This window comes from Pseudomonas sp. S30_BP2TU TE3576 (assembly GCF_050436025.1).
GTDB lineage: Bacteria > Pseudomonadota > Gammaproteobacteria > Pseudomonadales > Pseudomonadaceae > Aquipseudomonas.
Map to the genome: position 1 here is coordinate 4,624,051 of NZ_JBNDLK010000001.1, position 115,343 is coordinate 4,739,393.

The 115,343-nt window shown below is 57.2% G+C and carries 97 protein-coding genes, 4 tRNA genes, 1 pseudogene and 1 riboswitch (2 of these 103 only partly in view); of the genes and pseudogenes, 56 read left to right on the plus strand and 46 right to left on the minus strand.

Going from position 1 to position 115,343, the window contains the following annotated elements; translation table 11 throughout:
* A protein-coding gene (locus ABIA48_RS21090; RefSeq protein ID WP_429491068.1) for an aminotransferase class V-fold PLP-dependent enzyme crosses the window boundary here: on the minus strand, window positions 1–429 show its beginning. 753 nt of this gene lie to the left of the window's left edge; only the first 429 of its 1,182 coding nucleotides appear in the window; the start codon lies at window positions 427–429; its stop codon lies off the left edge, out of view.
* A 19-nt stretch (window positions 430–448) separates the two neighbouring features.
* A complete protein-coding gene (locus ABIA48_RS21095; RefSeq protein ID WP_429491070.1) occupies window positions 449–685 on the minus strand; it encodes a DUF3820 family protein in 237 nt (78 codons plus the stop codon).
* A gap of 203 nt (window positions 686–888) precedes the next feature.
* Between ABIA48_RS21095 and ABIA48_RS21100 the strand changes: the two genes are divergently transcribed.
* Window positions 889–1,356 carry a ferritin-like domain-containing protein gene (locus ABIA48_RS21100; RefSeq protein WP_429491071.1) on the plus strand — a complete coding sequence of 156 codons (468 nt, stop codon included), beginning with the start codon at window positions 889–891 and terminating at the stop codon, window positions 1,354–1,356.
* Between the two features lie 131 nt (window positions 1,357–1,487).
* Here the strand turns inward: ABIA48_RS21100 and ABIA48_RS21105 are convergent, their stop codons facing one another.
* Window positions 1,488–1,958, minus strand: coding sequence for a MaoC family dehydratase (locus ABIA48_RS21105; protein WP_007974451.1), 471 nt, complete (start codon window positions 1,956–1,958; stop codon window positions 1,488–1,490).
* A 41-nt stretch (window positions 1,959–1,999) separates the two neighbouring features.
* A complete protein-coding gene (locus ABIA48_RS21110) occupies window positions 2,000–2,944 on the minus strand; it encodes a lysophospholipase (RefSeq protein ID WP_429491073.1) in 945 nt (314 codons plus the stop codon).
* 239 nt (window positions 2,945–3,183) lie between these two features.
* Between ABIA48_RS21110 and fadD2 the strand changes: the two genes are divergently transcribed.
* Complete coding sequence (gene fadD2 / locus ABIA48_RS21115) at window positions 3,184–4,872, plus strand: long-chain-fatty-acid--CoA ligase FadD2 (RefSeq protein WP_429491074.1); 1,689 nt, start codon at window positions 3,184–3,186, stop codon at window positions 4,870–4,872.
* 383 nt (window positions 4,873–5,255) lie between these two features.
* Window positions 5,256–6,956 carry a long-chain-fatty-acid--CoA ligase FadD1 gene (gene fadD1, locus ABIA48_RS21120; protein ID WP_310054423.1) on the plus strand — a complete coding sequence of 567 codons (1,701 nt, stop codon included), beginning with the start codon at window positions 5,256–5,258 and terminating at the stop codon, window positions 6,954–6,956.
* A 163-nt stretch (window positions 6,957–7,119) separates the two neighbouring features.
* On the opposite strand, the gene ABIA48_RS21125 is transcribed toward fadD1, so the two are convergent.
* The gene (locus ABIA48_RS21125; protein ID WP_007990351.1) at window positions 7,120–7,497 is read right to left on the minus strand and encodes a hypothetical protein; all 378 of its coding nucleotides are present in this window, start codon (window positions 7,495–7,497) and stop codon (window positions 7,120–7,122) included.
* A 354-nt stretch (window positions 7,498–7,851) separates the two neighbouring features.
* On the opposite strand from ABIA48_RS21125, the gene ABIA48_RS21130 reads away from it, so the two are divergent.
* Together ABIA48_RS21130 and def are read left to right on the plus strand one after the other, a co-directional pair.
* Window positions 7,852–8,808, plus strand: coding sequence for a YihY/virulence factor BrkB family protein (locus ABIA48_RS21130; RefSeq protein ID WP_429491077.1), 957 nt, complete (start codon window positions 7,852–7,854; stop codon window positions 8,806–8,808).
* A gap of 2 nt (window positions 8,809–8,810) precedes the next feature.
* Window positions 8,811–9,350 (plus strand): peptide deformylase, encoded by a 540-nt coding sequence (gene def, locus ABIA48_RS21135; protein WP_007996171.1) that lies wholly within the window; start codon window positions 8,811–8,813, stop codon window positions 9,348–9,350.
* Between the two features lie 124 nt (window positions 9,351–9,474).
* Here the strand turns inward: def and ABIA48_RS21140 are convergent, their stop codons facing one another.
* Window positions 9,475–9,900 carry a GNAT family N-acetyltransferase gene (locus ABIA48_RS21140; RefSeq protein WP_429491079.1) on the minus strand — a complete coding sequence of 142 codons (426 nt, stop codon included), beginning with the start codon at window positions 9,898–9,900 and terminating at the stop codon, window positions 9,475–9,477.
* A 329-nt stretch (window positions 9,901–10,229) separates the two neighbouring features.
* Between ABIA48_RS21140 and ABIA48_RS21145 the strand changes: the two genes are divergently transcribed.
* From ABIA48_RS21145 to ABIA48_RS21160, 4 genes are all read left to right on the plus strand, one after another.
* Complete coding sequence (locus ABIA48_RS21145; protein WP_429491081.1) at window positions 10,230–11,171, plus strand: fatty acid desaturase; 942 nt, start codon at window positions 10,230–10,232, stop codon at window positions 11,169–11,171.
* Between the two features lie 71 nt (window positions 11,172–11,242).
* Window positions 11,243–12,106, plus strand: coding sequence for a phosphate/phosphite/phosphonate ABC transporter substrate-binding protein (locus ABIA48_RS21150; RefSeq protein ID WP_429491083.1), 864 nt, complete (start codon window positions 11,243–11,245; stop codon window positions 12,104–12,106).
* Between the two features lie 239 nt (window positions 12,107–12,345).
* Window positions 12,346–12,894, plus strand: coding sequence for a sigma-70 family RNA polymerase sigma factor (locus tag ABIA48_RS21155; protein ID WP_429491085.1), 549 nt, complete (start codon window positions 12,346–12,348; stop codon window positions 12,892–12,894).
* Window positions 12,891–13,931 (plus strand): ABC transporter substrate-binding protein, encoded by a 1,041-nt coding sequence (locus ABIA48_RS21160; protein WP_429491087.1) that lies wholly within the window; start codon window positions 12,891–12,893, stop codon window positions 13,929–13,931. The genes ABIA48_RS21155 and ABIA48_RS21160 overlap by 4 nt, the downstream gene beginning before the upstream one ends.
* A 160-nt stretch (window positions 13,932–14,091) precedes the next feature.
* Here the strand turns inward: ABIA48_RS21160 and ABIA48_RS21165 are convergent, their stop codons facing one another.
* Window positions 14,092–14,730, minus strand: coding sequence for a glutathione S-transferase family protein (locus ABIA48_RS21165; RefSeq protein ID WP_429491089.1), 639 nt, complete (start codon window positions 14,728–14,730; stop codon window positions 14,092–14,094).
* 411 nt (window positions 14,731–15,141) lie between these two features.
* Here ABIA48_RS21165 and ABIA48_RS21170 point away from each other — a divergent pair, with 411 nt between their 5' ends.
* Window positions 15,142–15,390, plus strand: a complete 249-nt coding sequence (locus ABIA48_RS21170; RefSeq protein ID WP_007974480.1) for a DUF6124 family protein — start codon at window positions 15,142–15,144, stop codon at window positions 15,388–15,390.
* A gap of 192 nt (window positions 15,391–15,582) precedes the next feature.
* On the opposite strand, the gene ABIA48_RS21175 is transcribed toward ABIA48_RS21170, so the two are convergent.
* On the minus strand, window positions 15,583–16,614 hold the full coding sequence (locus ABIA48_RS21175; protein WP_429491091.1) for a LacI family DNA-binding transcriptional regulator: 1,032 nt from the start codon (window positions 16,612–16,614) through the stop codon (window positions 15,583–15,585).
* A gap of 215 nt (window positions 16,615–16,829) precedes the next feature.
* On the opposite strand from ABIA48_RS21175, the gene ABIA48_RS21180 reads away from it, so the two are divergent.
* The gene (locus ABIA48_RS21180) at window positions 16,830–17,363 is read left to right on the plus strand and encodes a gluconokinase (RefSeq protein WP_429491093.1); all 534 of its coding nucleotides are present in this window, start codon (window positions 16,830–16,832) and stop codon (window positions 17,361–17,363) included.
* 81 nt (window positions 17,364–17,444) lie between these two features.
* Window positions 17,445–18,797 (plus strand): GntP family permease, encoded by a 1,353-nt coding sequence (locus ABIA48_RS21185; protein ID WP_108228685.1) that lies wholly within the window; start codon window positions 17,445–17,447, stop codon window positions 18,795–18,797.
* A 399-nt stretch (window positions 18,798–19,196) separates the two neighbouring features.
* Here ABIA48_RS21185 and alaC read toward each other — a convergent pair whose 3' ends face one another.
* On the minus strand, window positions 19,197–20,411 hold the full coding sequence (gene alaC, locus ABIA48_RS21190; RefSeq protein WP_108228686.1) for an alanine transaminase: 1,215 nt from the start codon (window positions 20,409–20,411) through the stop codon (window positions 19,197–19,199).
* A gap of 139 nt (window positions 20,412–20,550) precedes the next feature.
* Between alaC and ABIA48_RS21195 the strand changes: the two genes are divergently transcribed.
* From ABIA48_RS21195 to ABIA48_RS21205, 3 genes are all read left to right on the plus strand, one after another.
* Complete coding sequence (locus tag ABIA48_RS21195; protein ID WP_310054449.1) at window positions 20,551–21,213, plus strand: LysE family translocator; 663 nt, start codon at window positions 20,551–20,553, stop codon at window positions 21,211–21,213.
* 67 nt (window positions 21,214–21,280) lie between these two features.
* Entirely contained in the window at window positions 21,281–21,766 is a 486-nt protein-coding gene (locus ABIA48_RS21200; protein ID WP_429491096.1) for a GyrI-like domain-containing protein, read from the plus strand.
* A gap of 98 nt (window positions 21,767–21,864) precedes the next feature.
* Complete coding sequence (locus ABIA48_RS21205) at window positions 21,865–22,353, plus strand: GNAT family N-acetyltransferase (RefSeq protein ID WP_007997779.1); 489 nt, start codon at window positions 21,865–21,867, stop codon at window positions 22,351–22,353.
* Between the two features lie 236 nt (window positions 22,354–22,589).
* Here the strand turns inward: ABIA48_RS21205 and ABIA48_RS21210 are convergent, their stop codons facing one another.
* Genes ABIA48_RS21210 through ABIA48_RS21230 form a run of 5 tightly spaced genes read right to left on the minus strand, consistent with a single transcriptional unit; the run spans window position 22,590 to window position 27,337 of the window.
* Entirely contained in the window at window positions 22,590–23,276 is a 687-nt protein-coding gene (locus ABIA48_RS21210) for a dTMP kinase (RefSeq protein WP_429491098.1), read from the minus strand.
* Complete coding sequence (locus tag ABIA48_RS21215; protein ID WP_429491100.1) at window positions 23,273–24,409, minus strand: radical SAM protein; 1,137 nt, start codon at window positions 24,407–24,409, stop codon at window positions 23,273–23,275. Before ABIA48_RS21215 ends, ABIA48_RS21210 begins: the two co-directional genes overlap by 4 nt.
* Before the next feature lie 23 nt (window positions 24,410–24,432).
* Window positions 24,433–25,269 (minus strand): inositol monophosphatase family protein, encoded by an 837-nt coding sequence (locus tag ABIA48_RS21220; RefSeq protein ID WP_429491101.1) that lies wholly within the window; start codon window positions 25,267–25,269, stop codon window positions 24,433–24,435.
* Window positions 25,266–26,324: a hypothetical protein gene (locus tag ABIA48_RS21225; protein WP_429491103.1), complete on the minus strand. Its 1,059-nt coding sequence runs from the start codon at window positions 26,322–26,324 to the stop codon at window positions 25,266–25,268. The genes ABIA48_RS21220 and ABIA48_RS21225 overlap by 4 nt, the downstream gene beginning before the upstream one ends.
* A 41-nt stretch (window positions 26,325–26,365) precedes the next feature.
* On the minus strand, window positions 26,366–27,337 hold the full coding sequence (locus tag ABIA48_RS21230) for an MATE family efflux transporter (protein WP_429492903.1): 972 nt from the start codon (window positions 27,335–27,337) through the stop codon (window positions 26,366–26,368).
* Window positions 27,338–27,410: 73 nt separating this feature from the next.
* On the opposite strand from ABIA48_RS21230, the gene ABIA48_RS21235 reads away from it, so the two are divergent.
* Window positions 27,411–27,752, plus strand: a complete 342-nt coding sequence (locus ABIA48_RS21235; RefSeq protein ID WP_429492983.1) for a hypothetical protein — start codon at window positions 27,411–27,413, stop codon at window positions 27,750–27,752.
* Window positions 27,753–27,771: 19 nt separating this feature from the next.
* On the opposite strand, the gene ABIA48_RS21240 is transcribed toward ABIA48_RS21235, so the two are convergent.
* Together ABIA48_RS21240 and ABIA48_RS21245 are read right to left on the minus strand one after the other, a co-directional pair.
* A complete protein-coding gene (locus ABIA48_RS21240) occupies window positions 27,772–28,830 on the minus strand; it encodes a hypothetical protein (protein ID WP_429491105.1) in 1,059 nt (352 codons plus the stop codon).
* A 687-nt stretch (window positions 28,831–29,517) separates the two neighbouring features.
* The gene (locus ABIA48_RS21245; RefSeq protein WP_429491107.1) at window positions 29,518–30,003 is read right to left on the minus strand and encodes a GNAT family N-acetyltransferase; all 486 of its coding nucleotides are present in this window, start codon (window positions 30,001–30,003) and stop codon (window positions 29,518–29,520) included.
* A 141-nt stretch (window positions 30,004–30,144) separates the two neighbouring features.
* On the opposite strand from ABIA48_RS21245, the gene ABIA48_RS21250 reads away from it, so the two are divergent.
* The 3 genes from ABIA48_RS21250 to ABIA48_RS21260 all read left to right on the plus strand — a co-directional run bounded on the left by ABIA48_RS21250 (window position 30,145) and on the right by ABIA48_RS21260 (window position 32,218).
* Window positions 30,145–30,570 carry a YybH family protein gene (locus ABIA48_RS21250; RefSeq protein WP_429491109.1) on the plus strand — a complete coding sequence of 142 codons (426 nt, stop codon included), beginning with the start codon at window positions 30,145–30,147 and terminating at the stop codon, window positions 30,568–30,570.
* A gap of 66 nt (window positions 30,571–30,636) precedes the next feature.
* Entirely contained in the window at window positions 30,637–30,981 is a 345-nt protein-coding gene (locus ABIA48_RS21255; RefSeq protein ID WP_007985194.1) for a YciI family protein, read from the plus strand.
* A 1-nt stretch (window position 30,982) separates the two neighbouring features.
* The gene (locus ABIA48_RS21260) at window positions 30,983–32,218 is read left to right on the plus strand and encodes an RNA polymerase sigma factor (protein WP_429491111.1); all 1,236 of its coding nucleotides are present in this window, start codon (window positions 30,983–30,985) and stop codon (window positions 32,216–32,218) included.
* A 101-nt stretch (window positions 32,219–32,319) separates the two neighbouring features.
* Here ABIA48_RS21260 and ABIA48_RS21265 read toward each other — a convergent pair whose 3' ends face one another.
* A complete protein-coding gene (locus tag ABIA48_RS21265) occupies window positions 32,320–33,174 on the minus strand; it encodes a LysR family transcriptional regulator (RefSeq protein ID WP_429491113.1) in 855 nt (284 codons plus the stop codon).
* 90 nt (window positions 33,175–33,264) lie between these two features.
* Between ABIA48_RS21265 and ABIA48_RS21270 the strand changes: the two genes are divergently transcribed.
* Window positions 33,265–33,699 (plus strand): multidrug/biocide efflux PACE transporter, encoded by a 435-nt coding sequence (locus ABIA48_RS21270; protein WP_429491115.1) that lies wholly within the window; start codon window positions 33,265–33,267, stop codon window positions 33,697–33,699.
* A gap of 165 nt (window positions 33,700–33,864) precedes the next feature.
* Here ABIA48_RS21270 and ABIA48_RS21275 read toward each other — a convergent pair whose 3' ends face one another.
* Window positions 33,865–34,623: an SDR family NAD(P)-dependent oxidoreductase gene (locus ABIA48_RS21275; protein WP_429491117.1), complete on the minus strand. Its 759-nt coding sequence runs from the start codon at window positions 34,621–34,623 to the stop codon at window positions 33,865–33,867.
* A gap of 122 nt (window positions 34,624–34,745) precedes the next feature.
* Here ABIA48_RS21275 and ABIA48_RS21280 point away from each other — a divergent pair, with 122 nt between their 5' ends.
* Window positions 34,746–35,642 carry a LysR family transcriptional regulator gene (locus ABIA48_RS21280; protein WP_007985201.1) on the plus strand — a complete coding sequence of 299 codons (897 nt, stop codon included), beginning with the start codon at window positions 34,746–34,748 and terminating at the stop codon, window positions 35,640–35,642.
* A gap of 119 nt (window positions 35,643–35,761) precedes the next feature.
* On the opposite strand, the gene ABIA48_RS21285 is transcribed toward ABIA48_RS21280, so the two are convergent.
* The 4 genes from ABIA48_RS21285 to ABIA48_RS21300 all read right to left on the minus strand — a co-directional run bounded on the left by ABIA48_RS21285 (window position 35,762) and on the right by ABIA48_RS21300 (window position 40,473).
* On the minus strand, window positions 35,762–36,484 hold the full coding sequence (locus ABIA48_RS21285; RefSeq protein WP_056725897.1) for a TylF/MycF/NovP-related O-methyltransferase: 723 nt from the start codon (window positions 36,482–36,484) through the stop codon (window positions 35,762–35,764).
* Window positions 36,481–37,347, minus strand: a complete 867-nt coding sequence (locus ABIA48_RS21290) for a hypothetical protein (protein WP_429491120.1) — start codon at window positions 37,345–37,347, stop codon at window positions 36,481–36,483. The genes ABIA48_RS21285 and ABIA48_RS21290 overlap by 4 nt, the downstream gene beginning before the upstream one ends.
* Window positions 37,348–37,533: 186 nt before the next feature.
* Window positions 37,534–39,147 carry an inorganic phosphate transporter gene (locus tag ABIA48_RS21295; protein ID WP_429491122.1) on the minus strand — a complete coding sequence of 538 codons (1,614 nt, stop codon included), beginning with the start codon at window positions 39,145–39,147 and terminating at the stop codon, window positions 37,534–37,536.
* 303 nt (window positions 39,148–39,450) lie between these two features.
* Window positions 39,451–40,473 carry a transporter gene (locus ABIA48_RS21300; RefSeq protein ID WP_007985207.1) on the minus strand — a complete coding sequence of 341 codons (1,023 nt, stop codon included), beginning with the start codon at window positions 40,471–40,473 and terminating at the stop codon, window positions 39,451–39,453.
* 489 nt (window positions 40,474–40,962) lie between these two features.
* Here ABIA48_RS21300 and ABIA48_RS21305 point away from each other — a divergent pair.
* Window positions 40,963–41,292: pseudogene (locus ABIA48_RS21305) on the plus strand (methyl-accepting chemotaxis protein); the annotation flags it as partial.
* A gap of 60 nt (window positions 41,293–41,352) precedes the next feature.
* Here ABIA48_RS21305 and ABIA48_RS21310 read toward each other — a convergent pair.
* Both ABIA48_RS21310 and ABIA48_RS21315 read right to left on the minus strand, forming a co-directional pair.
* Complete coding sequence (locus tag ABIA48_RS21310; RefSeq protein WP_429491124.1) at window positions 41,353–41,658, minus strand: PepSY domain-containing protein; 306 nt, start codon at window positions 41,656–41,658, stop codon at window positions 41,353–41,355.
* A gap of 206 nt (window positions 41,659–41,864) precedes the next feature.
* The gene (locus tag ABIA48_RS21315; protein ID WP_429491126.1) at window positions 41,865–42,989 is read right to left on the minus strand and encodes a glycerophosphodiester phosphodiesterase; all 1,125 of its coding nucleotides are present in this window, start codon (window positions 42,987–42,989) and stop codon (window positions 41,865–41,867) included.
* Between the two features lie 215 nt (window positions 42,990–43,204).
* On the opposite strand from ABIA48_RS21315, the gene ABIA48_RS21320 reads away from it, so the two are divergent.
* Window positions 43,205–43,531: a DUF2025 family protein gene (locus ABIA48_RS21320; RefSeq protein WP_429491128.1), complete on the plus strand. Its 327-nt coding sequence runs from the start codon at window positions 43,205–43,207 to the stop codon at window positions 43,529–43,531.
* Between the two features lie 138 nt (window positions 43,532–43,669).
* On the opposite strand, the gene ABIA48_RS21325 is transcribed toward ABIA48_RS21320, so the two are convergent.
* Window positions 43,670–44,398 carry a CTP synthase C-terminal region-related (seleno)protein gene (locus ABIA48_RS21325; RefSeq protein WP_429491130.1) on the minus strand — a complete coding sequence of 243 codons (729 nt, stop codon included), beginning with the start codon at window positions 44,396–44,398 and terminating at the stop codon, window positions 43,670–43,672.
* 93 nt (window positions 44,399–44,491) lie between these two features.
* Here ABIA48_RS21325 and ABIA48_RS21330 point away from each other — a divergent pair, with 93 nt between their 5' ends.
* Window positions 44,492–45,355 (plus strand): LysR family transcriptional regulator, encoded by an 864-nt coding sequence (locus ABIA48_RS21330; protein WP_429491132.1) that lies wholly within the window; start codon window positions 44,492–44,494, stop codon window positions 45,353–45,355.
* A gap of 6 nt (window positions 45,356–45,361) precedes the next feature.
* Here the strand turns inward: ABIA48_RS21330 and ABIA48_RS21335 are convergent, their stop codons facing one another.
* Window positions 45,362–45,895: a DUF1003 domain-containing protein gene (locus tag ABIA48_RS21335; RefSeq protein WP_277531052.1), complete on the minus strand. Its 534-nt coding sequence runs from the start codon at window positions 45,893–45,895 to the stop codon at window positions 45,362–45,364.
* A 125-nt stretch (window positions 45,896–46,020) separates the two neighbouring features.
* On the minus strand, window positions 46,021–46,632 hold the full coding sequence (locus ABIA48_RS21340; RefSeq protein WP_429491134.1) for a TetR/AcrR family transcriptional regulator: 612 nt from the start codon (window positions 46,630–46,632) through the stop codon (window positions 46,021–46,023).
* Window positions 46,633–46,848: 216 nt separating this feature from the next.
* Here ABIA48_RS21340 and ABIA48_RS21345 point away from each other — a divergent pair, with 216 nt between their 5' ends.
* Together ABIA48_RS21345 and ABIA48_RS21350 are read left to right on the plus strand one after the other, a co-directional pair.
* Complete coding sequence (locus ABIA48_RS21345) at window positions 46,849–47,907, plus strand: MBL fold metallo-hydrolase (RefSeq protein ID WP_429491136.1); 1,059 nt, start codon at window positions 46,849–46,851, stop codon at window positions 47,905–47,907.
* A 130-nt stretch (window positions 47,908–48,037) separates the two neighbouring features.
* Entirely contained in the window at window positions 48,038–49,561 is a 1,524-nt protein-coding gene (locus tag ABIA48_RS21350) for an amidase family protein (protein WP_429491138.1), read from the plus strand.
* Window positions 49,562–49,660: 99 nt separating this feature from the next.
* On the opposite strand, the gene ABIA48_RS21355 is transcribed toward ABIA48_RS21350, so the two are convergent.
* Together ABIA48_RS21355 and ABIA48_RS21360 are read right to left on the minus strand one after the other, a co-directional pair.
* Window positions 49,661–49,978: a helix-turn-helix transcriptional regulator gene (locus ABIA48_RS21355; RefSeq protein ID WP_310054494.1), complete on the minus strand. Its 318-nt coding sequence runs from the start codon at window positions 49,976–49,978 to the stop codon at window positions 49,661–49,663.
* 119 nt (window positions 49,979–50,097) lie between these two features.
* A complete protein-coding gene (locus ABIA48_RS21360) occupies window positions 50,098–51,063 on the minus strand; it encodes a hypothetical protein (protein WP_429491140.1) in 966 nt (321 codons plus the stop codon).
* 118 nt (window positions 51,064–51,181) lie between these two features.
* Here ABIA48_RS21360 and ABIA48_RS21365 point away from each other — a divergent pair, with 118 nt between their 5' ends.
* A complete protein-coding gene (locus ABIA48_RS21365; RefSeq protein ID WP_429491142.1) occupies window positions 51,182–52,948 on the plus strand; it encodes a SulP family inorganic anion transporter in 1,767 nt (588 codons plus the stop codon).
* A gap of 173 nt (window positions 52,949–53,121) precedes the next feature.
* On the plus strand, window positions 53,122–56,625 hold the full coding sequence (locus ABIA48_RS21370) for an alkaline phosphatase family protein (protein ID WP_429491144.1): 3,504 nt from the start codon (window positions 53,122–53,124) through the stop codon (window positions 56,623–56,625).
* 256 nt (window positions 56,626–56,881) lie between these two features.
* Here ABIA48_RS21370 and ABIA48_RS21375 read toward each other — a convergent pair whose 3' ends face one another.
* Window positions 56,882–57,448: a BRO-N domain-containing protein gene (locus ABIA48_RS21375; RefSeq protein ID WP_429491146.1), complete on the minus strand. Its 567-nt coding sequence runs from the start codon at window positions 57,446–57,448 to the stop codon at window positions 56,882–56,884.
* Between the two features lie 576 nt (window positions 57,449–58,024).
* Here ABIA48_RS21375 and dcm point away from each other — a divergent pair.
* The 3 genes from dcm to ABIA48_RS21390 all read left to right on the plus strand — a co-directional run bounded on the left by dcm (window position 58,025) and on the right by ABIA48_RS21390 (window position 61,318).
* Entirely contained in the window at window positions 58,025–59,461 is a 1,437-nt protein-coding gene (gene dcm, locus ABIA48_RS21380) for a DNA (cytosine-5-)-methyltransferase (protein ID WP_429491148.1), read from the plus strand.
* A 172-nt stretch (window positions 59,462–59,633) separates the two neighbouring features.
* Window positions 59,634–60,107 carry a very short patch repair endonuclease gene (locus ABIA48_RS21385; RefSeq protein WP_429492905.1) on the plus strand — a complete coding sequence of 158 codons (474 nt, stop codon included), beginning with the start codon at window positions 59,634–59,636 and terminating at the stop codon, window positions 60,105–60,107.
* Window positions 60,068–61,318 (plus strand): type II restriction endonuclease, encoded by a 1,251-nt coding sequence (locus ABIA48_RS21390; RefSeq protein ID WP_429491150.1) that lies wholly within the window; start codon window positions 60,068–60,070, stop codon window positions 61,316–61,318. The genes ABIA48_RS21385 and ABIA48_RS21390 overlap by 40 nt, the downstream gene beginning before the upstream one ends.
* Before the next feature lie 194 nt (window positions 61,319–61,512).
* Here ABIA48_RS21390 and ABIA48_RS21395 read toward each other — a convergent pair whose 3' ends face one another.
* From ABIA48_RS21395 to ABIA48_RS21415, 5 genes are read right to left on the minus strand one after another with little or no spacing between them, the layout of a single operon-like run.
* Window positions 61,513–62,424 carry a PD-(D/E)XK motif protein gene (locus ABIA48_RS21395; protein WP_429491152.1) on the minus strand — a complete coding sequence of 304 codons (912 nt, stop codon included), beginning with the start codon at window positions 62,422–62,424 and terminating at the stop codon, window positions 61,513–61,515.
* On the minus strand, window positions 62,411–63,127 hold the full coding sequence (locus tag ABIA48_RS21400; RefSeq protein WP_429491154.1) for a hypothetical protein: 717 nt from the start codon (window positions 63,125–63,127) through the stop codon (window positions 62,411–62,413). The genes ABIA48_RS21395 and ABIA48_RS21400 overlap by 14 nt, the downstream gene beginning before the upstream one ends.
* Entirely contained in the window at window positions 63,124–64,074 is a 951-nt protein-coding gene (locus ABIA48_RS21405; RefSeq protein WP_429491156.1) for a hypothetical protein, read from the minus strand. The genes ABIA48_RS21400 and ABIA48_RS21405 overlap by 4 nt, the downstream gene beginning before the upstream one ends.
* Window positions 64,075–64,085: 11 nt before the next feature.
* Entirely contained in the window at window positions 64,086–66,134 is a 2,049-nt protein-coding gene (locus tag ABIA48_RS21410; protein ID WP_429491158.1) for a hypothetical protein, read from the minus strand.
* A 21-nt stretch (window positions 66,135–66,155) separates the two neighbouring features.
* Window positions 66,156–68,975, minus strand: a complete 2,820-nt coding sequence (locus ABIA48_RS21415) for a Z1 domain-containing protein (RefSeq protein ID WP_429491160.1) — start codon at window positions 68,973–68,975, stop codon at window positions 66,156–66,158.
* A 797-nt stretch (window positions 68,976–69,772) separates the two neighbouring features.
* Here ABIA48_RS21415 and ABIA48_RS21420 point away from each other — a divergent pair.
* Window positions 69,773–70,840, plus strand: a complete 1,068-nt coding sequence (locus ABIA48_RS21420; RefSeq protein ID WP_429491162.1) for a hypothetical protein — start codon at window positions 69,773–69,775, stop codon at window positions 70,838–70,840.
* Between the two features lie 598 nt (window positions 70,841–71,438).
* Here the strand turns inward: ABIA48_RS21420 and ABIA48_RS21425 are convergent.
* The 3 genes from ABIA48_RS21425 to ABIA48_RS21435 form a co-directional block, all read right to left on the minus strand.
* On the minus strand, window positions 71,439–72,686 hold the full coding sequence (locus tag ABIA48_RS21425; RefSeq protein ID WP_007992761.1) for a ribonucleotide-diphosphate reductase subunit beta: 1,248 nt from the start codon (window positions 72,684–72,686) through the stop codon (window positions 71,439–71,441).
* A gap of 526 nt (window positions 72,687–73,212) precedes the next feature.
* Window positions 73,213–73,488: a hypothetical protein gene (locus tag ABIA48_RS21430; RefSeq protein ID WP_429491164.1), complete on the minus strand. Its 276-nt coding sequence runs from the start codon at window positions 73,486–73,488 to the stop codon at window positions 73,213–73,215.
* Between the two features lie 191 nt (window positions 73,489–73,679).
* On the minus strand, window positions 73,680–73,943 hold the full coding sequence (locus ABIA48_RS21435; protein WP_429491166.1) for a DUF2790 domain-containing protein: 264 nt from the start codon (window positions 73,941–73,943) through the stop codon (window positions 73,680–73,682).
* Between the two features lie 428 nt (window positions 73,944–74,371).
* Between ABIA48_RS21435 and acs the strand changes: the two genes are divergently transcribed.
* The 6 genes from acs (at window position 74,372) to argR (ending at window position 81,323) form a co-directional block, all read left to right on the plus strand.
* Window positions 74,372–76,327, plus strand: a complete 1,956-nt coding sequence (acs, locus tag ABIA48_RS21440) for an acetate--CoA ligase (RefSeq protein ID WP_007992764.1) — start codon at window positions 74,372–74,374, stop codon at window positions 76,325–76,327.
* Between the two features lie 702 nt (window positions 76,328–77,029).
* Window positions 77,030–77,806 (plus strand): ABC transporter substrate-binding protein, encoded by a 777-nt coding sequence (locus ABIA48_RS21445; RefSeq protein ID WP_204933312.1) that lies wholly within the window; start codon window positions 77,030–77,032, stop codon window positions 77,804–77,806.
* A gap of 91 nt (window positions 77,807–77,897) precedes the next feature.
* The gene (locus ABIA48_RS21450) at window positions 77,898–78,587 is read left to right on the plus strand and encodes an ABC transporter permease (protein WP_007992766.1); all 690 of its coding nucleotides are present in this window, start codon (window positions 77,898–77,900) and stop codon (window positions 78,585–78,587) included.
* Window positions 78,584–79,282, plus strand: a complete 699-nt coding sequence (locus tag ABIA48_RS21455) for an ABC transporter permease (protein ID WP_429491167.1) — start codon at window positions 78,584–78,586, stop codon at window positions 79,280–79,282. Before ABIA48_RS21450 ends, ABIA48_RS21455 begins: the two co-directional genes overlap by 4 nt.
* Before the next feature lie 37 nt (window positions 79,283–79,319).
* Entirely contained in the window at window positions 79,320–80,084 is a 765-nt protein-coding gene (locus ABIA48_RS21460; protein ID WP_007992768.1) for an ABC transporter ATP-binding protein, read from the plus strand.
* Between the two features lie 246 nt (window positions 80,085–80,330).
* Complete coding sequence (gene argR / locus ABIA48_RS21465; RefSeq protein WP_310054515.1) at window positions 80,331–81,323, plus strand: transcriptional regulator ArgR; 993 nt, start codon at window positions 80,331–80,333, stop codon at window positions 81,321–81,323.
* A 3-nt stretch (window positions 81,324–81,326) separates the two neighbouring features.
* Here argR and ABIA48_RS21470 read toward each other — a convergent pair whose 3' ends face one another.
* On the minus strand, window positions 81,327–86,345 hold the full coding sequence (locus tag ABIA48_RS21470) for a dermonecrotic toxin domain-containing protein (RefSeq protein WP_429491170.1): 5,019 nt from the start codon (window positions 86,343–86,345) through the stop codon (window positions 81,327–81,329).
* Window positions 86,346–86,639: 294 nt separating this feature from the next.
* On the opposite strand from ABIA48_RS21470, the gene ABIA48_RS21475 reads away from it, so the two are divergent.
* From ABIA48_RS21475 to astE, 7 genes are all read left to right on the plus strand, one after another.
* A complete protein-coding gene (locus tag ABIA48_RS21475; protein WP_429491172.1) occupies window positions 86,640–87,860 on the plus strand; it encodes an aspartate aminotransferase family protein in 1,221 nt (406 codons plus the stop codon).
* 214 nt (window positions 87,861–88,074) lie between these two features.
* A complete protein-coding gene (gene aruF, locus ABIA48_RS21480) occupies window positions 88,075–89,094 on the plus strand; it encodes an arginine/ornithine succinyltransferase subunit alpha (RefSeq protein ID WP_102669988.1) in 1,020 nt (339 codons plus the stop codon).
* 73 nt (window positions 89,095–89,167) lie between these two features.
* Window positions 89,168–90,193, plus strand: coding sequence for an arginine N-succinyltransferase (astA, locus tag ABIA48_RS21485; protein ID WP_429491175.1), 1,026 nt, complete (start codon window positions 89,168–89,170; stop codon window positions 90,191–90,193).
* Window positions 90,190–91,659, plus strand: a complete 1,470-nt coding sequence (astD, locus tag ABIA48_RS21490) for a succinylglutamate-semialdehyde dehydrogenase (protein WP_429492907.1) — start codon at window positions 90,190–90,192, stop codon at window positions 91,657–91,659. The genes astA and astD overlap by 4 nt, the downstream gene beginning before the upstream one ends.
* A 164-nt stretch (window positions 91,660–91,823) precedes the next feature.
* Entirely contained in the window at window positions 91,824–93,170 is a 1,347-nt protein-coding gene (gene astB, locus ABIA48_RS21495; protein WP_429491177.1) for an N-succinylarginine dihydrolase, read from the plus strand.
* A 61-nt stretch (window positions 93,171–93,231) separates the two neighbouring features.
* Window positions 93,232–93,522 (plus strand): hypothetical protein, encoded by a 291-nt coding sequence (locus tag ABIA48_RS21500; protein ID WP_007992779.1) that lies wholly within the window; start codon window positions 93,232–93,234, stop codon window positions 93,520–93,522.
* Window positions 93,523–93,534: 12 nt separating this feature from the next.
* Entirely contained in the window at window positions 93,535–94,545 is a 1,011-nt protein-coding gene (gene astE / locus ABIA48_RS21505) for a succinylglutamate desuccinylase (protein ID WP_429491180.1), read from the plus strand.
* Window positions 94,546–94,688: 143 nt separating this feature from the next.
* Here astE and ABIA48_RS21510 read toward each other — a convergent pair whose 3' ends face one another.
* Complete coding sequence (locus ABIA48_RS21510; protein ID WP_007992781.1) at window positions 94,689–95,198, minus strand: 6,7-dimethyl-8-ribityllumazine synthase; 510 nt, start codon at window positions 95,196–95,198, stop codon at window positions 94,689–94,691.
* 114 nt (window positions 95,199–95,312) lie between these two features.
* Window positions 95,313–95,483, minus strand: a riboswitch (FMN riboswitch).
* A 284-nt stretch (window positions 95,484–95,767) separates the two neighbouring features.
* Here ABIA48_RS21510 and ltaE point away from each other — a divergent pair.
* From ltaE to ABIA48_RS21545, 7 genes are all read left to right on the plus strand, one after another.
* Window positions 95,768–96,772: a low-specificity L-threonine aldolase gene (gene ltaE, locus ABIA48_RS21515; RefSeq protein ID WP_429491182.1), complete on the plus strand. Its 1,005-nt coding sequence runs from the start codon at window positions 95,768–95,770 to the stop codon at window positions 96,770–96,772.
* Between the two features lie 146 nt (window positions 96,773–96,918).
* Window positions 96,919–99,540: an alanine--tRNA ligase gene (gene alaS / locus ABIA48_RS21520; RefSeq protein WP_429491184.1), complete on the plus strand. Its 2,622-nt coding sequence runs from the start codon at window positions 96,919–96,921 to the stop codon at window positions 99,538–99,540.
* A 91-nt stretch (window positions 99,541–99,631) separates the two neighbouring features.
* A complete protein-coding gene (locus tag ABIA48_RS21525) occupies window positions 99,632–100,873 on the plus strand; it encodes an aspartate kinase (protein WP_429491186.1) in 1,242 nt (413 codons plus the stop codon).
* Window positions 100,874–101,061: 188 nt separating this feature from the next.
* Window positions 101,062–101,250, plus strand: a complete 189-nt coding sequence (gene csrA / locus ABIA48_RS21530) for a carbon storage regulator CsrA (RefSeq protein ID WP_002554426.1) — start codon at window positions 101,062–101,064, stop codon at window positions 101,248–101,250.
* A gap of 62 nt (window positions 101,251–101,312) precedes the next feature.
* Window positions 101,313–101,403, plus strand: a tRNA-Ser gene (locus tag ABIA48_RS21535).
* A 107-nt stretch (window positions 101,404–101,510) separates the two neighbouring features.
* A tRNA-Arg gene (locus tag ABIA48_RS21540) sits at window positions 101,511–101,587 on the plus strand.
* 72 nt (window positions 101,588–101,659) lie between these two features.
* Window positions 101,660–101,736: transfer RNA gene (locus ABIA48_RS21545), tRNA-Arg, on the plus strand.
* Between the two features lie 19 nt (window positions 101,737–101,755).
* Here the strand turns inward: ABIA48_RS21545 and ABIA48_RS21550 are convergent.
* The gene (locus ABIA48_RS21550) at window positions 101,756–102,283 is read right to left on the minus strand and encodes a cell envelope protein SmpA (protein WP_429491188.1); all 528 of its coding nucleotides are present in this window, start codon (window positions 102,281–102,283) and stop codon (window positions 101,756–101,758) included.
* Window positions 102,284–102,603: 320 nt separating this feature from the next.
* Between ABIA48_RS21550 and mgtE the strand changes: the two genes are divergently transcribed.
* The gene (gene mgtE / locus ABIA48_RS21555) at window positions 102,604–104,046 is read left to right on the plus strand and encodes a magnesium transporter (RefSeq protein ID WP_429491190.1); all 1,443 of its coding nucleotides are present in this window, start codon (window positions 102,604–102,606) and stop codon (window positions 104,044–104,046) included.
* A gap of 102 nt (window positions 104,047–104,148) precedes the next feature.
* Here mgtE and ABIA48_RS21560 read toward each other — a convergent pair whose 3' ends face one another.
* The 3 genes from ABIA48_RS21560 to ABIA48_RS21570 form a co-directional block, all read right to left on the minus strand.
* The gene (locus ABIA48_RS21560; protein ID WP_007992792.1) at window positions 104,149–104,475 is read right to left on the minus strand and encodes an Arc family DNA-binding protein; all 327 of its coding nucleotides are present in this window, start codon (window positions 104,473–104,475) and stop codon (window positions 104,149–104,151) included.
* 413 nt (window positions 104,476–104,888) lie between these two features.
* Window positions 104,889–105,068 (minus strand): PA3371 family protein, encoded by a 180-nt coding sequence (locus tag ABIA48_RS21565; protein ID WP_095944573.1) that lies wholly within the window; start codon window positions 105,066–105,068, stop codon window positions 104,889–104,891.
* Window positions 105,069–105,091: 23 nt separating this feature from the next.
* On the minus strand, window positions 105,092–105,313 hold the full coding sequence (locus ABIA48_RS21570; protein ID WP_429492909.1) for a hypothetical protein: 222 nt from the start codon (window positions 105,311–105,313) through the stop codon (window positions 105,092–105,094).
* 291 nt (window positions 105,314–105,604) lie between these two features.
* Between ABIA48_RS21570 and ABIA48_RS21575 the strand changes: the two genes are divergently transcribed.
* A tRNA-Arg gene (locus ABIA48_RS21575) sits at window positions 105,605–105,681 on the plus strand.
* Window positions 105,682–105,958: 277 nt separating this feature from the next.
* Complete coding sequence (locus tag ABIA48_RS21580) at window positions 105,959–112,396, plus strand: DUF5801 repeats-in-toxin domain-containing protein (RefSeq protein WP_429491193.1); 6,438 nt, start codon at window positions 105,959–105,961, stop codon at window positions 112,394–112,396.
* Between the two features lie 282 nt (window positions 112,397–112,678).
* Here the strand turns inward: ABIA48_RS21580 and ABIA48_RS21585 are convergent, their stop codons facing one another.
* Together ABIA48_RS21585 and ABIA48_RS21590 are read right to left on the minus strand one after the other, a co-directional pair.
* Window positions 112,679–113,392, minus strand: a complete 714-nt coding sequence (locus ABIA48_RS21585; protein WP_429491195.1) for a response regulator transcription factor — start codon at window positions 113,390–113,392, stop codon at window positions 112,679–112,681.
* Window positions 113,392–113,655: a hypothetical protein gene (locus ABIA48_RS21590; RefSeq protein ID WP_429491197.1), complete on the minus strand. Its 264-nt coding sequence runs from the start codon at window positions 113,653–113,655 to the stop codon at window positions 113,392–113,394. Before ABIA48_RS21590 ends, ABIA48_RS21585 begins: the two co-directional genes overlap by 1 nt.
* 595 nt (window positions 113,656–114,250) lie before the next feature.
* Here ABIA48_RS21590 and ABIA48_RS21595 point away from each other — a divergent pair.
* Window positions 114,251–115,343, plus strand: the 5' portion of a protein-coding gene (locus ABIA48_RS21595; RefSeq protein WP_218482581.1) for a tetratricopeptide repeat-containing response regulator. The gene runs 512 nt beyond the window's last position; the window shows 1,093 of its 1,605 coding nt (coding positions 1–1,093); the start codon lies at window positions 114,251–114,253; its stop codon lies beyond the right edge, outside the window.

A 115,343-nucleotide genomic window follows, 5' to 3' on the forward strand; every position in this document is an offset into this window, starting at 1 on the left:
TTCGACTTCGATCACTTCAACGCCGCGATGACGCGCCAGCCAGCGCATGGCGCCTTTGACCGTGTCGTATTCCAGGTCGCAGAACAGCACTTGGTCGCCGGGCTGGAGCCGGTTGTAGTTGCGGATCAGCGACTGCAAACCTTCCGATGCGTTGCGGGTGAGGGCGATGCTGTCGCCGGGGACGCCTATAAGCCTTGCCAGCTCTGCGCGGATCTTCAGGCTGTCGCCCTGCTCGAAGCGCTGGCGCACGTAGACCGAGTTGCTGCGGTTGATCAGCTCGATGTTGCGCTGGTATTCCTCGACCACCGTGCGTGACATGCGTCCGAAGTAACCGTTCTCCAGGTTGAGCGGGCCGGGTTCTACATCGTAACGGTCGGCAAAGGTTTGCCAGAAGGCTTCATCACGGGCGCGGCGGGTGTTGTCGGGCATGGGTTACTCGGTAGGTGATTCAGTGGCGCGGGGCAGGTTTGCCGTGTTTGGCGCGTAGCGGTTCGAGCAAGTCCGACAAACCGTTGTGATCGATTTCCTGCATCAGGGCCAGCAGGCCGCCCAACTCACCATGGGGGAAACCCTCCCGGGCGAACCAGTTCAGGTAAAGGCCGGGCAGGTCGGCAATGATTCGACCCTTGTATTTGCCAAAGGGCATTTCGCGGGTGATCAGCAGTTCGAGCTTTTCAGGATTCATCGATCGGTCGTCTTGATTCAGTCAGTCTGGAAAATACAGGCATTCTGCATGCAGGCCAAATGACAGATCATGCAAATAAAACGGATACAGATTTATTGAGAATTTATAACTGTTTGAAAAATAACGAATAGATAAACAGTTCCACGCTGGCATGCAGGGTGCAACGGTCATTGCACCTTTCATCCACCGCAAGGAGTTGAAAAATGACCGATATGAACAAAGAAGCGATTTCTGTACTCAACGACCTGATTGAAACCAGCAAGGACGGTCAGGCCGGGTTCAAGACTTGTGCTGAAGACATCAAGCACCCTGAACTCAAAAGCCTGTTTATCAAGCGTTCGGCTGATTGTGGTGCGGCCGCTGAGCAATTGCAGTCTGCCGTGCGTTCGATGGGGGGCGATCCGCAAACCTCCACCAGTGTCAGCGGCGACCTGCACCGTCGTTGGGTCGACGTGAAGTCGATGCTCACCGGCAAGGGCGAGGAGTCCGTACTCAATGAAGCCGAGCGTGGTGAGGACCATGCATTGAAGGCTTACCGCGACGCCATGGAGAAAATCAACAAGCACAACCTGGTGGGCATTCGTGACCTGGTTGAGCGTCAGTACCACGGCGTGCAGCGTAATCACGATCAGGTAAAAGCCCTGCGTAACCAGGCGCGTGCACGCTCGTAATCCAGACTGAAACAATTGTGGGAGCGGGCTTGCTCGCGAAAGCGATCTGCCAGTCACCATTAAGAGTGACTGACACGCCGCCTTCGCGAGCAAGCCCGCTCCCACATGGTTTGTTTTTTGCCCCGCGTTGATCAACCGATGCTGATGGCTGGCAGTTCGGTCAAAGTCACGCTCTGTTGCTTGCGTGGCGCGAGGATTTCAGCCTCGCCGTCCACCACCAGCTCATCGCGCTGGTTGAACACGCGAGTGGCAATGCGCACGCGAAACTTCGGCAGTTTTTCCAGAATTTCCAGGCGCACGGTCAGGGTGTCGCCGATCTTTACCGGCTTCTGAAAGCTCATTTGCTGGCCGATGTAGATGGTGCCCGGTCCAGGCAATTCGCAGGCGACCGCCGCGCTGATCAACGCGCCGCTGAACATGCCGTGGGCGATGCGTTCCTTGAACATGGTGCTGGCGGCGTATTCGGCGTCCAGGTGCACCGGGTTGTGATCGCCGGACATCGCGGCGAACAACTGGATGTCGCGCTCTTCGACGGTCTTGCTGAAACTGGCGGTCTGGCCGACTTCGAGGGCTTCGTAAGGGGTGTTGGTAACCTGGGTCATCTGTCTCAATTCCTGTGACGAATTAAAAAATTCACAAAAAACTATTCGGATCGGTGCGGCCGAGGGGCGCTCAAGGCTTGTGCGATCCAGTTCAGCACATTGGCGATGACTTCATCGCGGTTGCTCTCGTTGAACAGTTCGTGCCGCGCCTGCGGGTAAACGGTCAATTGCAGGTGCTGGTTGCCGGCTGCTCGCAGCGCGTCGGCCAGATCCTTCAGACGTTTGCCTTCGCTCACCGGATCACATTCACCACCAATCACCAGCAGTGGCAGGCCCGGATCGATCTGCGCGAGATTGGACGCTTTGCTGATTTGCTGCAACCCGCCGAGCAGATCGATCCACAGTTGATTGGTGCAGCGAAAGCCGCAGAGTGGGTCGTTGACATACAGATCGACCTGCGCCGGGTCGCGGCTGAGCCAGTCGAACGGCGTGCGGGCCGGTTTGAATTTGTTGTTGAACGAGCCGAACGACAGCCATTCGATCAATGCGCTTCGTCCTTTGCCGCCCTGGCGCAGGCGTTCGAAACGGGCGATCTGCCGTGCCGCGCGATAAAGCGCCACTGGCTGGAAGTTCGAGCCACTGAGGATTGCCCCGTGCAGGCTGGCACTGTGGTGCAGCAGATAGGCCTGGACGATGTAACTGCCCATGCTGTGGCCGAGCAGCAAGATCGGTACGCCAGGGTACTGCTGGCCGATGTGCTGGTTGAGGCACGCCAGGTCGCTGACGACCTTGCACCAGCCGTCGTCATCGGCGAAATGCCCGAGGGTCCCGTTTTCGGCAGTTTTGCCATGTCCACGCAGGTCTGGCGCGCACACCCCATAGCCCTGATCACAGAGTTTTTCCGCAAGGGCGCCATAGCGACCGCTGTGTTCGGCCATGCCGTGGGCCAGCAGAATCATTGCCTTGAGGCTGCCCTCGGGAAGCCACTGGTTGACGAAGAGGCGGCTGTGGTCGCTCGTGGTCAGCCAGAAAGTGTCATGGATCATGGCGGTTCCTTTGCACTGAGTCGTTGCATTGTATAGCGCATCCCGTTGCACGCGTCTGATCAGCCCGCAGCAAGGCAGGTAGATTCACACGATCAATGACGGCTTTTGGCATATTTGCCTGAATCGCCATAGCTGCTAGTGTCCGTGAAGCTCCGCTTTTCGCTTTCTGCCTTTGAGGGATCAGAGAGAAATGACAGAAAAGTGGCCCCGGATAGATTCAGGTAAAGAGGACAAGAACAATGCAACCTGATTTCTGGAATGACAAACGCCCGGCCGGCGTCCCCCTGAATATCGACCTTGGGGCCTACAAGTCGGTGATCGAGGTGTTCGAGCGTTCCTGCAAGAAGTTTGCTGACCGCCCCGCGTTCAGCAACATGGGCATCACCCTGACCTACGCCGAGCTGGAACGCCACAGCGCCGCCTTCGCCGGTTACCTGCAAGCCCACACCGACCTGGTGCCGGGGGACCGCATCGCGGTGCAGATGCCCAACGTCCTGCATTACCCGATTGCCGTGTTCGGCGCCTTGCGCGCCGGGCTGATCGTGGTCAACACCAACCCGCTGTACACCGCGCGGGAAATGCGTCATCAGTTCAAGGACTCCGGCGCCCGGGCGCTGGTGTACCTGAACGTGTTCGGGCAGAAAGTCCAGGAAGTGCTGCCCGACACCGATATCCAGTACCTGATCGAAACGAAGATGGGCGACCTGATGCCCGCCGCCAAGGGTTGGCTGGTCAACACTGTGGTGAGCAAGGTCAAGAAAATGGTCCCGGACTATTCCTTGCCCCAGGCTGTTTCCTTCAAGAGCGCGCTGCGCATGGGCCGGGGCCTGGGAATCAAGCCGCTGAACGTCGGCCTCGACGACATCGCCGTGCTGCAATACACCGGCGGCACCACCGGTCTGGCCAAGGGCGCGATGCTGACTCACGGCAACCTGGTGGCGAACATGCAGCAAGCGCGGGCTTGTCTCAGTCAGCATGGAAGTGACGGCCAGCCGTTGTTGCGCGAAGGGCAGGAGGTGATGATCGCGCCGCTGCCGCTGTACCACATCTATGCCTTCACCGCGAACTGCATGTGCATGATGGTGACGGGCAACCACAACGTGCTGATCACCAATCCGCGGGACATCGGCGGCTTCATCAAGGAACTGAAGAACTGGCGCTTCTCGGCGCTGCTGGGGCTCAACACGCTGTTCGTCGCGCTGATGGATCACCCGGATTTCAAGACCCTGGATTTCTCCAGCCTCAAGCTCACCAACTCCGGCGGCACCGCGTTGGTCAAGGCCACCGCCGAGCGCTGGGAGCAATTGACCGGATGCCGCATCACCGAAGGTTACGGCCTGACCGAAACTTCGCCGGTGGCCTGTACCAACCCCTACGGCAACCGGTCGCGGATCGGCACGGTCGGCCTGCCGGTGCCGGGCACCACGCTGAAAGTCATCAGCGATGACGGTGTCGAACAACCACTGGGTGAGCGCGGCGAGTTGTGCATCAAAGGCCCGCAGATCATGAAGGGCTACTGGCAGAAGCCCGATGCCACGGCCGAGGTGCTGGATGCCGAGGGCTGGTTCAAGTCCGGTGACATTGCCGTGATCGACCCGGACGGTTTCGTGCGCATCGTTGACCGCAAGAAGGACATGATCATTGTCTCGGGCTTCAACGTGTACCCGAACGAGATCGAAGACGTGGTGATGGCTCACCCGAAAGTCGCCAACTGTGCGGTCATCGGTGTGCCCGACGAGCGGTCGGGGGAGGCGGTGAAGCTGTTCGTGGTGGCCCGTGAAGCGGGCATCAGCCTTGAAGAGTTGAAGGCTTACTGCAAGGAGAACTTCACCGCGTACAAAGTGCCGAAGCACATCGTGCTGCGTGAGTCGTTGCCAATGACACCGGTGGGCAAGATCCTGCGGCGGGAGTTGCGTGATATCGCCTGATCGGTGAATGGCCGCGCTTCGCGCGGTTCGCGGGCAAGCCCGCTCCCACAGAGTTCGTGTCGTACACAATGGATGTGAACGATGCGAATCCTGTGGGAGCGGGCTTGCCCGCGAAGCTTTTCGGCGGACGCTAAAGCCCCGGTTTTCGTGGGTTTCAGAGCCTTATAGGTTTTTTGCTCTAAAATGACTGCTTATAAGTCTTGAGTCACAAAAGTGACCGTAGAGGCCGTTTTTGGCTCTAGTCGACCCTTGGCAAAGCTGCTACTCTCGGCGCGCTTTGTGACTTCTCGGCCTTCTATCAGCCAGATTCACCAATGGCCAAACACCAATAATAATCGCATCAAATGCGGTGCTGAATTCGCGTTGCTGAGGAGTGGGCTTCCATGATCGAAGACTTTTGGAAGGATAAGTACCCAGCTGGGATTGCTGCCGACATCAATCCAGACGAGTATCCGAATATTCAGGCAGTGTTGAAGCAATCCTGCCAACGCTTCGCCAACAAGCCGGCATTCAGCAACCTGGGCAAGACACTCACCTACGGTGAGCTGTACGAATTGTCCGGTGCGTTTGCCGCTTACCTGCAACAGCATACCGATTTGCAGCCAGGCGATCGAATCGCCGTGCAACTGCCCAATGTGTTGCAGTACCCGGTTGCCGTCTTCGGCGCCATCCGCGCCGGGTTGATCGTGGTCAACACCAACCCGCTGTACACCGCACGGGAAATGGAACACCAGTTCAACGACTCCGGTGCCAAAGCCCTGGTCTGCCTGGCCAACATGGCGCACCTGGCGGAAACCGTGGTGCCGAAAACCGGCGTCAAGCACGTGATCGTCACCGAAGTCGCCGACCTGCTGCCGCCGCTCAAGCGCCTGCTGATCAACAGCGTCATCAAGTACGTGAAGAAGATGGTGCCGGCCTATCACTTGCCAAAAGCCGTCAAGTTCAACGACGTGCTGAGCAAAGGCCTGGGCCAGCCAGTGGCGGAAGCCAATCCGGCCAGCAGCGATGTCGCGGTGCTGCAATACACCGGCGGCACCACCGGTGTGGCCAAGGGCGCGATGCTGACCCACCGCAACCTGGTGGCGAACATGCTGCAGTGCAAGGCGCTGATGGGGTCCAACCTCAATGAAGGTTGCGAAATCCTGATCACACCGCTGCCGCTGTACCACATCTATGCGTTCACTTTTCACTGCATGGCGATGATGCTGATCGGCAACCACAACATCCTGATCAGTAACCCGCGTGACCTGCCGGCGATGGTCAAGGAACTGTCGAAGTGGAAGTTCAGTGGTTTCGTCGGCCTGAACACGCTGTTCGTGGCCCTGTGCAACAACGAAGGCTTCCGCAAGCTGGACTTCTCCGCGCTGAAAGTCACCTTGTCGGGCGGTATGGCCCTGCAACTGGCGGCGGCCGAACGCTGGAAAGCGGTGACCGGTTGCGCCATCTGCGAAGGCTACGGCATGACCGAAACCAGCCCGGTGGCCACGGTCAACCCGATCCAGAACATCCAGATCGGCACCATCGGCATTCCGGTGCCGTCGACCCTGTGCAAAATCATCAACGATGCCGGTGTCGAACAACCGATGGGCGAAATCGGCGAACTGTGCGTGAAGGGCCCGCAAGTCATGAAGGGTTACTGGCAGCGCCAGGAAGCCACCGATGAAATCCTCGACAGCGAAGGCTGGTTGAAGACCGGTGACATCGCGCTGATCCAGCCTGACGGCTACATGCGCATTGTCGATCGCAAGAAAGACATGATTCTGGTGTCCGGTTTCAACGTCTACCCGAACGAACTCGAAGATGTGCTGGCCACTCTGCCGGGCGTGCTGCAATGCGCGGCCATCGGTGTACCGGACGAGAAGTCGGGCGAGGCGATCAAGATTTTCATCGTTGCCAAGCCGGGCGTGACCCTGACCAAGGAACAGGTGATGGAGCACATGCGCGCCAACGTCACCGGCTACAAGGTCCCGCGTTCGGTGGAATTCCGCGATGCACTGCCGACCACCAACGTCGGCAAGATCCTGCGTCGTGAATTGCGCGATGAGGAGCTGAAGAAGATCAACGCAAAGAAAGCCACCGCGTAATCAACAAAAAGCCCCGCAGATGCGGGGCTTTTTGTTTGTCTGTAAGCTCAGTGGTGCCTGTCAGACCGCTTTCGCGAGCAAGCCCGCTCCCACGTTTAACCGGGTTCCTTCAGAAGGAATGCGATCAAATGTGGGAGCGGGCTTGCTCGCGAAGCTTTTGCTTTTATTGGCGAAACGGCGCGAAGTTGACGTTGGTGCCCGCCGGGCGCATGTCTTGCAGGTACGAGTCCTTGTCGGCGCTCAATTCCAGGCTCAGGGCGGCTTTGCGTTTGCCCTGGTTGCGCACCACCAGGCCTTCGAGCTTCTCGCGCAGGAACACGGTCGGCACTTTCAGGTGCAGCAGTTCGTCGGTGTCCGGCGTGTGCATCAGCAGGTGAATCCACTCGTACTGACCCACGGCCAGGCGCGCTACCGGGATGTCGAACCACCAGATGTTGCGGTTGCGGTTCAATTCGGTGAAGTGGCAGTTGTTGACGCCAAGCACAGCACCGCCGAGTTCCTGGTTTCTGCGGGCAATGGCCTGCTTTTTATCGAGTTTCATAACGTTCCTACGGGATTGGATCTTCAGCGCCGTGGCCTGAATGTGTTGCGCATTCTCAGGGGTTGCCGGGCAAACATAAAGCGCAACCTGCACTGAACGATGAAATGTCGTGGTGAAAATAAATGAAACGCCCTGCAAAAGCCCCCGGTCAACCTTGTGTAACGACTTTCCTCCATTGAAATGTCTTTAATGAAAAGAAGAAGCGGCCATCTTCAAATGGCCGTTTTTGTGTCAGCCTGAACTTGCACACTGAAATTGTTTCAAAGTCGCCAAGTGGGCTACCTTGATGAAGAAAACGGCCCCTGAGTCGCCACGACTTCAACCCAAATGCGTATGCGGCGAATGGAGACGCTAATGATTTTTCCGGACATGAGAGGCTTGCCCCTGCACCGTGTGATGATGCGCACGGTCACCGAGTTCATCGCCGACGAAATGTCGACCTATGCCTCGGCGCTCGCCTATCAAATGCTGTTTTCACTGTTTCCGTTCATTCTGTTTCTGATCGCCCTGATCGGCTTCCTGCATCTGCCCGATTTCTTCTCCTGGCTGCGCCTGCAATCGGAACTTGTATTGCCGCCCCAGGCACTGGAGCAGGTCAACCCGGTGATCGACCAGTTGCAGCAATCCAAAGGCGGCTTGCTGTCAGTGGGTATCGTGATTGCGCTGTATACCGCCTCCGCCGGTGTGCGGCTGATGATGAGCGCGATGAATGCTGCCTACGACGTGGTTGAAGGGCGCCCGCTGTGGAAACGCTTTCCGTTGTCGATCATCTACACCTTCGGCATTGCCGGCATGCTGCTGATCGCTGCCGCGCTGATGGTGCTCGGGCCGCAGGTGATGGAGTGGATCGCCGCGCAAGTCGGCCTTGAGTACTTCATCGTCACGCTCTGGACCATCGCGCGCTGGCCGGTGATCGTGATTCTGCTGATGGTGGCGGTGGCGTTGATCTACTACGTCATGCCTGACGTCAAACAGGAGTTTCGCTTCATCACCCCAGGCTCTGTGCTGGCGGTGGTGGTGTGGATCATCGCGTCCCTGGGCTTCGGCTTGTACGTCAAGGAGTTCGCCAACTACAACGCCATGTATGGCAGTATCGGTGCGATCATTGTGCTATTGCTGTACTTCTACATTTCCGCCGCCGTGCTGCTGCTCGGCGCGGAGATGAATGCGGTGATCGAGCACATGTCGCGAGACGGCAAGGACCCTGGCGAAAAAGTGGCTGGCGAGCATGGTCCCGTCCATGAGGAAAAACACCACGTGTCGGGACTGGGCCGCGATCACTCACACAAACCGACCATTGACGAAACCTGATCATGATTCGTGAAATTCTGAAAATGGGCGATGAGCGCCTGCTGCGCGTTGCCCCGCCAGTGCCGGCCGAGATGTTCGACAGCCCCGAGCTGTGGCAACTGATCGATGACATGTTCCAGACCATGGAAAGTGTGGGGGGCGTTGGCCTGGCGGCTCCGCAGATCGGTGTCGACCTGCAACTGGTGATCTTCGGTTTCGAGCACAGCGAGCGTTATCCGGATGCCGAGGCCGTGCCGCAGACGATCCTGATCAACCCGTTGATCACACCGTTGAGCCCGACCCTGGAAGAGGGTTTCGAAGGCTGTTTGTCTGTGCCCGGCCTGCGCGGCGCGGTGCAGCGTTACCAGCAGATTCGCTACGAAGGCGTCGACCCCAAGGGTGAACCCATCGTGCGTATTGCTTCGGGGTTTCACGCACGGGTGGTGCAGCATGAGTGCGATCACCTGATCGGCCGCTTGTACCCGTCGCGCATTACCGACTTCAGCAAGTTCGGCTTCACCGAAGTGATGTTCCCGGATCTGGACCCCAACGCCGACGATTAAAGCCACCGCAAAACCCTGTGGGAGCGGGCTTGCTCGCGAAAGCGGTGTGTCAGTCTCCATCAGTTTTGACTGTTAAACCGCTTTCGCGAGCAAGCCCGCTCCCACATTGGATCTCCATCAGGTTTTATTGAGTCAGTTGGCTTGGCTCCAACCCCATCGCAATCATCGGCTTGCTGCGGGCATACCGGCTCAACCGTTCAACCATCGCGTAAGGCATCGGCGGATCGAAAGTAAACCCGCGCCGCTCATAAAACCCCCGCAAGTCCGGATGACAGAACAACCACACCGGCAGTTTGCAATCCTTCACCGCGGCCGCTATCAACCCGGCGGCAAGCCCTTGTTCGCGACACCCCGGATCGACAAACAATCCGGTCAGCCAATGCCCGCCGGACACCGGACGCAAACACAGCGCGGCAACTATCTGGTCACGCCGGGCCACCCACAGCTGCGCGTCCCGCACGGCTTTCATCGACGATTGGTGAGCGCGGTAGAATTTGTTCATCAATGGCCATAACGGCTCGTCGAGCAGGGTGAATTGGGTATCGGGCATGGTCTCGGACAGTCGGTGTGCAAAGCGGGCGATTATAAAAGAACGCACGCGCCGGGATAGGTGTATACCTGATCTCACATCCCCATGAGTGGAGTACGCATCATGTCCAAAGGTCTGGATTCAAAGAAAGCAGACAAGAAAAAGCCGGCGAAAACCGCTATCGAAAAGCGCGCCGACAAGAAAGCCAAAAAGGTCAATGTGTTCGGGCATTGAGCCTGCGTTGACCGATCGCTCCCGCGCAATGCGGGAGCGATCACATTGAAAATAATCTGCAAGAAATCCGGGCGTCGTTGCACAGAAGAGGATTGGTCCCCGATCCGAGCAATGCCATGCCTCACTATTTCGATGCAGCCCACCGAGAAGAAATCGAAACCCTGCGCCAACGCGTCACTGCCCGCACCGAGTGGCCGACCTGGTTGCTGTTGATGGGCGTGTACAGCGCGTGGTTCGCCCTTGTTCTGGCCAGTGATTCATTGGGTCTGTGGTTGAGCACGTTGTTGCTGATTCCCGTGGTGGTGTTGTGGCTGTCGGTGCAGCACGAACTGCTGCACGGTCATCCGACCCGCTGGCCGCTGTTGAACAAAATCCTCGGCTACGCACCGTTTGCCGTCTGGTATCCCTACACCTTGTATCGCGACAGCCATTTGCTGCATCACCGCGATGAAGACCTGACCATCCCCGGTCGCGATCCGGAAAGCCGTTACCTGAATGCCGAGCAGTGGCAGGGCAGTTCGTTGTTCGAACAAGGCCTGCACTGGTTGAACAAAACCGTGCTCGGGCGCTTTCTGCTCGGTGCGCCAATCGCCTTGCTGACGCTGGCCCGGGAGGAACTGCAACGCCTGAAAAGCGGCGAGCGCCAGGCCTGGTTGATGTGGCTCAGCCATGGCGCCTTGACCCTGTCGATGCTGCTGTTCATCGCGCGCTACAGCGTGTTGCCGGTGTGGCATTACCTGTTGCTGGTCAGCGTACCGGCGCTGTCGATTGCGATGATTCGCTCCTACTATGAACATCGACCTCATGCGGCGCCGGAGCAGCGTACCGTGCTCAATGAAGCGGCCTGGCCGTGGCGCTGGCTGTTCCTCAACCTCAATCTGCATTTGGTGCACCACGATTTGCCGGGGCTGCCCTGGTACGACTTGCCCCGCGCCTATCGGGCCCGCCGCGAGCAATGGCTGGCGCGCAGTGGTGGATTTTTGGTGCAGGGTTATGGCCAGTTGTGGCGTGAGTATGGGGTGAGGGCGATCGACAGTCCGCGGCATCCGTTTCACTGATTTTTTGCCACACGCCTTCCCCCCCTGTGGGAGCGGGCTTGCTCGCGAAGGCGTCGTCTCTGCCAGCATCAATGTTGAATGACACACCGCATTCGCGAGCAAGCCCGCTCCCACAGGGAACACTGTCGTATTGGAATATCCTGATGCCTCAACACATCGCCGAACTACTGATGTACGTCGCCCCCGAGCCTATCCGCCAGGCCAACGAGCGCTGGCTGGCGCGAATCCTCGGGCACCTGGGCGACTCCCGTCGTAATGCTGCAGGCCTGTCACTGCCGGACCTGTGGCTGTCGCCGCACTTGCTGCTCACACAAACCTGCGGTTATCCGCTGATGACGGCATTGCGCGGCAAGGTCCGTGTGCTGGGCCGCCCTCGATATGAGCTTTCGGACAGTAGCGGAGGCAATCATTGCAGCCTGATTCTGGGGCGTATTGATGATGCACGGCGAACCCTGGCGGATTTTCGCGGCAGCCGAGGCGTGATCAATAGCCATGACTCCAACAGCGGCATGAACCTGCTGCGCCACCGGTTGGCGCCGTTGCAACGTGAGGGGCAGTTTTTTGTTCAGGTTGGCATCAGCGGTAGTCATCGCGAAAGCCTGCGCTGGTTGCGCGAAGGCCTTGCTGATCTGGCGGCCATCGACAGCGTGACATTTGCCTGTCTGGCCCGATACGCCGAGGAGGAAGTGGCCGGTTTGCGCGTGATTGCTCGCAGTGCATTGAGTCCGACGTTGCCCTACATCACGGCAGCCACCGTCAGCGATCAGCAGGCTGAAGCGCTATTGCAGGCGATGAATCAGGCATTGTGCGAATTGCCTGACGTCGCCGAAATCCTCGGGTTGCCAGAGGTACTGCCGGCTAGCGAAAGCGACTATCAGGTTGTGCTCGATTATCAGCGTGAGGCCGAGATGCTGGGGTATGGAGATTTGCGATAGGGCGCAAATGTCGGGTCGACAGGTCCATTTTTCGCGGGCAAGCCACGCTCCCACAGGTACACCGAAACCCTGTGGGAGTGGGCTTGCCCGCGATGACGGGCTGTCAGGCGCAAGTGATCTTTAATTCTTAATAGGAATATAAAAATAAGTTTTAAGTATTATTAATGAATAAGGCTCCTTGCTAGGATTCGCCTCACCGGACCACCGGACATTCAGCGACCCCTAACCCAGGAGCCCCTATGTCCGGCGCCGATATTCTTCATCGCAAACACGTGGACGGACTGTTCCGCGCTCACTACCACTGGCTCTGCACACGCCTGCGTCAATCTCTGAACGATACCGCCGGCGTCGAGGACATTGCCTGCGAAACCTTCGTGCAATTGCTCGAAGCCCCTGGCCTGACGGCCATCCGTGAACCCCGTGCCTTGCTTACCACCATCGCCCGGCGCCTGCTCTATCAGCGTTGGCGTCGAGGTGATCTGGAGCGCCGGCATCTTCAGCAACTGCAACAGGCCGAGACGATCCACGCCGAATCGCCGGAGGTACTGGCTCAGTTGTCCCAGACCCTGAGCCGTGTGGATCGCAGTCTTCAGCGGCTGCCCGGCAAAGTGCGCTCGACCTTCCTGCTGTCGCGGATCGACGGCCTGACCTATCCGCAAATTGCCGCTGCGCTGGGCATCTCGCTGCGTTCGGTCAGCGACTACATGACCCGTTCCCAGGCCCTGTGCAACCGGCACAGCGCCAATCAATCCCTGAACCGTCCACACCAGAACAAGAGGTCCGCATGAGATCGATCAAAACCCTGCTCGGCTGTTCGCTGCTGGCCCTGAGCCTGTTGTCCCACCCGGCATCGGCCACGGAAAAAACGACACCTATCCACTTTGGCGACATCACTTGGGAAAGCGGTAGCCTCATCACCGAAATCCTGCGCCTGATCGTTGAAAAAGGTTATGGCTACCCGACCGACACGCTGCCGGGCAGCACCGTCAGCCTGGAAGCGGCGCTGGCCAAAAACGATATCCAGGTCATTGGTGAAGAGTGGGCCGGGCGCAGTCCGGCGTGGGTCAAGGCCGCCGCCGAGGGCAAGGTGTTCGGCCTTGGCGATACGGTCAAAGGCGCCACTGAAGGTTGGTGGGTGCCGGAGTACGTGATCAAGGGCGATCCTGAGCGTGGCATCAAACCTTTGGCTCCTGAGCTTAAATCCGTCGCCGACCTGGCGAAGTACAAGGATGTGTTCCGCGACCCCGAAGACCCGAGCCGCGGACGTTTCCTCAACAGCCCGACTGGCTGGACCTCGGAGATCGTCAACAGCCAGAAACTCAAGGCCTACGACCTGACCGAAAGCTTCGTCAATTTCCGCACCGGTTCCGGCGCGGCGCTGGATGCAGAGGTGGCGTCGTCGATCCGCCGTGGCAAACCGGTGCTGTTCTACTACTGGTCGCCGACGCCGCTGCTGGGGCGCTTCAAACTGGTGAAACTCGACGAGCCGCCGTTCGACGCCGAAGCCTGGAAAACCCTGGCCGACGCCAACAACACGAACCCCAAAGGCACGCGCTCGATGCCGGCCAGCCTGGCCATCGGCGTGTCGGCACCGTTCAAGGTGCAATATCCGGAGCTGGTGACGTTCTTCGAAAAAGTTGATTTGCCGATTGATTTGCTGAACCAGACCTTGGGCCAGATGAGCGAAAAACGACAAAAACCCAGGGAAGTCGCCGAAGCGTTTTTGCGTGATCAGCCGCAGGTGTGGAAGGGCTGGGTGCCGGGGGAGGTGGCTTCCAGGGTGGAAGCGATCAGCCAGTTCAATTCGACGTTGCAACTGAACTAGTCGTGGCAAATGAAAAAGGGTCCCTAATGCCAGTCAGTTAAGCGCTAATGCGATCTGTAGCAGCTGCCGAGCCCGCGAGGCAGCTGCTACAAAGGGTGTCGCGACTTGACTGGCATTAGGGCCCCCTTTCATTGTGTGGCGGTTAGTGCGAGGCGGCCATTCAAGGCAAGCCGTTGCAGCAATGCTTCAGGAAACCAGGGTGTTGCGCCAGGCGTTTGAAATACTCATCGACGGCGGGGTAGTCCGGACGCTCGATGGGCGTCATCAGCCAGCGGTTGACCGACAGGCCGATGACGATGTCGGCCAGGGTAAACCGTGGTCCGGCGACATAGGCCTTGGTGGTCGCGAGTTGATGTTCGAGGATGCCCATTTTCTGGTTCCAGCCACGTATGCCGACTTCCAGGCTATGCGGGTCCTGGAATTCCGGGTCCTTGCGCACCAGTGCCATGAACGGGTATCTCCAGGACGGATTGAGCTCGGTGGCTTGCCAATCCATCCACTGTTCCACCCGAGCGCGGGCGGCGGGTTCGGTAGGCAGCAGCTCGCTATGATGGTGATGGTGTTTGCCGGCCAGGTAGCGGCAGATGGTATTGGACTCCCATAACACCCCGGATTCATCGATGATCACCGGCACCTGCGCGTTGGGATTGAACCGAAGGAACTCCGGGCTGTGGGTCGAGGCAAAGCCGCTGCCCCAGTCCTCGCGCTCGTAGGTTATGCCCAGTTCCTCGCAGGTCCACAGGACCTTTCTGACGTTGATGGATGAAGCTTTGCCGAGAATCTTCAGTGCATGTTCCATGGTCTGCTCCAGCGAGAATGGCATACAGGCAATTGTAGGTGGTGGCATGTAGGAAGGCGCTGTAGGAGGGCGGCTTCAGATGAGCTCCACAGATTACGGTTTCTTGCACCCTTGCCTACAACTACGCCAGAATCCGCCGACTTGTGCGCCTGGTATCCGGACTCTATCGTTCCGTGTCGCTGCAAATTCAGCGATCGGGTCTAGCAGCCTGGATACTTTAGGCGCATAGCGTCCACCACTCGTGAGCAGGTGTTTTTTATGCCTGTCGGTTCATGTTATGGCGGCTGTGCGCGGGAAGACCTTCGGGTCTACCGGGTTCTAGAGTCCTGGTCTGCTAGCCCGCGCACGGCTGCCACCTTATTTTCGTCTAGCAGCGAATCGTGGCAGCTCCACCACTCTAGGAGCATTGTCATGTTCAAACCCACGCCCAACCCCCCACGCAATCCCAGCCCGATGTTCTCCATCTCACCCGGCATCAATAACGAAACGCTATTGGCGCACGCCTGCGAGTCACTGGCCTCGGCGAGTGTCATGACCAATGACTTTGCTACGTTTCTGGAAGGCAGCCAACGCAACACGGCATTGGCGATTGCACAGATCATCATGCTGGCCGAACTGGCGGTGAATCGAGTGCTGGATAACCTTGATCCGCAGGACTGAACATTGAGCCAAGGTGAGAGGCCTTCCCTGTGGCGAGGGGGCTTGCCCCCGTTGGGTTGCGAAGCGACCCCAAGGCAGACACTGCGGTCATACAGTTAAACCCCGTGAACCGGATTACGACTGCTCCGCAGCCGAACGGGGGCAAGCCCCCTCGCCACAATATCCCTTGCCTGACCAAATTGATGCAGGTGCCTATGTACTCTCCCGCACCTTCAACTCAAACCCCATGTCCAGCACCGGTCTGGTCACGGTATTGCCGGCCATCAGTGTCAGCATCTGCTCTGCCGCGCGACGGCCAATGGCCTCTCGTGGGGTGTTGATGCTGCTCAGGCGCGGGACCATATGTTCTGACATGGGCAAGTCGTTGAAACCGAGGATCGCCACCTGCTGGGGAATCCTGATTCCATTGCGCAAGGCTTCGAGCAGGGCGCCCTGGGCCAGGTCGTCGTTGCCAAAGAAGATCGCATCGACATCGGGGTGACTGGCCAGCAGTTGCAAAAACAGCTCGCCGCCCAGGCCAACCGAGGAAGAGCGTGGCGTCAATACTTCCAGGTCCGGGTCATACAAACCGGCTTTTTGCAGGGCTTTGCGGAAGCCTTCGCCGCGTAGCAAGGTGCGTTGGTCCAGCTGTGCGCCGATGTAGGCCAGGCGCTTGCGGCCGCGAGACAGCAAGTGCTCGGCCGCCGTTTCACCCGCCGCCAGTTGCGAGAAACCGACACAGTTGAGCCCGGCGGCGCTGTCCAGTTCCATCATGTACACACAGGGAATGTTGCTGGCTTCGATCATTCGTCGCGAACTTTCGGTGCGGTCGAAACCGGTCAGCAACAAACCGCGCGGCTGATAGGCCATGTAGTTGCGCAGCAGGTTTTCTTCTTCATCACGTGAGTAGTGGAAGTTGCCGATCAGCACTTCGAAGCCCTTGGGGCGCAAAACCTGATGAATGGCTTCCAGGGTGTCGATGAACAGCAGGTTGGACAGCGACGGCACCAATACCACCACTGACTGGCTCTGGGCCGAGGCCAGGGCACGGGCGGCGGGGTTGACCACATAGTTGAGTTCCAGCGCCGCTTTCTGGACTTTTTCCACCAGTTCGGTGGCTACGGTGCTGACGCCACGCAGGGCGCGGGAGGCGGTGATCGGGCTGACGCCGGCCAGTCGGGCAACTTCGTTCAGGGTAGGGCGGCCAGTGGTGCGGGTATTTTTATCGTTCTTGGTTGTGTTCATCGACGGCTTGCCAAACAAAATTCAAGGCACTAAGGTAGCGCTGTCTCGATGCAGCTGCAAATGCGTGAGCGAGGGTTCGCCTGATCCTCGCTTTTTGGTGTTGAGACTTAACCTGCTGCAACCCTTAAAATGACAAGAAAGGCGTCGGCAATATCTGCTTTTGGTCTAGTGTCATAACTGGCAAAGGTAGCGCTGTCTGCGCGCTGAGGTGTTACATGAATCATCCCATCACCGCCCTGGTCATCATGGGCGTTGCCGGTTGCGGCAAGACGTGCGTCAGCGAGGCCCTGTGCCAACTGAGCGGCGCCACGGCCATTGAAGGCGACTCTTTCCACCCTGCCGCCAATATCGAAAAGATGAGCGCGGGGATTCCCCTGAACGATGAAGACCGTGCCGGCTGGCTCGACAGCCTGTGCGATGAATTGCGCCGTGTCGACGCCAAGGGCCAGCGCCCGGTGCTGACCTGTTCGGCCCTCAAACACATCTACCGCGAACGCCTGCGCAGTGCCTTGCCGGGCCTGGGCTTCGTGTTCCTTGAGCTGACCCCCGAAGTGGCCGCCGACCGTGTGTCCCATCGGCCGGGCCACTTCATGCCGTCGACCCTGATCGCCAGCCAGTTCGCCACTCTCGAATCGCCCAAAGGCGAGCCGTTGACCCTGGCGCTGGATGCTTCGACCCATAGCGTCGAGCAACTGGCTGCGCAGGCTCATGTCTGGTGGCAGGCGCACGGCCTGAAGCAGGCGGTATGACTGTGTTTACAAAGATAGCGCTGTCCTCTCGGCTTCTGACTAACCCGCTTCAATAACAACAACAACCAGGAGACACCCCCAATGTTTGGCATGTCCCACGAGACGTTCCTGCTGCTCGATGCAGTGGTCACGGTGATCGGGCTTATCGTCCTGATCACCAAGTTCAAGTTCCACCCGTTCATTGCCCTGACCATTGCCGCCGCTTTCCTCGGGCTGACCTCCGGCATGCCGATCGGCACCATCATCAAGGCGTTCCAGGACGGCTTCGGTGGCGTACTCGGTTTTGTCGGCATCATCCTCGCGCTGGGCACGATGCTCGGCAAAATGATGGCCGAATCGGGCGGTGCGGATCAGATTGCGCAGACGTTGATCCGCGCCTTCGGCAAGGACAAGGTGCAGTGGGCGATGATGTTCGCCGCGTTCCTGGTCGGCATCCCGCTGTTCTTCGAAATCGGCTTCGTGTTGCTGATTCCGCTGGTGTTCATCGTGGCCCGCCGCACCGGCGTGTCGATCATCAAGATTGGTATTCCACTGCTGGCGGGTCTGTCCGCGGTACACGGCCTGGTGCCGCCGCACCCGGGGCCGTTGCTGGCCATCGGCGTGTTCGGTGCCGACATCGGCAAGACCATTCTGTACGGCCTGATCGTGGCGCTGCCGACGGCCATCATTGCCGGTCCTATCTTCGGTACGTTCATTGCCAAGCACATCCCCGGTCATCCGAATCAGGAGCTGGTGGATCAACTGGCGCGCGAGTCGGATACCGCCGATCTGCCGAGTTTCGGCATCACCCTGGTCACCGTGCTGTCGCCGGTGTTCCTGATGTTGCTCAAGACCTTTGCCGACGTAGTGCTGCCGGACGGCAACTTCTTCCGCACCTTCATGGACCTGATCGGTCACCCGATCTCGGCGCTGCTGCTGGCGTTGCTGCTGTCGCTGTACACCTTCGGCCACAAGCAGGGCATCGGTTCCCAACAGATCCTGAAATGGCTGGATGCGAGCCTGGCGCCGACCGCCGCAATCATCCTGATCATCGGTGCCGGTGGTGGCTTCAAGCAGATGCTGGTGACCAGCGGTGTGGGTAACGTGATCGGCAACATGGCGGTGGCCGCGCAGATCTCGCCGATCCTGCTGGCCTGGCTGGTAGCTGCGGTGATCCGTATTGCAACCGGTTCGGCGACCGTGGCGACCATTACCGGCGCGGGCATCGTGGTGCCGGTGGTGGGGATGATTCCGGGAGTGAACCGTGAGCTGCTGGTGCTGGCCACCGGTGCCGGTTCGTTGATCCTGTCTCACGTTAACGACGCCGGTTTCTGGCTGGTCAAGCAGTACTTCAACATGACCGTGGCCGAAACGTTCAAGACCTGGACCGCGATGGAAACCATCCTGTCGGTGGTGGGCTTGGGCTTTATCCTGTTGTTGTCGTTGTTCGTTTAAAGCGAACGCAAGACACAAAAAAAACCGCAGCGATGCGGTTTTTTTTGTGGGTGATCGATTTCTAGACTGAACATAGAACAAATGTGGGAGCGGGCTTGCTCGCGAAAGCGTCGTGTCAGTCAACCAGGATGTTGTTTGATATACCGCATTCGCGAGCAAGCCCGCTCCCACAATGTTATGTGTTGTCAGTTAGGCCTGGGCTTTATCCTGTTGTTGTCGCTGTTCGTTTAAAGCGATTCGGCAGGCACAAAAAAACCGCAGCGATGCGGTTTTTTTGTGGGTGAACACAATACCAATGTGGGAGCGGGCTTGCTCGCGAAAGCGTCGTGTCAGTCAACCAGGATGTTGTTTGATACACCGCATTCGCGAGCAAGCCCGCTCCCACAATGTTATGTGTTGTCAGTTGGTTTTTGGTGCCAACCCATCCGCCCGGAACATCCCGCGAATCCCGCGCACGGCCTGACGAATCCGGTCCTGGTTTTCGATCAGCGCAAAGCGCACGTGATCATCGCCATACTCGCCAAACCCGACGCCCGGCGAGACACACACCTTGGCTTCGGCCAGCAGTTTCTTGGCGAACTCCAGCGAGCCCAGGTGTGCGTAGGCCTCGGGAATCTTCGCCCAGACGTACATCGAGGCTTTCGGGTTTTCCACCATCCAGCCCAGTTCGTGCAAACCCTTGACCAGCACGTTGCGCCGCTGCCGGTATTGCTCGGCGATGTCGCGCACGCATTGCTGATCGCCTTCCAGCGCCGCAATCGCCGCCACTTGCAGCGGGGTGAAGGTGCCGTAGTCGTGGTAGCTCTTGATCCGCGCCAGGGCGTTGACCAGTTCCGGGTTGCCGACCATGAAGCCGATGCGCCAGCCCGCCATGTTGTAGCTCTTGGACAGGGTGAAAAACTCCACCGCAATGTCCTTGGCCCCCGGCACCTGCATGATCGACGGGGCTTTCCAGCCGTCGTAGACGATGTCGGCGTAGGCCAGGTCGTGCACCACCAGCACGTCGTACTGCTTGGCGAGGGCAATGACGCGCTCGAAGAAGTCCAGCTCCACGCACTGCGCGGTGGGGTTGGACGGGAAGCCGAGGATCATCATCTTCGGTTTCGGGATCGAGCCGCGAATGGCGCGTTCCAGTTCAGCGAAGAAATCCACGCCAGGAATCAGCGGCACCGACCGCACCTGGGCGCCGGCAATCACGGCACCGTAGATGTGGATCGGGTAGCTCGGGTTCGGTACCAGTACGGTATCGCCCTGATCCAGGGTGGCCAGCATCAGGTGCGCCAGGCCTTCCTTGGAACCGATGGTGACAATGGCTTCGTTTTCCGGATCGATGTCGACCTCGTAGCGATCCTTGTACCAGTTGGAAATCGCCCGACGCAGGCGCGGAATGCCCTTGGAGGTGGAGTAGCCGTGGGTGTCTTCGCGCTGGGCCACAGTGACGAGTTTTTCGACAATGTGCGGCGGCGTGGCGCCGTCGGGGTTGCCCATGCTCAAGTCGATGATGTCTTCGCCACGACGACGGGCGGCCATCTTCAGCTCGGCGGTGATATTGAAAACGTAAGGGGGGAGTCGATCGATGCGCGCAAAGCGGCGCGGCGAACCTTGTTCGGCCATTGTTGCCTCGGATAACGTAAGCGCCCGGAACCGTCCGAGCGACGCAGGTCACTGCGGTGACCTGTGGCGGAATGTACGGGCAGCTGTGGCAGACTGTCCAGCCTCAAAGTAAACAAATTTTTCCGAAGGATAGGGTTCGATGGAATTTACCAGCGGCTTCTTGCTGAGCCTTTCGCTGTGCCTGGATATCGGCGTGGCCAACATCGCGATGATCACTCTGGCCATGCAACGCGGCTATTTCCAGGGCTTTGCGCTGGGGCTCGGGACCTGTGTCGGCGATCTGATCTACGCGGTGCTGGCACTGGCTGGCATGACCGTGTTGCTGCAGTACGAAACCGTGCGTTGGGTGTTGTGGATTGGTGGCTCGGCGCTGCTGGTGTACTTCGCGGCGAAGATGATTTATTCGGCGATTCACCACGAAGCGGTGCTGGCGCAATCGGCCGAGGTGGGGCACAACTCCCATCGCAAAGAGTTCTTTCGCGGGATTTTCCTGGCCATGTCGTCGCCCAGTGCGATTCTCTGGTTCGCTGCGGTGGGCGGTACGCTGATCGCTCGTTCCGGTGGCGGTGGCGCCCTCAGTTCCGCGCTGTTTCTCGGCGGTTTTCTCTGCGCGGGGATTCTCTGGTGTATCGGGCTGTGCTTTGCCGCAAGCCATGGCGGCAAGTTGCTGGGCGACAAGCTGCTGCGTTATTCCTACATGGCATCGGCCGCGATCTTCTGCTATTTCGCGGTCTACGTGATTCTATCTGGCTACAACGAGTTCGTCGGTGCCGCTGCCGTCGAGCAATTGCACGCACTGTAATTGGGCGAATCGGGTTTGGCTTCTATACTCCCAGCCGAACCCATTTTTATGTGTCAGGAGTCGAGTCATGGATGAATTAGCACGCGTCGAACTGACGCAACCGCGCTTCGAACACGGGCACTTCCTGCTGATTGCAGGGTTTGGTGGAACATTTACCCAACAAACCATTCAAGGCATTCCCGAGCTCTGGGAGAAACTCAAACCGCGTCTGGGCGAGATTCCGGGCCAAAAAAGCGAAGTCACTTACGGCGTCTGCTGCAATTTCGACGGCAAGGGCGGCTTCGATTACATCGCCGGGGTCGAGATCAGCAAACTCGACGACTTGCCGGAAACCTATCGCTGGGTTGAAGTGCAGCCCCAGTATTACGCGGTGTTCGAGCACAAGGGGGCGCTGGACACCTTGCCACAGACCTTTCGCTACATCTTCGACACCTGGCTGCCACAGTCCGGACACCAGGCGCTGGATGCCCCGGAGTTCGAACGCTACAGCGAAGACTTCAACCCCAAGCTCAACACCGGCAAGCTGGAGATCTGGGTACCGATCAAAGCGTGAGATGTGCATCGAGAGGCGAATCAGCCGATACGTCTCTCGATGTCCCACGGCGGCTGATTTATCATCCCCGGCCTTTCCCACGCTGATCCCGAGCTGCCATGAACACCGTCATCCGCAACGTCACCCCTGCCGATCTGGACCGCTGCTTTGCCATCGAAACCGTTGCCTATGAAGGTGACGAGGCCGCCACCCGCGAGAAGATCGCCACCCGCATCGCCACCTGGCCCGAGGGTTTTATCGTGGCTGAAGTGGACGGGGTCGTCGCCGGTTTCATCAATTCCGGTGCGGCGTTCCAGGTGGAAATGTCGGATGAGGCGTTCAAGGAACTGATCGGCCACGACCCGGCCGGGCCGCACGTGGTGATCATGTCGGTGGTGGTGCATCCGGACTATCAGGGCCAAGGCCTGGCCAAGCGCCTGATGGGCGAATTCATCGAACGCATGCGCGCGATGGGCAAGGTCAGCATCAACCTGATGTGCAAGGAACGGCATATTCCGTTGTACGCCGGGTTCGGCTTTGCCTACGTCAAACCCTCGGCGTCCGACCATGGCGGCATGGCGTGGCATGAGATGGTGCTGGAACTGTAAGCCACACTGAGGTCCCCTGTGGGAGCGGGCTTGCTCGCGAAAGCGGCGTAGCATTCAACAGATATGTCGACTGAATAGTCCGCTATCGCGAGCAGGAGTTAGTGGTGGCTCTTGGTTTCAGGGTTAGTAAATATTTTCCCGGACCGGAGCCAGCGGTTGTAGGTCTATGCATCGAACTGGTGGCCATTCAAACACTTGTGGAACGCCCCGACACAGGGCAGGTGGGGTCGTGAATACTATATTCCGTTGAGTATATTCCGTACGGCGCTTACCGCTTTATCAAGTACAGCCTCCTCACTGAGGTCGGTTGTATCAATCCGCACCCAACTTTCCAAACCGCATCGTTCGTAGCTGGATCGGACTCGATTTTGATACTCAATGAAGCTCTGGATGCGATCTTCATTACCTCCATCATAGGCTCCACTCTCGCTCAGTCGGAATGATTCTTTACGCTGCGCAGCGAGAACTGGGTCCACATCTAAAAAAATGACGAAATCGGGTTTTCTAATTGTCGAGAATACTACTAAGGCCTCTTCAGCCAAGTCTTCGTTTTTAAGTAGGAAGCGAGCAAGGTATTTATAGTACCAACCATCTGCGATGCAACTCATGCCAGAGTCAACTAGTGGTCTTATGGCACCATAGTCTGTGGCCTGAAACCAAGCGGTTATCAAGGCCAGCCAATGTCTGTCACCTAGTTGTTCAAGTGGGGCTTGGTCGGGATAATCCCAAAGAACTTCACGAAGGCGGGACATATGGAACTCTGAATAACCTGACGATACCGGTGGACGGTTCTTGTCTATGTACTGTAGCGCCGCGTGGGACTTAAGAATTTTGTCATATGTGGCCCTTGCAACAGTGGATTTCCCGGCGCCATCCGTGCCTTCAAAAGCAATAAATATTGCCGGCTGAGATGTATCTTTCATGCGAAACCTCCCAAGTAAGCCTCGGTGTCCAGAGAGTTTCTACCACTTCCTTCTATTAACGGCCGAAATCCTTCTCTGCGATATATCTCTGACATTTTTTTACCGAGTGTATTCAGGAAATTCACAGATGGTCGCTCTCTTGTAGAATATTGCGAGCCAGCGTCAGGGTGGAACGCTGCAACTGCAGGAACTACTCCCATATCTCCAAAGTACTCTATGCCTTCAATGATTGATTCTAACGGTTCCATGCCGGCTACAAAACCTGCGTATACATTGCCGCGACCTAGAACGTCTACAGCAGCTTCAAAAGCGGCAAGAAATCGATCCCGAGTAAAATCACGAGATTTGCCTGGGCAAACTTCGGAGAATAGGTCTGAGTTGAATACCTCCAGACTCATTGACATGTTGTTGCCAACTGTTTTGAATCGCTCAAAAAGTCGAAAGTCCTTAGGGGGCATAGAGATCAAATGATAGTCTAAGTCGTTTTGTAGGTTTTTTTGTTTTATTCGTTCAAGTAAGTCTATATGCATTAAATATCCTTTGTCATAATTCGGGACTGTGCCGCCATTCAATAACACCCTCTTGAACCGGTTGTTCTCTTCTTCAATAGCTGTTGCTACTGCTTCCCCCGCTATATCACCTTTAACACGCATCTTATGATCAGATAAACTTTCTCTTGCAGGGCCCAGAGAGCAAAATTTACATTCATGACCATCGTTGAAGTAATAACAATGACCAGGTGAGAAAATTCCGAGGGTCGAATCTCCGTATACAGTCAAGTTTCTTTCGAGCAGTTCACCATTGCTCAAGCGTCTTCCGTAAGAACGTGGTCTCGCCGGAAATGTGATTTTTATCGTTTTGTTACCGTGTCTTAGTGATGGCGTCTCTTCTGCTAAAAATACTCTGAGGTTTGAGTTGGGGTTATAGTTGGCGGCTGCAATAATCTGACCGCCAAGAATAATTTCCTGTGGGGTCCGGGTGTCAGAGCTAAGTATGACGCTATCACCTATTCCATATGCTCGCCTTTTTTCAATGTGATTTGTTTGGGTCTGAAAGTACTCTAGGAACTCTTGGGTAAAACTAACGCCGTTAGATAGTAACTCAAGTTTCAAATTTACTATTTCTAATAGCATGGTTCGTCTCCGTTTGAATTGCGCTATAAAATTATTTGTATCAGTTTTTCTGAGGATAAGGCTATCAATGTTCCGTTGTCTGATAGAGAAGCTGTCGTTGGTGGTGAACAGAATCTGGGGTGACCTTTATCATCGAACAATGCTCCACCTGCCTCTCTGAGAATTAACTCTGCAGCGGCAATATCACAACTCCGCTCATGTCCAGGTGGACCTATGTCTATGAATGCATCAAGAGCTCCAGCGGCAATCAGGCATATTTCCAAAGAAGAGCATGAGTAAACGCGAATTTTAGCCGCCGACCATATAAGGCTTTGAATTTTATTTATGTCCCTACTACCCTTTGGGCGATGAAATGAAATTCGCATGTCTTCTATTGAGTTGGGTTTTCGAGTCTTAAGCCGTTTTACAATTATTGGAGACTGAAGAAAGGCGCCCTCGCCGTATGCAGCGGTGTAAACTAAATCTCTTGATATGTCGTAGACCCAGCCGAAGACATAATTTCCATCATGATAAAGTGCCACGCTAGATGTATAACCGGGAAAGCCTAGAACAGCATTGTGTGTCCCGTCTAAAGGGTCTATCAATAAGTAGAAGTCTCCGTGACTTCCAAATTTTATAGGCGAGGTATTTTCCTCGGAATAGATAGTTAACGGAATGCTGATACTCGAAAGACATTTAAATAGTATATTTTGGCAATCTATATCAAATTTGGTTTGAGTGTTGTCCCAGATCTTGTTCTCATTTTTGAAATCTGGTAGGCATGACAGCGTTGCCGCCCAATAGCGACGTAATTGCTTCCTGGCTTCATAAAGGCATTCTTCCAGTTCGGCTACATATTCACGCTTGAATAACGCTCTCATATTGGTTGCTCAGTTATTAATTGTGTATGCCAATTCTCTCTATCCAATCGTGAGGCGTGCGATCTGACCTCAAAAAGCTTTCCTGCGTAAATGGCATAGTCTGCGCTCATGAAGGCACTGAAGGTTTTTGGAAATAGTGCTAGAGTTTTAACGTCCAGTTCATAGCCTAGTTTTTTTCTGAGCATATTGGCTGCTGCTCTTAGGCTTCCCCCCGTATAAGCTTTATCTATAATCAACCATGGCTCATTCGATGATGATGTGTGAGGAAAAATGTCTAGGAAATCGTTGTCTCTAGTTAGCAAGCTTGGATCGTTTTGCCGATGGATCTCTGAAAAGAAGATGTTTCGATCTCCAGTCGTTGCCAGATAACCAAGTGCGAGTGGTAGACCAGCCGATAGTAAAAATATTTTATTTTTTGCTATCGTTTTAATTTCGTGCCAAATGGCATGATGCTCATAAATGTATCTCGTATTAAGCGCTAGACTACTGTCCCAATGTTCGTGAGAGATGTATTCGCTGTAGAACTCACAGAATCGGTTGTGAAAGTCTATCGTTTCGTCGTTTGTGGCTATCAGCAACCTGTTCTTTGCTATGCCTCGAATCGTTGGTTTCATCGAGGAGAACTGTTTGTTATGAGAGAAATTAGAGAGTGCTTCTCTAATTAGAGAGTTTTTGTATTCGAGCAGTAAAGGTTTGGAGGGGCCAGAAATAGCTATTTCCGGGGACAGGCCGTCTCCTTTTATTTTACGAAGCTCACTCGAGTTTAGTAGACTCGTTCTTAGGTTTAGGTAATTCCATGTGTTCACTATTTCGTCGTCGGACAAATAGTTGAAGTTTGGCTCAATATTGCTCAAGTCGTAGATCATTACTTCTGGATGACGAAGTTCGAAAGAGGCTTTTTGAAGGTGGCAGCCATTGAACAGTGCTTTGCGATAAGCGTAATAGTCATTTGTTTGCACACCGCTCAGTGTTCGCCAAGCGTGATGCTCACTAATAATGGTTATAAGGTTTGAGTTTGAATTTTTAAAATAAGGTGAAGGGAGAGTACGCTTCATGGTTTGATTCTCACGAAAATTGAAACGTTATGGGCTTTAACTTATTTTTCAGTTCGTGTTTTGTTTGTGCAGGTTTTAAGTTTATTTTGCTGGTCTGTGGTTATGGTTTTTTTCTTTGATATTGACTTTAGTCGCCACAATAGAAACAGCATTAGGATGAATGAGCAAAGCACTAAAGCTAAAAATATGGATTGCACTGTGTAATCGTAAAGTGATAGCAGGGAGACTGAAAAAACTATGCCAAAAATATTTAGTATTAATATGGTAAGCAACGTGGGAATCCAGAAGTCTTCCATGCTCCTCAATGTCATACGGGTCACAATGTAAACAAATTCAAATACTAAGAAAGGAATCGAGATGTGAATGTTATTTTCAATTAGTTTTCTGGTTGGCGCGTCTGACGTATAAATTATTGATATATATTCATTTAAGAAGAAACAGCCAATTAACAAGGGTGTCAGTATTATTAGCCCAAGAGTTATTCCTTGGGTGTAGGTTTTTATGATCGATTGTATATCCATTGCAGTGTAATAGCGTGCTGCGACGATCCCCGTCGCGTTTCCCACTCCGATAGAAATCATATATATAATGCTAATAAAGTGGAGAGATGCCTGGTATGCGGATAAACTGCTGTCACTTAGGTTTTTTGAGATTATAGAAAGCATAAGAAAGAGAAAGCTTTCACCGCCAAGGCACAGTGCTATGGGGAGACCTCGAATCGTGTAATTAATATACTCTTTTTTCGGGAGGCATCTGGTGTGCAGAAAATTCTCAATATGTTGTTGTATTTTTAGATTGAGAAAAAATAACGCTAGAGCAGAAAAAATGCACCGTAAGGAAGAATATATCAGGATAAATTTGGATAAGGTTTTGCCTGACTCCATGGTAATCAAGATGGCGCAGGCTACCAAGAGGGAAAAGTTGAATAGCCATGTAAATATGACTTCGTATTGCGGTTTTTTGACTCCGTTAAAGAAGTTGAAAATTGTTATCTGCAGATATATGGCAGGCATTGAGAGAGAAAGTGTTAGTAGTGCTTTGAATTCTTCTGTTTGACCTAAGCCTGCGAACGAGTTGAGTGTTGTTGTGCTTGTAAAAAATATTGCGCCTATAATAAGTACTCCAAATAAGATAGCAAATCTTATCGAGATTATTATTTCTGATTCTATTCCGCTTGTATTTAAATCATATGACCCAGCCACTTTTAGTAGTGTCGTTGAAAAGAAACCGAATCCGACGACTGTTAGGAAAGAAATTGATGCCAGGGCAAATGATGCGGAGCTAAGTGAATCTACAATAAAGTGGCCAACAAAAGAGAAGTATATTAATGAAGCTGTCAAATCGCCTAATCTGGAAAATATGAGCGGAATGGCTATTCGGAAAACTTCCATACATAGGCCGCCGATGAAAATGCCAATAACGGGTTGACTTTCAGCTTGGTTTGGGGTTAATCCCATTCCTTTAGTAGATTCACCAATTGTGGTGTTCCAGTTGCGGCGAAATATTTTTTTCTGAAGTAATACTCGCACATCGAAGCTTTGTGTTTGGTTTGCTTGCGTTCGTTAAATTCGTTGTCAAGTGCAATAAGTGACTTTTCTGTTGTTGGATAGATTTTTGATTTTTTTAGAAGGGTCTCAATTGCCAAAAATACCAAGTCCATATACTTGAGTGTTTCTTCAATGTATGACCTACATTCTATTTCAGTGGTTGCACCTTGTCTGGCCAAAATGAAGAATTTATGCTTTATTTCATCAAATCCTTCGATTCGATACATGTTTGAATAAACCCACTTGTAGTGCTTATTCGTCGTGCCAGTAAGGTAAGTGAAGCTCATTGTGGTTTTTAACATCATGTCACGGACGATCTCACATCCCATCCAGAGGTTTCCTGATTGCCAGCAGCCTTGAACATCCTGAAATGCGTAAAAAACAGGAAGCTTTTCACGGTGAGCTACGTAGATATGTTTTTCCAGAGGTATTCTTGATTTTAAACCGTTAAATCTTTCTTCATTTTTCAAAGCGTGCCCAATAATTGATCTGTGGATAACATTGTTTTCTGTGTTAGTCAAAATAGGGGCATATAGAAAACGCTGGTCGGAAGATATTTCGCTGAATGCAATTTCTATTTTTTCAAATATCTCTTCTATCTCTGAAAATGTTATGTAGTCAGCGTCAATGTGAATGCTGGTGTCACCGTAAAAATCGGTTGTATTATGAACGTCTTCATCCTGAGCGATGTGCCGATAATTCATGTCGGTCACAAAGGCGTGTTCAATTCCTTTTATGCTGTGTGCATTGGGGCGTTGATCGCAAAGAATGATGCAGTCGATGTCGGAATGTATGGTGCCGATTCCTTCAATTAAAGATCCGGAAACAATAAGTACACTCGTATCGTCTAAAAATGCCTTTTGGCGTAGGTAGTCTTTCGGGATTGAAATTTTCCCATCTAATATTGTTATTTCGGTGTCGGATATTTTTGATTGTGAGGTTTTTATTAAGGCGGTCATTGCGTGTCGCTCCTTGCACAATGTCGAATGTTTACAGTGTTATGATTGGCAGCGTCTATAATCCTTAACTTTAAATGATGTTTACGGTTGAAATTTAGTGGTTGGCTTGATTTCGTGGTGATAGCGGTCGTGGTTAAACCATAGTTTTGATAAGAGTTGCTCGTCAATATTCAGGAAGAAAATCAGAAGTGCCCTACAGGCTTTGACAGTCGGGTGACTTTTTAGAGAAAGAAAAGTCTTTTTTTGGGCGGGGAATTCTCCTACAGAATAATTCGCAAGGTCTTATAGGAGTGGCATTGAATCTGTTGTGTCAGTAAAGACTGTTCCTCACCGGCATCGGTGTTTCGTGGTCGTAAGTCTGGGCATCGAACTGCTTGACATTAAAGCGTTTGTGAAACGTGCTCTCTACCGTCCTCAGCATCACCGTGCGCTCGATCCGGTCAGACGAGGAAGCGCTCGTGCATTATCCGTACAAATCCTGGCGTATCGCCGCTTGGCGAACTGTTGAGATTGTCGACGCCCACCGAACTGATCACCACCAGTAGCGAGGCGCGGACCATCGCCCGATATTCGTAGTTGAGAAAGCTGATCCGTTTGCTCAGGGCTCGTTCGGGGGGGGGGGGGGGGGGAGGTCGTAAATGGCTTTCAGCGCTTCGATTGATTAATCATCGTTGATCCTTCGACGATTTAGAAAAATACCCCCATCCGCCGCTCATAGCCGATCCGGCCCTTGTACGCCTCGCCACTGTCAACAAAGCCAAACCTTTCGTACAGGGCGATGGCGGCCTCATTATCGGCATCCACCGACAGCTCCAGCCCCCTGATTTCCGGCCAGGCCAGGCGTGCCGCCTCGGGCAGCGCTTGCAGGCAGGCCTTGCCGTAGCCCTTGCCCTGGGCGTGCTGATCGACCTGCAGTGCATGCAGGGTGGCGCTGTGTTCATCGGCCCAGGCTGGCAACACCGGCGGGCGCTTGAGCAGCAGGAACGCGACGGGAACATCCTCCGCCAGCAGGGCGAAGCCCTTGACGCCGGGTCCGGGCCGGGACAGCAGGGTGTGCAGCGCACCGTGGATATCACCGGAGAACCTGATTTGCTCCGGATGCACTTCGATGGCCTCGACCTGTTGGCGCTGCAGCGCATTCAGGCTTTCATAAGGCGCGAGTCGGGCTGTCACGGGAATGTCCTTTTTCCTACATAAATGAGTCTTGGATTCTAGCGATTCTGGCCGTTTGGATTATTTTTATTTCTTCTGTCGATTTGCCGGATCGCCGGACGACTAAGGGTGTCTTCACTATAAAAACCACGGAGAACCACCATGAACTCGCAAACCCAGATCCACAACCTCATCGAAAACTATCGTCAGGCGGTCATGGCCAAGGACATTGAAAAAGTCATGGCCCTGTACGCCGATGACATCGTCTCCTTCGACGCGGTCAAGGCCCTGCAATTCAAAGGCAAGCCGGCGTATCGCGCGCATTGGCAGGCCTGCATGGAAATGTGCCCCGGCCCGCACATCTTCGAATTCCACGAAATCACCATCGAGCCGTCCCAGGAAATCGCGTTCGCTCACTGGCTGGCACATTGCGGTGGCACCAACGACAAGGGCGAAACCCAGTCTTGCTGGATGCGCGTCACCGCCTGCTATCGGCAAGAAGCCGGGCTGTGGCAGATTGTCCACGAACATTGGTCGGCGCCGTTCGACATGAGCAGCGGCGCGACGTTGTTCGACCTCAAGCCCTGATCGTCGGGAAGCCGAGCCGGAATGCCAATCAGCGACCATAGTTGATCGTTCGATAAGGAGAGCGTGATGAAGTACTTATGCCTGGTCTACAGCGATGAGCGTCTGTTGCACTCGCTACCGGAAAGCCCGAAGGACGAAGAGTGCATGGCCTATGCCGAGTCGATCCAGGGCAGTGGCCGGATGGTCGCCGCCGAGGCACTGGAGTCGGTGCAGACCGCCACCACCGTGCGCATGCGCAACGGCAAGATGTCGATCACCGATGGCCCATTCGCTGAAACCAAGGAGCAGTTGGCCGGCTTTTACCTGATCGATGCCAGGGACCTCAACGAAGCCATCCAGGTCGCCGGGAACATTCCGGCGGCCCGGGTCGGCAGTGTCGAAGTGCGCCCCGTTCGGCAGTTGAATCCTTAAGATGCCGGGGCTGCCGGTTCAGGCGCTGGTCGAGCGAGTCTACCGCGAAGAGTCGCGACGGATTCTCGCGACCCTGATTCGCTTGCTGGGGGATTTCGACCTCGCCGAAGAAGCCTTGCACGAGGCGTTTTTCATCGCGGTCGAACGCTGGCAGCGTGACGGTGTGCCGGACAATCCGCGGGCCTGGCTGGTGTCCACCGGGCGCTTCAAGGCCATTGATGCCTTGCGTCGGCGCGCGCGTTTTGCTGCGTCGCAGCCTTTGCTGATTGCGCAACTGGAAGAACTGGAGCAGGCAGACTGGAGTGTTGAAGACGTGGAAGACGATCGCCTGCGGCTGATCTTCACGTGCTGCCACCCGGCCCTGGCGGCAGACGCGCAAGTGCCGCTGACGCTGCGGGAAGTCTGCGACCTGACCACGGAAGAAATCGCCCGGGCCTTTCTCTCGGCCCCGGCCACCATCGCCCAGCGCATCGTGCGCGCCAAAGCGAAGATCCGCGACGCGAAAATCCCTTATCAAGTGCCGACGCTGGCTGAGTTGCCCGAGCGCCTGGACAGCGTATTACGGGTGATTTATCTGGTGTTCAACGAGGGTTACTCGGCGTCCATCGGGGGGGAACTGATCCGCGAGGATCTGACCCGCGAAGCGATTCGTCTCGGCCGATTGCTGGTGGAACTGTTGCCTGAGCCGGAGGTAATGGGCTTGCTGGCGTTGATGCTGCTGCACGAGTCGCGGCGTCCGGCCAGGACTTCGACGAGCGGCGAGCTGATTGTGCTGGACGAGCAGGACCGTTCGCTGTGGGACGCCGGGTTGATCAGCGAAGGCTGCACGCTGATCGAACGGGCTCTGACCATGGGACGATTCGGACCGTATTGCCTGCAAGCGGCCATCGCGGCGGTGCACGCCGAAGCCCCGACGGCGGAGCAAACCGATTGGCCGCAGATTGTCGGTCTGTATGACGTACTGCTGCGAGTGGTGCCGTCACCGGTGATCGAGTTGAATCGTGCGGCGGCGATTTCGCAACGGGATGGACCGCTGGCGGGGCTGACGTTGGTCGACGCCATTCTGGACCGGGGAGAGTTGCTCGACTACCACCTGGCGCATTCGGCGCGGGCGGAGTTTTGTCGGCAACTGGGTCGCAAGCAAGAGGCGAGGGCGGCGTGGGAACGGGCACTGGAGTTGACCCGGCAAGAGCCGGAGCGGCGGTTTATCGAAGCGCGGTTGCAAGCGTTAGGTTGATGCGACCTTGCGGGCCTCTTCGCGAGCAAGCCGGCTCCCACAGGTATCGAGTACGCCATCAAACCCTGTGGGAGCGGGCTTGCTCGCGAATGGCCGCGCCGCTATTCCAGCATCTTGCCCAGCAACCAGCTCCCCGCCGGCCCCGGCGGATTCAGCCGCGACCACAACGCATCCACCGACACCGTTTTCGGCCACCCGCGCACTTCCAGCTCCTGCAGCGTGCCGGGCCCGAACCGCTCGACCAGCCAGCGGGGCAACGGTGCCCAGCCGAATCCGCCCTGGGCCATTTCCAGCAGCATCAGATAACTCGGCGCTGACCAGACGCGGCCCTTCGCCCGACTGTCATAGGGATTGATGATGGTGGCCAGACGCAGCTCGCGGTGCTGCTGCAGTATGTCCTGATCGACGTAGTCCAGCGTCGCCAATGGGTGTGCCGCAGACACGAACAAGGCAATTTCCGTGCGCTCGTCCACCGTCGAGCTGACCAGGTCCGGCGGGTAACTGTCCTGCATTTCGGCAAAGGCAATGTGCGCCCGGCCGCTTTGCACCAGGGACATCAGGTCATCGCATTCGGCGATCAGGCATTCGAGCTCCAGGTCCGGGTAACGCTGTTCGAAGGCACTGAGTGACGCCTCGAAGCGGTCCGACTGATAGGTGTCGGACAGCGCCACCGTCAGTTTCGCTTCCACCCCCTGGGACAGTTGGCTGGCGGTTATTTCCAGGCGACTGGTGGCGGTCAGTATGTCTTCGGCCCGTTGCAGCATGACGTGCCCGGCCGGGGTTAGTCCGGGCTTGCGGCTGCTGCGGTCGAACAGCGTCAGGTTCAGATCGATTTCCAGGCTGGCCACTGCCGCGCTGATGGTTGACTGACTGCGGCCCAACTTGCGCGCCGCGGCGGAAAACGAGCCCTGGGTCGCCGCTTCGACAAACGCCAGCAACACTTCGTGAGAGGCCATGAACTATCGCCTTGATCGATGGTTATTGGTTATGAAGTATCGATGTGATGACAGATCATGGCAACCACAGTCACTCAAGGGAGTCTGGCCATGAGCGCCAACAAATCCATTACTGAACGTATTTTCCAGGCCATCGGTTTCGAACTGCTGGCCATCCTGATCTGTACCCCGTTGCTGGCCTGGATCATGAAGAAACCGATGCTGGAAATGGGTACGATTACCGTCCTCCTCGCCGCTCTGGCCCTCGCCTGGAACGTGGTCTTCAACGGTATGTTCGACCGGGTGCTCAAGCGCCTCGCCATCGCCCACAACGCCTGGGTTCGCGTCGTGCATGCCTTGTTGTTCGAAGGCGGACTGGTCGCCCTCGGCGTGCCGCTGATTGCCTGGTGGCTGAGTGTCAGCCTGTGGCAGGCGTTCCTGCTGGATATCGGTGTGTTGCTGTTCTTCCTGCCGTACACCTACGTCTACCACTGGGGGTATGACGTGGTTCGGGAGCGGGTGGTGATGACTCGCGAGGTTTGCTAAGTAGAGCGTGAACCAGGCTTTTTGTGGCGAGGGGGCTTGTCGGATCGCCGCACCGCCCCGTTCGGCTGCGAAGCAGTCGTAAAGCTTGGGACCGCTTCGCGCTCCAACGGGGGCAAGCCCCCTCGCCACAGGTGTTGTGTCCCGCCAGTTATTCAGCATTAAGCCTTACAAAAACATCCCCCCCGACGCCTCGATACGCTGACCATTGATCCACTGGCTGCCCGGCGCCAGCAGCAGCGCAATCGCGGCGCCGATGTCATCCGGCAACCCGGCGCGACCCAGGGCGGTGTTGTTCGCCACCAGCGTGTTCAACCCGGGGTTGTCGCGCACGGCGCCACCGCCGAAATCGGTTTCAATCGCGCCGGGTGCGAGGATATTCACCGCGATGTTGCGCGCGCCGAGTTCCTTGGCCTGGTAGCGGGTCAACACTTCCATCGCGCCTTTCATCGCCGCGTAGGCGCTGTGGCCCGGCAGGCTGAAACGGGTCAGGCCACTGGAAATGTTGACGATGCGGCCGCCGTCATTGAGTAATGGCAACAAGGTCTGTGTGAGGAAAAACGGCCCCTTGAGTTGGATGTTCACCAACTGGTCGAACTGCTCGACGGTGGTGTCGACGAAGTTGGCGTGCAGGCCGATCCCGGCATTGTTCACCAGAAAATCGAAGCGCTCGCGCCCGAAGTGGCTGTGCAGGACCTTCGCAACTTCGCTGGCGAAGGCGCCGAAATGCTCGCTCCGGGCAACGTCCAGTTGCAGCATGGCGGCGCGACCGCCCAGGCCTTCAATTTCGGCCACCAGTACCTGCGCCTCATCGGCGCGGCTGTTGTAGGTGCCGATGATGTCGATGCCTTGGGCGACCAGGTGCAGGGCTGCGTTTTTGCCGAGGCCGCGGCTGGCGCCGGTGATCAGTGCGATTTTACGGTTCATGGGACTTCCTCAAGTGCAGTGGGCGGTTGATGTGAGGAAGTTTATTTATCCGCTGAGGGGTGATAAACAGAGTTAAACCGGAATCACTGGTCGGATAATCCGAACAATAAAAGAGCAGGCTGATGAACAAACTGGAACTGTTGCGCACCTTTGTCCGTGTCAGCGAGATGTCGAGTTTCACCCTGGCCGGAGAAAGCCTGGGCCTGCCTCGATCAACGGTGTCCGAGCATGTGCAGGCACTGGAGGCATTGCTCGGAACACGGCTGTTGCAACGCACCACGCGCAAGGTGCAGGCGACCCAGGATGGCCTGGTGTTGTACGAGCGCAGCAAGGATCTGCTGTCGCACATGGACGAAATCGAGGGGTTGTTTCGTCAGGACGAGGCGTCGCTGGTCGGACGGGTTCGCATCGACCTGCCGAACATTCTGGCCCGCCGGGTGGTGATGCCGCGCTTGCCGGAATTCATGGCGCGGCACCCGCTGCTTGAACTGGAAATCAGCAGCACCGACCGCCGGGTCGATCTGCTCGCCGAGGGGTTCGATTGCGTGCTGCGCATCGGTGCTCAACCGGATCAATCGGTGGTGGCGCGACACCTGTGTGACTTCACCATGGTCAACTGCGCCAGCCCTGCGTATTTGCAGCGCTATGGCGTGCCCGGGCGGCTGGAAGATCTGGCGCAGCATCGGCTGGTGCACTACGTCGGCGTACTGGGCGGGCGTTCGGAAGGGTTTGTGTACGTCGACAAGGGGCAGGTGCAGCGACTGCCGATGGCCGGCAGTGTCACGGTCAACAGCACTGATGCTTATGAGGCCGCGTGCCTGGGTGGTTTCGGCCTGATTCAGGCGCCGAGGATGGGCATGCACCAATACCTGCGAAGCGGCGAATTGGTGGAGGTGTTGCCGCAGTTCAACGCGCCGTCCATGGAGGCGTCGCTGCTGTATGCCCGGCAGCGGCATTTACCGTTGCGGGTCAGGGCGTTCATGGACTGGCTGGGAGAGGTGATCCGCTCAGAAGTCTGAAACCGATGCATTTGTGGGAGCGGGCTTGCTCGCGAAGGCGGTGTGTCAGTCAACATCATTGCTGCATGACACACCGCCTTCGCGAGCAAGCCCGCTCCCACAGGTTTTTGCAGTTTGGATCAGACGTGGAAGTAACCCACGCACGAATCGAACGGCAGGCGCTTGAGTTCGATCTTGTTCAGGTCGAGTACTTCACGCAGGGCCTTGGTTTCGCCCGGGAAGTTGCGGTAGGCGACTTCGTCGAGCACCACGATCGCGCCTTTGGGCATGTACGGCAGGAAGGTTTCCAGCGCAACTTTGGTCGACTCGTACAGGTCGGTGTCGAGGATCAGCATGGCCACGACCAGGTCCGGACGGGTCTTGACCCACTCCGGTACGGTCTTGACGATGTCGCCCTTGACCAGCTCGCAGCGCGGAATGCGGTTGACCGGGCGCAACAGGTCGTTGGCGTCGATCATGTCCTGGATCAGCGACTGGTCGGTGTCGGCGAACATGGTTTCGTTGACGTCGGCCGGGTCTTCTTTCTTGTCGATGCTCTGGAAGCCTTCGAAGGTGTCGAAACCCACGATCGAGCGGTTGATCGCATACGGCTCGAGAATCATCGACAGGTGCATGTAGAGCATCAACGAGTTGCCCTTGTACACGCCGCACTCAATGATGGCGCCCGGTACTTCTGCGACCTTCTTGAACAGCTCCATGCGCGACAGCGCGGCGGTCACGCCAATGCGGTTGGCGAAGACGAACGGAGCGTCGGCCACGTATTCGGCATCGACCCGTTTCAGGACGTTGGTACGGGTTTCGTTGTACTGGGCCTCGGCGGGCGTGATGCGACGCTTGGTCATTGCTGGATTCCTTGGAAATTCGAAAAGTCGTGGACGTGGAAGTAGTCTTTGAAACCAGCGCCGACATCCGGGCAGGCGCTGTCGACGTTAATCGCGCCGCGCTGCTGCTTGAGGTCGTCGAGGTGCATCAGGCGAAAGTCCACGCTGAAGCGGGTTTGTTGCGTGTAATTGGGAACGGTGCCGTGCAGGTGCGAACCGGAGAACACCAGCATCTCGGCAGTGTTGCCGGCGATGCGCAGTTCGCAGGCGCTGTTGATCGCTTCGGTGGGCACCGGATGTTGGCGCGCCTCTTCCCTGACGTTGTCCTTGGCGCGCTGGCGTTGCACGTCGATCCAGTCAGACAGGCTCCACTGCGCCGAGGTGTTTTTCACCGGGGCGTCGAAGTAGGCCGGGTTGATCATCATGGTCTGGTCAGGCTGGATCGTGTAGACCGGCATCCAGGTATTGATCTGACAGTCGACACCGCCGTACCAGGTATCGCGATGGGGCTTGTAGGCATAGCTGACGCCGGCGTGCAGGTAGTCGTAGTTGGGCACAACGCGGATACGCGGTACGTCGAAAATGAACGCCTCGGGAGCCGCACCGATTTCGTCGGTGAAGCTGCGGATCAGCTCCTTGGCGCGCAGGCTATTGGTGAACTGGCCCTTGAGGCGAGTCACCAGCACCACGAACTCTTCCACCGGCATCAGTGTATGCAGCGCCTGGTGGTTGGTTTCGCCATCGAAGGCTGCCGTGATGCTTTCCTGGGCAAAGGTACAGAGTTCCTTTGCCGCTTTCAGTTCGGTGTTCAGGAAGATGTCGCCAGCGTAGATCGCACTTCTGAAATCAGCGTGCTTGTGCAACTGATTGATGAATAAGTTCACGGTTCTCACCCAGGAATACTTTGGCTCTCATAAGAGTCGGCAACACATTGGCAAACTGAAGCGCAATCCTTGAACGAAAGGAGCAATACCTTGATTGGGCGATGAAAGGCTCACTTTTCCGCCGGGTGGAAAGCAAACGTCCCGCAGCGATTGCTCGCTGCGGGACGTGAGTCCAGGCGCGAAGGCTCAGAACAATTGAGTGAACAACCAGTACAGGCTGCCTGACAGCAGGATCGCCGCCGGCAAGGTCAGCACCCAGGCCATCAGCAGGTTGCGGATGGTCTTCATCTGCAAGCCGCCGCCGTTGGCGACCATGGTCCCGGCCACGCCCGAGGACAGCACGTGAGTGGTCGATACCGGCAGGCCGAACATGTCGGCGGCGCCGATGGTCAGCATCGCCACGGTTTCTGCCGAGGCGCCCTGGGCGTAGGTCAGGTGGGTCTTGCCGATTTTCTCGCCGACGGTCACCACGATGCGCTTCCAGCCGACCATGGTGCCCAGGCCCAGGGCGATGGCCACCGCGATCTTCACCCACAACGGAATGAATCGCGTGGAGTTGTCGATCTGTTGCTTGAACAATTGCAGTTTGCCGTTGGTGTCGGCGTCAAAATTGCCGACCTTGTTCTTGTCCATCAGGCGAATGGTTTCGCTGCTCAAATACATGTCGTTACGCACGTTGCCCATGGCCTCGGCCGGGACTTTCGACAGCGAGCCATAACCCTTGACCTGGGCACCGATGCTGCCGGTCAGCGCAGCAAGTGCCGGCACCAGTTGCGGGGTCGCTTCCTTGCTGCGCACGTATTCGGACAGCACCGCGCGCGGGTCGGCCGGGGCCGGCAGGGGAGCCGCCTTGACCAGGGCTTGCTGGGTCACTTCGGCGACCGCCGCGAACTGCAACGCTTGGTCAGCCGGCATGGTGCGGTTCAATGCATAAGCCATTGGCAGCGTGCCCACCAGAATCAGCATGATCAGGCCCATGCCTTTCTGGCCGTCGTTGGAACCGTGGGCGAAGGACACGCCGGTGCAGGTCACGATCAACAGGCCGCGAATCCACCATGGCGGCGGTGTCTCGCCTTTAGGCTCCTTGTACAGCGCACGATTCTTCACGAAAGCGCGCAGGGCCAGCAACAGCAGCGCGGCGCAGCCGAAACCGACCAGTGGCGAAAGCAGCAGCGCATAACCGATCTTGGTGGCCTGGGCCCAGTCCACACCGCTGGTACCGTCGCGGCCATGCATCAGGGCGTTGGCCACGCCGACACCGATGATCGAACCGATCAGGGTGTGCGAGGACGACGCCGGCAGACCCAGCCACCAGGTGCCGAGGTTCCACAGGATTGCAGCGATCAACAAGGCGAAGATCATTGCGAAACCGGCGGATGAGCCGACTTGCAGGATCAGCTCCACCGGCAGCAGGGCGATGATGCCGAACGCCACCGCGCCACTGGAAAGCAGCACCCCGAGGAAGTTGAAAAAGCCGGACCAGACCACCGCGACGTTCGGCGGCAGCGAGTGGGTGTAAATCACTGTGGCCACCGCGTTGGCGGTGTCGTGGAAGCCGTTGACGAACTCAAAGCCCAAGGCGATCAGCAGCGCCACGCCGAGCAATAGAAACGGCGTCCAGGTAGTCACCACGGTGCCGAGTTCGTTCATGTCGCGCATCAGGCTGTAAGCGGTAAACAACAAGCCGATGGCCAGCACGGCAAAAAACACCACGATGGTGAGCAAGCCGGGTTTTTTGTCGAATTGCGGTTTGGCACTACTGGCGGGCGCCGGGGCGGCGGTGAAGGAGGGCGTAGCCATCACGGACATTCCTGAAGAGGGAAGGAGTGTCAGTGATAATCGTTGCTAATTATTACAGGGAGACTGCTTTGGATCAGTGTTTGGGTTTTTTGCAGCCGCTGATCTGAATTCCACACATTTCCTGAGGGCTATGCAGAACCCTGTGGCGAGGGGGCTTGCCCCCGTTGGGTTGCGAAGCGACCCTGAATCAATCAAACGGGTTTGTTCTGACACACCGCATTCAATGATTTTGCGTCTGCTTCGCAGACGAACGGGGGCAAGCCCCCTCGCCACAGTTGATCAGTGTCAGGCGAGGTCGAGGACTCAATAATCCTGCTGCTTGCGAAACGCCCAGCGTCCGGCAATCACGGTAAAGGTCGCGACCAGCGCCACCAGGATCCAGAAACCTTCCGGATCACCGGCCAGCGGAATGCCGCCGACGTTCATGCCGAAGAAACCGGCGATGATGTTGATCGGCAGCGCCAGCACCGTCACCACTGTCAGGGTGAACAGCGTGCGGTTGGTCTGTTCGTTGATGTTGGCGGCGATCTCTTCCTGCAACAGCTTGATCCGCTCACCCAGCGCTGTGAGGTCGTTGATGATCAGTGCGAACTCTTCAGTGGATTTGCGCAGTTCCTTCACGTCTTCCTTTTGCAGCCATTGCGGCGGCCGGTTGAGCAGGCGCAGCAACGAGCCCGGTTCCAGCGCCAGCAGCCGTTGCAAACGCACCAGCACCCGGCGATTGGCACCCAGTTCTGCGCGGTTGGTCGACAGGCGCGAGGAGAGTAATTCGTCTTCGATCTGATCCACGCTCTGGCTGGTCTTGCGCACGATCTGGGTCAGCACTTCACCCTGGTCGCGCAACAAATGCACCAGCAACTCCAGCGGGGAGCGAAAGCACTCCCGGGCCTTCACCGAGGAGCGCAGTTTGTCCACCGAGTGCAGCGGTTGCAGGCGGGCGCTGATGATCAGCCGGCTGCGGGCGCACACCCACAGCGTCGAGACATCCGACGACACCAGGTTGCTGAGGTTGAACACCACGTCGTTGACCACCGCCAACAGCGCCGAATCGACATGCTCGATGCGCGTCGAGCGCGAGCCCTCGTGCAGCGCTTCGAAAAATTCCTCGGGCAACTCCAGATGACTCTTCATCCAGCGCTCGCACGCGGCATGGGCGAGGTTCAGGTGCAGCCAGAGAAATTGCTCGTCGCTTTGCGGTTGTTGCAGGTACTGCAAGGCCTCGGCGGAATTGATTTCCCGACCGGCCTCACCTGGGCGAAAACTGAAACCGTAAAGCAGGCCGAACAGATCCGTGTCGCGATGGCTTTGATCGATGCTGTGGTTCATGAGGACTCGCAAGGGGAGGGCTCTATCGCTCTTGGGTAGCAGCCGGCGAAGACTGCGTTCGGCTGCGCAGCAGTCGTCAACTTGAACACGCGGTCTTCCAATGGAACTGCATTGCCTGATTTCACGGCTGCTGCGCAGCCGAACGCAGGCTTCGCCAGCTGCTACAGGACACGTTATGGCTGGTTTACGGGTTCACTTGAGCGGCATCATCGCAAGCCGGGATGATGTTTTTGTGACAGGAAAATAACGCAAAAAAATTGCTCTACGGTATGACTCACCCACATAGGTAACAAAACAGTTCAAGCACATAGGTAACAGTCTTTAACTGGCACTGGTCGATTCCGAGGATCTGACCATGCCCTGGCGTGCTTTCACTTCCTGTCCAGCGGCGTGCAAAGCTACGCCAAACTGATCGAAGGTCCGTTGCATACCTCGCAATTGATCGATGAAGCCAACCTGCAATTCAAGGTGCAGGTGCAGGAGTGGAAAAACGTCCTGTTGCGTTGCAAGCAACCGGCGGACCTGGACAGCGCCAGCGGTGAGTTGAACTCGATCGCCACCGTAATGGCCGGTGGTACCAACGAGCAGTTCAACGGCATCACCCTGGCCGTGGAAGCCATTCGCGACATGAACCGCCAGATCGCCACCGCTGCCGAAGAGCAAACCTCGGTGGCCGAAGACATCTCGCGCAACCTCACCGAGATCACCAGCATCGCCAGCACCAACCTGGACAACGTGCAGCGCACTGAAGCGGCAAGCCACAACCTGCACGGTTTGTCGGGGCAGTTGAACGAAGTGACGGCGCGCCTGAGCGCTTGAATCCAGGATGCACAAAAGCCGCACGACTTCTCAATCGTGCGGCTTTTGTGTGTTTCAGGATTAAGTGTCCTGTTTGTTTTTCAGGACCTTGCCGTTGGAGGCATCGATGTCCACATCCCACTCGACGTTCTTGGCGTCACGCAGTTCGATTTCGTACTCGTAACCATTGAAGTGGTTGTCCAGTTCGGTTTTGGCGATCGTTGCTCCCGGATGCAGATCCAGCGCGATTTTGTTCAGCTCTTCCAGCGGCTTGATCTTGCCGCCCTTGACCAGTTGCGGGATCTCATCGACCCGGACATCGGCCTGGGCCAGGCCCGCAGTGAGGGTCAGGGTTGCAGCGGCAAGCAAAGCAGTCAGGGTCTTCATGGGCGTCTTTCCTGGGGTGATCTGTTCAAGTGGGATCAGGCTAGCGTGTGTAACTTAATCCACCCTTAAAACCCCGACATGTCCTGCATCAATCCCTGTGGGAGCGTGGCTTGCCCGCGAAAGCGGAGTGTCAGTCAACGTTGATGTTGAAGCTGATGGCCCAATCGCGAGCAAGCCCGCTCCCACAGGTTTTGCGCAACTCTGGATCAGTAGCCGTTGTTCTGTAGCACCTGTGCCACGCTCGCCGCCGGGCGTTTATAGAACTTCAACAACTCGCTGGCGCGATTGGTGAAAATACCGTCGACACCGGCGTCCATGACTTTCTGGTAATCCACCGCATCGTCGATGGTGTAGACGTGCACCAGTAGGCCCTGATCGTGGGTGTATTGGTTCATCCACGGTTGCACCAGGTCCGAATAACTCTGGTCGCCACCCCGGGTCAGTGCGGCGGACGGGCCGGTGCCGATGGCGCCCTGGGCCTTGGCGTAGTCGACCCAGCGCTGGAATTCGGCGTTGTCTTTCGGCTGCTGTCTGGCGTAGTAAGCGGCTTTATCCTTTTCGCCGGACTCGGCAAAGGTCACTTTTGACTTGGGCTCGATACTGCCTTCACCGACCCACAACAGCAGAATTTTCGGTACCTGCGGCATCTCCTTCTGCAGCAGTTCGAGGCTGCTTTTCTCGAAGGTTTGCAGGATTACCTTGCCTGGGCCCTGGCCGACCGCCTGCTCGTTTTTCGCCGATTGCGCACCCATCGGGCTCAGCCAGCCACGGTCCTGAAGTTTTTCCTTGAGGTCATGCTCGATGCCGGGAAACTGCTTCGGCTCCTTGGTCTCGATGTACAGGCCAGGCTTGTGCGGCGGGTTGCCCTGGGCAATGTCGATGATTTCATCGAGGGTCAGAATCTTCAGACCAGCGAAGCCAGGACGCGCACGATCCGGGTACGCGGTATTGAACCAGCTGCCGGCGTCCAGGGTTTTCAACTCGGCCATGGTGAACGCGTTGGCCGGGCTGTCCTTGCGCTCGGGGAATTTGCTGGCGACATCGGTGGTGCGTTGCAGGTTGTTGTCGTGCAGGGCAAACAGCACGCCATCCTTGCTGCGCTGCAGATCCAGTTCCAGATAATCGGCGCCCAGGTCGCGGGCCAGTTTGTAGGCGGCGGCGGTGGATTCCGGCGCATCGAACGATGCGCCACGGTGAGCGATCACCGCCGGATGCGGAATCCCCAAACGGGTTGCCAGTGCCGTGGGAGCAAGTTCGCTGGCGGCCTGTGCCTGGCCGAAGCTGAGCAACAGGCTTAGTAACAAGGCGTTTTTAGTAAACGTTGCAGGCATGGTCGAGATCCTTTCGCAATGAATGTGCACTCCCTTTTAACAACGGATCATTGCAGGCGCTATCGCGAGACCGACACAAACCTGTTTAAAGCTGATGTTCGTCAGCGTTTTCGTGCGCTTGTTTGCAGTACGCTGAGTTCCGCAAATTTCCCCGGCAGAGGGAAAACCATTCGCTGGCCCTGTGTGTAAATCATCGATCTATCGTGAGGTTTACCATGCGCATCACTTCCCGGCTCATCTGCCAGGCTGCCGACCAACTCAAAGGCTTCGTCGGCCTCAACCGCAAGACCGGTCACTACATCGTTCGCTTCAGTGAAGACTCGTTCGGCATGGATGTGGCGGATGACGGCATCATCCCTGCCAGCGAATTCGTCTGGGTCGCGGGGCCCGGGCAAACCATGACCCTCAAGCGCGAATTGATCCAGTTGCTGCTGGACCAGAACATCGATGGCCGGATCAACATCAGCGAGCCGTTACGGGTGTACATGAACCGGCGTGACGTGCCGGAGATTTCGGCGGTTCGCAGCCTGGTTCAGGGGTGAGTTTTTGCGGTGATTTGACTGGCCTCTTCGCGAGCAAGCCCGCTCCCACAGGTCTTTGTGTCGGGAACATATCTTGCGTACACCCACACCCCCTGTGGGAGCGGGCTTGCCCGCGAAGGCGGCCTAAATATCACCGCATCATTTACAGGCTGAGCCCGTAGGCCCGTTCAACCCCGCACAGGCTTCGACAAAGGCGCTCACCAACGGCGGCAAGACGCTCTTGAGCGCTGCTCGTTCGGGCTGGAACAAGGTCGCGACAAAGAACGGATGGCCACTGAGTTCGATCGCGCGCAGTCCTTGTTCCGAATCGTGGCCGACGGCGTGAAGTTCCCGCTTGAGCAGCTCCCTCTCGAATTGCGGATTCACACCGTAACGACAGCGATAGCCTTCACGTATCTCAGACGTTTCATACGCCTCGGCGATCAACGAACCCTCAAGCAAATGAATCGTATCGACTGCTTCCACCAGCGCGCACGACAGTGGCGTCAGCAGCGCCCGCGTTGCATCGGGCGCCGTCTCGCCGTGTTCGGCATCCGACCAGCCCAGCACATTGCGTGCATATTCCAGCACTGCGTGTTGAAAACCACCGCAGGTGCCGAGGAAAGGTCGCCGTTGTTCGCGGGCAAAACGAATCGCCAGCAAGGCGCCGTCCATGTTGCGATACGGGCTGGCCGGTACACACCAGAAACCATCGAATGTGTGCAGGGGTGTCTCGGCGTGGATTTCATCGGTGGCCAGCCACTGCCATTGCAGGTTCAGGCCAGCGTGTCCGGCAATCATTTCGAGGGCGATGGGAATGGCCTGGTGGGCGGTGACTTGTGGGTCGTAGTCGCCGATCAGGGCGATGCGAATCTGACGGGTTTCCATGAGGGGCCTCGGCACTGGTTAATTCCTGGTGGCCACTATAGATTGGCGTTCACGCACTCAATATTGGCGTTTTACCAAGTGATCAATGCAGCCATGCAATATCGACTGGATTACGCGGACCTGGCGCTGATCCTCGCCCTGGTGCGCGGCGGCTCCCTGGCCCGGGCCGCGCAACTGCTGAAGGTGGATGTCTCGACGGTGTTTCGAGCGGTGCGCCGGCTGGAGGCTGCGCTGGGTCAGCAATTGTTCGAAAAAAGCCGCGCCGGTTACCTGCCTGGCACCCTCGCGCAGTCGCTGGCTGAACAGGCCGAGCGCGCTGAGCAGGCGCTGGAGGCGGCGCGCATCGGTGTGGAGCAGGGCGGTGAAGTGATCAGCGGCATCGTGCGCCTGACCTGTACCGATTCGGTCCTGCAAGAATTGCTGTTGCCGGCGTTGGCGCAGTTCATGCCGAACTATCCGGCGCTGACGCTCGAACTCAGCACATCCAATGATTTTGCCAACCTCAGCCGTCGGGATGCCGACATCGCCCTGCGCCTGACCCGCACGCCACCGGAGCATTTGGTGGGACGACGCCTGGCGGATATTTCCTACCGCGTGTGTGCCAGCGAGCGATATCTGCAATCGGTCAATACCACTGACCTGGCCTCATTGACCTGGATCGCCCCGGATGACTTCCTGCCTGATCACCCGACCGTTACCTGGCGTCGCCAGGCCTTGCCAGGCGTAACCCCGGGCTATCGCTGCAACAGCATGCTTTCGGTTACCGGGCTGGTGAGGGCAGGGCTGGGTGTAGCGGCGTTGCCGGACTTTTTGATCGGCGGCGGATTACAGCCGCTGGGCGAGCCGTTGCACGGTTACGACACCGCGCTGTGGCTGCTGACCCGTCCCGACTGCCGCGCCTTGCGCTCGGTGGTCACCTTGTTCGATGAGTTGGGGTGGGCGCTGAAACTGCCGTGAAAGCGCTCAAGCCTGTGGCTCATCCTTGCGCACGAAATGTTGATGCATTTCCGTGGTCAGGTTTTCGATGTGCTCGGTGAGGGCCTTGGTCATCTCCGTGAGGCGGGTGTTCTGTTCAAGCAGCTCCAGCAGTTGTGCGCTGTTTTTCGCGGCTTCCGCTTGACGCTCACTGTTGGCGGTCGCCAGCGCTTCGCGGTGCTGCGCATCGGCATCGGATTGGGCTTTGTCCCGCGCGGCCTGACGAGTCTGAGCCAATAGAATCAATGGCGCGGCATAGGCCGATTGCAGGCTGAAAGCCAGGTTGAGCAGGATGAACGGGTACGCATCGAAGTGGGTGACACCGGACAGGTTGAGGCACACCCAGGCGACGACTATCAGCGTTTGTGCGCCGAGAAACGTCGGTGTGCCAAAGAACCGCGCAAAGGCTTCGGCGCGCAGGGCAAACTTGTCATTGCCAAACGTCGGCGCCAAGTGGGCGTGAGGGCGATGGAAACGCAGGTGATCGACGGGGGCGGTGGTTTTGGTGGGCGTGGTGGTCATGGTGTTCTCTGCATGGCGCTGGGACTGGGGCTCACTATAGCCCCGGCGCCAGTTTCATTCTGAAACACATTGCGGTGTTTGATTCAGAGAGACCAAACTTTCGATAACACGGCTGACATTGTCATTTATTGCAACTGGTAGCAGGCCAGAAACATGTCCAGCGCGGATTCAACTACCCGGTGTTGTTCTTCGGCTGACAAGCCCGGCTTGCCCATGGAAATCTGCGGCCAGAATGCAAAAGATTTGAGCAGGCCATGGATCTGTTGAGCAGCGAATTCGGGAGCCACGGCCTTCAATCGGCCATCCGCTTGAGCGGCCCGAATCCACACCGTCAGCCCCTCTTCGCGCTCGCCCATGCGGGCCACCATATCCTGCGCCCGCTCTGGGGAATGAATCGTCGCCGCTATCGCCACCCGTGCCAGGTCGAGAAAATTGTCATCGCCCAAAATTTGCAACTTGGCCATCAGCAACTCGCGCAATTGGTCGCGCAAAGGCAAGTCGGGACGGTAGGACGTTTCCTGTTCTGCCGTCACCCGGACCCATAACTGATTGAGGATTTCGGCGAACAACTCTTCCTTGCTGGGGAAGTGGTTGTACACCGTGCGCTTCGACACGCCGGCAGTGGCAGCAATCTTGTCCATGCTGGTGATTTCGAAACCGTTGTCACGGAATTCGTTGATCGCGGCTTGAATGATCGCTTGGCGTTTTCGGTCGGTGAGGCGCTGTGGAGCTGTCATAAGTACGCTTCGGCAGGAAGAAGGGAAGAATTACACTCGGCAGTTTACTTGTCATCGACTTTGATGCAACCTAGAAACTACACTGTGCAGTGTAATGTTTTGTTAATTCTGCCCAGTAAAAAATAGAAAGTCCGGCTGATGCGTGCGTGCCTTGGCCATTTATCGTCCCACCGTGAGAAGCCGAAATGTTTACGGTTTCTCTGGAGCTATCCAGTTATGGCCAATTCAAGTTCCCCAACGGATAACGCCTCTACGCCTGAAGCTTCTCGTCAGGTCGAGGGAGCCTACCGAAATCATGCGCCTGTGAAGCGCGAAGGCTTTCGCAAGACGCTACGGATCCTGTGGAATATGATCTTCCACAAACCGCGTGACACGCGCCCGAGCGCGCCCGTCCCGGTGCAACCCTTGACGCAAGCCGCACTGATCGCCGCGCCGAACCACAGTGTTTATCGTCTCGGTCACTCCACGGTTCTGCTCAAACTGCGGGACAAGTTCTGGATCACCGATCCGGTCTTCGCCGAGCGTGCCTCCCCGGTGCAATGGGCCGGCCCCAAGCGTTTCCACCAGCCACCAATCAGCCTGGAACAATTGCCACCGATTGAAGCGGTAATCCTGTCCCACGACCACTACGACCACCTGGATCATCAGGCCGTGCTGAAGCTCGCGGACAAGACCAAATACTTCCTTACACCACTTGGCGTAGGCGATACCCTGATCAAGTGGGGCATCGACGCCAGCAAAGTCCGCCAACTGGATTGGTGGCAAGGCACGGAAGTCGAGGGCATCCGCTTCATCGCCACCCCGTCGCAGCACTTCTCCGGCCGTGGCCTGTTCGACAGCAACAGCACCCTCTGGGCCTCGTGGGTGATGATCGACGGCGATACACGCATCTTCTTCAGCGGCGACAGCGGCTACTTCGACGGCTTCAAATGCATCGGCGAACAGTACGGCCCATTCGACCTGACTCTGATGGAAACCGGCGCCTACAACGTCGACTGGCCGCACGTGCACATGCAACCCGAACAAACCCTGCAAGCCCACATCGACCTCAAGGGCCGCTGGCTGTTGCCGATCCACAACGGCACGTTCGACCTGTCGATGCACGCCTGGTACGAGCCTTTCGATCGCATCCTGGCCCTGGCCTGGGAGCGCAGTGTTTCAATTACCACGCCGCAGATGGGCGAGGCGTTCAACCTGATGCATCCGCAGCGTGGTGGTGCGTGGTGGTTGGAGGTTGAACAACAGGTGTATCAGGATCAACAGAGCGTTGGGTGAGGCGGCTACAGATTGCGACGAACTTTCGTGCAAGAGCTGGTGACCTGAGATGACGGAAAATTCCGACTGATTCTTTAGGCTGAAAAACGGGTGAAATCATTCACTCGACATCAGTCAGAAGGATTTTTACATGGAAGTAACGTTAAACAGCTGCATGACGCGGCTGGCCAGGATTGTCCTGTTATCGATGGCCACCAGCGCAGCCTATGCGCAGACCCCGGCGGCTGAAACCAGGCTGGAATACCTGAGTGTCGATGAACTCAACCAGCGGATGGATCGCGGTCAGTTGAATTCCGTAACGCTGGTTCGGCACTTGTTGCAACGGATCGAAAGGCTGGACAAACAAGGCCCGGCGATCAACGCAATCATCGAGCTGAACCCTGATGCACTGGAGATTGCCAAGTCCCTGGATCGGGAGCGCCAAAACGGGCATGTCCGCGGACCGCTGCATGGCATTCCGGTGCTACTCAAAGACAACATCGATACCTCCGATTCGATGCAGACCAGCGCCGGTTCATTGGCCCTGGTCGGGCAACCTGCTGCACAGGATGCCTTTATCGTGCAGCGCCTAAGGGGCGCCGGAGCGGTCATTCTCGGAAAAACCAACCTCAGCGAGTGGGCCAACGTTCGCGATCCGGCCATTCCCGATGGCTGGAGCGGCCGAGGCGGACAAACCAGAAATCCCCATCTGCTTAGCGCAACACCCTGCGGCTCAAGTTCGGGCTCGGGCGCAGCGGTCGCGGCGGGGTTCGCTCCGCTGACGGTTGGGACTGAGACGATCGGTTCGATTATCTGTCCTGCGTCACTCAATGGTGTGGTCGGCCTCAAACCGACGGTGGGTTTACTCAGCCGCAGTGGCATTGTTCCCGTGACGCACAAACTCGATACGCCAGGGCCGATGGTTCGCAGCGTTCGCGACGCTGCATTATTGCTGAACGCCATGACCGGCAATGATCCGGCTGACCCAATCAACAAACCGTCAGGCGTCAATACAACGGACTACACGGCTCTGTTGCGTCCTGATGCATTGTCGGGGCGCCGTATCGGTTTCCCGTTGAAGTTCGACAATAGCGCTGAGGGGGTTGAAAGTGATCCGCAGTTTTCCAGGGCTCTGGAGGTCATGCAGGCTGCCGGCGCAATTCTGATCCCCGTGGAACTCACTGATCCGTTATCGGAGCAGGTAGATGAGGCGCTATGGATGGGTATCAAGCGTGATTTGCCGAGGTATCTGGCGACCCGAACCGCAATGGCTGCCCCCACACTGGAAGCTATTGTGCGTTTTAACAAGGACACGCCTGGCAACCCGGATTACGGACAAAGCATCCTGAGCGCGGCCAACACCATCGATTTCGAAGAGCGCACGTACAACGAGCTGTGGCGGAAAATCAAGCACGAAAACGCCGCTGTCATCGACGGCTTACTGAACACCCACCAACTCGACGCCTTGGTGCTCGACGTCGGCTCCCCCGGTTTGAACGTCATTGCGCTGGCAGGCTACCCCGGCATCATGATGCCGTCAGGAGTGGACGCTGACGGCGTTCCGACCTCAGTGTTTTTCTACGGTGCCCCTTGGAGTGAGGCCAAACTTCTGGCGATGGCTTACAGCTATGAACAAGCCTCACATGCGCGTCAGACACCTGCATTCAAACCATAGAAATGCGCTAAGCAAAAACCACCTCAAGCCGGCCCGCCTTTCGCGATCAGGGGGCCGGTTTGACGACGATTTGCACGTGGCCTACGAAATTTTCGGTGCTCACTCCACCATCGCAAAATCCGCCCGCCCCACCGGATTCGGCGTCGACCCTTTCACATTCATCCCGCGCCCCGGTGCAAACCCCGGGAAGAACACCAGCCCTTCCGATTCGAACCGATAGGCCAACGCCAAACGAGTGACATCCAGCACCTCACGCTTCGCCTCGAAACGCTGAATGGCATCAACCGAAACCCCGGCTTCCCGGGACAGCTCATCCACACTCCAGCCCAGCATCGCTCGGGCCTGGGCGCAGTGGGCCGGGGTGAATTGGAAGAGGGCGATACGTTCCAGGGTGATTTTCATCGCTTGAGAGGCCATGGTGTTCTCCGGGCTCGAGAGTGTTGGTCAAAATATACTGTGTTTTTGTACAGTTGTTTTGAGCCCGGATCAAACGCATTTTTTGATTTGTCTTTTCAGACAGACGAACGGCGCAGCGTTTATTTGTCCGCCAACCCCGGCGCCTCCCGCACGATAAAGTGATCCAGATTCTCAATGTTGGCGCTGAACACCCCGAACGTCTGCTCGGGGTTTTTCTTGCTCGGCACCTGCTTCAACTCGGGCGTCACGCCATAAAAGAAGCAATACAGTTCCCGACCACTCTCGATGGCATGCTTGATCTCTTCGAGGAACGCCTTGCGCTTGCGGTAGCTGTCTATGAGCTTTTTGCTCAGGTAGACATTGACCGAGTAAGGCCTCTTTTCGAACCAGACCTTCTTCTCGAAATCGATACGAAAGCTCTGGGTGTAGTCCTTGATCTCCTTGACCTTGCCCCAGTAAATCAGCCCCCTGTTGTCTTGCAGGTATTCGATCTTCTTGAAGAACGAAGCGTAAGGCGCGGTGTGCTCGCCAATCTTCAGCGGCACGCGCTTGAGCAAATCCTTGTCGTCGAAGTTTGAAACAAAGCATTCCACCGGGTGGGCAAAGATGCTGGTCTTGTCCGGTGCCGATTCCCTGCCCGGTTGCTCGACATTGCCTGCCACCGACGGCGTTAGCGACTCATCACGCACCCCATCCGCTGCGACCTTCGGACTGGACGGCTTACGCACATACTCACGCCGAGTCAGTAACAATTCCGACGGGAAATTTTCTTCGCGACTGTCATCCGTTTCCGCCTCATCCACACCCGACGCCGGCGTCTTCAAGCTGACATAAGGGCAGCCCTCGACATGCCGCGTACTCGGCAGGTTCTTGAAGTGCGGCGTACGCACGTAATTCACATTCTTGGCGTTGAACGTGCCCAGCTCATTGGCCGCATCGAACGCCAGGCGACAGGCATCGTTGGGGCACTGGAAGTGTTCCCTGGCGGAGTCGAAATCCATCGTCTCGTCGAAATTCAGATCCCGAACGTCGTAGATCGACAACTTGTCGTTGAGGCTGAGGCAGTAGGCGAGGTCGAATTTCATGTCGGCTTCCAAATCCTTTAGATGAACAGCTTCCAGTGATGGTGCATTCGAAGCAATAGCTACACTGAGATCACTTCGATATCGCCGAGTCTGCACAGTCCATCAAAGAGGGCGGTTCATGAGCCATTCAGATACTTCGCCGCCCCTCCCGGAACCGGGCCGGATTGCCCGCCGGGATGAACAGACCGGTTGGCGCCGCTGGCTACCGGGGCTGGGCATGCTGCGCGAATACCAATGGGCATGGTTGCGTTACGACATCGTGGCCGGCCTGGTGTTGACCACGATGCTGGTGCCCGTCGGTATCGCCTATGCGGTGGCATCGGGTGTGCCCGGCATTTATGGCCTCTACGCGACGATCGTTCCGCTGCTGTTCTATGCCTTGTTTGGCCCCAGCCGAATTCTGGTGATGGGGCCGGATTCCTCCCTGGTGGCCGTCATCCTTGCTGTCATCATTCCACTCTCCGGTGGCGACCCGCAGCGTGCCGTCGCCCTGGCGGGGATGATGGCGATCGTGTCGGGCGCGGTGTGTATCCTGGCCGGTATGGCGCGCCTGGGGTTTATTACCGAGCTTCTGTCCAAGCCGATCCGCTACGGCTACATGAACGGGATTGCACTGACTGTATTGATCAGCCAGTTGCCCAAGCTGTTCGGTTTTTCGATTGAATCTGGCGGTCCATTGAGAAACCTGTGGGCCATCGCCTCAGCGTTGATGGAGGGAAAAGCCAATTGGGCCGCATTCACGGTCGGCGCGCTCACCCTGGCGGTGATTTTGCTGCTCAAAAGAAGGCCGCAATTGCCGGGCATCCTGATCGCCGTGGCTGGCGCGACAGTCGCCGTGGGTGTATTCGATCTTGCGGCACGCGCCGGTGTGTCAGTCCTCGGTTCACTCCCCCAAGGCTTGCCCGGGTTCGCCATCCCCTGGATCACCACCGCCGATATCGTCCCGGTTTTGATTGGTGGTTGCGCCGTCGCACTCGTTTCGTTCGCCGACACCAGCGTGCTGTCGCGGGTCTATGCGGCGCGGACCCGAACCTACGTCAACCCGAATCAGGAAATGGTCGGCCTCGGCATCGCGAACCTGGCGGCCGGTTTTTTCCAGGGCTTCCCGATTAGCAGCAGCTCGTCACGGACGCCCGTGGCCGAGGCCGCCGGCGCCAAGACCCAAATGACCGGCGTCGTCGGCGCATTGGCGGTTGCCTTGTTGCTGGTGATGGCGCCGGACCTGCTGCAACATTTGCCGTCCAGCGCACTGGCGGCAGTCGTGATTGCATCGGCCATCGGCCTGATCGAGGTCGCCGACCTGCGGCGGATCTATCGCATCCAGCGCTGGGAATGCTGGCTATCGATTGTCTGCACCGTCGGCGTGGCCGTGTTCGGCGCGATCGAGGGCATCGGCCTGGCCATCGTGATCGCGATCATCGAATTCCTCTGGGATGCCTGGCGTCCGTACTCCGCAGTATTAGGGCGCGCCGACGGGGTCAAGGGCTACCACGACATCAAACGCTATCCCGACGCGCGCTTGATCCCCGGCCTGGTCCTGTTTCGCTGGGATGCGCCCTTGTTCTTTGCCAATGCCGAGCTGTTCAGCGTCCGAGTGCTGGACGCCGTGGCGGCATCGCCCACGCCCGTGCGCTGGCTGGTGGTCGCCGCAGAGCCGGTCACCAGCGTCGACGTGACCTCCGCCGACATGCTCGCCGAACTGGACGACACCCTGCACGCGGCGGGTATCGAGTTGTGCATTGCCGAGATGAAAGACCCGGTCAAGGACAAGCTCAAGCGGTTCGGGTTGTTTGCGCGCTTGGGGGAAACGGCGTTTTTTCCTACGGTCGGGGCGGCTGTGGATAGTTATGTTGCGATGTATTCGGTGGATTGGGTGAAAGGATAGGCGCTCCCGCCATTGGACAGGCCTCCATCGCCTGACTAGCGTTGTCTGGCAGATCGAATCGCCGCATGCCTCATGGGCAACTGCCAGGCCAAGCGGACTCTCCAGCCGTCCAAGCCTTGATTGCGGTGAAACCCGAGAGATCGAAATCGAGACTTCACAGCAAGGAGCGCACCATGCCGAACAACTGGCCCGACGGGATTGAGCACGTTGTCGTGTTGATGATGGAAAACCGGTCATTCGATCATTTGCTGGGGGATTACACCCGCATCAACCCGGCGTGTGACGGCATCAACCGTAATGCGCCCCGCAGCAATCCGCTGAAACTGGCCAATGGCAATTCGACGGTGATCACCCAGGCGTCGGAGTTCCCGGAAAACTACAGCCTGTGGGCGCCGCCGCCCCCTCTGCCTCCGGCGCTACCGCCGAGCAATAGTGAGGGGTTCGACCTTGGCCACGAGTTCGTCAACGTAGAGAAACAACTGGGCGTCTCGTTCAAGACCAGCCCGGCCAACCCCAAACTCGATGGTTTTGCCCAGGACGCCTACGACAAGGCCCGCAAGGACCTGAAGGTGTACAAAACCTGGTCGCAATCCATGGCTCAACGGGCGATGAACTACATCCCGTTCGGCGCTAAGACAGCGGATGATACGTTGCCGGCAATCCATGGATTGGCGCGCAATTTCACCGTGTGTGATCGCTGGTTTTCCTCAGTGCCAGGCCCAACCTGGCCGAACCGTTTTTTTGCCATGCTCGGCAGTTGCAATGGCCACTTGCTGATGCCCTCGACCGGCACGGTACTGGCCGGCATCAAAAGCCTGATCGCACAGTTTGGCGGCGAGAGTATTTTTTCGCTGCTGCGCAACAACGGCCACGACGCGCGCATTTATTCCGATGGCGCGGTACCGCTGGCGGCGCTGGTCAAGGGTGGTTTGCAGCACCTGAGCATCGAGGACTTCAAGTCGGACGTCGCCGGTAACAAACTCCCCGAACTGTCCTGGATCGAGCCGAGCTATGGCCTGCTCAACGGTAAACTCGGGCCCAACGTGTCGCATCATCCACCGGAGGACCTGCGCTTTGGCGATCAGTTTGTCGGTGAGGTGTTCAACGCCTTGTCGGCCAATGCCGCGGTCTGGAATAAAACCCTGTTCGTGCTGCTGTACGACGAACATGGCGGTTTCCATGACCACGTGGTGCCGCCGACTTGTGTAGCGACCGGTTCAACGGCCGATGTCCCATGGAAAAATCCCTTCACCCGTCTCGGCGTTCGTGTTCCGGCGATCCTCGCTTCGCCGTGGCTCAAGCCAGGCTTGATACCCTGGACGGGCGACGTCCAGGCGCAGCACTACGATCACACCAGTTTGCTGGCGTTTCTTTGCGATCATTTCAAATTGCCGCGCAGTGCCCTCGGCCCACGGGGGATTGCGGCGCAGCACTTCGGCAATGCGCCCATCTGGCGCACTGCACCGGGCGTAACGGCTGCGCCAAAATTGGCGACCACCGTGGTGCCAAGTCGTGCTGGCTTGCCATTGATCGAGTCCGAACTGGCGACCCAAAGTCGGCAGGTGGTGGACAGTGCCACCGGTTACCTCGACGGCCTCGATCCAGAGCAAATCTGGAAGAGCAGCGCCCAATGGGTCAGCGGTTTTCTCGGTAATCGCAGCCGGGCCTTGGCTGATCCGGCTCAGGCCGCGCTCACGCCTGCCGCGCCCAGTGCGGACAGCCTGGAGGCGAAACTGCGGCGCCTGCAGGATTTGATGGTCACCGCCCAAGGGCAAGCGGTGCCTCCGGTTGCGGCGCCTGCCAGCAAAGCCTTGGTAGAACCGGGATCGGAAATCGCATCAACGCGGCTGCGCGTCCTGTGCCTGCCCGGTGTCGGGTTCACGCCGGCCGACAAAGGGCAGGGCGGCATTGATACAAACTGGCAGGAGCAATGGCGCACATTGATCCGCAAACAACTGGCGCAGAACGGTCGCCTCATTGATGATCAGGACATCGACTTTCTGTCCTTCGATGAGCAACTCAAGGAAGGGCCGGACTTCGCCCAGATCACCCGAGGCCTGGCGATGCTGAGGGCCGACGCAAGCGGCAAGGCCGACGAGAATTTCGGCAGTTGGGGCCTGCCGGTCAATCAGATGCTGCGCACCACGGTTGGCGCCATCGTGCAATGGATCGAAGATGCCGAGTTGCGCACTGAGTTGACTCAACATCTGCTGGCGAAGATCGAGGCATTCAATCCGCAGATCATCTTCGCCCAAGGGCTGGGCAGCCTGATCGGCTACGACGCCCTGCGCCGGTCGGTAGCGAAAAAAGGTTCGGCACTCAAGCGCATCGATGGCCGCGTGTTCGTCAGCTTCGGCTCACCGATCGCACTGCCGCTGGTAATGCGCGAAGTGTGGGGCGGGCGGGTCCTGCGCCTGAGCGAAAACGGCCGAGGCATCCGCCGTTGGTTCCACCTCTACAACCCCAACGACGGCTTGCTGACCCGGCCGATCACCTCGCCGGATTCGGCGCGGGTCGACCTGCAAACCGAATTCAGCGTGCCGCTGCGCGATGACCTGCTCGACCTCAATCACGCCGCCCAGGCCTACTTGTCGTCACCCACCAGCCAGACCGGCCTCTGGCCGCAACTGGCCCGCGACGTGGTGGCCGCACGCGCGCTGGAAGTGCCGGCGTTCCTGTCCCGCAGCGGCCAACGCAAACGCCGTGCTCTGGTGGTCGGCATCAACGATTACCTCGACCCGAGCGCACGCCTCGACGGCTGCATCAACGACACTTACCTGATCAGCCGCATGCTTCAGGAAAGCGGTTACGACGCCGGCGACATCCGCTTGCTGCACGACGCCCGAGCGACCCGAGCCAACTTCGTCGAGCGCCTCGAATGGCTGGTGGAAGGCGCCCGCGCCGGCGACGAGCGTGTGCTGTTCTACTCCGGCCACGGCACCCAACTGCCGGTCTACAGCAGCAGCGGCGAAGCCGACTGCATGGACGAAACCCTGGTGCTCCACGACTTCGACTGGGACGACGAAAGCACCCACTTCACCGACAAACTGTTCCGCCAGTTCTACAGCCACCTGCCATTCGACCCGGACGGCCACGGCGCCAAACTCACCGTCATGTTCGACTGCTGCTACGCCGGCGGCATGACCCGCGGCAACGGCCGCGTGCGCGGCATCACCCCACCCAGCGACATCCGCCACCGCATGCTGCGCTGGGACCCCTACGCCGGCGACTGGGACCGCCGCGTCTACGCCGTCGACACCGACCGCCGCGACTTCAGCGAACAAGACAACAAAAACCGCGGCCTCACCCGCACCCGCACCACCCAAGGCGCCGCCACCGGCCTGCGCCCCGAGAAAAAAGCCCAACTGCTGCGCCAAGGCAAACTCTACGGCCACCATGGGCCGTATATGCCCCTGATGCTCTACGCTGCGAGAGAAAACGAAAAAGCCAACGAGTATGAGGTGGGTTCGAACAGCTACGGCGCCTTCACCTACGCCCTGGTCGAACAACTGCGCAAATTGCATCAGGAGGATGCGACGTTGGGGTTTGACCAGTTGATTGAACGGGTGGGGAGCGTGCTGAGCGCGAGGTCGTTGGGGCAGACACCGGAGATCGTCGGGCCGAGTGGGGTGAGGGCGGCAGTGTGTCCGTGGCGGATTAGTGGGTTGGGGAAATGACGCTTTAGCGGTATCGCGGGCAAAGAAAAGGGCCGCAGGAAAATCCAGAGGCCCTGATAACACCAGCGTTCCCAAGCCAGCCGCCGACCCCCTGTGGGAGCGAGCTTGCTCGCGATTCGCAAGATCAACACAACAACCAAGCCAGCCACCCACTGTGTGGCGAGGGGGCTTGCCCCCGTTGGGCTGCGAAGCAGCCCCTAATACTGCAACTCGGGAGGCCCAGACAAACTGAATTGTGCCGACTAACGATTTGCACTCAGATGAAAATCCGCTGCGTGTAATTCAGGCAGCGGATTTTTGTGGGTTCGAACAATAAGTATCCACGCATCACTCTTGACGCCTTCCGCCACCAGGATTCACGTCGATTGAAAGGATCATCTGCCAACACACACGGCATATCCCGCAACCGAATCCACGGCTCATCCTGCCAATGCAACATACAGAGCGACATCTTCGGCCAATCAAGCACACTCAAAGTCGGGCGCTCCACCATTCGCGACGGCCGCGCATCACGCAGCGCAGGCACAACCTGATGCGTCAGCCACTCTCGCAGCAATCGATTCTCAGGGCAGTAGTGATAAATCAACAACGCATACACACCTGACTCGCTCACCATCAAACGCTCTTTAGCGGCGCCATAGAGGTCGACGAGCATCAATTGCCTCTGGTCCGCATCGAGCTTGCGCGTCACGCGCTCATCAAGGTGTTTGCCCATAAGTCGCCCGAGATCATGCGCGCAGAACCAGGCCTGGTTCTCCAAAAGAAGGGCATGCAGGTGGACGTTGTGACGAGTGAAAAGGGTAGGTTTCAGTGATTCAGGCATGGCGGGCCTCCTGGAACGGAAGCGCGTGGTCGGATCTGTGGGTACGGCGATTTACCTTCATCGTGAAGGTCAGATAGTCAGGCATTTCCTTTACCTCTGGCTGCTTTCTTAGGGCATTCGTTAAGGGTGTCGGGAGCTAAGAAACCCACCAGAGACGGGCCGGACATATTCCCCTTTCGGGTCTTGTATTCGCCCACTCCCGACATAACGGGGATTTTCTCGCAGGCGTAGAGAAACCGCAGACGAAAAAAAGCCGCATGACTGTCGGGTGCGGAGGGCCGCTCTGGTTTGTAGAGTTTCTTAGGCTCGGAGCCGAGGGTAGGAGGATCAGATGGCTCCGTCAACCCACAGTTCGTTTCATAAATTTCTGAACACAAGGATCGCTGGACAACGACGAAGAGTGAATTAGACTGGCTGCATATACAGTATTTTGCATTTGCAAATTTCTATCCCTAGCCCTGTCGTGCGTCATCAACCCAAATGCTTGGGAACCCAAGAAATTTCATTTACTTTGAAGTTTCAAGGGCTAGAATGGTGACCATTCGTCACAGCTTTGACCCAGAGGATCTCGGGCTCATGAATCTTTTTGAAACACCATCTTTTGAATCCTTGAGTGAAATGAGTTCGCGCTCCCATGACACAGATACCCATCCAGCCACTGATCTCGCACTGCTTCATAAGCTGCTGGAAATCTATGATCAAGGTCAGCTCGCTGAGATTCTCAACGATGTCAGTCCGACTCACTGGTGTCGTGAAACCATAAATCGCTGGGTCAAAGGTAAAGCTTCACCAAAGCTTTCTCATATCGAATTCACTCGCCTGGAAGCTCTTTTACCCAAGCGTTTGAACCATAAACCTTCGTTTACCTTTATTGATCTTTTTGCCGGTATCGGGGGCATCAGAAAAGGTTTTGAAGCCATCGGTGGCGAATGTCTGTTCACGTCCGAGTGGAACAAATACGCAGTCAAAACCTACAAGGCAAACCATTTTTGCGATCCGGTTCGGCATCGCTTCAATCTGGATATTCGCTCGGTCACTCTTTCGGACAAGCCCGAAGTGAGTGATGAGGAGGCGTACAGGCATATTGATCGTGAGATCCCTGATCACGATGTTCTGTTGGCAGGTTTTCCATGCCAGCCGTTCTCTCTGGCAGGTGTTTCCAAGAAAAACTCCTTGGGACGCAAACACGGTTTTGAATGTGAAACCCAAGGCACTTTGTTTTTTGATGTGGCCCGGATTATTGCTGCAAAGCGGCCAGCCGCGTTCTTGCTTGAAAACGTGAAAAACCTCAAAAGCCACGATAAGGGCAATACGTTCCGGATCATTTGCGAGGCTCTCGATGAACTGGGCTACGAGGTTGCAGACGTTAATGCGCCGAAGGGCACTGATCCAAAAGTCATTGATGCACGGCACTTCCTGCCACAGCATCGCGAGCGAATCGTGTTGGTAGGTTTCCGTCGGGACCTGAATGTTCACCAAGGTTTCACGCTACGCGATATCAGCAAACTGATACCCAAGCAGCGACCTAGCTTCGGTGATTTGCTTGATAAGGAAGTGGACAGCAAGTACATCCTGACACCAAAGCTTTGGGACTACCTTTATCGGTATGCCGAAAAACACCGCGAGAAAGGTAATGGTTTTGGCTTTGGTTTGACTCGTCCGAATGATGTCGCTCGTACCCTATCGGCTAGATACCACAAGGATGGTTCGGAAATTCTGGTCGACCGTGGATTTGTTGAACACCTGGACTTCAACAGCGAGCTGAATCAGATCAATCGACCTCGCAGGCTTACTCCTCATGAATGCTCACGCTTGATGGGTTTCGACAAGCCGGGTGAAAGCAATTTTGTGATCCCTGTATCTGATACCCAAGCTTACCGTCAATTTGGTAACTCGGTTGCCGTCCCGGTTTTTGAAGCTGTGGCTCGGTTGATGAAAGATCGTATTTTGGCTGCAAAGGAAAAAACTGCTGACACGGAGCGACCACAGTTGGAGTTTGCCCTTCCTGAGTGAGGAGATACCCTTCCAGCGGTAAGTACGGAGCGTTTGCGCTCCAGCGCATCGATCGACATTCTCGAATGCATCAGATAGCTCACATCCACCTTGAGAGTACCCGTTCTCAAGGTATACAAAGGGGTGGAGCTATCGATTGCATGGGGGTGGGTTTTTGGTCGATATCGTGGATGTGGCAACACGCTCTCGAATGATGTCTGGCATTCAGGGTAAAAATACCAAACCAGAAGTTTTAATCCGCAAAGCCTTGCATGCACGAGGCTTTCGCTTCCGTTTGCACGTTAAACATCTCCCCGGTAAACCTGATCTGGTCTTACCAAAATACAACGCAGTGGTGTTTGTGCACGGCTGCTTTTGGCATGGACACACCTGTCGATATTTCAAAGTCCCCCAGACGCGACCTGATTTTTGGTTGGAAAAAATCGGTAAAAATCAGATCAGAGACCGATCCCATGAGACCTCCCTGTTGGGGCAAGGGTGGAGGATTCTTGTCGTTTGGGAGTGCGCGGTAAGGTCAATGAAGCGAGAGAAATCCCTTTTATTGATTGACCTCATAGCTGACTGGCTGATAAACGGTAATGAACATTTACAGATAGACGAAAACGCATGTTCACCGACCGCATCAGCGACTACTTCGAAGGTGTAGCTGCCAAGTATTTGAGTGCTGTGGATGCAGATCCAGGCCGCTCTCACCAGCACGAAATTGGTGGCCTTCCTGCTGCAGGATTTAAGCACTACCTAGGTACTCCCGGGAAGAACGAGGAGTATCGATTCAAAGCCAAGCAAATTTATTTCACGGATGAGTCTGTTGCGCCCGATATCAGTGAAGGGATGGTCACTTGGTATGATTGTCGGCGAAAGCAACCTCTTCGAAGCGCTGAGTTTCGTCTCTATTACAATACGAATGCAGTAACCGAGTTGCTCGAAGAAGGGGATTTCCTTCTGGTAGCGAAAATGCGTGACGGTTCATTGCTGATGATATTCACGCCAGCAGGTAGCACGGTTGAGAGCCAATTGCGGCTTCTGTTCGGTCTGGATCACGTAGGTGAGAGTTTCACCTCGGGAACGCTGGATTCTGTGCAGTTGCTTTTACCATTACGACTAATGCTGGAAGATTTAGGAATTGAAGTAAGCCGAATTGAAACGGGAGATGATGTTTGGCTTGAACAACTCGTTCATTTGTTTGGCGGAAAGGCTTTTCCAACGACTTCTGCATTCTCGGTATATGCGAGAAAATCTATTGAAGAGATGGTCGATCCTCTAGGCTGTCCCGATCAGACCATCCTTGATTGGATGGAGCATGAAGAAAAGCTTTTTCGTATCTACGAGCGGCATTTGGTTCAGCAGCGACTTCGTAGTGGTTTTGGCGAGGCGGGTGATGATGTAGATGAGTTCATCAGTTTCTCTTTGAGCGTGCAAAATCGTCGGAAATCCAGGGTGGGACATGCATTTGAAGGACATCTGGATGAAATCTTCCGATTGCACGGTTTGCGCTTTCAACAGGGGCGAGGCAAAGGTTTAACAACTGAAAATAACTCTAGACCTGACTTTATATTCCCCGGGTTTTCTGAGTACCATGACGCCGAATTCCCTGAGGTGAAGCTAATTATGTTAGGGGCCAAGACGACATGTAAGGATCGTTGGCGCCAAGTCTTGGCCGAGGCTCACAGGGTCAACGAAAAGCACTTAGTGACTATGGAAGCGGCTATAAGTGAGTGTCAAACTACGGAGATGCAATCTTATCGCTTGAGGCTGGTAGTGCCAGAAAGAATTCAAGCGACATATACAGACTCGCAAAGAAAATGGTTGATAAGTCTTGGTGAGTTTGTAACGTTGGTGAAGCAGACCTGTGTGTAAGGTTTTTTAGGTTTTTATGAGTTGCTGTATGTGTAGTCTGTTCTAATTTTAATGTAAAAGTGGTTTTGTATATCGATTGTTTAATTGGTGCGCTGTGGCGCACGAATCTTGTCGATAGCAACTCCATATTGATTGTGTCGCTGGTCGTTCTCAAGGATTTTCTTTGTTGAGAAATGTTCAGCCTTTAACATGAGTCAAAACGGTTGGTGATCAAGCCCAGCTAGGTCAACTTGGTACTCAATACGCACTACCCCGGAAGGCAAGCATCCATCTGCAAAGCTCTCCGGGACGATTCTCGGGAAATCAGTGCCTACCGGAAACAGCCGCGACTCCAACACCATGAAAGTTTCACGCCGCGTTGAATTACCTGGATGAAAGCCAATCCGTGCCAATGACTGAGCCAGTACCTCGGCGTCGAACCCAGCTTTGATAAGGCGCTGCACTACAGCGTCAATGGAGTCGCCGGACGCAGACGATTCGAACCGGTAGTGGACCAAGTTCAGCAGACTTGCAGAAGCCAACGCCAGCTGGAATTGTCCGGCCACGTGAATATAGGAGTCGTAACAGCTGACTGTTGCTTTTACTTCGTATCCCGCGGTTGGAGTCCAGACATCAACCACACCGCCGGAGGGCCCGTACCATTGCACTTCCATCCCTTGCTGCATCAACTTCTCAATGGTGAGCAACTCGGCGAGTGCTCCATAGCTGCTTTTGACTGCCAGAGAATTACCCAGCAGGTGGCGCCACTTTTTCCACCACGCCGAAGGCTCATCAATCAACTCCTTACGTAAGCAGTCATTCGCCCCCGGTGTAATCATTTGGGCACAAATGACCGCGAATTCATTTCGTAACGACTGAATGCTGGATTCAAGGCGCAGTAAGCGGCGCGGCGTACCGCCAACAATGCGATCAACCGATACCAGTTGGGAGCCGGTAAAAGCCTCTGCCACTAGTCGGTCATCATTCAGCTCGACAGCCACTCCAAATACTGCACCCTCACTAAATACCCACGCGGGTGCGCTACGGGGCAGATGGTTGATCGGTAGCATCAAGCCGTTTTTGCCGAGATTGGCAAAACCAAATCGGATTTCTTCAAGCAGGTTCATGGGGGGATTCACCTTTTAGATGTGCTCGGACGTTCAGAAGATTCGGGCAGCCTGCATCATTGAACAGGCGACGGACATAACCGATTATTCCGCCTTCATGAAGCGAAGGTTCAAGTATCAGTATCCGTGCGGTGTTCAGCCTCATGATTGCTCGGAACTGCTCTTGCGAGGGGTTGCGCTGGCTGCGTTCAGCGAACAGCTCCCGGGTAAGCTCAACCCTGAATCCAGCCCTGCCAGGCCGTTCTACCAGCTGTACGATGGTATCGGTCGTCACTGTCGCGAGAATATCCCGCGTCCGCACTTCTGAACCTTGCCAAGTCAGGTGTACCGTCCACCAGATAGTGCGTAACCATATACGGCTTCGACCGCTGAAGAACCGGCTTTCCGGCGTCTGTTCCCACCGTTTTGCTACCAGATCAGGCAGCAGCTTGACCGAAAGAAAGCGCCATACTCCGTTGTCGGCGGCTGCTCGCACATCAAACTCGGCTTGGCCCAAGACTCGATATAGCACAAGACCGCACGCCACATCGAATGCACCTGCGTTCTGTTTCAATAAGCCTTCAAAGCACGCGACCTCACGCAGGAGCTCATCGCGGAGCGCCTCGAGCTCTGCGGTAAGCCCTGCGGACTCAAAAACATTATTCTCCGCCATCTCGCTGAAGCGCCGTTGTGCCATTGTCACACTCAGTGTGGGCAATTTCATTGCTCAATCTCCGGTTCTACACACCGGTCGAGCCAGCACTGTGCCGATGCAAACAGTTTTTCTGGCGATGTCGTATCCAGAGCCCCGAGCCGAACAAAAGCAGCTGCGGCATCTGCAACGCTGCCTAGTTCATCCGTGATACTTGGCCGTCCGACCAGAGCTTCGAGATCGTCACCGATCTCATCCTTGACTTTATACACAAACAGCGCAATCCAGGATGAAAGCACCTGCCTCATTAAGGGCGTCTGGCGACCTGACTCAGTCTTGCGCTCATAAAGCGCGCTATACAGCTCATGGTCTCGGTTCAACAGCAGGGCAATGTATTCACTGGAAAACGGCTCCTCGAATGCGTCGGTCCAGTTGGCGCGCAACTCCCACAGAGCGCCTTCGGCGGTCCGAGCCTCCTCCAGAACTGGAAACAGTGAGCCGTCACCATCAATTACCACTTCCACACGCTCAGCCAGCGCGCCTAAGTGAGCGCCGGCTACTTGGGCCCAGGCAGAGTTGGTCGCGGCGCTGCCAGGCCGCCCCAGCATCAGCATCAGCGTCAGGTGTCCGCAGCCACGTATCGTAGCGCGCTCAATCTGGAGCCTGATGCGTCGTGCTACATCCCTTTGCATACACTGCTCGCGGGTCAAGCGGAGAGGGAGGCTGAATTGCCGCCACCCTGAATCCGCCGAAGTCCACTCCAGCGCGATTACCAGTTCGGCGTCAGGCGCAGCTATGCCCTCTTCGCCGAACAGTACTGCAAGAGGAGAGACTTTATCCAACTGGCAGTGAATAACCAGATCATGGTCATCCGCACTCCAGTCGCTGTCTTTTCCAAGTGAGTATTGGCGGTCACTGATAACCTCTGGTTTAGGGTCGGGCCCTTGCGAGGTGAAGGTGAATTGCGCATCTAACTGGAAGTCGGTAGGCAGATTGGCCGGTAGTGTCCGGTACGGCATGATTAGTCTGCTCACAGCACCACCTCTGCCGTTTCAGCAAGACTCACGTGTAGTGCCGGGCGTAGCGTACTTCCGGAGGGTGCCGCGATGTGTATACGAAGATGGCCTGTTACAGAAACGGGTGGTTGCGTAGCCGTTGCCTGAATCCGAACATAAGAGTGCGCAACTAGCTGCGTTACAGCGCCCCTCGATTCGATCTTGCAGTCTCCGATCCGGAATGGAAAATCCCCCAACGCGTCGTTGGTCCACTGACTACCTGTAATTGTGCCTGCCTCGGAATCGACGCGCAGATCAATCACACGGGCGCTAGATGGGTTAGCAGCCCCCCACGCCAGCGACCAGTAGACGACGATACTGCCGCCGGAGTGTTCAATGTGCTCGATATAGAAAGTCGGGTTCGAAGTTCTCGGGTGCCCCCCGGTTCGCGGCCTGTTCTGCTGTGCAGGATGGCCAGAGCGCCCGTCCTGGCCGAAGCCGCGTTTGGGCATTACAAGATCGGCCAAATTGCGCGCGAGCCGTACAGCCGGTTTTACATTGGAAACTGGAACAGATTTTCCACCGAAGTCTTTAAGAGCTCGCCCGGTGTTGGTGCGGATTCTTTCGACGATTCGCACCCCGCTTTTATCGACCCACTCGGTATGGTCCGAGCGCTCACAACTGCGCAGGTATGCCTCAAGGGTCAGTGCACGGCCTACTGCAACTGGCAGAAATTTTCTTTTCACCAACACTTGGTCATGGAGTGGCACGAACACAGCAATCAGGTGCCCCCCAGTGGCAGCACTAGGCAGGCCACCAGACCAGCCTCGACTTTCTGTGCTGTCGTCCCAGCAAATATTCATGCCCGGCTTTCGCACGTAAGTGACAATCGGGCGATAGGGTGGGGAGGTGTCCATGCGCCCGAATATGCAGGCTCCGGGGCTTGGCTGGTTATTCGGTGCCCCCATGCCCAACTGGTCATTGCTGAGAATCACTGCTGCCAGTGTACCTGCACGACTGGTACCTTCGAACTCGCTACGAACGGTCACGGGCCTGCACGTTAGATCAGACTCATCTATAGCCTGCCTTTTTAGGTAGTCGTCGCCGAGAATTTGATCTGTTGCGGCGCGGTTATAAAGCGACTGCATCACCTGAAAGACAGGGAGCATATCGGTACGGACCACCGCCCGGCCGTTTACCCGTGCATCCAGCCATGGCCCATTGGGGAACGAGGGGTTGTTGAGCCTGGCAGCGAACCAGCGCTGCAGTGCAACTTCGGTGTATGTGTCGTAATTTTCACACCACCAAGGTTGGCGTGGTATTTGCCCATCCTCTCTAGGCTCCTCTTCGGCAATCAAGTCGTCTTTAAGAAACGGAATGACAATCACCGTCCCGGTTTCTTCCCCCTGAAAGAGACGTACGCCTAGTGCGGCCAACACGGGCGCGATGTGTGAAGAGGCCGTTACCGGAACCGGTTCCTGGCTGTTATCTTCACCCCACCAAGCAATCCCGGTTTGCGTATTGGGCTGGATTTTCGCTTGGCTGGCTTCGTCTTCTACGATGCTAGCCACTAAGCGTTCCTGATAGCCTAGTTCGGTGAGAATACGTGAGTAATACAGGACAAAACCCAGCCCCATGCGGAAGTAACATGTTTTGCCCAATCCCCAAGAGCCGCCGGCGTTTTCGTCATCCCTGGTACGTCCAATCTCGAATACCAGTTTGAGCAAGTTGCCATGCGGACTGGCGCCACTCACCTGCGAAAACCTGAGTGGACCGCCTAGGCCTTCTGTGCGGGAGTCACGAATCTCTAGCAAGCGCCCCCCCCTAGGGAAGCGCTCATGCAGCGCTGGTACGTCAATTCCATCATGGAACCAGTCCGTCACCGCCCCGGTGGAATGTTCACGGAAAGAAAATTCTACACAAACACTGCCACCCGGTAGTTTATCGATGGCCGCATCCAGTGAGTTTTGAACCGATTCTCTAACCAGCAGGTCGAGGCGTGGCATTTCTTCATTTTGCATGGCCCGCAACAAAAAAGCGCCGGATTCCTGCATGGGTCGTAACGATAATCCATGGTACTTCATTCAGGTTTCCTCTGAATTTTCCTATACCCAGTCAGCATCGCCATCTGTGAACGCTGCGGGAATTTGAACGGTGACGTGGGTGACAAAGTTTTGCTTTTTGCCACTGTTGGCGCCGGGCATCCAGATGCTTACCCCGACAATATCCGTCTGTGCCGCTAGTGGCTGGCGGGTCTTTTCGGGTAATGGCACATCAGTTCCCTCAGGTGCTTCACTAGTAGGTCGTGGCTTCGGCATGCTGTCCTTGTCAATGAGGTAGAGCAACAGTTGGGGAACGTGGCCCACCCCGTGCTTCTTCCTGAGACTTTCAATGTAGACATTGGTAAATGTCTTGCCCGAAGGAACATCTGAAACTGCACTGTCGAGATCTGCCAGCAAGTCCCGCGGATCCCTCAGCGCACCAATCGATACGGCGCCGTCACTACGCTCTTGGCCCAAACGGGTACGGGTCACACGCCCGACGCTTACGCCCGGTACCCCCCACCCGCCTTCAGTTTTGGCCTCGGTGCCCCCAACCACAACGTTCCACGTATCAAAGCCGGCCGTCTTTGCATGTTCTTCAAGCCACCCTAAAAATGGCGAAATATCCGAGAAGAACTGACTGGCCGGGTGGAATGTGAAACTGCGCAAGAACTCCGACACATCGCTCACCTCTACGCCTCTCCACACTAGGCTGCCAAATCCACCAGTAGTGCCTTTACCACGGGCACGCAGAAAATTCCCTGCAATCTCGAAGTTCTTGCGATGAATGTCTCCGGATCCGGCACCATCGTGAAAAAGGGTTGTTTGCCGGTTAACTCCGGAAAAGTCATACATGGCGCCGATGGCGCGCTGCATTCTGTTTTTGGCTGTAGGGCGCAACCAACTGATCCGGGGATTGATACGTACCCGGGGGCCAAATTCCGACGGCTTGGTACCTTGGCGCTCACAACGCTCCAACTCATCGCGAAGGTCTTCTTCCGCCTGGGCCATGAACTCGAACTTTTCGAGCGTCTCATCAGGCATCCAGATGCGTGGAAGTAGTTCGTAGCCTTTTCGGTAGCCGAACCAGCGGCCCATTTGCATCAGCGAGTCTGCTTGGGCTGAGCCCCGCAAGAAAAAGGTACTAACAAGATTTTCAATGGTCAGCCCGCGGGATAACGTCCCCCCGCCGATGACAATGAACGCAGTGGCAAAGTCGGGGCCGCCCTTTGTTGGCGGCTGAGGATAAAACAGCCGCCGTACTTCGTTTTCATTATTGATTCCATTGTTGGCGCAGTTGTCCACGCAAATATGCACCCCTTGGTGGTAACTCAACGCTCCCTCGTCATCCAATTGAATGGCGGTTACCTCAGCTAGCAGGGCGCCAAACTCCGGGTAGATCTCATCAAAGTTCGGGCAAGCTTCGATAACCTCCAACCTGCCATACATGGGAAATCGAATGGCGAAATCTGTGGCATCCAGATCTGCTGTAACCCGCTCCCAGAACCGCCTGCACCGGTGCATGAAACCTTCGGGATCAGTCCCGTGTTGGGCAGCAAAATGCTTCAACAGTGCCTTGATCGCATCATCCACACCTGCGTGGTGCGCCTGTCTAGAGCTGGTATGCACCAGCATGCTTACCGGCTTAGAAAAGTCTCTGACCCGCATGGCAGCGACACAGCAAAGAAACCACAGCACGCTGTCTTCGAGAGTTTTAGGTAGTTCACTGATGTTGCCATCGTGTATAGCGTCGACACGCTCAAGATCTTCATCACTGACGGTACGTACGATACCCAGTGCCTCTTGCCCCGTGTCTGAGTTTCCAAAAATCTGGACCGGGCCGAAATGCTCGTCGGACTGCTTCAGCGCAATGATGAAGTTTTCCGGGTACAGCCCTTCCCCCGGCCCCTCATTGAGGAAGTTCGCCGCTGGTGTCGCCGTATAGGCAATGTAGTTCACGCTCTGCGCAGGCAAATTCACAAGCTCGACGATAAGTTTGTTGATTCGCGTGCGTTCCTCTGAGGAAACGTCAGCGGTATTAATGCCGGCTTGATCGGCTTCGTCATCGATTACCACAATACGCATGTTGCCCATGCCAGTTCTGAGTTCCTTTATCCAGCCAATCAGCCTCTCGAGTCGCGCAAGGTTTTTCAGGCACACAATCAGATGGCGGTCACGGCTGTCTTTTGTGAAATCCATGTTCCGGGCTTGGTATTCCGGTGGACTGCCCGGACTAGGGTGATTGATCGCTCGCCAACCCAGATTGCCGGGACGGACAAGGTCATTGAGGAGTCGGTCCCGAGTTTGCACCCGGAGATTTTCTAACGTTCCGGTTAATACAATGAACAAGTTCCAGCGATGGTCTGCGGCCATAGCAATAAGTCCGGCCATGCTCGCCGTTTTTCCGGACTGTACATGTCCGACAATAAGCCCTTTCACAGGCACAGGGCTTTTCAGTCGCATGTGCCGTAGTGTTTTCAGTGCAGAGTTTTCGATGTTACTGACGGCTGTCTTTTTCCAGCCTTGGTCGAGCAGATGTTTCCGGTACAGCTGCCAAGCTGTTTTCGCCGAAGCGGGCACCATGATATCTGGCTCGCTTTCCTCAATTCCCACCACTACTAGCGGGCGACTCGTCTCGACGGCCCGCTCGTCCGCAGCCTGTTTGCCGGCCACGAGTTCGTGCCAGCATTGACGCCGTTCGGCCGACGTTTTTCCAAGCGAAGGCCAGAAATTGAGTTCCACCTGCATGGCCAGCCATCGATCAAGTTCCTCTTCGGTCTTACCGCGGGACAGTAACTCATCCCATTTCAGATTCTGCTGCCGGCAAAGGTCGATATAGTCTCGGCACAAATCGTACTGCGGATCCGTCATGATATTTGACATTGGTTTCCCTACACACAGATGGGCTTGGAAAAAAGATTAGCAAAAAAAGATGATGGCGTGCTGCCATACATGTATCGTATATCAAATGGTTTTTGACGCGCTGGTGAAGCTAAAGACATGTATCCCACGCTGTTGCTTGATTAAGGGAGGCGAGCCACTGCGACAGGGTGTGCTGCTCTCAGCAGCTATGCACCGAAGATGTCTAGGCAACATCTCGAGTCAATGCTGTTCTGGGACAGCTGATGCACATCCACGCAATTTTCCAATGACGAGCTCACGGCTTGGCGTTGATGTGCTTATAAGCAGCGGTGATTCACAGGCAGGAGAGTAAAAGAGACTCCCTGATCTAGAAATCTATATTCGGGAGGGGGCGGGCGCAGTTGAGCGTGATGAGCTGGCGGGCGTCTATCGCCAGATGGGCGAAGACGAAGAATGTGCTTCCAATCCATTTGTCGCTCGCTGCGAGTAAGTAAAATCATACAGCTGGGTAATTCCAATCTACAACTCGCTTTAACGACATGAGGATTTTCGATGTCGCGTTGCTACAAGATCTTGCTTGTAGGAAATCAATGGGTTTTAGGTGGGCAATGCTCAATGCATGATTGGCCAAAAACACGAAAGCAGGCACTCCCGCTAAGCTGTAATCTCCGGGGGATTCGTTATAAATCCCCGCCAGTGGATTCTGTGCGTATCCATCAAACGGACGTGATCAAAGGCTGCTTCCAGGTAGCATATAAATTTATTTGATAATTTCGATTTTTTTAAAAATTTAGTTTGATGGTTTGCATGGAGGTCGTGTGAGTAATGTTAGTGAAGTCGACTTGGGGTTTGAAACGCTAGACCAGGTTTTTGAGTTTTTATCATTAGATAAACATACTGTTGCTGAAGGTATGGTGTTTGAGGATGTTTTTGATCAAGTATTGGAAAGGGTTCCGAAGTATTTGCATAGAGAAGTCGTTGTGTTGGGTGTTGAGACGTTTGTGGCGAAAAATAGTAGTGGTAAGCTTGTTGCTTTTGTTTGGAGTAGAAGTGCGGGAGTTGGGTTGCGGAGATACTTGCGGGCATTGGCTGTAAGGTGCGAAGTCTACGTTGTAATGTGGGAGGCGGGTGAGTGTAGGTTTTACGCTAAATCATATCCGTCAGTTGTGAAGGAGAATAAGTATGTGCCACTCATAGAGCTTGTTAGTAAAATTGGAAACGTTAATTCGAGAGAGCACCAGGTTGATCTTTCTGTAAGGAATCAAGCAAGACAGCTTGGTGCGTTTTACGGGCACTTGAGTAATGTCCATTTAGGGCGGACAAAAGAGCGAGTGGCTCTAACCAGATATTTGGTTAATTGCATAATTCAGCCTTGGTTTTCGGGTGTTTGGAATATTGATCGGGTACTCTTGGTTGACGAGGAATTAATTGCTTTGGAGGCGAAGCATAAATATCCATTCGGTCAAGGGGAATGGTCGGGGTTTGGGTTAAATGATGGGGAAGCCTTTCTTTTAGGGGAGTTGATAGATTGTGGTGTGAGGGTCTTGCACACTATCCTGGTTAAACCTTATTGGGATAAGAATGTAGGAAGTTCTTATCTGCTTTCCAACTTGAAGGCTCGAGATAATGCTCATGTGCTCGGAATTGAAATGACTCGGCAGTATATTGATAGAGTGCTGAGGCGAAAGTCTAGAGCTGCTCCCGCAGAAACAAGCATAGATGGCAAAAATAAAGTTTATTACAAGTCATTGTATGTTAGGGAGTTTTTTTCAATGTCAGTGCTCTCCAAGGTTGAAGAAGTTGCGGAAAAAATTGCCGGGCTTATAGATGGTCAACTAAGCACAAAGATTACGGATGTTGAGCTTTTATCCGCAAGGCTTCAGTAGGAGAAAAAATTATATCCGGAATTTAATTGACTTTGTAGATCGCTAGAGTGCTCTCGTGTTGAGCGAGATCTATATATGAAGGAGAGTTTGTGATGGCGGATCTAGGTGCTAAGTTGTCGAGTTAAAAGTTTTTAGCTTGATTGCGAGGCAGGATATTTTGCCAATTAATGAGATTGAGTTGTGGTTGCAAGCGCTTGCTATTAGCAAGGCACTCTCAGATATGAATTGGCTGATTCTGGTTGAATGCAGTCTTTGCAAAGAGCTGATGGATAGCTGCCAGTTTAGAGCGCATCTGAGGATTGTGTGTGATTCGCTCATGGTGTTAGCGTAGAGTCTCCGTCAAGGTGGTGAGGACGAGGAGTGGCTTCAATTTTTTGTGTGGTATGCAATACCTCTATTTCAAAAGGGCAAGTTGTACGTAATTCAATCTTCAGAATAGTTCTATATTCAGAATTGCTTTCCGGGTTGGTTTGTGAGTATTTTTAAATGGTTTGTGATTTTATATGTTTTTATGTTGCAGGGGGGGGGAATGTGTCGTATTTAAAGAAAAGGCTGCCTTGTGGCAGCCTCCTCAGGTTCAGGGGGGGATCTTAATAAGTCAATCCCAGCTCAAGGCCCCACCAGTCTGATACTCAATAACTCTCGTCTCAAAGAAATTCTTCTCTTTCTTCAAGTCCATAATCTCGCTCATCCAAGGGAACGGGTTAGTCGTCCCTGGATACTCTTCCTTCAAACCAATCTGGCTCAAACGACGGTTAGCGATGAACTTGAGGTAGTCCTCCATCATCGCCGCGTTCATGCCCAACACCCCACGAGGCATGGTGTCACGAGCGTATTCAATCTCCAGCTGAGTACCCTGCAGAATCATCTGCGAAGCTTCTTCCTTCATTTCAGCATCCCACAAGTGCGGGTTTTCGATTTTGATCTGGTTGATCACGTCGATGCCGAAGTTCAGGTGCATGGATTCGTCGCGCAGGATGTATTGGAACTGCTCGGCGACGCCGGTCATTTTGTTGCGGCGGCCCATGGAGAGGATCTGGGTGAAACCACAGTAGAAGAAGATGCCTTCCAGAACGCAGTAGTAGGCGATCAGGTTGCGCAGCAATTCTTTGTCGGTTTCGACGGTGCCGGTTTCGAACTTCGGATCGGAGATCGAACGGGTGTATTTCAGGCCCCAGGTAGCTTTTTTCGCGACCGACGGGATCTCGTGGTACATGTTGAAGATTTCGCCTTCATCCATGGCCAGGGATTCGATGCAGTACTGGTAGGCGTGGGTGTGGATCGCCTCTTCGAAGGCCTGGCGCAGGATGTACTGGCGGCATTCCGGGTTGGTGATCAGGCGGTACACGGCCAGGACCAGGTTGTTGGCAACCAGGGAGTCGGCGGTGGAGAAGAAGCCGAGGTTGCGCATCACGATGCGGCGCTCGTCGTCGGTCAGGCCTTCCGGGTTTTTCCAGAGGGCGATGTCGGCGGTCATGTTGACTTCTTGCGGCATCCAGTGGTTTGCGCAGCCGTCCAGGTACTTCTGCCAGGCCCAGTCGTACTTGAAGGGTACGAGTTGGTTGAGGTCGGCGCGGCAGTTGATCATGCGCTTTTCGTCAACGGCGACACGGGCGGAGGCGCCTTCGAGTTCGGCGAGGCCTTCGGCGACGTCGAGGGAATCCAGGGCGGCTTTGGCGCGGGCAACGGCGGCGGAGTCAGACGCGGTCACGGCACGGGCTTCCAGGGCGGCGGCACCGCCAGCGCTGTCGAGACGGTCCATGTTGGCTTCGGTGGCGTGGCCAGCGTTGGCGCTCTTGACTGCTACTTCCGTGTCTTCTTTGTCGAATTCGTCCCAGCTCAGCATGACGTGTCGTCTCCTGCGTGAGGGCCAGTGTGCCCGTGTGAAAATGGATAGGTCGGTTTTTCACACAGCCTTACTGGCCGCGTTGGATCTAAAGGAATCGTTTTTTGCAGCAGCTATACGCAGGCATCAAACAGAATTTTGTACGGGGTTCCGAGAGCCACTGATGGGCGCAACAAGCTTTGATCGCTTGTGCGGGGCTTCAGACTGGCTTTCATCCCTGTAAGGGAATATTGCAGGCCCGTTTAAGGCCGCATTATAGGGAAGTTTTGCGTGCTGTGGTGCGGCGAAATGGCTCACGGATCGGTCGACGGCGACCGTTTTTCGGTCAGAGTGAGGGTTTACAGGGCTTTGAACGATGTTGGCGGGGGAAGATTTTTTTTTCTGAATTTTTGCCCTGGATTATTTTTGTTCAAGAAATAACCAAAAAAGGCTTTTTTCACTACATCTTGTGTTTCGGTGGGGTTTTCTCAGGCTCCAGACACAACTAAGCCCGACCGAAGCCGGGCTATGAAGTCACGCTGGCGGATCAGCTCAGGCGAGCTGCACCGACGTGATCAGTGCCATCGGCGGCGAGGCGGGCGGCGCCAGTGTGATCAAAGCCGTCGGATGCGAGTTTGCCAGCGCCAATGTGGTCTGCGCCATCGGCTGCGAAGGACGCTGAGCCGGTGTGGTCGTAACCGTCGGAAGCGACAGCCGCTTCGCTGGTGTAAGCGGCAGAACCGGTGCGGTCGTAACCATCGGCGGCGAAGGTGTTGGCAGCCAGGACGGAGAGGGTCAGGGCGAGGATCAGTTGGGTTTTCATGGTCATTGCTCCAGTTTCGTAGGCGTTGTTTGTCTTGGGTTGCAATTGATTCTACGCCTGCTAATTCGATTAAAAAGCGCAAATAAATGCTTAAAGCCATCGATTAAATAGATCATTAAGGTTCGGCGCTTCATCTGCCTGATCGCGGCGGGTGGGTCGAACCTTTTTGGGGGGAGGGGTGAAGCAGGGAGTCAGCCGTTAGAGCAACCGTTGCCCATCATGCTGTAGCGCAGGATGTGCCGTTGACCGTGGGAATCTTCGTATTCCATTTTCATCGGCACAACTTCACAAACATTCGGTGCTTCGCTCATGGAGATCACTTTGGCGATGTCCAGATTCATCGAGTAAGTGTATTCCTCAACGGGCGGTTGTTGCTGCGCGACATCAGTCGGGACCTCGCCGGCCATGGCGGTTACGCACACGCTGCCGAGGGCCAGAACTAATAAAGCTTTCATTTAAGTTTTACCTTTCTAAGGTCGAGTGGGTTCACGCAACCTTTTTGGGGTTGCGTGTGGAACTTCAGTACCAGGGTGTTTGATTAACTGCCTTCGTGGGGGCTGCAACTTGGTTAATCAGATTGCCTTGTTGGCGTGGCAGATTTTAGGCGTCGACGCTTCGTCCATATAGGCGTGGTTTTGATAAACACCTTTAACAGATCCTGTAACAATCCCCGGTCTGTGTGGGTCTCAGACTTTAAATGGGTGTCCTTAAGTGCCCCATCGCGAGCAAGCTCGCTCCCACAGGTACCGCAGCGGTAGTGGGTTTGACGGTTTTTCACGACATTTTGTAGGGGCTTGTTACTACCATCGTCGAATGGTTCTATAGGCCCGGCCCGGCTAAAACGGGGTCATACAAAAACAACTATTCCACCGAGGTAAGAAAGATGAGTGCGGCTTCCCTGTATCCCGTTCGTCCCGAGGTTTTGGCCAACACGCTGACCGACGAGGCGACCTACAAGGCCATGTACCAGCAGTCGGTCGTCAACCCGGACGGCTTCTGGCGCGAGCAAGCCAAGCGCCTCGACTGGATCAAGCCTTTCACCACGGTGAAGCAGACCTCCTTCGATGACCACCATGTCGACATCAAGTGGTTCGCCGACGGCACCCTGAACGTGTCCTACAACTGCCTCGACCGTCATCTGGCCGAGCGCGGCGACCAGGTCGCGATCATCTGGGAAGGCGATGATCCTGCCGAAAGCCGCAACATCACTTATCGCGAACTGCACGAGCAGGTGTGCAAGTTCGCCAACGCCCTGCGTGGGCAGGACGTGCACCGCGGCGACGTGGTGACTATCTATATGCCGATGATCCCCGAAGCCGTGGTCGCCATGCTGGCCTGTACCCGGATTGGCGCGATTCACTCGGTGGTGTTCGGCGGGTTCTCGCCGGAAGCCCTGGCCGGCCGCATCATCGACTGCCGCTCGAAAGTGGTGATCACCGCCGACGAAGGCATTCGTGCCGGCAAGAAGATCCCGCTCAAGGCCAACGTCGACGACGCGCTGACCAACCCGGAAACCAGCAGCATCCAGAAAGTCATCGTGTGCAAGCGCACCGGTGGCGACATCAAGTGGAACCAGCACCGCGACATCTGGTTTGAAGACCTGATGAAAGTGGCCGGCACCGTGTGTGCGCCAAAAGAGATGGGCGCTGAAGAGGCGCTGTTCATCCTTTACACCTCGGGCTCCACCGGCAAGCCGAAGGGCGTGCAGCACACCACTGGCGGTTACCTGCTGTATGCAGCCATGACTCACGAGCGCGTGTTCGACTACCGCCCGGGTGAAATCTACTGGTGCACCGCCGACGTCGGCTGGGTCACTGGCCACAGTTATATCGTCTACGGCCCGCTGGCCAACGGCGCGACCACGCTGCTGTTCGAAGGCGTGCCGAACTACCCGGACATCACCCGGGTGGCGAAGATCGTCGACAAGCACAAGGTCAACATCCTCTACACCGCCCCGACCGCGATCCGCGCCATGATGGCCTCGGGCACCGCGGCTGTTGAAGGCGCTGACGGCAGCAGCTTGCGCCTGCTCGGTTCGGTGGGCGAGCCGATCAACCCGGAAGCCTGGGACTGGTACTACAAGAATGTCGGCAAGTCCCGCTGCCCGATCGTCGATACCTGGTGGCAGACCGAAACCGGCGGCAACATGATGAGCCCGCTGCCGGGTGCTCATGCCCTCAAGCCGGGTTCGGCGGCGCGTCCGTTCTTCGGCGTGGTGCCGGCACTGGTGGACAACCTGGGTAACATTATCGAAGGCGAGGCCGAGGGCAACCTGGTGATTCTCGATTCGTGGCCAGGCCAGGCGCGTACGCTGTTTGGCGACCACGACCGCTTCGTTGATACCTACTTCAAGACTTTCCGTGGCATGTACTTCACCGGTGACGGTGCGCGTCGTGACGCCGATGGTTACTACTGGATCACCGGTCGCGTGGACGACGTGCTCAACGTGTCCGGCCACCGCATGGGCACTGCCGAGATCGAAAGCGCGATGGTCGCGCACCCGAAAGTCGCCGAGGCGGCGGTGGTTGGTGTGCCGCACGACATCAAGGGGCAGGGCATTTATGTCTATGTCACCCTCAAGAATGGTGAAGAGCCGAACGAACAACTGCGCCTGGAGCTGAAAAACTGGGTGCGCAAGGAGATCGGCCCGATTGCCTCTCCGGATGTGATCCAGTGGGCACCGGGGCTGCCGAAAACCCGTTCGGGCAAGATCATGCGGCGGATTCTGCGCAAGATTGCGACGGCTGAATATGATGGGTTGGGGGATATCTCTACCCTGGCTGATCCGAGTGTGGTGCAGCATTTGATTGATACGCACAAGACCATGAATGTTGCGTAAGCGGCGGTTGTGAGTCACTGAAAGCCCTGTCAGGTGTTGAGCCTGGCAGGGCTTTTTTGTGCCTGAGGTTTTTGTGTTGGCTGGGCTGGCCTCTTCGCGGGCAAGCCCGCTCCCACAGGGATTTGCGGCGTATATGCGATCTGAATCACACCACAAAAACCTGTGGGAGCGGGCTTGCTCGCGAAGGCGATCTGTCAGGCGCTACAGCAACATCAGCCAATAATTATCGGGTTCCGCTGTCGGTATTTTCCTACTGTTACCTGTGTTCTTTCAGGTAACTGAATGTGTAACCGCATCGCTTCATTGCGGGGCATTGGGAAACGCCAAACCTCAAATCAGGGTTTCAAAAACACCTCTGAAAAATATGATCCCACGCTACGCTTGCCGGATTAGAAGGGTTTGCCAATAATAGGCCCGCAATTTGCAACATAGATCGGTTCAATGTCTTTTGCTCTTGCATGATTTTGCAGGGCTGTCAACGTGCCAAAACGGCTTTCTCGGTGCTTCTGTAATTAGTTGTCGCATTGAAGAAATATCGGCCTCGGGCCTGTCGTTAGAATGCCGATCACTCGCTCGTCGTTGCCCGTGTTGAATTTAAACACCGGCTTCCCAGGACGCAGCACTGCTTTGCGGTTCAACTCACTCGCATATTGGGCTGTCGCTCACTCTGCCGTTTTTGCCCTTTACCGATGGAGTCCCAAGATGAAGAAACTCGTGCTGCTTGGCGCCCTGGCACTGTCCGTGCTGTCCCTGCCAACCTTCGCCGATGAAAAACCTCTGAAAATCGGTATCGAAGCGGCATACCCTCCGTTCGCTTCCAAGGCGCCGGATGGCAGCATCGTTGGTTTCGACTACGACATCGGCAACGCTTTGTGCGAAGAGATGAAGGTCAAGTGCGTGTGGGTCGAACAAGAGTTCGACGGCCTGATCCCGGCCCTCAAGGTGCGCAAGATCGATGCGATCCTGTCGTCCATGTCGATCACTGAAGACCGCAAGAAGTCCGTGGACTTCACCAACAAGTACTACAACACCCCGGCGCGCCTGGTCATGAAGGCCGGCACTCAGGTCAGCGAAGGCCTGACCGAGCTCAAGGGCAAGAACATCGGCGTGCAGCGTGGTTCGATCCACGAGCGTTTCGCCCGTGAAGTCCTGGCCCCGCTGGGTGCCGAGATCAAGCCTTACGGTTCGCAGAACGAAATTTATCTCGACGTGGCCGCTGGCCGCCTCGACGGCACCGTGGCAGACGCTACGCTGCTGGATGACGGCTTCCTGAAAACCGACGCCGGTAAAGGTTTCGCGTTCGTCGGCCCTGCGTTCACCGACGTCAAATACTTCGGCGACGGCGTAGGTATCGCGGTTCGCAAGGGCGACAAGGCTGAGCTGGACAAGCTCAACACCGCCATCGCCGCCATTCGTGAGAGCGGCAAGTACAAGCAAATCCAGGACAAATACTTCGCCTTCGATATCTACGGCAAGTAATACGTCCCGGCGACAAGTCCGAAATGGCGCAAGCAACAGGATCTCTGAGGTTTGCGCCATTTTTTCATCCTAACTTTCGAGGATCTGAATCATGTTGAAAGGCTACGGGGCTGTCATCCTCGATGGCGTTTGGCTGACGCTTCAGCTCGCCTTGTCGTCCATGGCCCTGGCCATCGTTCTGGGCCTGATCGGTGTGGCACTGCGTCTGTCGCCGGTGCGCTGGCTGGCCTGGCTGGGCGATCTGTATTCCACGGTGATCCGCGGTATTCCCGACCTGGTGCTGATCCTGCTGATTTTCTACGGCGGCCAGGACCTGCTCAATCGCGTCGCTCCGATGCTCGGTTATGACGAGTACATCGACCTGAACCCGTTGGTGGCCGGTATCGGCACCCTGGGCTTCATCTTCGGTGCGTACCTGTCGGAAACTTTCCGTGGTGCTTTCATGGCGATCCCCAAAGGTCAGGCCGAAGCGGGCATGGCTTATGGCATGAGCAGTTTTCAGGTGTTCTTCCGGGTGTTGGTGCCGCAGATGATTCGTCTGGCGATTCCGGGTTTCACCAACAACTGGCTGGTATTGACCAAGGCCACCGCGCTGATTTCGGTGGTGGGTCTGCAAGACATGATGTTCAAGGCCAAGCAGGCGGCCGATGCCACCCGCGAGCCTTTCACCTTCTTCCTCGCAGTGGCGGCGTTGTACCTGGTGATTACCAGTGTCTCGTTGCTGGCATTGCGTCACCTTGAGAAGCGCTACTCGGTAGGCGTAAGGGCGGCTGATCTATGATCTTCGACTACAACGTCATTTGGGAGGCCTTGCCGCTGTACTTCGGCGGCCTGGTGACCACCCTCAAACTGCTCGCGCTGTCGCTGTTCTTCGGCTTGCTGTGTGCATTGCCGCTGGGCTTGATGCGCGTCTCGAAGAACTCGGTGGTCAACATGTCCGCCTGGCTCTATACCTACGTGATCCGCGGCACACCGATGCTGGTGCAGCTGTTTTTGATCTACTACGGTCTGGCGCAGTTCGAAGCGGTGCGTGAGAGCTTCCTCTGGCCGTGGCTGTCCAGCGCAACGTTCTGTGCTTGCCTGGCGTTCGCGATCAACACCAGCGCCTACACCGCCGAAATCATCGCCGGCAGCCTTCGGGCCACGCCGAACGGTGAGATCGAAGCGGCCAAGGCGATGGGTATGTCGCGAGTCAAGATGTACAAGCGCATCCTGCTGCCGTCGGCCCTGCGCCGTGCGCTGCCGCAGTACAGCAACGAAGTGATCATGATGCTGCAGACCACCAGTCTGGCGTCCATCGTGACCCTGATCGACATCACCGGTGCCGCGCGCACGGTCAACGCCCAGTTCTACCTGCCGTTCGAAGCCTACATCACGGCCGGTGTGTTCTATCTGTGCCTGACCTTCATGCTGGTGAAGCTGTTCAAGATGGCCGAGCGCCGCTGGCTGGGCTACCTGGCCCCGCGCAAGCACTGAATACCACTGACTGACTGTTTTTGTGAGAACCGACCGCATGTACAAACTTGAAGTCCAAGACCTGCATAAACGCTATGGCAGTCACGAAGTGCTCAAGGGTGTGTCCCTGAAAGCGGCAGCCGGCGATGTGATCAGCATCATCGGCTCCAGTGGCTCCGGCAAAAGTACTTTCCTGCGCTGCATCAACCTGCTGGAGCAGCCGCACGCGGGCAAGATCCTGCTCAACAACGAAGAGTTGAAGCTGGTGGCGAACAAGGACGGCGCACTGAAGGCCGCCGACCCGAAACAGCTGCAGCGCATGCGTTCGCGCCTGTCGATGGTGTTCCAGCATTTCAACCTGTGGTCGCACATGACCGCGCTGGAAAACATCATGGAAGCGCCGGTGCACGTGCTCGGCATGTCCAAGTCGGAAGCGCGCGACAAGGCCGAACACTATCTGAACAAGGTCGGCGTTGGTCATCGCAAGGACGCTTACCCGGGCCACATGTCCGGCGGCGAACAGCAGCGCGTGGCGATTGCCCGTGCACTGGCGATGGAACCTGAAGTGATGCTGTTCGACGAACCGACCTCGGCCCTCGACCCGGAGCTGGTCGGCGACGTGCTGAAAGTCATGCAGGCCCTGGCCCAGGAAGGCCGGACCATGGTCGTGGTGACCCACGAAATGGGCTTTGCCCGTGAAGTGTCGAACCAGTTGGTGTTCCTGCACAAAGGTGTGGTCGAAGAAAGCGGCAACCCGCGCGAAGTGCTGGTAAACCCGCAATCCGAGCGCCTGCAGCAATTCCTCTCGGGCAGCCTGAAGTAAACCGAACTCCCGTTGTGCCCCGGGATAGTGCATGCTTCGCGATCTGGAGGCCGGCCCTAATCCCCTGTGGGAGCGGGCTTGCTCGCGAAAACGGTGGGTCAATTTGCTTCTATGCCACAGACACACTGCCTTCGCGAGCAAGCCCGCTCCCACATTTGATCCGGGGCGGCTTCGAGATTTGCGTTCATTTACGGGCTAGCATTGGCCCATGCCTTCATCATTGTTCTCCGCTTCGGATTGCCCACCATGACTGCCCATCGAATTGGTTTCCTGATTTGGCCCAGCACTAAAGCACTGACGCTTGCGCTGGCTGAGGAGGCCTTGCGTGTTGCCCAGCGTGTGCATCCGGACGTGGTTTACGAGCTGTCGTTCTTGCAGGCCGAAGCCATTACAGAAGCTGCGAGCGAAAGCGCCTGGCAATTGCCGGGTGAAGCCTGGACCGGCAAGCTCGAGAACTTCCAGAAACTGTTCCTGCTCGCTGACGAGCCACCGACTGCACTGGCGCCGGCGCTCAGCAGTGCGCTCAAGCAACTGGTGCGTGCCGGTTGCGTGATTGGTGGTTTGTCCGCCGGTGTCTATCCGTTGGCGCAACTCGGTTTGCTCGATGGTTATCGCGCTGCCGTGCATTGGCGCTGGCAGGACGACTTCACCGAGCGCTTCCCGAAAGTCATCGCCACCAGTCATCTGTTCGACTGGGATCGCGATCGCCTGACCGCGTGCGGCGGCATGTCGGTGCTCGACTTGCTGCTGGCGGTGCTGGCCCGCGACCACGGTGCGGAACTGGCCGGTGCGGTGTCCGAAGAACTGGTGGTCGAGCGCATTCGTGAAGGCGGTGAACGTCAGCGCATCCCGTTGCAGAACCGTCTCGGCTCCAGCCATCCGAAGCTCACCCAGGCGGTGTTGCTGATGGAAGCCAACATCGAAGAACCGCTGACCACCGACGAAATCGCCCAGCACGTGTGCGTGTCCCGTCGGCAACTGGAGCGGATCTTCAAGCAATACCTCAACCGCGTGCCGAGCCAGTACTACCTGGAACTGCGCCTGAACAAGGCTCGGCAGATGTTGATGCAAACCAGCAAGTCGATCATCCAGATCGGCTTGTCGTGCGGCTTCTCCTCGGGGCCGCATTTCTCCAGCGCCTATCGCAATTTCTTTGGTGCCACGCCGCGGGAAGATCGCAACCAGCGGCGCAGCAGCAGTCCGTTCGAATTGTCTTCGGTGCCGTCCGAGCGCGGTTAAGGTTCACTCGTCAGGCTCGGAATCTTCCGACGTCGACACCTCCATTTCCGCTCGTTGGATTACGGCTTCTACACCAAAATCCGTGGTGGTTTTTTTGAAGTAGGCGATAAGGGTTTGCAGGCTCTGCTCGTTTAGCGGATTGCCTCGCAGATTGATGCTTTCGGCGATTTCCAGCGGCAGTTCCAGAATGTCGCTAGGTATTTCAGTGATTTGATTAGCACTCAGATCCGCCACATCCAGGGACTTGAGTTGTAGCAGGCCCTTGGGAAGTTCAGTGATCCCTGTGCTGTTCAACAGCAGCGTTGAAAGGTCAGGCATCTGGCTGACATCGGGTGCCAGCCCCAAGGGGTTATTGCTCAGCTCCAGATAATCCATGTGTTCCATTTGCGCCAGTTCAATCACGCTTTGCGTAGTCAGGGTGACTTGGCTCCGGGTCAGGGCCAGCGCTGTCAGGTCGCCCATCCTGAACACAGCTTCGGGTATTTCACCCAGTGTGTATTCACGGATGGTCAGGCTTCTCAGGCGCGGGAAGTTCTCCAGAAAATGTCCGGCCCCTGAAGTCAGCCCGGCATGACTGTGCAAATAGAGCATCGAGACGTGACTGAAGTCGGCGTCCAGTACCGGCAGGTTGCCAGTGATGTTGATGGTCAGTGTCAACTCATAGGTCGGCTCTAGTGCCTCGTTGAGGTCGTCCATATCGGTTTCATGGCGCCAGCACTTCTCCAGATTCCGTTTGAATTCAAACCGGTTCAACTCTTCGAATGTCCGCTCCTGCGGCGTGAGGGGTTGACCAGAGATTGGGTGGTTGGTGGGAATGTCCGTAGTCCAGACTTCCAGGGTGCTTCTCAGCGTTTCGTACTCGGCTTCCAGGCGCGCCAGCTCTGTCCGGCCGTCTGCAAGTGTGCCGGGCAGGCGATAAATGAAGTCGCTGGCTTGCTCTTGATCCAGTCCTGGATAGAGCCGTTGTAACCGATGAATATCGTCCTGATCGGCAAAGAAACCGAAGTCCTGCCCGGTTTGCATGAAATAGCGCTTGATGCGTTCGCGGTCGGCTGCGGCAATCGGGTTGCCTCCCAGGTCAAAACCGTTCTGCCTTTCGCGGGGTAGCTCGAAGAGGGCGGTGGGCAGTTGCGCAATCCGGTTGTCATTGAGCAGGGCGGTTCGCAGGTAAGGGCGCGTCAGCAAACCGGTGGGGAAGCTGGAGATGTGGGTCCCTGCCACATCGATGTACTCCAGAGCGGGCATGTTCTCGACGTTGGGGAGTAACCCCAGAGGGTTTTGATACAGATCCAGCGTTACCAGGTTATTCAGCGCAGAGAGTGTCGCCTGGCTCTGCGGGGTGAGGGTGAGCGCACAGTCGCTGAGAATCAGTTCGTTGAGGTGCGGCCATTGGGTGATGGCGTCCGGGAGATTGCCAAGGTTGAAGTTGCGCAAGGCCAGGCGACGCAGCCCGGCGAAGCGCCTCATGAATCCATTCACGCCCTTGGTGGCTCTATTGCCTGACAACGCCAGGTTGGTCACGCGATCGAAACTGACGTTCAGCGTCGGAAGCTCGCCCAGGATCGGACGGGTGAAAATAAAGTCGACGTGCTCGCCGTCGGTCGGTGGGTGAGTGGTTTGTCGGCGCCAGCAGTCGAGCAACTCGTTCATGAATTGCCTGCGATTGCGTTGTTGTTGGGTGAGTTGGGCCGCGCTGATTTCGACGTCGGTATCGGGAATGAGCTGCGGAATGTCGCTGACCCAGTTTTGCAACCCATCGCGAAGCCTTTCGTGCTCGGCGATTAATCGCGTCAATTCAGCTCGCGGACCGCTCGGCTGCTGCTGTAGCCGTTCGACGAATGCCTGTAGGTCCTCGGCCGAGAGATGAGGAAACAGAGCCTGGGCTCGGGCTTGTAGCGTTGGGATCTGTTTGGGCAAAGGCCGATAGCCGTCGGCGCCGCCCAGCAACCGCATTACTGACGGCTCGTAAGTGGGTTTGAAGATGGGGTGGTGCGATAACAGTGCGCGCAACTCTTCGCGACTCAAAGCATGTTTGCCGATCGACAGTCTGAGTTTCTCTCCTTCGCCGATGTTGAGCCTCAGCGCGTTACGCTCGGAGTCGGGAAATGCCTGCAGCAGACTCGTGTAGAAATCGCTGGTGGAATGGAGTGCCCGGCCTGTCCCGTCGTAAGCCTGAAACGGCCCCTCTTCGGTCATGACCAGGACTTTGCGCAGCGGTGCATCGGTGTTGCCAACGCTGTCGATCAACTGCCCCCCGTAGTTGTACTGGTGCAGTTCGATACGCAGTTGCCCCGACCAGCCAGGCAAGTGCTCCAGCGAGTGCAGGGCCAGACGCTGTGTGTCGAGGTTGTTGGCGGTCGACTTCAGTTCCAGGCCTTCATAAGCGCGTGACACCCGTGTTTGCAAACCGGCCTCACGGCTCAAGTCCGCCAGGCGTGCAGGTAGTGTGCCGCGTTCAAGTTGCTGTCGTTCCTGCTCGCTCGCGGTGTCGAGCACGGCTTCTGCCAGGCTCTTCGGCAGGCCGGGTTCGGCGTCGATGATGGTTTGCGCCAGGTCGCTGGTGCCGTGTTCGAGTCTGCGGTAGCGATAGTCGAACAGCGTTTCTCTTTTACGCTCGGCAATCTGCGCCAATGTACGGCGCAGTGTGCGGGTACGGATGTCGAGACGAGTGATGGGGGCGCCGAACTCCTCGCCCAGCAGCGTTTTTATTTCGGATTCATTCAGTGCCAGCAGCAACGTTTTGAGCAGGTCGCCATCGTTCAATTGCCTGACATCGATTTGCAGGTCCGGGGCCCCGGTGTGGTGGCTTTGCCAGAGGGGTTGCCCCTGTCCATCGATCAGGCGCAGGCTTTTTTGCCCGGGCCAGTAACCGTTTTCGTGGAGTAGCTCCAGCTGTGTCACGGGATCGGCCTTGAGGAAGTCTTCAGGCCGGTCGCTGTTCATTTGATCGATAAAGGTCTGAATGTCCTGTTCGATCTTGAAACGTTTCAGTGTGTCGGCGAGCAGCGGCGGCAGGCGTTCGACATCCACGTGCATTTTGCGCAGTGCGTTTTCATGGACGCCGCTGATCTTGAGCATTCGTTCGCGTTCGCGGGTAGAGAACCGCTCCATATCCGGACCGATGCGATGCAAAAGTCTGGATTGGTCCCATTCCAACGGTTGGTCGACTTCGGTCTGCCAGATGCCTTCGCCGTTATGTTTGAGCGCGGGTTTATAAGCGTCGGGGCGGGTAGGGTGGTCGATGTGAGACTGGCCGGTCTCCGGGTCCTCAATCACGGCATAGAGTTTTTCGTCCAGCTTCAGCAAGGCTTTGCCCTGGTGGATGTGCAACCCGCGATCATTGGTTGTCGAGCCCTTGGGCAATTCTGTGCGTTGCTCGTATGGAACCAGGTCGGGTTTCCAGTAGCGGGTTTCGCCACTCGGTATCTTGACTGGTTTGAAACGGTCGATGAGTTCAACGACCTCTCGAGGCAGGACTGAGCGAAACTCCCCCACGACGAGGGCGCCTCCAGCCGCAAAGATGCCCAACTGGACCGCGGACTCAACCGTCGTCATGAAGTGCTCGAGCGCTTCGGTAGTCTGGCCTTCTGCCCAGTCGACGATGCCCTCGAAGGTTTCATCGAGCAATTGGTACGCGATGTAGGCCAGCATTGCTTCGCCGAGCAACGGTACGAACGGCAGGGCGATAAAGGCTGCGACGTTAAGCAGAGCCGAGGCGATTTCCGTGAAGGAATCCCATAGCGCCCATCGGGCTTTCTGGTCGACCAGGGCAGTGGACACAGCGATGACCCGTGCATCGTTGAGAATCTTGTCCAGTTTGCGCTGGTAGAGATGAATCCACAGGTCACCCTGGATCGGCATTGCCGTCATTTGCAAATTGGGTCGCTGGTTTGGGTGCTCCCTCCAGGTAGGGCGGGGATCGCCGGAAGGCACGGGTTGCCAGGTAATGGGGGCGAGGCGGTTGTTCAATTGAGCGAAGAAGTGCCCGCGATCCTGATGGTCGACAAAGCGACTGAAAAACCGTTGATAGTCAGAGCTGCGCAAGCGCTGGGTCAGCTCCTGGGCGAATGCGCCGGTAGAAGCGTACTCTTTGAGCGGGTGTTCGGGGTCGTCGGGAATATAAGCCACGACCCGAACTGTTTTACGCGAGCGTTCCAGGTCCGGGGCAAACAGTATGATGCCGGTCAGGTTGGCATTCATGATTGCTATTTCATGGCCGCGCAGATCCAAATTCTGATGACCGTCGCGTAATCCGACGATCAGCTCATGGGTGTCACCACTGATTTTGTTTTGCAGGTGCGCCATGTGCAGCGCGGTGGTTAGCGCTGCTTTCTGGCTGTTTTTGATCCTGGATTGCAGGGCTGCCGCCGCTACCGGGTTGTGGATGCCCAGATTGTCTTCGAGATGTTCTTTGTAGCGCTCGCCAATATCCAGCTCCCGGCACAACCGGGTGAACGCTGCAATGGGCATTGTTGGCAGAATGTCGGGAAGTTGATGAAGTTGCTCGGTGGGTGAAGGCGCGTTGATATAGGTGGAGGCAGGCTCGAAGGCGTCATCCTCGGTCTCGCTGCTTTCGAAGTTATGCAGCGCGGCATCCAGCAACGACACCGTCCAGATGCGTGCAGCCCCCGATTTCAGTCGCAGCCAGGGTATGTGCGCAGGAATATAAAGACGCAAAAATGTCTGGCGGACGTCCAGTGTCAGGCCAAAGCGTTCCTTGATGGCGGCTTGAAGCAGTGGTTCGGCAAAAGTGTCGGCGTTTTGCAAGTTAGCCAAGGCCCGATCGACCCGGTTCTGCGCCGTCCAGTGTCGGGCGTTCAACTCACGCAGCTTGGCGTGCTGGCTGCGAGATACTTCCTTGATGTCGTTCGGCAGGCGGGGGGTGATGCCTTTCAGGGTGTCGCGCCTTTGCGCCGAGGCCTGAGCCAGCCATGGAGGTATTGCGCTCATCAGGTGCTGAAAATGAGCGTCCTGGGTGAATGAGGCCGAGGCGGTGTCGGGTTGTTCGGTGTCGATGCTCATGGGAGGGCCGTTGATATTGATAGGCCGTCAGCAAAACCCATGACCGCCCCTGGCGTGCGGTACATAATTACCACCACGTTCCGTCCGACTTGAACTAGCTGCCGCAAATGCCGCCCGCCAGTTAAACTGCGCCTTTGCGACCCTATATGTCGCATTGCCGTAAACCCCGGGAAAATCCGGGGTTTGCGCTATAAGAAGTTGTCGCTTGGCGGCAAGGCCGGGCTGAAAACTGTCCTTACAATCCTCACCAAGCTCGCCAGTTTCAGGCGAGTGTTTTCTCTTCAGGAGACTCCGATGTCCGTTGAGCACGCTGCGGTACAACGCGCCGATTTCGATCAGGTAATGGTTCCCAACTATGCGCCTGCCGCATTCATTCCTGTGCGTGGCGCCGGTTCCCGCGTCTGGGACCAGTCCGGTCGCGAGCTGATCGACTTCGCTGGCGGGATTGCCGTTAACGTATTGGGCCACGCGCATCCGGCGCTGGTCGGTGCCTTGACCGAGCAGGCGAACAAGCTGTGGCACGTGTCCAACGTGTTCACCAATGAGCCGGCCCTGCGCCTGGCGCATAAGTTGGTCGATGCCACCTTTGCCGACCGCGCCTTTTTCTGCAACTCCGGAGCCGAAGCCAACGAGGCCGCTTTCAAGCTGGCCCGTCGCGTTGGCTTCGACCGTTTCGGCAGCGAGAAGTACGAAATCATCGCCGCGCTCAACAGCTTCCACGGCCGTACCCTGTTCACCGTGAACGTTGGTGGCCAGTCGAAGTACTCCGATGGCTTCGGTCCGAAGATCACCGGCATCACCCACGTGCCGTACAACGATCTGGCCGCGCTGAAAGCCGCCATTTCCGACAAGACTTGCGCTGTGGTGCTGGAGCCGATCCAGGGCGAAAGCGGTGTCATCCCGGCCGAACTCGAATACCTGCAAGGTGCCCGCGAACTGTGCACCGCGCACAACGCGCTGCTGATCTTCGACGAAGTGCAAACCGGTATGGGCCGTACTGGCCATCTGTTTGCCTACCAGCATTACGGTGTGATTCCGGACATCCTGACCAGCGCCAAGAGCCTGGGCGGCGGTTTCCCGATCGCAGCCATGCTGACCACCGAAGACCTGGCCAAGCACCTGGTCGTCGGCACCCACGGCACCACTTACGGCGGCAACCCGCTGGCGTGCGCTGTCGCGGAAGCCGTGATCGACGTGGTCAACACCCCTGAAGTGCTGGCCGGCGTCAAGGCCAAGCACGACAAGTTCAAGGCGCGCCTTGAGCAGATCGGCGAAAAATACGGCCTGTTCACCAAGGTCCGTGGCATGGGCCTGTTGATCGGTTGCGTGTTGAGCGATGCCTGGAAAGGCAAGGCCAAGGACATCTTCAACGCCGCTGAAAAAGAAGGCCTGATGGTGCTGCAAGCCGGCCCGGACGTGGTGCGTTTCGCCCCAAGCCTGGTGGTGGAAGACGCCGATATCGATGCCGGTCTGGACCGCTTCGAACGTGCCGCAGCAAAACTGACGCAAGCCTGATAGACCCTTCGACGCCTGACCTTTCAGGCGTCGAACCCAATTTTGATGCCGGGCACGATCAAATGTGGGAGCGGGCTTGCTCGCGAAAGCGGTGTATCAGTCAACATTTTTACTGTCTGACCCACCGCTTTCGCGAGCAAGCCCGCTCCCACACTGATCTCTGTGTAGGCCCGGGATTTTTCTTCTGTAAGTTCTGAGATAAAGGAGTGACACCATGCTGGTGATGCGCCCCGCGCAAATGGCTGATCTGGGCGAGGTACAGCGTCTGGCTGCGGACAGTCCGATTGGTGTCACTTCCTTGCCGGATGACGTTGAGCGCCTGAGCGACAAGATCGCGGCAAGCGAAGCTTCGTTCGCCGCCGAAGTGAGTTTCAACGGTGAGGAAAGCTATTTCTTCGTCCTCGAAGACTCTACCACCGGCAAGCTGGTCGGTTGCTCGGCCATCGTGGCATCGGCCGGTTATTCCGAGCCGTTCTACAGCTTCCGCAACGAAACGTTCGTGCACGCTTCCCGCGAGCTGAAGATTCACAACAAGATCCACGTGCTCTCGCAGTGCCACGACCTGACCGGCAACAGCTTGCTGACCAGTTTCTACGTGCAGCGCGAGCTGGTGGGTTCGCCTTGGGCCGAACTCAATTCCCGTGGTCGTTTGCTGTTCGTGGCCAGCCATCCGGAGCGTTTTGCCGATTCCGTGGTGACCGAGATCGTCGGTTACAGCGATGAAAACGGCGACTCGCCATTCTGGGATGCCATCGGTCGTAATTTCTTCGATCTCAACTACGCCGAAGCCGAGCGTCTGTGCGGGCTGAAAAGCCGTACGTTCCTCGCCGAACTGATGCCGCATTACCCGATCTACGTGCCACTGCTGCCGGACTCCGCGCAAGAAGCGATGGGCCAGGTGCACCCGCGGGCGCAGATCACCTTCGACATCCTGATGCGCGAAGGCTTCGAGACCGATCACTACATCGACATCTTTGACGGTGGCCCGACGTTGCATGCCCGTGTCTCGGGGATCCGTTCGATTGCCCAGAGCCGTGTGGTGCCGGTGAAGATCGGTGAGCCGGTCAAAGGTGTCGGTCGCCAGTACCTGGTCGCCAATGCCCAGTTGCAGGACTACCGCGCGGTCATGCTCGAGCTTGACTACGCACCGGGCAAACCGGTGACCCTGGATCTGGAAGCGGCCGAAGCCCTGGGCGTCGGTGAAGGTGCCAGCGTGCGCCTGGTGGCGGTTTAACACCTGCTTTAAAGAATGCTTAGAAAGCAGCGAGTTTCACGGGTGGCGCTAGCGGCCCGTTTGAGGAGATAGCATGATCGTTCGTCCCGTACGCAGCAGCGATTTACCCGCTCTGATCGACCTGGCCCGCAGCACCGGCACCGGCCTGACCACCTTGCCGGCCAACGAAGAACGTCTGGCCCATCGGGTCGGCTGGGCCGAGAAGACCTTTCGTGGCGAAGCCGGGCGGGGCGACGCGGACTACCTGTTCGTGCTCGAAGACGACAACGCTCGTGTGGTGGGCATTTCCGCCATTGCCGGCGCTGTCGGCCTGCGTGAGCCCTGGTACAACTTCCGGGTTGGTCTGACGGTCAGCGCTTCGCAAGAGCTGAACATCTATCGCGAAATCCCGACGCTGTTCCTGGCCAACGACCTGACCGGTAACTCGGAGCTGTGCTCGCTGTTCCTGCACGCCGATTACCGCAGCGGCCTCAACGGTCGCATGCTGTCCAAGGCGCGGATGCTGTTCATCGCCGAATTTCCGCAACTGTTCGGCAACAAGATCATTGCCGAAATGCGTGGTGTTTCCGACGAAGCCGGACGTTCGCCGTTCTGGGAAAGCCTGGGGCGACACTTCTTCAAGATGGAATTCAGCCAGGCCGATTACCTGACTGGCGTGGGCAACAAGGCGTTCATCGCCGAACTGATGCCGAAATTCCCGCTGTACACCTGCTTCCTGTCGCCGGAGGCGCGCAGCGTGATCGGTCAGGTTCACCCGGACACCGAGCCGGCGCTGGCCATGCTCAAGAGCGAAGGTTTCAGCTACCAGGGCTACGTCGACATTTTCGACGCAGGTCCTGCCATCGAGTGCGAAACCGGCAAGATCCGCGCAGTACGTGACAGCCAGGCGCTGGTGCTGGCCGTCGGCACACCGGGTGACGACGCCACGCCATTCATCATTCACAACCGCAAGCGCGAGGACTGCCGCATCACTGCTGCGCCGGCACGTCTGGCCGCCGGCACCCTGGTGGTTGATCCGCAGACCGCCAAACGTCTTCAACTCAACGCAGGCGATCAAGTGCGCGCCGTGGCGTTGTCCGCAGCTCGGGAGTCGAAATAATGAAGTCGCTTTACATCGCAGGTGAATGGCTGGCAGGTGGGGGCGAAGCCTTCGAGTCGCTGAACCCGGTGACCCAGCAGGTGCTGTGGTCCGGCGCCGGTGCCACCGCCGCTCAGGTCGAGTCGGCTGTGCAGGCGGCGCGCCAGGCGTTTCCGGGCTGGGCGCGGCGTACCCTGGAAGAGCGTATCTCGGTGCTGGAAGCCTTTGCTGCCGCGCTGAAGAATCATGCGGACGAACTGGCTCGCACTATCGGCGAAGAAACCGGCAAACCCCTGTGGGAAGCGGCGACCGAAGTCACCAGCATGGTCAACAAGATTGCCATCTCGGTGCAGAGCTACCGCGAGCGCACCGGCGAGAAGAGCGGCCCGCTGGGCGACGCCACCGCTGTACTGCGCCACAAACCCCACGGTGTGGTGGCAGTGTTCGGTCCTTACAACTTCCCGGGGCACTTGCCCAACGGCCATATCGTACCGGCACTGCTGGCCGGTAACAGCGTGCTGTTCAAACCAAGCGAACTGACACCGAAAGTGGCCGAACTGACGGTCAAGTGCTGGATCGAGGCCGGTCTGCCGGCCGGCGTGTTGAACCTGCTGCAAGGCGCTCGCGAAACCGGTATCGCCCTGGCGGCGAACCCGGGCATCGACGGTCTGTTTTTCACCGGCTCCAGCCGCACCGGTAATCATCTGCACCAGCAATTCGCCGGTCGTCCGGACAAGATCCTCGCGCTGGAAATGGGCGGTAACAACCCACTGGTGGTCGATCAGGTCGCCGACCTCGATGCCGCGGTGTACACCATCATCCAGTCGGCCTTCATCTCTGCCGGCCAGCGTTGCACCTGCGCCCGCCGCTTGCTGGTGCCGCAAGGTGCCTGGGGCGACACGTTGCTGGCGCGCCTGGTGGCGGTCAGCGCGACCATCGAAGTCGGTGCTTTCGATCAGCAACCGGCGCCGTTCATGGGCTCGGTGGTTTCTCTTGGCGCGGCAAAAGCGTTGATGGAGGCGCAGGAACACCTGCTGGCCAATGGCGCCGTGGCGCTGCTGGAAATGACTCAGCCTCAGGCCCGGTCGGCCTTGCTGACTCCGGGTATCCTGGATGTGACCGCCGTCGCCGATCGTCCTGACGAAGAGCTGTTCGGCCCGTTGCTGCAAGTGATCCGCTACGCTGATTTTGAGGCGGCGATCGCTGAAGCCAACGACACCGCCTACGGATTGGCCGCCGGTCTGCTGTCGGACTCCGAAGCGCGTTACCAGCAATTCTGGCTGGAAAGCCGCGCCGGTATCGTCAACTGGAACAAGCAGCTGACGGGGGCGGCAAGCAGCGCGCCATTCGGCGGCGTCGGCGCCTCGGGCAACCATCGCGCCAGTGCCTACTACGCGGCAGATTACTGCGCGTACCCGGTGGCCTCGCTGGAAACGCCGAGCCTGGTGATGCCTGCGGCTCTCACGCCTGGCGTGAAAATGGCGTAGCGCCCATTCGCGGGCAAGCCCGCTCCCACAAGGACTGCGTCGAACACAAAATTTGTGAACACCGCTGAACCTGTGGGAGCGGGCTTGCCCGCGAAGGCCGCGACCCGGTCTTACTCAATTGTTACTAGAAGCCTATAACAACAGATTCTCGTGGAGCCTCGCTGATGAAATCCTATGAAGTCAATTTTGACGGTCTAGTGGGGCCGACCCATAACTACGGCGGCCTGTCCTACGGCAACGTCGCGTCCCAGAGCAACAGCCAGCAGTCTTCCAACCCGAAGGAAGCGGCGCTGCAAGGCCTGGCGAAGATGAAAGCGCTGATGGAAATGGGTTTCCAGCAAGGCGTGCTGGCACCGCAAGAGCGCCCGGATGTGGCCGCACTGCGTCGCCTGGGCTTTGGCGGCACCGATGCGCAGGTGATCGAGCGTGCGGCCAAAGACGCGATGCCGCTGCTGGTGGCCAGTTGCTCGGCGTCGAGCATGTGGGTGGCCAACGCCGCCACGGTCAGCCCGAGCGCCGACACCGCTGACGGTCGCGTGCATTTCACTGCCGCCAACCTCAACTGCAAATATCACCGCAGCATCGAACACCCGACCACCAGCCGCGTACTGGGGGCAATGTTCGCTGATAAGAAGCACTTCGCCCACCATGCCGCCTTGCCGGCCGTGGCGCAGTTCGGTGACGAAGGCGCAGCCAACCACACGCGTTTCTGCCGCGAGTACGGCGGAGCCGGCGTCGAGTTCTTCGTCTTCGGTCGCAGCGCATTCGACACCCGCTACCCGGCACCGCAGAAGTACCCGGCGCGCCAGACCCTCGAGGCATCCCAGGCCGTGGCCCGCTTGCACGGCTTGAGCGATGACGGCGTGGTCTATGCCCAGCAGAACCCGGCGGTGATCGATCAGGGCGTGTTCCACAACGACGTGATCGCGGTCGGCAACGGTGAAGTGCTGTTCTATCACGAGGACGCATTCCTCGAGACCGAACAGATGCTGGCTGAGCTGCAAAGCAAGCTCGCCAAAGTCGGTGGGAAATTTCAGTCGATCTGTGTACCGCGTTCCGCAGTAAGCGTGGACGATGCGGTTCGTTCCTACCTGTTCAATAGCCAGCTGCTGTCGCGTCCTGACGGCTCCATGCTATTGATCGTGCCGGAAGAATGCCGTGGCAACGAGCGTGTCTGGCAGTACCTGCAAGGGTTGACCAGCTCCGGCGGCCTGATCCGCGAAGTGAAAGTCTTCGATCTCAAGCAGAGCATGCAGAACGGTGGTGGCCCGGCTTGCCTGCGGTTGCGCGTCGCACTCAACGAAACCGAACTGGCGGCCGTCAACCCAGGGGTTATCATGACGGCACCGTTGTACGGCACTCTGACCGAATGGGTCGAGAAGCACTACCGCGACCGCATGACCGAAAACGATCTGGCGGACCCGCAATTGCTGCTTGAGTGCCGGACGGCACTGGATGAACTGACGCAAATCCTTAAACTGGGCGCGGTTTATCCATTCCAGATCAATTGATCGACGGCGCGCCGCCTGATACGGCAGCGCGCTGCTTCATCTCCAATGAGAGCGTAAAGATATGAGCGATACCCTGCAGCTGATCCTTGAAGACACCGACGGCACGCAACTGGAAACGTCCTGCACCCGCGTCGCGGTCATGTGGCAAGGCAAAGAGCTGTGGATCCAGCAGGATGGCCGAGGCCAATTGCTGATCGGCGTGGACGTCGAAGAAGGCGATGCCGAATACGCCAACCTGCTGTTACGCCCATTGGCGACTAATCTGGTAAGTCTGCAACTGGAGATGGAACCGGCTGACCTCACCGACGATGAGGAACACGTTCACGGCCCGGATTGCAACCACGACCACTAAGGAAACCGCTCTATGCTCGCCCTCGGCAAACTGCTTGAACTGACCCTCGCCGGCCGTGAACCGGCGGAGAAGACTCAACTGACTGTCGACGGCGTGCGCATGCGCTGGTTGAGCGAAGGTGCGCTGGAAGTCCGGCCACCTGAGGCGCGTGACAATGGCCTGGACTTGCTGCTGTCGGCGGGGATCCACGGCAACGAAACAGCGCCGATCGAGTTGCTCGATCGCCTGTTGCACGACATTGCCCGCGGCGACCTGAAGCCGCGTGCACGTATTCTGTTCCTGTTCGGCAATCCTGAAGCGATTCGCAAAGGCGAGCGTTTTATCGAGCAGGACGTCAATCGGCTGTTCAACGGCCGTCATGAACAAAGCAGCGGCTCTGAAGCCTTGCGCGCCTGTGAACTGGAGCGTCTGGCTGCGAGTTTCTTCAGCCTGCCGGACCGTCGGCGTCTGCATTACGACCTGCACACGGCAATTCGTGGCTCGAAAATCGAGCAATTTGCCTTGTATCCGTGGAAGGAAGGCCGCCAGCATTCCCGCCTGGAACTGGCACGCCTGCGTGCCGCCGGCATGGAAGCGGTGTTGCTGCAGAACAAGCCGTCCATCGTGTTCAGCGCCTACACCTACGACAAGCTCGGTGCCGAGGCCTTCACCCTGGAGCTTGGCAAGGCGCGGCCGTTCGGGCAGAACGCCGGGGTCAATGTCTCGCTGCTGGAGAGAAGCCTCAAGCAGATCATCGAAGACACCGAACCGGAAATGACTGGCGAAGCACTGGACGGTTTGCAGCTTTATAGCGTGGCGCGGGAAATCATCAAGCACAGTGACAGTTTCCGCCTGAACCTGCCGGCGGACATCGAGAACTTTTCGGAGCTGGAAGTGGGTTACCTGCTGGCGGAAGACATCGCCAACACCCGCTGGGTCATTGAAGAAGAGGGCGCCCGGATCATCTTCCCGAACCCCAAAGTCAAGAATGGTTTGCGTGCCGGCATCCTGGTCGTGCCGACCACCGACGAAAACCTGGCCTGAAATCAGCGTAGAACCAATGTGGGAGCGGGCTTGCTCGCGAAGACGGTGGCACATCCAGCATCGATGTGACTGTTACACCGCTTTCGCGAGCAAGCCCGCTCCCACATTTGGTTTTGGGTGAGGCCATAGACCTTACTTGTGTTTTAGACCGCTACCGCACGCGGCTCGCTGCGACGCAGCGCACGCACCTTGTGCAGCGTATCCGCACACGTTTTCGCCGCTTCCTGACCTTTATGCACGAAGTGCTCGAAGAAGAACTTCTGGTGCTCTTCGCCGGCATGGAAGTGGTGCGGGGTCAGGGACACCGAGAACACCGGCACTTCGGTTTCCAGTTGAACCTGCATCAGGCCGCTGACCACCGACTGGGCAACGAACTCGTGACGGTAGATCCCGCCGTCCACCACCAGGGCGGCCGCGACGATGCCGGCATAACGACCGGACTTGGCCAGCAACTTGGCGTGCAGGGGCATTTCAAAGGCGCCGCCGACTTCGAAGAAGTCGATGTCGGATTCCTGATAACCCTGGGCAATCATTTCGGCGAGGAAACCTTTACGGCTCTGATCGACGATTTCCTTGTGCCAGCAGGCCTGGATGAACGCAACGCGCTCGCCGTGATGGTTTTTGCTTTTGCTGTCGATTGCGGTGGGTTGCATGTTCTGACTCCTGTTTGTGTGAAAAACAGGGCGTTATGAATCGAAGGGGATTTGAGGGTACGCAGGCACGAGTGCCTACGGACGGCGCTTTGGTATAGAGCTAGGCGCCGTCAATCCCGTTCTCTCTTCATCCGGACTATGACCGTCGGCCCCGGGATCACACCGGGTCTGCTGACCTTGCTGCCAGGCACTGCCGAAGCCGTGCTGTCACCAAGCGCTCGCGGGCTATGCGCATTGCGCGCAATTACCGCCGGTGGGGAGTTGCACCCCGCCCTGAGAACGTTTTTGCCGCCGGAATGTTTGGCGGCGCAGCGTTTTTATCACATATTTGCGGTATGCGCATGGCCAATACCGGTCAGTCAAGGTGTGGAACCTGTGGGAGCGGGCTTGCTCGCGAAGACGGTTTAATATCCAACACAAATGTCGACTGTCAGTCCGCCTTCGCGAGCAAGCCCGCTCCCACATGGGCGCAATTGGCCTTTTACTCGTTCAAGGGTTGATTAATCGTCGCCATGCCCGCAGTAATTCTTTCCTGAAAGGGAATTCCCCTGCTTACCGAGGCCAGATTCATGAGCGTTATCGATCTTCGTAGCGACACCGTCACCCAACCTTCCGCCGGTATGCTCGACGCGATGGCCAAGGCCGTCACCGGTGACGACGTGTATGGCGAAGACCCGACGGTCAATCACCTGGAGGCCGAACTGGCCAAGCGCCTGGGTTTTGCCGCGGCGCTGTTCGTGCCGACGGGCACCATGAGCAACCTGTTGGGTTTGATGGCCCACTGCGAACGCGGTGACGAGTACATTGTTGGCCAGCAGGCCCATACCTATAAATATGAAGGTGGCGGCGCAGCGGTGCTCGGCTCGATCCAGCCGCAGCCGCTGGAAGTGCAGGCCGATGGTTCGCTGGATCTGGCGCAGGTCGCGGCGGCGATCAAGCCGGATGACTTCCATTTCGCCCGCACCCGTTTGCTGGCGCTGGAAAACACCATGCAGGGCAAGGTCCTGCCGCTGGAATACCTGGCACGGGCGCGTAGTTTTACTCGCGAACATGGCTTGCAACTGCACCTGGACGGCGCACGCCTGTACAACGCGGCGGTGAAACTGGGTGTCGATGCCCGGGAAATTACCCAGTATTTCGATTCCGTCTCGGTGTGCCTGTCAAAAGGGTTGGGCGCCCCGGTGGGTTCGGTACTGTGCGGCTCGGTGGCGTTGATCGGCAAGGCGCGGCGCCTGCGCAAGATGGTCGGTGGCGGCATGCGTCAGGCCGGGATTCTGGCGGCGGCAGGCCTGTACGCGCTGGATCACAACGTTCAGCGCCTGGCCGATGACCATGCCAATGCGCAATCGCTGGCCGAAGGCTTGCGTGCCGCGGGCTTCGATGTGGAGCCGGTACAAACCAACATGGTTTACGTACAGATGGGTGACAAGGCGGAGGCGATCAAGGCGTTTGCCGGTGAACGCGGGATTAAGCTCAGTGCCGCCGCTCGTCTGCGCATGGTCACGCACATGGACATCAACCGTGCGCAAATCGAGCAAGTCGTCGCGACATTCGTCGACTTTTCGCGCAAGTGATAGCGTTAGCGCTTCAATTGACTGTTTCTATCGTATAAACACGCTGTACCCCGCGCGCAGGGCCGATATAATGCGGCCCTTTGCCGTCGCTTCGTCTGTTGACGTTTCGAACAGGCCTTTGGCCGCAGCCTCCGTGGAAGAACCTAATGAAAAGCGCAGAAATCCGTGAAGCCTTCCTTCGCTTCTTCGAAGAGCAAGGCCACACCCGTGTAGCCTCCAGCTCTTTGATTCCGGGCAACGACCCAACCCTGCTGTTCACTAACGCGGGGATGAACCAGTTCAAGGACTGCTTCCTGGGCCAGGAAAAGCGCGCGTACACCCGCGCGGTCAGCAGCCAGAAATGCGTGCGCGCCGGCGGCAAGCACAACGACCTGGAAAACGTCGGTTATACCGCTCGTCACCACACCTTCTTCGAAATGCTGGGTAACTTCAGCTTTGGCGATTATTTCAAGCGTGATGCCATCAGCTACGCCTGGAACTTCCTGACTTCCGACAAATGGCTGAACCTGCCGAAGGAAAAGCTCTGGGTCACCGTTTACGCCAGCGATGACGAGGCGTACGACATCTGGACCAAGGACATCGGGGTTCCGGCCGAGCGCATGGTGCGCATCGGCGACAACAAGGGCGCGCCGTACGCTTCCGATAACTTCTGGACCATGGGCGATACCGGCCCGTGCGGTCCTTGCACCGAGATTTTCTACGATCACGGCGCCGACATCTGGGGCGGCCCACCGGGCTCGCCGGAAGAAGACGGCGATCGTTACATCGAAATCTGGAACAACGTGTTCATGCAGTTCAATCGCACCGCCGATGGCGTGTTGCATCCACTGCCAGCGCCGTCGGTGGACACCGGCATGGGCCTGGAGCGGATCAGTGCCGTGCTGCAGCACGTTCACTCGAACTATGAGATCGACCTGTTCCAGAGCCTGCTGAATGCAGCGGCCAAGGCTGTCGGTTGCACCAACGACGCCCAGGCTTCGCTGAAAGTGGTGGCCGACCACATCCGCTCCTGCGGTTTCCTGATCGCCGACGGCGTGCTGCCATCCAACGAAGGCCGCGGCTACGTGCTGCGCCGGATCATCCGTCGCGCCTGCCGTCACGGTAACAAACTGGGTGCCAAGGGCAGTTTCTTCTATCAGATCGTTGCGGCCCTGGTTGCCGAGATGGGCGAAGCCTTCCCAGAGCTGAAATCCCAGCAGGCGCACATCGAGCGCGTACTGAAAGCCGAAGAAGAGCAGTTCGCCAAGACCCTGGAGCAGGGCCTGAAGATCCTCGAGCAGGATCTGGCTGAACTGAAAGGCGACGTGGTACCGGGCGACGTGGTATTCAAGCTCTACGACACCTACGGTTTCCCGATGGACCTGACCGGCGACATCGCTCGCGAGCGCAGCCTGACCATCGACGAAGAAGGTTTCGAACGTGAAATGGAAGCCCAGCGCGTCCGTGCCCGTTCCGCCAGCTCCTTCGGCATGGACTACAACAGCCTGGTCAAGGTCGATGTGGCCACCGAGTTCACCGGTTACACCGCTCACAGCGGTTCCGCCAAAATCGTTGCTATCTATAAAGACGGGCAATCGGTTGACGTACTGAGCGAAGGCGAAGAGGGCGTGGTCGTTCTCAATCAGACGCCGTTCTATGCGGAATCCGGTGGCCAGATTGGTGATTGCGGCTTCCTCCAGGCTGGCGCCGCGCGTTTCGACGTGCGCGACACCACCAAGACCGGTGGTGCGTTCCTGCACCACGGCGTACTGGATTCGGGCAGCCTGATCGTAGGTACTCCGGTGGAGACTCATGTCGACGCCGAAGTGCGTCACGCGACTTCGCTGAACCACTCGGCGACTCACTTGCTGCACGCCGCATTGCGTCAGGTGCTGGGCGATCACGTTCAGCAGAAAGGTTCGTTGGTCGACAGTCAGCGCCTGCGCTTTGACTTCAGCCACTTTGAAGCGATCAAGCCTGAGCAACTGAAAGCGCTGGAAGACATTGTCAACGCCGAGATTCGCAAGAATTCCGAGGTTGAAACCGAAGAAACCGATATCGAAACCGCCAAGCAAAAAGGCGCCATGGCGCTGTTCGGCGAGAAGTACGGCGACAGCGTGCGCGTACTGAGTATGGGTGACTTCTCGGTCGAGCTGTGCGGCGGTATCCACGCCAATCGTACCGGCGACATCGGCCTGCTGAAAATCATCAGCGAAGGCGGTGTGGCATCGGGTGTGCGTCGTATTGAAGCCGTCACCGGTGCTGCGGCACTGGCCTACTTGAACGCGGCGGAAGAACAACTCAAGGAAGCGGCGAACCTGGTCAAGGGCAGCCGCGACAACCTGATCGACAAGCTGTCGGCTGTGCTGGAGCGCAATCGTCTGCTGGAGAAGCAACTCGAGCAGTTGCAAGCCAAGGCTGCCAGTGCCGCGGGCGACGATCTGTCGGCCCAGGCGCTGGACGTCAAGGACGTGAAAGTGCTGGCCGTGCGTCTGGACGGTCAGGATGGCAAGGCGCTGCTGGCGCTGGTCGATCAACTGAAAAACAAACTCGGCCGCGCAGTGATCCTGCTCGGCAGTGTCCATGAGGAAAAGGTCGTTCTGGTTGCAGGCGTAACCAAAGACCTGACTGGCCAACTCAAAGCCGGTGATTTGATGAAGCAAGCCGCTGCGGCAGTGGGCGGGAAGGGCGGTGGTCGTCCAGACATGGCGCAGGGCGGCGGTACCGACGCTGGCGCACTGGACGCAGCATTGGCCCTGACCGTTCCGTTTGTAGAGCAGGGTCTATAAGGCAGTGATTGCGGCCCGCAGTCTAGTGGTGGGCCGCAACGCTGTTTGAGTGATTATTTGGGCGCCCTTCATGGGCAGAGGCGGCTTTGAAATGGCTTTGATCGTACAGAAATTTGGAGGCACCTCGGTCGGCACTGTCGAGAGAATCGAGCAGGTCGCCGACAAGGTTAAGAAATTCCGCGATGCCGGCGATGACCTGGTGGTTGTGCTGTCTGCAATGAGCGGCGAAACCAACCGTCTGATCGATCTGGCCAAGCAAATCAGTGGCGACGGCCAACCGGTTCCGCGTGAGCTGGACGTGATCGTCTCCACCGGTGAGCAGGTGACGATTGCCCTGTTGGCCATGGCGCTGATCAAGCGTGGCGTGCCGGCGGTGTCGTACACCGGTAATCAGGTGCGGATTCTCACGGATAGTGCGCACAATAAAGCGCGTATCTTGCAGATTGATGACCAGAAGATTCGCGGTGACCTGAAGGCAGGTCGTGTGGTGGTTGTCGCCGGTTTCCAGGGCGTCGACGAGCACGGCAACATCACCACCCTCGGTCGTGGCGGTTCCGACACCACCGGCGTGGCGCTGGCGGCAGCCCTGAAGGCTGACGAATGCCAGATCTACACCGACGTCGACGGCGTCTACACCACCGATCCGCGTGTGGTGTCCGTGGCTCAGCGCCTGGACAAGATCACCTTCGAAGAGATGCTGGAAATGGCCAGTCTCGGTTCCAAGGTATTGCAGATCCGTGCGGTCGAGTTCGCCGGCAAGTACAACGTTCCGCTGCGCGTACTGCACAGCTTCAAGGAGGGTCCGGGCACCCTCATTACTATTGATGAAGAGGAAACCATGGAACAGCCGATCATTTCCGGTATCGCTTTCAACCGCGATGAAGCCAAGCTGACCATCCGTGGCGTGCCTGACATCCCGGGCGTTGCCTTCAAGATTCTCGGCCCGATCAGTGCCGCGAACATCGAAGTCGACATGATCGTGCAGAACGTTGCGCACGATAACACCACCGACTTCACCTTCACCGTGCACCGCAACGACTACCAGGCGGCGCAAACCGTGCTGGAAAAAACCGCTAGCGAACTGGGTGCCCGTGAAGTCGTTGGCGACACCAAGATTGCCAAGGTGTCGATCGTCGGCGTTGGCATGCGTTCTCACGCAGGCGTGGCCAGCCGTATGTTCGAATCCCTGGCCAAGGAAAGCATCAACATCCAGATGATCTCGACCTCGGAAATCAAAGTCTCCGTAGTGATCGAAGAGAAGTACCTGGAACTGGCTGTGCGCGCTCTGCACACGGCTTTCGAACTGGACGCACCGGCCTCCCAGGGCGAGTGATGCGTTTGCCAAAAGGCGCGGTCTGACCGCGCCTTTTGTTTTTTTGAATGGCGGGGCTCCCGAGACTGTTCTTTTGCTCGCGCTAGTCAATACTCAGGCATGTAGGGCTGCGACCGCTCCGGTTGTGGGTCGAGTGCCTTTTTTTTGCAGACTGTTGTCCCTGAAATGAAATGCGTGAGGAGAAAGGTATGCTGATTCTGACTCGTCGGTGCGCAGAAAGCCTGATTATCGGTGATGGCGAAATCACCGTGACCGTGCTCGGCGTCAAAGGAAATCAAGTGCGCATCGGTGTTAATGCTCCCAAGGAGGTGGCTGTTCACCGGGAAGAAATTTACCTGCGTATCAAGAAAGAGAAGGACGAAGAACCAAGCCATTAATTTTTATCGTTTTTTATGTTTGCAAACGGGGAAGAAGCTGGTTAATATACGCCCCGTGTTGCGGAGAGCTGGCCGAGTGGCCGAAGGCGCTCCCCTGCTAAGGGAGTACACCTCAAAAGGGTGTCGGGGGTTCGAATCCCCCGTTCTCCGCCATTATTTGCGTAGTACGTTGTAATCTGGCTTTTTCGGTAAGTTGTTGAAATTACTAGAAAAAGTGTTTGACATAGAGATTAGACGGCCTATAATGCGCGGCAACAAATGCACTCGTAGCTCAGCTGGATAGAGTACTCGGCTACGAACCGAGCGGTCACAGGTTCGAATCCTGTCGAGTGCACCATTTAAGAGTTATTTATAGCAATGTAAGTAACTTGGCTCCAACCAGTTGTGATCTGGTCTAAAACCACAAATTGCACTCGTAGCTCAGCTGGATAGAGTACTCGGCTACGAACCGAGCGGTCACAGGTTCGAATCCTGTCGAGTGCACCATACAACAGAAAGCCCGCATTTAATGCGGGCTTTTTGCCGTCCGGGATTTGGCTTTTCCTTTCGTGCATCCCTTCTCATCGAACTCCACCTGTGCGCTGCGACCTCGCTGGGTGTCGTAACGGTAGCTTGTCGTCGAATTGCGAATACTGATCTTGTCTGGCTTGCCGAGGGCGCTTTCGACGTCTTGTTGGCTCATGCCGGCTATCACTCGCTGATTGATGATCGCGTCCCGGCGCTCCCTGGCACTGATCAGGTTTCCACATTTGTCCTGCATCTGACCGACCACGGTCGGCTCTCTCCTTTTGATTTTCATACCTGACGTTTCACGGGGTTCGGCTTCCGGCATGAGCGCCATCGTGCTGCCAGGTGTAAAGGTGCGGACATCCTGAAGTGAAGCGCTTTCTCCTGCGGCACAGCTCAGCGTCGTGAAGGTAATGCGCCCATTGGCCGCCTCGCAACGGTGAACGGTGGTGGCAAGTGCCAAGGGCAGGGGGCTGAGCAGGGTGAGCAGGGTGAGCAGCAAAAGGAATTGTGCAGTCGATGGCATCGGGCGTCCTCCATGACGTTCCTTTTCAAGGGTAGCGGCTACAATTTTCGAAGGGGGTGTGTTTTCTTTTCAGAATGCGTCGTCGCATTTTCATGGATCAGGACGATGCTCAAGTTTGTTGTGCAAGCGCTTGTTTCAGCCAAGATTTTTTAACGTTTAAAGCCGTCAGGCGGTGTATCATTGCGCCCGTCAGCCCCGCCGGGGCTTGTGGAATATCTCCATGGACTTACCCAGTAGTTACTCAGTACCCCGTTTTACCAATCATGAATTGACTGATTGATCCTTCCGGCGTGCCCCGCTGCTGGGAGTGGAGTTCGCCTATGTCCGAAGTTGAAGTAAAGAAAACGCAGGAAAGCTTGCAGGATCGCCTGGCTCAGGTGGTTGAATTGCTGCAGCGCCAGCGAGTTGTAGAAGACCTGACTCACCGCCAGGAAGGCCCGCATCATGACCGGGTCGAGAACCTGGTTCACCGGCAGAACCTTGTCGAGTTGCAACGCAAGCTCGATGACCTGCACTCCGCCGACGTCGCCTACATTCTTGAAGCCTTGCCGCTGGACGATCGTCTGACGCTCTGGCAACTGGTCAAGGCCGATCGCGACGGCGACATCCTTCTCGAAGTATCCGATTCGGTTCGTGAATCGCTGATCGCCGACATGGACGATCACGAGCTCCTGGCGGCGGCCAGGGACATGGATGCCGACGAACTCGCTGACCTGGCCTCCGAGCTGCCGCGAGACGTCGTCCATGAGCTCATGGAGACCCTCGACCAGCAACAACGCGAGCGCGTGCGTTCGGCCCTGTCCTATGACGAGGAGCAGGTCGGTGCGTTGATGGACTTCGAGATGGTGACTATCCGCGAGGATGTCAGTCTTGAAGTGGTCCTGCGCTACCTGCGCCGTCTCAAGGAGTTGCCGGGCCACACCGACAAGCTGTTCGTGGTCGATTACGATGGCGTCCTCAAGGGCGTGTTGCCGATCAAGCGTTTGCTGGTCAACGATCCGGACAAACAGGTTTCCGAGGTGATGGCCAGCGATCCGGTGAGTTTCCACCCGGACGAAGATGCTTACGATGCTGCCCAGGCGTTCGAGCGTTACGACTTGATCTCCGCGCCCGTGGTCGACAAGAACAACAAGCTGATCGGCCGTCTGACCATCGATGAAATGGTCGACCTGATCCGTGAAGAGAGCGAAAGCGAAGTTCTCAACATGGCGGGTCTGCGTGAAGAGGAAGACATTTTTGCGTCGGTCTGGAAATCCTTGCGTAACCGCTGGGCCTGGCTGGCGATCAACCTGATCACCGCGTTCGTGGCTTCTCGGGTAATCGGTTTGTTTGAAGGCTCGATCGAGAAGCTCGTGGCGCTTGCGGCCTTGATGCCGATCGTGGCGGGGATCGGTGGTAACTCGGGCAACCAGACCATCACCATGATTGTCCGGGCCATGGCATTGGATCAGGTGAGCACCGGTAATACCTCGCGCCTGATGCGCAAAGAGTTGGCAGTAGCGTTGATCAACGGCGTGATATGGGGTGGGGTGATCGGGGTGGTCGCCTACTTGCTGTATGGCAGCTGGTCTCTCGGTGTGGTGATGACCGCCGCGATGACGCTCAACCTGTTGCTGGCGGCGTTGATGGGGGTCTTGATTCCGATGACGCTGGCGAAGATGGGGCGTGACCCTGCGATGGGCGCCAGTGTGATGATTACCGCCATGACCGACAGTGGCGGCTTTTTCATCTTCCTGGGGTTGGCAACCATCTTCCTGCTATAAAGTCCCTTTCACTAAAACCCGCCATCTGGCGGGTTTTTTTGTGCCCGGATTTCAGGCGAAAAAAAAGCCAGCGATCAGGCTGGCTTGAACTTTCTGGCTGAATCAGGACGCGTCGGAGGCCATTTCAGCGTCATGGGCGATCAGCGAAACCAGGGCGTTCTGCTGCCGGTGGGAGAGTTGGCGGAAGCGCTGCAGCAACTCCCGTTCGTGCAAGGACAACTCCGGGCTGTCCAGGCGCATGCTCAACTCTTCTCCCAGTGCGCCTTCCTGAATAAGACTCTGCTCGAGGCGCGCAATGATTTCGGAGTTCATGCTGCGATGATGATTGCGAGCCACCTCGGCAATGCGTTCACGCATTCCGTCTGGCAGACGTACGACGAACTTGTCAGCCGTACGGCTGGAATAAATTGCCTGTTTCAATGGGCGCATATATTTAACCGGTTAGTTCAGGGGAGCGGTTTTCGGGATTGGCCGCAGGATGTCTGGTAGGACAAGCGCTCTGACCAAATGTTCAACCTGAATTGATAGAGGCGCGCATCATGCCCCAAATCAGCCAGATCCTTGGCGTCAATTCTGTGACAAATATTGAACTGTATAAAGGCTTTCTGCCAGCACCAATTATCAGAAATGCATACTGGTTTGAAAAGTTCGACCGGGCCGTATCGCTTAGCGCCTTCTCCACCCGACGAAAGGTATCTGATGGGCAGGAAAAACAGGACTCGATCTCTGTTCCTTGCCCTTACAGGATAGTGGCAAATGGCCGATTTACTAGGGGGAGTCTTATGGCGAGGGGGAATTCAGGATGGATGGCAGGCCCCTGTGCCGGATCTGCCATACACGGATTAGCGCAGGACCGGATCAAACTTGATCTTGCGTCCGGCAATCAGGGCAAGTACGAAAAGAGCGCTGAATACACCGCAGGCGATCAGAGGGAGGGTGACGACCATGTCCTGGGTCAATGACAGATGAAAAATGCCGCTCAACAAGGCGAGGATGAAGAAACTCGCGGCTGATCTGGACATGCTGTGCTCCTGGTGAGGGTCATTCAAAATACCAAGCGTTCGGCAGACGGAGCCGGCATCAGGATATTTTCCTGGCTGGCAAAGCCATGCTGATCGCTTTTCACTGCCAACGGCGGGGCTTTCTGCAGTTGAAGGTAATGTGGCATTCGCTGGGCAACCTGCGCTGCACCGCTCTCGGGGGTAAAATGAAAACCCGGCAAAACTGTCAGGGCGATTGCATTCGAGAGTAAAAGGGCGCTGATCATGAGGCGGGCCTCCGTGGTTCTGTGAGAACAGCTGAAGCAGCACGCGTGCCAGAGTCTATCGGCAATTAAATTCATTAAAAACAACGAATTAGAATATTTTCGCGAAACACCGGTCTTGCGTTTTGCAATGATGGCTTTTTGCGCTGATGCAATTTGCACGGCAAACAAATCCGCGCCCGGCAGAGGCGTCTGCCTACACTTAAAAAGCCCTACGGACGACATGACAAACGCTGGCCCGACCGTTAACATGCACGCCGTCCATCGCACCGCGTTTCGTCGTGGTCAACATGTGTCTCAGTAGCTCAATTGGATAGAGCATCCCCCTCCTAAGGGGAAGGTTGGCAGTTCGAACCTGCCCTGGGACACCATATTTTGCAGCTCCCCGCCTTATACCTGTTTCAACCCTTCATTTTCACGACTTGTAGATAAAGTTCGACACATTCAGGTACCTGGGGTTTATCAAAACCATCAGCTCTACCTTCGCGTCTTCCCGTCTCCTCACCCAAGTAGTCTGAATCTCCCATCCCGCCTGGGAGTATCGGTCGATGTGCCGCCTGCGGTGCTTGTTCATAGTTGTGACCTATAGAGAACAGAAAATGGTCCAAGGTCGACCTCCGATGACTGGACCCCGCTCAGGAGAAAGTCATGACTATGCGCAAGAAGACTTCATCGCCAACGTATGACCTGGCCAATAACGCCGGTGACCATCCTTCACCCGTCAGCCACGACTGGACTTTTACCTACATTCCGACCGTCACCACCAACCTTGAAGACTACGCGCCGGGCAGCACTGCCATCATCACGGCCAGCGGTTTCGCCGCCGGCAGCACCGTGACACTCGAAGTGGACCACGCCATCGGTGCCGGCGCGGATGGTGTGTGGGGTACGTCCGACGATGTGCTTGATACCAACACTGGCGCGGGTCACGAGCCCTGGTCTGTGACCGACGGCGGTGCTGGCGATCTCGACGGCCAGGTCAACGGCAGCGTCACCACTTCCTGGTACGTGAATCCCGACGATTCGGCGGGCGCAACGTTTCTGCTCACCGCGACCTCTGCGGGCGCCGATGGTGTGGTCGGCACCAGTGACGACGCCGTGGCGACAACGTCGTTTACGGACAGCGTTTTGGGCGTCGTGGCGACCGGCGAGGACGTTACGCTGGACGAAACGGCCGGGCTGCAGAATGGCGCCGCCACTCCAGGCCCTGTAGGAGACGCGGACGACAACGACATTCTGGTGGCTTCCCTGCCCACGACCTTCGCTAACCGTTTGACCGGACTTGGGGCAGGCACCGCAACGGGTGCGGCCTTGAGCGGCTATACCGGTGCCGTGGGTAACACGGGCAGCAATGCGTTCACCATCACCGCTGACGCCGGAGCGAGCATTACCGATGTCAGCTTCGTCGGCAGCACAGGCGTACCGCTCAATGGCGTGGACAGCGGGCTGTTTACCCTCGATGGCACCAGCATCCTTCTCTATACGGATACGAACAACAACATCGTTCTGGGCCGAGCCGGCGGCTCAAGCGGCGCGATCGTGTTCGCTGCCTATATAGAAGAAACCGGATCGCCAGTCACGGGCGGCAAGATCTGGACCGTGGAGTACCAACCGCTCAAACATCCCGATATGACGAACGCCGATGATTCGCTCAATCTGCTGAATAAGGTTTTCATCGGAGCCAGTCAGGACATGGAATTCAGTCTGGCCAATGCGCCCTCCGGTCAGAACCTCTTCCTGATGTTCACGAAGGCGAACCCGACTGTTGTCAACGATGGCGGCGTGTTGCGGATCACGGATCCCACCATCATCGCCACCGGCAAGGACCCCGCTGACCAGTCAAGCGGCGCCAGTATAACGACTGGCGACACGATCAATACCAGCCAGGCAGGGGGGCCGACCACCTTCGGCACCAACAATCAGATGATTGTGGAGCAAGAGGGCATCCGCTTTTCGTTCGTCACGGGTGCCAGGCAGAATGTGACCATTCCCAACCTGGACCAGAACGAAGCCGATATTGAATCCAACGTCGACTTTACCGGCGTGTTCAATGCGAAATCGGCCAGTTTCGACGTCGTGCAGTTGCAAAGCGGCAAGAGTGCCGTGGTAAGGGTCAGCGCATTCAGCACCGCTGCTGAACCTGGCGTGAATTTCATCAACGGATATGCGAATGATACGGCGGTATCTATCACCAATGTTCGCGTCTTCAACAGTACCGGGCAGGTGATCGAGAACTCAAACGGCTCGGTGAATGATCCGGCCATCACCATCAGCTTTGCAGCAGGGGTTGCAACCATCATCGGCGTTAAAGCCGGCTATCAGATTGAATACACCACGACGGCGGACCACAACCGCGTGCTCGTCGAGAACGGCGCGGCCGTCAATGCCAAGGGCAATGAGCACGCCGATTTTGATATCGGTGGTTTCACGCTGGTTCAGGCCTCTATTTCGAAAACCGAAATCGGCTCCAAGATCATCTTCGACGACGACGGGCCGAGCATCACCACCACCGGCGCAGAGCCGACACTGACGGTGGACGAGACGGTGCTGGCGACCAACGCGACCCAGAGCTTTGCCGCCAACTTCAATTCGGCGTTTGGCGCCGATGGGGCCGGCACCCTGACCTATGCGCTGGGCGTGGTGGCCGGGGCTTCCGGGCTGACCGACACGGCCTCGGGCGAGGTGGTGAACCTGTCGCTCAATGGCACCGTGGTCGAAGGGCGTACGGCCCTCAGTAGCCTGCTGGTGTTCACGGTCAGCGTGGCCGCCAATGGCAGCGTCACCCTCGACCAGCTCCGGGCTGTGGTGCATGCCAACGCCAGCAATCCCGATGACTCGACGAGCCTGACCTCGGACAACCTGGTGACACTGACCGCGACCAAGACCGACAGGGACGGCGACAGTGCCCAGGCGACGCTGAACATCGGGCAGAACCTGGTGTTCAAGGACGACGGGCCGAGCATCACCACCACCGGCACGGAGCCAACGCTGACAGTGGACGAGACGGTACTGGCGACTGACGCGACCCAGAGTTTCGCTGCCAACTTCAATTCGGCGTTTGGCGCCGATGGTGCGGGCACGCTGAGCTATGCGCTGGGCGTGGTGGCCGGGGCTTCCGGGCTGACCGACACGGCCTCGGGCGAGGCGGTGAACCTGTCGCTCAATGGTGCCGTGGTCGAAGGGCGTACGGCCCTCAGCAGCCTGCTGGTGTTCACGGTCAGCGTCGCCGCCGATGGCAGCGTCACGCTCGACCAGCTCCGGGCCGTGGTGCATGCCAACGCCAGCAATCCCGATGACTCGACGAGCCTGACCTCGGACAACCTGGTGACACTGACCGCGACCAAGACCGACAGGGACGGCGACAGTGCCCAGGCGACCCTCAACATTGGACAGAACCTGGTGTTCAAGGACGACGGGCCGAGCATCACCACCACCGGCGCAGAGGCAACGCTGACGGTGGACGAGACGGTGCTGGCGACCGACGCGACCCAGAGTTTCGCTGCCAACTTCAATTCGGCGTTTGGCGCCGATGGTGCGGGCACGCTGAGCTATGCGCTGGGCGTGGGGGCCGGAGCCTCCGGGCTGACCGACACGGCCTCGGGCGAGGCGGTGAACCTGTCGCTCAATGGTGCCGTGGTCGAAGGGCGTACGGCCCTCAGTAGCCTGCTGGTGTTCACGGTCGGCGTGGCCGCCGATGGCAGCGTCACGCTCGACCAGCTCCGGGCCGTGGTGCATGCCGACGCTGCCAATCCTGATGACTCGACGAGTTTGACCTCGGACAACCTGGTGACGCTGACCGCGACCAAGACCGACGGGGACGGCGACAGCGCCCTGGCGACGCTGAACATCGGGCAGAACCTGATATTCAAGGACGACGGGCCGAGCATCACCACCACGGGCGCAGAGCCAACGCTGACGGTGGACGAGACGGTACTGGCGACCGACGCGACCCAGAGTTTCGCCGCCAATTTCAACTCGGCGTTTGGCGCCGATGGGGCGGGCACCCTGACCTACGCGCTGGGCGTGGTGGCCGGGGCTTCCGGGCTGACCGACACGGCCTCGGGCGAGGCGGTGAACCTGTCGCTCAATGGCGCCGTGGTCGAAGGGCGTACGGCCCTCAGTAGCCTGCTGGTGTTCACGGTCAGCGTGGCCGCCGATGGCAGCGTCACCCTCGACCAGCTCCGGGCCGTGGTGCATGCCGACGCTGCCAATCCTGATGACTCGACGAGCCTGACCTCGGACAACCTGGTGACACTGACCGCGACCAAGACCGACGGGGACGGCGACAGCGCCCTGGCGACCCTCAACATCGGGCAGAACCTGGTGTTCAAGGACGACGGGCCGAGCATCACCACCACTGGCGCAGAGCCAACGCTGACAGTGGACGAGACGGTGCTGGCGACTGACGCGACCCAGAGTTTCGCTGCCAACTTCAATTCGGCGTTTGGCGCCGATGGGGCGGGCACCCTGACCTACGCGCTGGGCGTGGTGGCCGGGGCTTCCGGGCTGACGGACACGGCCTCGGGCGAGGCGGTGAACCTGTCGCTCAATGGCGCCGTGGTCGAAGGGCGTACGGCCCTCAGCAACCTGCTGGTGTTCACGGTCAGCGTGGCCGCCGATGGCAGCGTCACCCTCGACCAGCTCCGGGCCGTGGTGCATGCCGACGCTGCCAATCCCGATGACTCGACGAGCCTGAACTCGGACAACCTGGTGACGCTGACGGCGATCAAGACTGACGGGGACGGCGACAGCGCTCAGGCGACCCTCAACATCGGGCAGAACCTGGTGTTCAAGGACGACGGGCCGAGCATCACCACCATCGGCGCAGAGCCTACGCTGACAGTGGACGAGACGGTGCTGGCGACCAACGCGACCCAGAGTTTCGCCGCCAATTTCAACTCGGCGTTTGGCGCCGATGGTGCCGGCACCCTGAGCTATGCGCTGGGCGTGGTGGCGGGAGCCTCCGGGCTGACCGACACAGCTTCGGGCGACGCAGTGAACCTGTCGCTCAATGGCGCGGTGGTCGAAGGCCGTACGGCCACGGGCAACCTGCTGGTGTTCACGGTCAGCGTGGCCGCCAATGGCAGCGTCACCCTCGACCAGCTCCGGGCCGTGGTGCATGCCAACGCCAGCAATCCCGATGACTCGAAGACATTGACCTCGGACAACCTGGTGACACTGACCGCGACCATTACCGACAAGGAGGGCGACAGCGCCCAGGCGACGCTGAACATCGGGCAGAACCTGGTGTTCAAGGACGACGGTCCAAGCATCAGCACCACTGGCGTGGAACCGACACTGACGGTGGACGAGACGGTGCTGGCGACCAACGCGACCCAGAGTTTCGCCGCCAACTTCAATTCGGCGTTTGGCGCCGATGGGGCCGGCACGCTGACCTATGCGCTGGGTGTAGTGGCCGGAGCCTCCGGGCTGACCGACACGGCCACGGGCGACGCAGTGAACCTGTCGCTCAATGGCACCGTGGTCGAAGGGCGCACGGCCACGGGCAATCTGCTGGTATTCTCGGTCGGCGTGGCCGCCGATGGCAGCGTCACCCTCGACCAGCTCCGGGCCGTGGTGCATGCCAACGCCAGCAATCCCGATGACTCGACGAGTTTGACCTCGGACAACCTGGTGACGCTGACCGCGATCAAGACCGACAGGGACGGCGACAGTGCCCTGGCGACGCTCAACATCGGGCAGAACCTGGTGTTCAGGGATGACGGCCCGGCACTCACATTCGGCAACCTGATCGGGACCGGTAGCGTCCTTGCGCAATCCGGGTTCTGGAATATGGCGACGGGGGCCGACGGTCTGGGTGCGGCCGGTCTGGATATTTCGTTGGTCAATAACCAGTTCACCCTCATCAGGCCAGACAACACGACCACGACCGGGACCGGCACGCTCAACGAGCTGGCGCTATCACCGGATATCAATGGCGCGTACCACTTCGCAGGTACGTTGACCGGTGATTTCGACAACAACACCGCAACGGCGAATACCACCGTCGACTACACGCTGACCGCCTATGCCGATGGTCGCTATGCACTGGATCTGGTGCAAGGCTTCAGTTCGACGATCGTGCTCAGCAGTGCCGACGGCTCGCTCGATGCCGGTGGTCCGGATTCGGTGCGCACGTTGTTAATTCCGCAGACGAGTAACCCGGCCATTCCTTCGACATCCGAGGAGATTGTGTTCTTTTCCGCGAAGGCGCTTGCGTCGACTGCAGACATCCTGAGCGGCATCGGGCTCGGTGCACCCGACCCCACCGAAGCCGCGCTACAGACCAACCCCCTGCCATCGTACATAGACCCGGCGGCGATGAACGTCAGCACGTCCGGTATCGGCGTCGCCAACAACGTTTTCCAGGGGGATAACCTGGCGGCAATCAGCGCCGCCGATGAAAGTTTCGTCATCAATCCAGAGAGCCTGCTGACGGGAATGAAGGTCTTCATCGACAACTCCGTGGCGGGTTACAACACGGCGACCGAGGACCTGTACTACAGGATCTACTACGCGGATGGCTCGAATTCGAGCCTCGTCGAGGTGAACACCCTGACACCGGAGGCTGGCGGGCAGGTGTCCTTCCTCGTTCAGAAGGAGGGCACGGTACTGATCGACGCTGTCCAGCTGACGATGGGCCGGGGCGATGTCAAGATTCCGGTGATCCAGTTCATTCAGCAGAGCGAGAGTCTGGCCAGCGATGTCCAGCTGGCGTTCAGCGCGACGCTGACGGACAAGGATGGGGACTCGGCGACGAGTACGTTTGCCGCCAACCTGTTCGCCAACGACCCGGCCAACGCATCCTTCGACTTCTCGCTGGCTGGCACGATCGCTAAGCAGGATGCGTTCAACATCGATCTGTCAGTCAATGAGAACCGGTACCAGGTCACCGGCTTCGATGCGGGCTCAGGCGTGCAAGACAAGCTGGTGCTCAACGGCGACCCGAATGCCGTTGTCCAATCGATCAACAACACCGGTGCAGACAGCGTCGTGACGGTTGCCGAGTCTGGCGGACAAGCAACGACCATCACCGTGGTCGGGGCCCATGTTCAGAGTACCGACATCTTTTTTGGCAGCGCCTGAAGCATTGCGCGCTTGAACGGATGCGAGGGTGGCTCAGGAAACCACCCTCGCATTCTTTTTGTCGTTCTAATACGGATCCGCATGATTGCATCTGCCGTGAACTGTCGAACAGTACAAGGCTTAAAAAGCGCGGCGGATAGATACAGGTTAACGCGGCGGGAGATACCAGGAACGACATCAGCATTCCTGGCACCCTGTTCCGGGTCTTCGACAAGGATGGCGAAGCAGTGACGGCCTACCTCCTGAAAGTCAGGGGCAGACCGTCTTGTATCGACTTGAAATTCAATCCAGTTCCACCCAGGCGGACTCGGATGGTGCTTCGTTGGTGAGCCCGTGTTTCAGCGCATACATCAGCAAGTCGATGCGGTTGATGAGATTAAGCTTTTGATAGATGTTGCTGAGGTGGTTGTGCACGGTGTGCTCGCTGATCCCCAGGCGCCCGGCGATGCTCACATATTTGGCGGACGGTTCGCCTACGATGGCGCGAATCAGTTCTCTCTCGCGCAGCGTCAACCGCGCCTGTTTCGCCTGCTCCAGATTGCATTTCATGGGGATATGCCCGGTCGCGGCATAGCCGGAAAGGCCGCCAGCCCAGGCTCTATCCATTGCGAAGTCGCTATGGTGAACCTTGAGGATGGCCTGGATAATCGATTCCGTCGGGTCTTCCACCAGCACGACGCCGCGAGCGCCGGCCTCTATCGCCTGGGCAGCGGGGACGGTTTCGTACAGGCCTTTGAGTAGCAGCACTTTCATTTCAGCGCTACGGGTGAGTCCCGCGACGACATCCAGAGGATTCAGCGCATCCGGAAAGAAACTGAAAAAAATGACATTGGGCCGCAACTGATCGGCAAGATCCAGCGCATGGGTATAGGTGGTGGCCTGGCCTGTCACTTCCATCCGGGGCTTTCTGGCATTAATCAAGTCTTGAAGGCCCATAAGCACAAGGGGGCGACAATCGATCAACATCACGCCTATTGGTTTTTCCTGGTCAGTCATCATCTTCCTGACCCCCTTGAAAAACCAACGATGGCCTCCACCCGCTGGCCTGCCTGGGTCAGCAACGTGCTCACTTGCTCGCCGCGATTGAAGAACCGATTTGAGCGCCGGGAGGTCGTGATGGTGCTCGTCCAGGCATTGGCAACCAGCGGCCTTGGGGTCATTTCCAGCAACAGCACAGGCAGGGAGGGCGAACGTTTCCCAAAGGCTGGCAAAGCCCGAGAGAGTAAATAAATACGAATAATGATCAACAGAATACGCATGATGATGTGCTCCCGCGTGCCTCTCAACGGAGTCTAGGTCAGCCCGGAGCGCTGCCAGCCTGACCATCCGTCGGTCCTCGATACAAGCCCAGTGCGGGTAGGCCTGACCGATGTTCTCAAGGAGGGAGTGAACCCTCGAAAATCAAGGTATTAGGCTCGCCACGGATGACCCACGGCCAAAGTCTGATCCTGATCAAAATCGTCAATTAGCCGACAAATGGTGTGTAGTTAGGAGGGCCAACTTCAACTTAGTCAATTTGTTGGCGAAATCTGCCTGATCGAGCCACCTGCAAGCCAGTGTTTGACGAAATCAGTGAATAGCACTGGCCGGTCTCGTTTTCAGCAACGCCTTCACAGATTCAGCGTGAGCGTTGAGGGAGGTTCTCAAGGGAATGCCATGGCTGGCCGATAACCCGGACAGTTACGGGCTTCTTCGTCTCTCGCTGTCGACGCATGTGCTGATTGACAATGAGAAGGTGTTTGATGGCTAAGGGCTACCAGCTATCATCTGCGCGCCAAAACAGGGGCTGCGAAGCTGAGTCCGTCCGTGTATTTGCCTTTGGGTTCTTCTTCTTAAATTGCCTGGAAATCTTCGATGCTGTCGTATCACCAAAAGCGTTTTCTGATCGTCGATGATTTCTCGGACTTCCGCAGTTCGGTCAGGTCGATGCTGCGCGAACTGGGCGTCAAGGAAGTGGACACTGCCGATACCGGCGAACAGGCGCTGAAAATGTGTTCGCAGAAGCAGTACGACTTCATCCTGCAGGACTTTCACTTGGGCGACGGTAAGAAGAATGGCCAGCAGGTGCTCGAAGACCTGATGGAAGAAAAGCTGATCAGCCATGAAGCGGTGTTCGTCATGGTCACCGCCGAAACCAGCCAGGCTATGGTGCTCAGTGCACTGGAGCACGAGCCCGATGCCTATCTGACCAAGCCGTTCAACCGTTCCAGCCTGGCCCAGCGCCTGGAGCGCCTGGAGCAGCGCAAGACCCTGCTCAAGCCGATCCTGCAGGCCCTTGACCGCGGCAAACCGATGGAGGTACTCAACGCCTGCATTGCCCTGTGCAAACAAGACATACGCTATTCGCCGCTGTGCCTGCGCTATCGCGCCGATGCCCTGCGTGACCTCAATCAGAACGAAGCGCTGGAGCGCCTCTACGACGGCATCATTGCCGACCGCCCGTTGCCATGGGCGTTTGCCGGGCTGGGCAAGTTGCTGTTCAAGCGCGGTCAGGTCGGGCAGGCCAAAGGCATTTACGAAAAAGCCCTGAAAGTCTTCCCGATGATGCCGTCGCTGTATGACGGCATGGCGGATGTACTGGTCGCCGAAGGGGACACCAAAGGTGCACAGCGCGTTCTGGAAGAGGCGATTCGCCTGTCGCCGCTGGCGGTGCGCCGACAAGCGTTGCTCGGAAAGCTGGCGATGACCAACGAGGACTTCGACACGGCGGCCAAGGCCTATCGCCAGGCAGTGAGCCAGGGCGCGCAGTCACGGTTCAAGGATGCCGAGAGCAATCTCGGCCTGGCCCATGCGTTGATCAGCAAGGGCAGCGAAAGGGGTCTGGACACGCGGACCCGACTGGAAATCAACACTACATTGAGCGCCGTGGCCAAGGAAAACCCCTCCGATCCGGGCCTGCAAATTCGGGCGCGCCTGATGAAGGCCACCAGCCTGTTGCTCAACGATG

Bases quoted from the DNA above. Each gene is read 5' to 3' on its own strand.
- ABIA48_RS21320 (WP_429491128.1), top strand. From the start codon at position 43,205: ATGCGCATCACTTCCCGGCTCATCTGCCAGGCTGCCGACCAACTCAAA.
- ABIA48_RS21405 (WP_429491156.1), bottom strand. From the start codon at position 64,074: ATGCCGTACCGGACACTACCGGCCAATCTGCCTACCGACTTCCAGTTA.
- ABIA48_RS21510 (WP_007992781.1), bottom strand. From the start codon at position 95,198: ATGCAACCCACCGCAATCGACAGCAAAAGCAAAAACCATCACGGCGAG.
- ABIA48_RS21550 (WP_429491188.1), bottom strand. From the start codon at position 102,283: ATGCCATCGACTGCACAATTCCTTTTGCTGCTCACCCTGCTCACCCTG.
- ABIA48_RS21255 (WP_007985194.1), top strand. From the start codon at position 30,637: ATGAAGTACTTATGCCTGGTCTACAGCGATGAGCGTCTGTTGCACTCG.
- fadD2 (WP_429491074.1), top strand. From the start codon at position 3,184: ATGCAACCTGATTTCTGGAATGACAAACGCCCGGCCGGCGTCCCCCTG.
- ABIA48_RS21140 (WP_429491079.1), bottom strand. From the start codon at position 9,900: ATGCCCGATACCCAATTCACCCTGCTCGACGAGCCGTTATGGCCATTG.
- ABIA48_RS21240 (WP_429491105.1), bottom strand. From the start codon at position 28,830: ATGACCGCCTTAATAAAAACCTCACAATCAAAAATATCCGACACCGAA.
- ABIA48_RS21095 (WP_429491070.1), bottom strand. From the start codon at position 685: ATGAATCCTGAAAAGCTCGAACTGCTGATCACCCGCGAAATGCCCTTT.
- argR (WP_310054515.1), top strand. From the start codon at position 80,331: ATGACTGCCCATCGAATTGGTTTCCTGATTTGGCCCAGCACTAAAGCA.
- ABIA48_RS21350 (WP_429491138.1), top strand. From the start codon at position 48,038: ATGGAAGTAACGTTAAACAGCTGCATGACGCGGCTGGCCAGGATTGTC.
- ABIA48_RS21280 (WP_007985201.1), top strand. From the start codon at position 34,746: ATGAACAAACTGGAACTGTTGCGCACCTTTGTCCGTGTCAGCGAGATG.
- alaS (WP_429491184.1), top strand. From the start codon at position 96,919: ATGAAAAGCGCAGAAATCCGTGAAGCCTTCCTTCGCTTCTTCGAAGAG.
- ABIA48_RS21585 (WP_429491195.1), bottom strand. From the start codon at position 113,392: ATGACTGACCAGGAAAAACCAATAGGCGTGATGTTGATCGATTGTCGC.
- ABIA48_RS21130 (WP_429491077.1), top strand. From the start codon at position 7,852: ATGATTTTTCCGGACATGAGAGGCTTGCCCCTGCACCGTGTGATGATG.
- ABIA48_RS21230 (WP_429492903.1), bottom strand. From the start codon at position 27,337: ATGCCTGCCATATATCTGCAGATAACAATTTTCAACTTCTTTAACGGA.
- ABIA48_RS21445 (WP_204933312.1), top strand. From the start codon at position 77,030: ATGAAGAAACTCGTGCTGCTTGGCGCCCTGGCACTGTCCGTGCTGTCC.
- ABIA48_RS21260 (WP_429491111.1), top strand. From the start codon at position 30,983: ATGCCGGGGCTGCCGGTTCAGGCGCTGGTCGAGCGAGTCTACCGCGAA.
- ABIA48_RS21335 (WP_277531052.1), bottom strand. From the start codon at position 45,895: ATGACCACCACGCCCACCAAAACCACCGCCCCCGTCGATCACCTGCGT.
- csrA (WP_002554426.1), top strand. From the start codon at position 101,062: ATGCTGATTCTGACTCGTCGGTGCGCAGAAAGCCTGATTATCGGTGAT.
- ABIA48_RS21225 (WP_429491103.1), bottom strand. From the start codon at position 26,324: ATGAAGCGTACTCTCCCTTCACCTTATTTTAAAAATTCAAACTCAAAC.
- ABIA48_RS21415 (WP_429491160.1), bottom strand. From the start codon at position 68,975: ATGTCAAATATCATGACGGATCCGCAGTACGATTTGTGCCGAGACTAT.
- ABIA48_RS21400 (WP_429491154.1), bottom strand. From the start codon at position 63,127: ATGAAATTGCCCACACTGAGTGTGACAATGGCACAACGGCGCTTCAGC.
- ABIA48_RS21100 (WP_429491071.1), top strand. From the start codon at position 889: ATGACCGATATGAACAAAGAAGCGATTTCTGTACTCAACGACCTGATT.
- ABIA48_RS21365 (WP_429491142.1), top strand. From the start codon at position 51,182: ATGAGCCATTCAGATACTTCGCCGCCCCTCCCGGAACCGGGCCGGATT.
- ABIA48_RS21410 (WP_429491158.1), bottom strand. From the start codon at position 66,134: ATGAAGTACCATGGATTATCGTTACGACCCATGCAGGAATCCGGCGCT.
- ABIA48_RS21325 (WP_429491130.1), bottom strand. From the start codon at position 44,398: ATGGAAACCCGTCAGATTCGCATCGCCCTGATCGGCGACTACGACCCA.
- ABIA48_RS21270 (WP_429491115.1), top strand. From the start codon at position 33,265: ATGAGCGCCAACAAATCCATTACTGAACGTATTTTCCAGGCCATCGGT.
- ABIA48_RS21155 (WP_429491085.1), top strand. From the start codon at position 12,346: ATGTCCGGCGCCGATATTCTTCATCGCAAACACGTGGACGGACTGTTC.
- ltaE (WP_429491182.1), top strand. From the start codon at position 95,768: ATGAGCGTTATCGATCTTCGTAGCGACACCGTCACCCAACCTTCCGCC.
- mgtE (WP_429491190.1), top strand. From the start codon at position 102,604: ATGTCCGAAGTTGAAGTAAAGAAAACGCAGGAAAGCTTGCAGGATCGC.
- ABIA48_RS21145 (WP_429491081.1), top strand. From the start codon at position 10,230: ATGCCTCACTATTTCGATGCAGCCCACCGAGAAGAAATCGAAACCCTG.
- ABIA48_RS21455 (WP_429491167.1), top strand. From the start codon at position 78,584: ATGATCTTCGACTACAACGTCATTTGGGAGGCCTTGCCGCTGTACTTC.
- ABIA48_RS21500 (WP_007992779.1), top strand. From the start codon at position 93,232: ATGAGCGATACCCTGCAGCTGATCCTTGAAGACACCGACGGCACGCAA.
- ABIA48_RS21250 (WP_429491109.1), top strand. From the start codon at position 30,145: ATGAACTCGCAAACCCAGATCCACAACCTCATCGAAAACTATCGTCAG.
- ABIA48_RS21215 (WP_429491100.1), bottom strand. From the start codon at position 24,409: ATGCTATTAGAAATAGTAAATTTGAAACTTGAGTTACTATCTAACGGC.
- ABIA48_RS21315 (WP_429491126.1), bottom strand. From the start codon at position 42,989: ATGCCTGCAACGTTTACTAAAAACGCCTTGTTACTAAGCCTGTTGCTC.
- ABIA48_RS21580 (WP_429491193.1), top strand. From the start codon at position 105,959: ATGACTATGCGCAAGAAGACTTCATCGCCAACGTATGACCTGGCCAAT.
- ABIA48_RS21300 (WP_007985207.1), bottom strand. From the start codon at position 40,473: ATGAACCACAGCATCGATCAAAGCCATCGCGACACGGATCTGTTCGGC.
- ABIA48_RS21560 (WP_007992792.1), bottom strand. From the start codon at position 104,475: ATGCGCCCATTGAAACAGGCAATTTATTCCAGCCGTACGGCTGACAAG.
- fadD1 (WP_310054423.1), top strand. From the start codon at position 5,256: ATGATCGAAGACTTTTGGAAGGATAAGTACCCAGCTGGGATTGCTGCC.
- ABIA48_RS21275 (WP_429491117.1), bottom strand. From the start codon at position 34,623: ATGAACCGTAAAATCGCACTGATCACCGGCGCCAGCCGCGGCCTCGGC.
- ABIA48_RS21390 (WP_429491150.1), top strand. From the start codon at position 60,068: ATGTTCACCGACCGCATCAGCGACTACTTCGAAGGTGTAGCTGCCAAG.
- ABIA48_RS21425 (WP_007992761.1), bottom strand. From the start codon at position 72,686: ATGCTGAGCTGGGACGAATTCGACAAAGAAGACACGGAAGTAGCAGTC.
- ABIA48_RS21355 (WP_310054494.1), bottom strand. From the start codon at position 49,978: ATGGCCTCTCAAGCGATGAAAATCACCCTGGAACGTATCGCCCTCTTC.
- ABIA48_RS21360 (WP_429491140.1), bottom strand. From the start codon at position 51,063: ATGAAATTCGACCTCGCCTACTGCCTCAGCCTCAACGACAAGTTGTCG.
- ABIA48_RS21220 (WP_429491101.1), bottom strand. From the start codon at position 25,269: ATGAGAGCGTTATTCAAGCGTGAATATGTAGCCGAACTGGAAGAATGC.
- aruF (WP_102669988.1), top strand. From the start codon at position 88,075: ATGCTGGTGATGCGCCCCGCGCAAATGGCTGATCTGGGCGAGGTACAG.
- ABIA48_RS21460 (WP_007992768.1), top strand. From the start codon at position 79,320: ATGTACAAACTTGAAGTCCAAGACCTGCATAAACGCTATGGCAGTCAC.
- astB (WP_429491177.1), top strand. From the start codon at position 91,824: ATGAAATCCTATGAAGTCAATTTTGACGGTCTAGTGGGGCCGACCCAT.
- astA (WP_429491175.1), top strand. From the start codon at position 89,168: ATGATCGTTCGTCCCGTACGCAGCAGCGATTTACCCGCTCTGATCGAC.
- ABIA48_RS21565 (WP_095944573.1), bottom strand. From the start codon at position 105,068: ATGTCCAGATCAGCCGCGAGTTTCTTCATCCTCGCCTTGTTGAGCGGC.
- ABIA48_RS21285 (WP_056725897.1), bottom strand. From the start codon at position 36,484: ATGACCAAGCGTCGCATCACGCCCGCCGAGGCCCAGTACAACGAAACC.
- ABIA48_RS21205 (WP_007997779.1), top strand. From the start codon at position 21,865: ATGAACACCGTCATCCGCAACGTCACCCCTGCCGATCTGGACCGCTGC.
- ABIA48_RS21195 (WP_310054449.1), top strand. From the start codon at position 20,551: ATGGAATTTACCAGCGGCTTCTTGCTGAGCCTTTCGCTGTGCCTGGAT.
- ABIA48_RS21175 (WP_429491091.1), bottom strand. From the start codon at position 16,614: ATGAACACAACCAAGAACGATAAAAATACCCGCACCACTGGCCGCCCT.
- ABIA48_RS21470 (WP_429491170.1), bottom strand. From the start codon at position 86,345: ATGAGCATCGACACCGAACAACCCGACACCGCCTCGGCCTCATTCACC.
- ABIA48_RS21435 (WP_429491166.1), bottom strand. From the start codon at position 73,943: ATGAAAGCTTTATTAGTTCTGGCCCTCGGCAGCGTGTGCGTAACCGCC.
- ABIA48_RS21570 (WP_429492909.1), bottom strand. From the start codon at position 105,313: ATGATCAGCGCCCTTTTACTCTCGAATGCAATCGCCCTGACAGTTTTG.
- ABIA48_RS21200 (WP_429491096.1), top strand. From the start codon at position 21,281: ATGGATGAATTAGCACGCGTCGAACTGACGCAACCGCGCTTCGAACAC.
- ABIA48_RS21310 (WP_429491124.1), bottom strand. From the start codon at position 41,658: ATGAAGACCCTGACTGCTTTGCTTGCCGCTGCAACCCTGACCCTCACT.
- ABIA48_RS21590 (WP_429491197.1), bottom strand. From the start codon at position 113,655: ATGCGTATTCTGTTGATCATTATTCGTATTTATTTACTCTCTCGGGCT.
- ABIA48_RS21295 (WP_429491122.1), bottom strand. From the start codon at position 39,147: ATGGCTACGCCCTCCTTCACCGCCGCCCCGGCGCCCGCCAGTAGTGCC.
- ABIA48_RS21210 (WP_429491098.1), bottom strand. From the start codon at position 23,276: ATGAAAGATACATCTCAGCCGGCAATATTTATTGCTTTTGAAGGCACG.
- ABIA48_RS21125 (WP_007990351.1), bottom strand. From the start codon at position 7,497: ATGAAACTCGATAAAAAGCAGGCCATTGCCCGCAGAAACCAGGAACTC.
- ABIA48_RS21170 (WP_007974480.1), top strand. From the start codon at position 15,142: ATGTTCAAACCCACGCCCAACCCCCCACGCAATCCCAGCCCGATGTTC.
- ABIA48_RS21430 (WP_429491164.1), bottom strand. From the start codon at position 73,488: ATGAAAACCCAACTGATCCTCGCCCTGACCCTCTCCGTCCTGGCTGCC.
- ABIA48_RS21395 (WP_429491152.1), bottom strand. From the start codon at position 62,424: ATGAACCTGCTTGAAGAAATCCGATTTGGTTTTGCCAATCTCGGCAAA.
- ABIA48_RS21185 (WP_108228685.1), top strand. From the start codon at position 17,445: ATGTTTGGCATGTCCCACGAGACGTTCCTGCTGCTCGATGCAGTGGTC.
- dcm (WP_429491148.1), top strand. From the start codon at position 58,025: ATGAATCTTTTTGAAACACCATCTTTTGAATCCTTGAGTGAAATGAGT.
- ABIA48_RS21265 (WP_429491113.1), bottom strand. From the start codon at position 33,174: ATGGCCTCTCACGAAGTGTTGCTGGCGTTTGTCGAAGCGGCGACCCAG.
- ABIA48_RS21105 (WP_007974451.1), bottom strand. From the start codon at position 1,958: ATGACCCAGGTTACCAACACCCCTTACGAAGCCCTCGAAGTCGGCCAG.
- ABIA48_RS21165 (WP_429491089.1), bottom strand. From the start codon at position 14,730: ATGGAACATGCACTGAAGATTCTCGGCAAAGCTTCATCCATCAACGTC.
- ABIA48_RS21345 (WP_429491136.1), top strand. From the start codon at position 46,849: ATGGCCAATTCAAGTTCCCCAACGGATAACGCCTCTACGCCTGAAGCT.
- ABIA48_RS21450 (WP_007992766.1), top strand. From the start codon at position 77,898: ATGTTGAAAGGCTACGGGGCTGTCATCCTCGATGGCGTTTGGCTGACG.
- ABIA48_RS21375 (WP_429491146.1), bottom strand. From the start codon at position 57,448: ATGCCTGAATCACTGAAACCTACCCTTTTCACTCGTCACAACGTCCAC.
- ABIA48_RS21150 (WP_429491083.1), top strand. From the start codon at position 11,243: ATGTTGAATGACACACCGCATTCGCGAGCAAGCCCGCTCCCACAGGGA.
- def (WP_007996171.1), top strand. From the start codon at position 8,811: ATGATTCGTGAAATTCTGAAAATGGGCGATGAGCGCCTGCTGCGCGTT.
- alaC (WP_108228686.1), bottom strand. From the start codon at position 20,411: ATGGCCGAACAAGGTTCGCCGCGCCGCTTTGCGCGCATCGATCGACTC.
- ABIA48_RS21180 (WP_429491093.1), top strand. From the start codon at position 16,830: ATGAATCATCCCATCACCGCCCTGGTCATCATGGGCGTTGCCGGTTGC.
- ABIA48_RS21475 (WP_429491172.1), top strand. From the start codon at position 86,640: ATGTCCGTTGAGCACGCTGCGGTACAACGCGCCGATTTCGATCAGGTA.
- astE (WP_429491180.1), top strand. From the start codon at position 93,535: ATGCTCGCCCTCGGCAAACTGCTTGAACTGACCCTCGCCGGCCGTGAA.
- ABIA48_RS21340 (WP_429491134.1), bottom strand. From the start codon at position 46,632: ATGACAGCTCCACAGCGCCTCACCGACCGAAAACGCCAAGCGATCATT.
- ABIA48_RS21525 (WP_429491186.1), top strand. From the start codon at position 99,632: ATGGCTTTGATCGTACAGAAATTTGGAGGCACCTCGGTCGGCACTGTC.
- ABIA48_RS21160 (WP_429491087.1), top strand. From the start codon at position 12,891: ATGAGATCGATCAAAACCCTGCTCGGCTGTTCGCTGCTGGCCCTGAGC.
- ABIA48_RS21110 (WP_429491073.1), bottom strand. From the start codon at position 2,944: ATGATCCATGACACTTTCTGGCTGACCACGAGCGACCACAGCCGCCTC.
- ABIA48_RS21330 (WP_429491132.1), top strand. From the start codon at position 44,492: ATGCAATATCGACTGGATTACGCGGACCTGGCGCTGATCCTCGCCCTG.
- acs (WP_007992764.1), top strand. From the start codon at position 74,372: ATGAGTGCGGCTTCCCTGTATCCCGTTCGTCCCGAGGTTTTGGCCAAC.
- ABIA48_RS21370 (WP_429491144.1), top strand. From the start codon at position 53,122: ATGCCGAACAACTGGCCCGACGGGATTGAGCACGTTGTCGTGTTGATG.